This window comes from Microcoleus sp. CAWBG27 (assembly GCF_020883145.1).
GTDB lineage: Bacteria > Cyanobacteriota > Cyanobacteriia > Cyanobacteriales > Microcoleaceae > Microcoleus.
Genome location: NZ_JAHREU010000001.1, coordinates 269238 through 366927 on the forward strand (window position 1 = coordinate 269238; position 97690 = coordinate 366927).

A 97690-nucleotide genomic window follows, 5' to 3' on the forward strand; every position below is an offset into this window, starting at 1 on the left:
ATACCCCCCAGTACCGTATTGCTGCTGACATCCGTCAAAAAACCCGACAGCCGGCTCAAATCTACCAAGTTAATCGCCAAGTCCGTCGAATTTCGAGAATTTTCACCGATTCCGCCTTGGAATGAAAAAGAGTTAGCCCAGCGGGTGCGCCAAGTTGCCGGGGAAATGAATGTTAAATTGACCGCCACCGCGATCGAACTTTTGGCCGAATCCATCGGTAGCGATACGCGCCAGCTATACAGCGAACTCGAAAAATTGCTGCTGTTTGCCGGCAATCGCAGTCAACCTCTCAACCCCGAGGAAGTCGCCGCACTGGTGCACTGTCACGCCCAGAATACCTTTCAGCTAGCCGATGCGATACGCGCCGGCAATACCTCCGGTGCTTTAGAGTTATTGGCGGGCTTAACGGCTCAGAGCGAGCCTGGTTTGAGGATTGTGGCGGGCTTGACTGGTAAATTTCGGATTTGGCTGTGGGTGAAGGCGATGATCCAAGCGGGCGATCGCGATGATAAAATTGCTCAAGCTCTAGACCTCGGCAATCCGAAACGAGTATACTACTTTCGCCAAGAAGTCAAGAACGCCAGCTTAGAAAAACTGCAAAAAAGTTTGCCTTTGCTGCTAGAGTTAGAAGCTTCTTTAAAGCGGGGCCGGGAAGAAGTCTCAACCCTGCAAACCAAAGTAATAGAACTTTCTAGCTTGTTTCGCTGACGAGAGACCGCGCAGCAAAATTGGCGGATTATATCATGTCCGGTCGATTACCATAACAACAACGGTTTAACGGTTTGTAGTGCGGGCTTAAGCCCGCAGCCAGAGTGCGGACTCGCCGGTTTGTAGTGCGGGCTTAAGCCCGCAGCCAGAGTGCGGACTCGTATTCCACACGTGCGATCGAATTTTACTGCCGTTAATCGATCGGACAATATCTTACTGTAAATTTTTAGAACAAAGTCCGCGATCGGATATATCTTTAGATGTGCGATCGCGCACAAAAAGCTCAATAACTACGAGAAATACTCTCAGAATGCCACAGTAGAAGTTAATGTGTTGACATACTCCCCACCATAAAGGCATGGGATTCTGGATTCAAACAGCTTTCTTCAAGCACAGCTTGTCTGATGTTGCCTGGCCCATAGGTTGATGCCCCAACCTATAAGATTTTTTTGGACTATAGAGTTGAGACCGGATTTTTACATCTCACGAATCAACAATCTATGATTCTATCGTCAGTAACTCAGGGAGTCAACGCCACTGAGCTTGTAAGAGTAATTGAGCAAGCTATACTGACGGGCCAAGCGTCTTAACTGACTACGTTATTTGAGTCACGACACCAAGCGAATGCTCTCGCTAGTTCCTTGCTCTGTCATCTGCAATTAAACAGTTTGAAAGTCACGCTCAACAGTGTTGCAGGTCTCTCAAGCTCTCATAACCTTGGGCGTTGCCTAACATTACCCGTAAGGGCTTGGAGACAACCATATCTCCGCAGAGGGGCAACCATACCCCTCTACCCCGCAAGGGGATTCAAGGCGGTTGAAACCGCCGAGTCGTTTTCCTCTCAGATCTAAAGACTCGCTCGTTTCCCACTTACCGAGTATTTTTATGAAAGCCGTCTGATCGGGACGGGGTTCCTACCCCAATTTTTCGGTAAATAAATATTGTCCGCCGCCTAACGCCGATCGATTAATATTATTTGTCGGCTCTCCACTCCCCCCAAAAAAAACAAGAGCGCTACCATGACACAACAGAACCTGCGGGAACTTCTGAAGCAGGGCGATCCAAAAGCGATCGCATCTAGCATCAACCGTACACTCAAACCCAAAGGCATCAACGCCGATGTGACGCGGGACAACGGCTGCCTCCACATAACTCTGGAGTCAGGCAAAGTACCGAGTCAAATGGCATTGGTGGATTTCATCCGCAGCGGGATGACGAATTTGGGAGTCGAATCAATTCACACTGTCAAAGTTTACGGGCGTCGCACAGGTGACGGCTCCCCTGCGTGGGAAGATGAAATAGATCTGATGCCCGCAGATCCAATGCTTTATGCCTCGGATACTGGAATGCCTGACGACTCTGTAGGTTTAGATGATGTCGAACCGGATGGCGAAGACTATTATCAAGAGGGACAATTCGATCCAGATGACAACGAGGAAGACGACGAGGAAGACGACGAGGAAGACGAAGACGAAGATGTAGCCCCCCCTCCGAAAAAACAATTCCCAAAATGGGCAATACCTGTGGGTATCTTAGTGCCTCTGGGGGCGATCGCAGCGCTTTACTTGACTGGAAATTTCCCCTTCGGTGGCGGCTCGAACCCTGAACCGAGCGCCCCCGAAGCAGCTTCGCCCTCCCCCAAAAAAGCCACATCTCCTGCGTCTAAAGCCACATCTCCATCTCCCAGCGCATCTGGGGAAGCCCCACAGGCAGCATCTCCTCCTGCACCAAAAGCCGCTCCCACTACTGCTGCTGCGCCCGGGAGCCCTGTTCCCAAACCTCCAGCGCCCAAGGCAGCATCTCCAGCGCCCAAGGCAGCATCTCCAGCGCCAAAAGCAGCATCTCCTGCACCAAAAGCCGCCGCGCCTAAGCCTGACTCTTGGAGGGAAGGCGTTAACAACGCTCAGAAGGCGGCAGTTTTGGCACAGACGGCTCAATCTCAAGCAGAGTGGATTGCGGTAGCAAGCGAATGGCAGAAAGCGGTTCAGCTTATGAGAGCCGTGCCGTCAACTAGCCCCAACCATTCAAAGGCTCAGCAAAAAGCGGCAGAGTATCAGGCAAATCTGATTGTTGCCAACCGCAGGGCGGCGGCAGCGCCTTAAGAGTTTTGAGTTTTGAGTTTGATACTCGATGTGCTAAAAAGTCAAAAGTCAAAAGTCAAAAGTAAAAAATCTTGTTTTTACTGAAAGCTTTATTACTTTTGACTTTTTTGAATTTTACTGATATCAAGTCCGGTAGCACCGTCCTGGCTATAATGGCGGTGTGGTGAATATAGCGTGCGATCGTACAATTATGGTCAAGCGTCTGGTTGTTGAATCACATCTTTCAGTAGAAGAAGTTGAAGGCAACTACGGTTAGGCATCCGACCCGATCGATCTCACTTGATACCATACGATCTGGCTGGAACGCTAGAAGATGGGTAGCCGAAGAGGTAATATTTCATCGCTGTCAGGGCTTAATTCAACAACAAGACTTAATTACTGATTTAACTTTCTTTCATTGGTGGCATTGTTCTATTGCTAATTGCGATCGAAGCCCACCATACAAGTCCGGTAGCAGCGGACTTGATATTAAACTTTAATCTATACTGGGAGCATTCTCGGTCAAACAAGTGATCGTACCATTTTTCTCAAGATCCGATAGAGATCGAGGACGACAAGACATTGTAATTTATCCACTTTCCCTGTTTGCTAAAGTCTGTCATAACTTTAAAAAAATGGTATAAAGTCACTAAAATTGTCAGAAAAAACTGATTATATTTCAATACGGTTTACTTAACACTTTTTATGCCCCGGAGATCCCCCTCGCATCCCCCTGGTTGTAGGGGGACTTAAGAGCTTTATTGTCCCCCTCTTGGGAAGGGGGGTTAGGGGGGATCTGCCTTAAGTAAACCGTATTGGATTATATTTGAGACTTTTTCTTACCAAAGCTGGTTCCAAAATGCTAGAATAAAAATGTCTCCGGTGTCGAAGTTATAGCGGTTAAAAAAAGAATGTAACTGTAGGCAAGCTCCAAAGCCTGATAGTCATAAGTCATTCTAAAATATTTAATTTAAAATATTTAATCTAAAATATTTAATCTAAAATATTTAATGGTATTAGTGCCGGATTCGGGTCAGTGTCTATGCCGAATTCACAAATATTGGCAGAAGTCAAGCGCTTGTGGGTGAGGGGAAATTAGTATTGGGTCGGGAAAAGTCAACCGGGCGCACGGGAGGGGCTGTGCCGTTGGTCTTGGCTGTGGGAGGGTCTGGTTGGTAAACTTGGATGCGATCGCGCCCGAGATCTTTGGCTTGGTACAGCGCTGCGTCGGCTGCGTCAATCAATATCGAGGCTGGGGATTTAGATGCAGGAACCGTACTCGCTGCTGCGTCGGCTGCGTCAATCACCATAGAGGCTTCGGATTCAGAGATAGGAACCATAGTCGCTATCCCAAGACTGACAGTGACGTAGTTGCTCACCTGAGAACCAGCGTGAGGAATCTGTAAAGCTGCGATTTTGAGCTGTATGTGTTCGGCTACCAGCTCGGCCCCTTCACTCGCCGTATTCGGCAAAATAACGGCAAATTCTTCGCCTCCGTAGCGAGCTACTAAATCGGCAGGGCGGTTAATTGCTTTGCCGATCGCCTGGGCGACTTGCCGCAAACACTCGTCTCCCTTTGGATGTCCGTAGGTATCGTTATAAGTTTTAAAAGAATCAATATCGCACAAAATTAGGGACAGAGGTGTTTGTTCCCGCGCTTGTCGGTGCCACTCCCTGTCTAAATACTGATCGAACCGACGGCGGTTTGCTAGCTGCGTGAGTTCGTCTAAAGTTGCTAAACGCTCTAACTTGAGGTTTGCTGCTTGCAACTGCTGGTAGAGTTCTGCTTGTTTGATCGCGATCGCCAACTGAGCTGCCAGAGAAGACAATAACTCGACTTCCAACTGCATCCACTGTCGGGGACTGCACTGGTGAGCCATCAGCAGTCCCCACAATTCCTCCCCTTGCACTAGCGGTACTACCAAATAAGCTCTGACTTCAAATTGTGCGAGCAAGTCAATTTGATCGTGCGGCAAATCGGCGGTGGAGACATCCGCGATCGGTCGGATCGCCCGATGTTGGTAGGCTTCAAGATAGAACTCGTCAAAACAGAAATTTTCCAGGGTTTCTCCCAGCATCGGCCGACAGTTGAGTGCTACAGATTCCACTGTCACCGCTCCCGTTGCGGGTGTGGCGCAGTGACTGCCCGTGCAGGGGTTAAAGCGGACGATCATCACTCGATCGGCCTGAAGGAACTGGCGCACTTCTGTCACTGTCGTGCTGAGCACTTCGCCCAAATCTAGAGACTGGCGGATGTGCTGAGTAATCGTCGCCATCAGCAGTTCCCGTTCGTTTTGCTGTCGCAGCGCCTCTTCTGCCTGCTTGTACTCAGTAATATCTTGAGCGGTGCCGAAAATTTGTTTGGGCTTACCCTCTGCTGTGCGGGCGAACACTTGATCGCGGCAGCGAAAGTGGCGCCATTCGCCCGATCGGTGTTGGAGCCGATAGTCCAACTCCAAAATATGCCCGTCTGCGGCTGAGGGAAATTTTTGCAGGTGGGCTGATAGCCTCGGCAAATCTTCTGGGTACACCAAACTGGAGTACAAAGCTGTTTGCATCTGTAAAATTTCTTGGGGAGTGTAGCCTAGCAGCTTAGAAGCTTGACCGTTGACATAGACGTTGCGCTGTTCGGTCAAGTCGTAAATGTATAGTAAATAAGGCGCCGCATCGGCAATCTGCTGGATGAAATGCTGGCTCTCGCGCAATTCTGCTTCCACCCGCTGGCGCACTTCCACTTCTTCCAAAGCTTGATCTCGCATCGTGCGGTAAGCTTGGATGCGGTGGGTGAGGTCGGTTACGTCTTGTATTACCAACAGGGCGTAAAACGATTGACAGTTTGGTGGGATAAAGCCGTAAGGCGAAATTGAATCCCGAAAGTTTGATGGCAATCCGACACCAACAGAATCTCCTTGTCGCACCATACCATCTGGTTCCAACTCCACAGTCGATCGAATCAAGTTGGGAATATTCAGTTCTGCAACGCCCGGTGAAAGTGCAGGGACAGCCGTCACAGTAGTTTGCTGGATGCGCTGCTGGCCCTCTTGCCAAGTTGCCGGAATCAGGTGCTTGTGAATTTGAGAAGAAAAAATTGTTGGCGGGCCTCCTGCAAAGATTTGCTGGAAGCGATTTGCGTACTTGAGCTGGCTCAGGTGAGGAAAATGAGTTGTGATCTTGGTTCCCAACATTTGCTCGCGCCCTATTTTCGTCCAGTCTTCCAGACAGGCATTCCAAAACAGCACCACAAAATCATCTCGCAGCAGGCAGGCGCCGACTGGTACACTGTCGAGAACTCCAAACTTTTCCTCAATAGTTTTGCTCTCCTCGATCATAGACCCCCGGCAAGTTGATTGATCGCAGCCAACAAGGCGTCAAAGGAACTGACATTGAAAATGAGGATGATATCTCCTTCAATGTGAAGCCTTTCAATAATGAAACGGGTTTGGGCTAATAAAACCACTGTATCAGCAGCCAAACCGCCAGATGTGAGCAAAGTAGCGATCGTCCCTTCCGTGTAATTGGGAATTGAGTAGTTCAGGCGCTGCTGAAGTACGTTGCTGATTGCACCCATGACCCCGTTGATTACAATATTTCCTACTTCACTCAGCGTACCAATTTTGACCGAATCCAGGTCGTGAGTTCCAGCTTCTTCCCCAGTCAGCATGGTCACGAGCGTGGCCGCACTGTTGGTGGGAAAGACTAGCTGGGCAATGCCTCCAAAGGAACCAGTAAATTTGAGCTGGACGGCGGAAATTTGTTCGCCGTTGAGGTGCTGCTCTAATTCTGTTTGCACGTCGGCTGGAGACAGGATTTGGAGGTAGGGAATTTGCAAGCGAATGGGAGATTCGATCATGTCGTTCAAAATCCCTGCTGCTTGACCGATCCCGATGTTGACGAGTTCCTGCAAAGCATCGAGCTGTCGAGCGCTTAATTTCATGGGGCGCTCTCCTCGCTGGCACTGAGAGCTTTTTTGATCCACCCGATCAGTTCGTCTGAGTTGGGCATTTTGTGAATTACTGCCAGGGCTCCGAGTTCCATGCATTCGGATTTGGTGGTTGATTGAATATCTGCGGTAATGACGATGACTGGAATGTTATATCCTCGATCGCGCATGGCTTGCAGGACTTCGCGACCTTCCATTTCTGGCATCAGCAAATCTAAGAGCATACAGTTTGGGGTCTTAGCGGCCAGAAGTTCCAGAGCTTCCGGGCCGCTCGATGCTTCCCAAGTCTCGTATCCTTCTGCTCGCAGGATTTTGCAGATTACCCTGCGAGTCAACCACGAATCTTCGACAACGAGAATTGATGTCACTACGTTCTCCTCCTTCAATTGTTTAGGACTGACCGATGTTGCAGGCACTGCTTCGATCTTGACAGTAGTTTAAACTGTTGGGATCGCCTGCGATCGCTCGCATTAGGTGAATTCCTGTTCTTAAAAACTAACGCATTAAGGTGTTCGATAGTCGAGTCTCTTTGATTATGGGAAGAAAAAACCCGGTTTCTGAATGAAACCAGGTTTGCGGGATCTGTATTGCTCGTAACACCGGCCCTCAATTATAGATTACCAAACGCTTCCTGAGGGACTCTACTCGCTTTTTAGCAGTGGCATTTTCTGGATCGCAGGTAAGAGCTTGTTCGTACATTTCCAAGGCTTGAGCGGTTAATTTCTTGCGCTCATAGGCGTGACCGAGATTGTTGAGAGATGTAACGTAGTCGGGCTGCAACTTCAGGGCTTCTTTGTACTGACGGATCGCGATGTCGTACTGTTCTTGGCCGAAGTGGGCAAAACCTAGGGCGTTGTAAAGAAATGCTAGATCTTCTTCGCCTGCTAATTCTTGGCTTTTCAGAGCTTTTTGAAATAGTACGATCGCCTGGGAGTAAAGTTTCTTATCTACATAGATACTGCCTAACTCGTAGTATTCCTGTGCTGTTCCTTTTTCTATGGTCAGCTTATTCTCTAAGCGTTCCAAAGACATTTCCAGCTTCCGAGTTTTGAAAATCTGGCGCACAATAAACCAGGCACTGCCGCCGAGTATAGCCAACAAAACTGACAGGTAAACAATCAGCAAATTACTATCCATGTTTTTTTATGTTAGTTGGTTTGTGGAAGGTTTTATTTATTTTAATCTGTTAGCAATCTGTGAGATTTGCCTTGGCAACTATTTGACACTCCCCGCCGTAAACGGCTAGGATTCTTCATTCACAGGGAGATGCCTTGTAAAAGCAGTGCCTTTACTCGGTCTTACTCTCCCTCCTGAAGCAGTAACGGTATGCCCTACCGCCAAAATTCGTAAACCTTCATAGAGAATATTCTTAGCAGCATTAATATCTCTATCATGGTTTTCTCCACATTTAGGACATTGCCAACTACGAATATCCAAACTCAAGCTATCCACGCGATTTAAACAGTTATTACAAGTCTTAGAACTGGGATAGAACCTATCTACTTCGATGTAGGTTTTTCCTTCCCATTCCGACTTGTATTTCAGCATGGTACAAAATTCTCCCCAACCAGCATCACTAATTGATTTAGCTAGTTTGTGGTTTTTCACCATGTTTCTAACTGCTAGATTCTCTACAACTATGACTTGATTTTCGTCAACTAATTTACGACTTAGTTTGTGTATAAAATCTTCGCGACATCGGACAATCTTAGCGTGAACCTTGGCAACTTTAATCCTAGCTTTATGACGGTTATTAGAACCTTTAAGCTTATGGCTTAGTTGCTTTTGTCTCCTAGCTAACTTCTTTTCATATTTTCGATAATATTTAGGATTCCCATGCTTGGTTCCATCGGATGTAATAGCGTAATGGGTTAAACCAACGTCTATCCCAATCGCCTTTCCTTCTGATGATTTTTCAGGTAAATTTTTACCATCATCATAGAGGCAGGCTGCAAAATATTCCCCCGATGGATTAACTGAAACCGTGACAGATTTTAGAGTCCCTTCTGGTTGCCTTGAGACTTTACAATGAACATCACCAATTTTAGGCAATCTCAATATATCGTCTTTTAATTTACATCCTTGAGGAAATCTAATAGATTGTCTATTCCGCTTTTTCTTAAAGTTAGGATATTTAGCCCTACCTTCAAAAAAGTTAAGGAAAGCACTAGAAAGATTTAAGGCTGCTTGCTGCAGGGCTTGTGATGGTGCTTCTGTCAGCCATTCGTACTCTTTCTTAAGAGAAGGTAGAAGATTGATTATTTCATTTCTACTTAATCCTTTCCCTGTTTGCTTATAGGTTTCAGACGTTAGATTGAGCGTGTAGTTGTAAAACCATCTTGCACAGCCAAACGACTTCGCAAGCAAAATGGATTGCTCACTGGTCGGATATATTCTGTACTTGAAGGCTTTTAGCATTTTGCTTACCAAACTACTAATACTATGGTAACATAGAAAAAGATTAAATACAAAGCCGTCTTAAAAGACGGGGTTTTAAACCCATTCTTCTGATAAAAAGACGAAAATGGCGATCGACTAGCCCGATCGCAATTTCTGAAAAATCAAGAATCCAGAAGTAAGAACAAAGAAGGAAAATGAGTCTCAACCTCCTAGATTTATCAGGAGTTTTCCTTCTCTGGCAGATAGCTAAATCTTTCCTACTTCTGCTTTCTTCTGTCGGAAAACTATTCAAGCTTTCACGATCCGGCTCGATTTGCCATTTCCACGACTTTACCGAATGTTGCGGGGTCAATGATTGCCATTTGTGCCAGCATTTTGCGGTTGATTTCGATATTGGCTTTCTTCATGTTGCCGATCAGTCTGCTGTAGCTCGTGCCGTGTTGGCGCGATGCAGCATTGATCCGAGCAATCCACAGGCGGCGGAAATCGCGTTTCCGTTTTTTGCGATCGCGATAACCATTTCGCAGGGCTTGCATCACCCGTTGGTTAGCTGTGCGGAACTGTTTGGACTGTGCGCCGCGGAAACCCTTGGCTAATTTGAGAATTTTTTTGCGGCGCGCTCTGGCGACATTACCGCGTTTTACCCGTGTCATCTTTAATTTCCGTTAAACTTTACAAGTATGGAAGCATTAACCGCACGTTACCATCATTGGTCTCATCGATGACGACCAGCTTAGAGAGACGGCTTTTGCGAGCTGAACTTTTGTGTGAAAGCAAGTGGCTTTTGTAAGCTTTGCGGCGCACAATTTTTCCGCTGCCGGTCGCTCTAAAGCGCTTTGCGGCTGCTTTGCGAGTTTTGAGTTTTGGCATGGACTGGTGTTATTTGGACACAAGCTTCAACTGTATCACGTTTGTGGTACTTTCTGCAAGCGAGATTTGCGACGATCGATCGGGATGGGCGATCGGCTAATCTTGGCTGTGTGGATGGGCGATCGGTTACGATCTCGACATAGAGAGCGTGAAAATGATGAAAACAGTTCTAATTACAGGTGCTTCAAGTGGAATCGGTAAGGCGACGACTGAGAAACTACTTGAGGATGGCTACTGCGTATACGCATCTGCACGAAGCATCGATAAATTGAAACACCTAGAAGCCAGAGGTGCAAAAATTATTGAATTGGATGTCACCCAAGACGAATCGATGAAATCGGGAGTCGATCGCATCATTCGTGAATGCGGCAGACTCGACATCTTAATCAACAATGCTGGATACGGTTCTTACGGTGCTCTAGAAGATATTCCGATGCAAGAGGCAAGACATCAATTTGAAATCAATGTTTTTGGACTGGGAAGGCTGACACAGTTAGCGATCCCACAGATGCGCGAACAGTCGTTTGGAAAAATTGTCAATATTACATCTGTGGGCGGCAAAATCTACGAACCGCTTGGAAGCTGGTATCACGCCAGCAAGTTTGCTGTGGAAGGACTCAGTGATTGTCTTAGACTTGAACTTGAACCTTTTGGGATTGACGTAATCATTGTTGAACCGGGACCAATTAGAACGCAATGGGGTTCGATTGCGATCGAAAAATTGATGCGGATGTCCGGTCATACTGTCTATGCAAAGGCGGCTCAAACTGGAGCAAAATTATTAGCACTCAGCAATGATGAGAAGGTTGCTTCTGAACCCGAAGCGATCGCAAATACAATATCAAAAGCCCTCAAAGCAGAGAAACCGAAAGCACGATATGCAGCAGGAAATGGAGCTAAGTTTTTGGTTACATTTCGCAAGTTTGCGAGTGACGCTATGATGGATCGCTTTATGCGATTCATCATAAAACAAGCAGCATCACGGCAGTAGGAAGGTGCATCTGAGCCAATCGTACTGAAATCGATGCTTATATGGAGGCAGAAGAAGCCAAATTTGATGCGATGCTTCAACCGCTACAGTCTACAGATCCGTTTTTGTACAACAAATTAATCGCAGCAGCAAAGACAGCAAGACAGCAGGCAAAATCGTGAATATTCGTTGCCGATCCAGGCTAAAAATCCTGTGGTACAAGTCGTATCATTAGTAAACTTGGCGCTGCTCTCGGTACAAGCGGAGTGCGTGATTTCCGGCAACAGTAGCCTGCAATTCTTTAATTACCGCTGCCATATCGATCGGCAATTCCTCAATTTTAGCCACCAAAACCGGATGTTCGCGAGGCTGCAACACAGGAGCAGCTAATGCTGCAAAAGTCAAGTCTGCTGCCGATAGTCGATCGCCAGCTAAATAAGGGCGATCGTCTGCTAATCTTTGATTAACTATCTCGAAAACTTCCCGAATCCCTTGCAGCGAAAGGGCTGCTGACTCTGCTGTAATGCTGTAGAGTTGCCGCACTTTGGCGCTAATAAACGGAAAGGCTATTTCAAATCCCACTCGCTCAAACAGGGGCGTCCCCTTGCACCAAGCTTTTCGCATTGTTTGGCGATTATCCAATCGATAATAATATCCCCAATTGCGAATATCTACCCCCAATCTCGTATCAAACAACTCTTCCAATTCTTCGACTTCTCGACGCAATTCAGCTTGTTCTGGATACAAGCAAAAATCTGATGAACTTAGGGTATTGAGATAATGCAAAATATCGGTTGAATCGGTAAAAATACCAGATTTAGCAACTAATATGGGAACGCTGCTACCTCCGTATTTGCGGGTAACAGAGCGGTGAAAAGCAGGTACGTGTTGTTCTTCAACGTAGGGAATTTTTAGCAAGTCTAGCGCCCAGCGAACTTTTTCGCAGTAGTGGCTGATGGGGATGGTGATAAGGCGGACAACTTCGGTATTGGAAACTGTTGAATGATTCATAAAGTAATTGAGATTTGTGAATGTTTGCAGTTTTTTGGACATTCGCATTATTTCTAGTCCGGAAAATTAAAGGACTGAAGTGCTTAATACAAACAGTATTTTGGCTAAAGATTTATCGATTTATTGCTGTGCAAAATATGCTTGAGAAAACTCAGATGGAATCGGCACTGGTTTGCGAGTTGACAGTTCAATAAAACAACCAGATTGTTGGGCAATCGCAGCGACTTTACCAGCTACAATTATTTCAGCTTCCATTATTAACTTAAGCGATTTCATTTTACTAATCCACATTTTACCAGTTGGTTTATCGAAAATATTAATCGGCTGCTTGTATTCAATTGCTGTTTTCATCAGCATCGGAGCTACGCCGTTTTGCAGCATTTTTTGGATGGGGAAATAAGCAGCACCAAGTGCGATTCGCAAGTCTTCTAACCAGCGGATGTAAACAATATTGCTGACGATTCCCGCAAAGTCGATATCGTAAGTTTGTACGGGAAAGCTTAATTCTATTTCCAAAGGTCTTTTCTGTTCGCAGGATGCTTGCATTTTGGGTACTCTTAGTCTATTTTTAATGATTTAAAACCTACCTCGCTTGGCAAGGAAAATTGGAGCCAGAGCCTCCGGATCTGCGTGACGAGTAAGGGAAAAATTGAGCCAACTGACCCGATCTTTTTGATTTTGTTGGCTACTGGTCGATTGAAGATGCTGATTCAAGAAAGTCCGAAACCAGAGGATTTTGAGTTAGCGTGCAATCATTGGGTGGGACGGATTAATAAGACTCTGGCGACTTATGAACGCGGGCGGGGGGTATCCTGTTGACAACGTTGGGTATTGGTGCTTTGATAGGATTGGTTTACTCATGTAATACTACCTTAAGTTCAGGTTAGATATTTAGCTGAGTTAATAAGACAATCAAACAAAACACTCTAGGAGATTGAGGTGTCAATATGTCTCTTGTATCTAAAGAGCAGTTAGAACAATACGCCCAGACGATGGTTTATGGTGCGAAGGATAGCTTTACGAAAATTGCTCAAAAAGGCTATCACGATCATGGAATTGGTCTGATTTTCGTGGGTGTGCATCTAGATGAAAACAACTGTATTGACATTGACATATCAGAGTTGGCTTATGTTCCGAGAAGCGACTTACCTAAATTTGCTAATAACGATAGGGAGATTATTCGCCTGGTACAAGCAAAGATGGATGAAATAACAGATCCATCTGAGCAAATTCTTGTGGCTTTTTCTGGGTGTGGTCAAAGTGTTCTAGTAACCGCAAATCTTAAAATTTCTAGCACTGATTCAAAGGATTACTTTAACCGAGCTAGTCTTGATTTTCAGAGGGGTGATTTAAGGGCAGCAATAAAAAACTTAAGTGCAGCAATCCAGCTAGATCCTAATTATGCTGAAGCTTACTACAGCCGAGGCTATATGAAAAATGAGCTAGGTGAACATAATAGTGCTCTGGAAGACTACACCCGTGCTATTCAACTTAAAGCTGATTACGCGGATGCTTATATGAATAGGGCTACTACCTTTTATCAATTGGGGGATATTCAAAAGGCTGTACAGGATGGCAAGATTACCCAAAATCTTTTTCTTAACCAGAACAATAGGCAGTCAGCCCTTCGAGCAAATGCTTTTCTGAATCTTCTCGGTTGTAGAGATTACGATCTAGTTGAGCAACCAAGGTTAGAATCTGTGTATGATTCTTTCAAAAATCAAGAAGATTTAACTGAGGCTCTGAAAAAAGGTGGCAAAAGAATATCTAAAGCAAGCTGTATAACACAAATTTTTCCAGAAGATGGTGCTTTGCTACAGTGTATGCCAGTAGGAAACAATCTCTCTATCGGGGCACAATTGGAAAAAGATTTAGATACCCCGTCTAAAAATATCTGGTGTCTCCTTCCAATGGTTAACTCCACTGACAAAAGCTTGTCACCAAAACCTGCAAGTTATGAGCTTGTAAAAGAGCATTTAGAAGAGTTTATTGTTTGCACAAAGGCTTGTCTCGCTGCTTATAAAAAATTAAATGGAACCTATCCAAATGTACGTTCAGCATCAAGCGATCCTTGGTTAGCTAGTAATTATATGGCTGTGTTTTACTCGATTGAGAATCAGTGGGATGTTGAGTGTAAAGGAGTAGAAGTTGATCCTAATAAATGTTGGCTAGAACTGGAAAAGAAAATTATACTTATAGTAGAGGTAGAACAAGAGAAAACCCTCGAATCCAATCCCTCCAGTAGTTCAAGCTTAACGAATTTTGAAAATCCATCCGACTATAGTAGTGAAAACAAAGTTAAGAAACTGATTGCTTTAGGGGTTGGATCTTTAGGCGCAGTTCTCTTACTTTCTGGAATCTGGTTTATAGCTCTAATTTGTCTCGGATTAGCTTGTTTTTTATGGCAGAGTGTCTGAAGTTACATCAGGCAAAACCTGCTTTCCAATAGAGTTAACACTTCTATTGTGAAATATGCAATTTTCTGCTTTTCCTACTTTCATACAACTTTTCCGCTCTACATTTATGTAACTCCTCGCTGCCCATAACTCGTTTGTAAACTTCTTGCCTTATCTAGTAAATGCCACCCGGTTAACTACTAAAGATTCTGGATTCTGGAGGCAATTTATCGGTATGTATGGACCTGAGACTACATCACATTGGGGAAAAGTAAGCCTCACTCCAGCACAATCCCATTGGAGAAGAGCAAGTATCACTCGATCGCAGAAATGGTGTAAGTCTTTATATTTTTGGATTTTTTCCCGATGATCTGAGGCAGTTATATTCCCAGTATGTACGATCTTATCGCGAATATCTTTGAAACGACTATGCCAACCCGTGAGCCTATTTTTGTCACAGAAGTGTTTCAATATTTCTTGAAAAGAAGCTGAACCATTTCTTCTTCCATTTCTTCTTCCATTTCTTCTTCCATTAGTGACTAAATAGAAATTATCTTTCTGATCTCTGGTAAAATCTCCTTTGGGATAGCCAATATTTAGTGCATAGTTATAGCGCAGGACTTCCAAAAAGTTGCACATCCATAGAGTTTGAACCTCTATATAAGGTGTATGTTTAGCCAGAAGACCTAAGTTAATTAAATTATTCAGGTTGTATTTGGTAACACTCTCCTGATAGTATTTATAGCTGTGTTCAATGAACTGGGTTAGATCGTCTACATCAAAGATGACTTTAGACCCTTGGTTTAGTGTGGTATCAACAGATGTAAGTTCCTGGGAGATAAGCTCTTCGTTACGTAATACCTCCATTCTGGCAACTGCGGAAAGCCGTCCAGACGCGAAAGAACAAAGCCAGCATATTGAATCAACCAACTTTTTGATCTTCTCTAAATCAGAGTATGGTATTTCAGAAACTTCAGCAATATGCGATATTTTTCCTTCTGTGTGAGCCGATAATACAACTGGTTGCTGCTCTGGAATATTAATATAAAATTTGCTACCCTCTTTGTAATAATATGGATCAAAGAGGTTAGTTAAATACATTATGACTGAAACTATATCTCTATCTTGACGAAGCTTCTGCAATTCAAGCTCTGCTAAACCTAACTTCGCTTCTAACTGGATATTTTGTTTTGAAATTGTAATGGGTGTTCTTTTGAGCAAAAGTGAAGATAAACCATTAGGAATACTTTCTATAAAACAATCTACGTTTGAAGAAATCAAACTAATCTGTTGATGCGGAGTTATGGTGGCAATAACAGAGCAGTCGTCGGACTGGGAAATAACCACATCCGCCATAACAGTTTCAGTTCCGTAATTCAACTGACAAATAAGTTCCCTTTCTGTAACCACAATTCTTGCCTCCAGGGCGAACGCATCTAAATCTTATGTTAGCATAACCTGGTATCAATACTTCGGACAGTTTTAGATCTAGTCTAGTGTCCTAAACCCTTGCTGGCTATATGCTGGACTATTTTTTCAAGGTTTAAGTTCAGCGCTAAGTTTCAGAAAATCCGTTAAAAATGGCAGGGCTTCCTCCGTAAGGCTTACAGGGCCGTTAAAAAACTTTCCGAAGTATTGTTAGTTATTAGTTATTGGTTAGTTGTTCGTCCTCTCAGCGTAGTCGAAGAGTCAAAAATGCCCAATTCCCCATTCCCCATTCCCAATTCCCCATTCCCAATTCCCAATGCCCCATTCCCCATAAAAAAAATAGGCTAGCCATATTAGCGCCTATCTCAATCAATATTTTAAGGGTTCACCGCAACGCCGTCTTACCTCAGCTTTTGACCTGGTATTTTACCAGGTGGGCACCGTTGGCTCGGACTTAAAGTTTCTGGGTACAAGCCCAGTTTACTGCTGTCCAAACATCTTGATTCCCGAGAGTTAAGAGTTATAGATCAAAAAAACATTATTGGCAGTCACCAACGTCGCAGTAGAACCTTTATTCAATATACAGCAACTAACCAAATTTTGGCAAGCTTGAAGCAAGTTAAGTTGCATACCAGATAGATTCAATGGTTTGAGCGATCGCACTAGCCGACTTTCCTTCATTCTCCCCCAAGTCCCCGTCGAAGAGGACAGTAACGTGACCCAGTTTTCTGCCCGGGCGCGATACTTTCTTACCATACCAATGTACAAAAGCGCCGCTAATTTGTGCCAGTTGTTTTCGTTTCTCTAAATAATCTGACTCCGCAGACTCGTAGCCCAGCAAATTTACCATCACTGCACCTGCACATTTCAGATCGCAATTACCTAAAGGCAGTTGACAAACTGCGCGCAAATGCTGTTCAAATTGTGAAGTTTTGCAAGCATCGATTGTAAAGTGTCCCGAGTTGTGGGTGCGGGGGGCAATTTCATTGACTAACAGCTTATTGTCGGCGGTTAAAAATAATTCAATGCCGAATACGCCGACAGCTTCTAAGCTATTGAGGAGAGTACGGGCGATCGCACAAGCTTCGGTTTGCACCTCTAAACTAATATCGGCGGGGGCAATCACTACACGACAAACCTGATTTTGCTGTTGAGTTTCCACGATCGGGTAAATCGCAATTTCACCAGTTGCCGATCGAGCTGCGATCGCAGCCAACTCGCGATCGAACGGCACAAACTCTTCTACCAGCAAAGACTGACCTTTAAGTGTAGCGCTAATTGACTCAAAACTCTCGCGATCCTTAACAATAAAAGTACCTTGGCCGTCGTAACCGTGGCGGCGAACTTTGACGACAAAGGGAAAGTCTCTCGGCCCAGATTCCGAGTTTTGTTCTATCTGTGTGCTGTCGGAAACAGAAATTGCTAAATTGTCGATCGCAACTTCCCCGCACATAGGTTCATGCCCCACAGCCCCTGCTCCAATCTGCCTTCCCTGGGGTTCCTGCAACAAATCTAAGTCCAAATCCGCCATACTATCTGGCGCCCAAAACCTGGGAGTTGGCAAACCCAACCTTTGTAAATAACAGCGCTGCACGTACTTATCCAACAAAGGAGAAAGCGACGACAAACTCGGCTGAAATAACACACCTTGCTGTTCTAGCGTTCGCAAACCATCCAAATCCACAAACTCATTTTCAAAAGTAATAACATCGCAGCCATCTGCCAAATAAGCCGTAGCCAAAACATCATCAACAGCCCCCAAAACAGCACCCACAGCAACAGAAACTGCCGGGTCATCACCATTAGGAGTTTGGACTACCAATTCAATACCCAGCGCGCTAGCAGCTTCTCCCATCATCCAAGCTAGCTGGCCGCCGCCGACAACGCCCACCCGCTTCAATTTGGCAGGCGAACTCGCAGCGGTTTGATTAGATTTCATGTGAGTAAAATTCCTGGTATCAACTTGTTTATTTTATCGCTATTTGTAGCCGAATGTATGAGAAATATTGAATATTTAAAAGCAATTTTTTTTAGCTAATTGCACGATTTAATCGAGGCAGAACCTATAAAAAATCGCCGGCGAAAGTCTTGAATTATTGCACGATCCCAGGCTTTGGCAAATAGCGATCGCTCCCCACTCCTCCAGAAAAGTGCCACATCTAGCAATTCCTTAGCGCCAAGCATGGCATAATTGACAGCACTGCAAAAAGCAGATAGACAGGTGCAAACACTGAAAATGCGACATTCAGGGAACAAAATTTATAGGTGAGGATACTGTGAAAGTTTTGGTTGTGGGGAACGGAGGTCGCGAACACGCGATCGCAAAAAAACTGCTAGAATCTACGCGGATTAAACAAGTATTCTGCGTTCCGGGCAACGGCGGCACAGCTACCACAAAAGGCTGTCAAAATCTGTCGCTCAACATCGACGACTTCCAAGGCATAGAACGCTTTGTGATGGTGAACAACATCGGACTCGTCATCGTCGGCCCGGAATTGCCCCTATCGCTAGGCATCGTTGACTACTTCCAACAGCGAAAACTGATGATTTTCGGCCCCAACAAAGCCGGCGCCCAAATTGAATCCAGCAAATCCTGGGCCAAAGAATTGATGCTGGAAGCACAAATCCCAACACCCAAAGCTGCCGTATTTACAGGCGCAGAAGCAGCCAAGGCATATGTTGTGGAACAAGGAGTACCCATAGTCATCAAAGCAGACGGACTCGCCTCAGGCAAAGGAGTCACCGTTGCCACCACCGTCAAAATGGCTCACAGCGCCATCAACACCATTTTTAGAGGCGAATTCGGCACCGACAACCTCCGAGTCGTCGTCGAAGAATATGTAACCGGTCAAGAAGTCTCGATTCTCGCCCTCACCGACGGTATCACAGTAGAACCGCTGCTGGCAGCTCAAGACCACAAAGCCATTGGCGAAGGCGACAAGGGAGCCAATACCGGCGGTATGGGAGCCTACGCCCCAGCGCCAATTGTCTCGCCCAAACTCATGGACAGGATTCAAGCAGAAATTCTTGAACCTACCCTCGCTGCGCTACAAAAACGCAACATCGATTACCGGGGCGTCCTCTACGCAGGTTTAATGATTACACCGAAAAGAGAACTTCAAGTCTTAGAATTCAACTGTCGTTTTGGAGATCCCGAAACTCAAGCGGTTTTGTCCCTCTTGGAAACTCCCCTGGAAGATTTGGTGTTTGCTTGTTGTCAGCAGCGTCTGGGTGAATATTCCAACATTCGCTGGAAGTCTGGGGCTTCTGTTTGCGTGGTTTTAGCTTCTGGGGGCTATCCCGGAAATTATCAAAAAGGCAAAGTTATTACAGGTATCGAGGAAGCTGAAGCCAAAGGTGCAGAAGTGTTTCACGCCGGCACTCAGTTGAAGCACCAGCAGTTGGTGACCGAGGGCGGCCGCGTTTTGGGGGTAACGGCGGTTGCAGAAACTTTGGAACAAGCTATCTCTAAAGCTTATGCAGCAGTTGATTGCATCCAATTTGAAGGGGTTTACTGCCGCCGGGATATCGGCCTTCGGGCGCTGGCTCATCAAAATGTCGAGGCCAGTGTTGAGTCCAGTGTCGAGCCCAGTGTCGAGCCCAGTGTTGAGCCCAGTGTCGATCCCAGTGTCGATCCCAGTGTCGATCCCAGTGTCGATCCCAGTGTCGATCCCAGTGTCGATCCCAGTGTCGATCCCAGTGTCGATCGAAATTAGGAATTGCGGCCTGCTGGCCGCTACTATCCGAAAGCTGGACACGCTGGGGATAGTAGAACTACCCCAGGCAGAAGATAGAATTAAAACCCCGGAGGATACAGGTTTTGACCGCAGCAAAGCAGAGCAATTTCAAGGTAGAAGTGCCACAATAAAGTTTGGCACATCTGCGGTGGCGGTAGCGGACAAGTCGCGGCAGAAAAATCGATCGACCACAAACTCAATTAATCTTCCTTTTAATATTCAACTGGTGAACTGCTCAAATGCTGGCCATACTAAACAAAATCGGAGAAATTATTGCCCGCTGGTGGTCGGATTTTACCCTCCAGACTCGCCTGATGGCCGGTGCTACCCTCGTAGTTTCGTTAATTATGAGCGGCCTGACTTTTTGGGCCGTGAATACTATTCAGCAAGACGCCAGACTTAACGATACTCGCTACGGCCGTGACCTCGGTCTGCTATTGGCGGCAAATGTGGCGCCGTTGATTGCAAAAAACGATCGCTCCGAAGTGGCCCGTTTTTCCCGCCAATTTTATAGCAGCACCTCCAGCGTCCGCTATATGCTGTACGGCGACGAAGCAGGAGATATTTTTCTGGGGATACCTTTCTCGGAATCTGAGGTGCGTACTTCCCTGACACTGCGGCGCCAAATTAAACTCCCAGATAATTTTATCGCCGACATTGAGGCAAGAAATTTAACTTCTTTGCCTTTGGTGCGGCAGCACTTGACGCCAGACGGAGAAGTTACTGACGTATTTGTGCCGCTAATTCACGAGGACAAGTATTTAGGGGTTTTGGCGATCGGCATTAACCCCAATCCCGCAGCAGTTATATCTTCAAATCTGACCAGGGATGTCACTTTAGCAGTATTTGTCACGATTTGGGTGATGGTGATTTTGGGCGCTGTATTTAATGCGCTGACAATTACTCACCCGATCAAACAATTAGTATTTGGGGTCAAAAATATCGCGGGCGGGAATTTTAAGCAGCGAGTTGACCTGCCTTTGGGAGGAGAATTGGGCGAGTTGATCGGCAGTTTTAACGAGATGGCCGAGAAATTAGAAAGTTATGAAGAACAAAATATTGAAGAGTTGACAGCGGAAAAAGCGAAACTAGAAACTTTGGTTTCAACTATTGCTGATGGGGCGCTGTTGCTGGATGCGAATTTGCAGGTGATTTTAGTCAACCCGACGGGGACGCGGATTTTTGGATGGGAAGGTAAAAATGCGATCGGCATTAACGTCGTCAATATTTTACCTGCGGAAGTGCAGCGCGAGTTAGCAAGACCCCTGTACGAAATTGCTGCGGGCGATCGCGAAGGCGGCGAATTTCGGATTACTCTGAGCGAACCAGTCAACCGCACAATTCGGATTCTGCTAACCACCGTAATTCTCCACAAAGCCCCGGGCACCGAACCGCTGTGCAAAAGCTGCGTGCGCGACGAGGAAAATACCTGTACCGAGTCAAAACGCCCAAACGCGATCGAGTGTACATTCTACGAGCAAACCTCGAAGCATCAAGGTTCCGGACAGTACCGAGACAGTCTCAAAGGCATTGCCATGACAGTGCAGGACATCACTCGCGAAGTCGAACTAAATGAGGCTAAAAGCAATTTTATCAGCAATGTTTCTCACGAATTGAGAACCCCTTTATTTAATATCAAATCTTTTATCGAAACTCTCCACGAGTACGGAGAAGACCTTCTAGAAAGCGAACGCCGGGAATTTCTGGAAATTGCCAATCGAGAAACCGATCGCCTCACTCGTTTAGTCAACGACGTGTTAGACTTATCGCGCCTAGAATCCTGCCGAATTTATCAATTGGACGCTGTTGACCTCCCCCAAGCTGTCGAACAAACCCTGCGGACTTATCAGTTAAATGCCAAGGATAAAGGCATTGAATTAGAACAAGAAGTTGACCCCTGTTTGCCGCCAGCTTTAGGTCATTACGATTTGCTGCTCCAAGTATTTGCAAATTTAGTAGGAAATGCCTTAAAATTTACCGAGTCCGGTGGTAAGGTGGCAATTCGAGCCTATTTCCTAGAGTCGGATGCTCATCCACGCGAAGACGACGCATCCGGAACCCACAAATTACCACCAAATACCAGCCATTTTCCGGTGGTGCGGATCGAAATTTCTGATACCGGGATTGGCATAGATCCCGAAGATCAGCAGGCAATTTTCGATCGCTTTTTCCGGGTAGAAAACCGAGTCCACACTCTAGAAGGCACGGGATTAGGTCTTTCGATTGTCAGAAACATTATTGACAAGCACCACACTAAAATTAATTTAGTTAGCGAAGTTAATGTGGGTACTACTTTCTGGTTTGACTTACCAGTTTATCAGGCAAAACAAGCGCTAGATATGGAAAATGCTTGGACGGTGCAAGCACAGGCTGAGACTGAAACAAGTTCGACTGCTGCTAAAACTGTTTAATGGAAAGTTGCGATGAAAGCGCTCTCAATAGGCACGTTGTTGGGCTTTAGCCCTCCGGAAAGGTACGTTGTTGGGCTTTAGCCCTCCGGAAAGGTACGTTGTTGGGCTTTAGCCCTCCGAAAGATACGTAGTTGCACTCGATCGCTCTTGATAAATTTAATATACCAAGAGCGCTGAAGCGCAACTACATACCTTAGACATTTACAATTGTCAAAACCTAAGAAAGAGTTTTTCTAGCACGTTCCGATCGCTCTTCTGCGGTATCCATAACATCCGCCATTTTATCCACCATTTCCCCTGGATAATTTTCGAGTACCCGAGTAGAAAGCGAAATTCGGCCGCGACTTTGATCGAGGTCAACTACCACGGCTTTCAGGGGTTGGCCAGGGGCAAAAACTTGTCCCAGGTTCTCAATATATTTTTGGCTGACTTGCTTGATGTGCAGCAAACCGCTAACTCCTTCCAAATCCACAAACACGCCAAAAGGCTTGATGCTGCTGACTGTTCCTTCGACTAATTGACCGATTTGCAACTGATTTAAGGCAGAAGATTGAGTGGCCATCCGCTGGGAAAGTACGAGTTTTTCTCGTTCGCGATCGACTTCCAAGAAATTCACGGTCAAAGATTGACCAATCAGCGATTCTATGTTATCGCGTTGGGCTAAGTGCGATCGGGGAATAAAACCGCGCATTCCCTCAACATCCACCGTCACGCCGCCCTTATTCGCCCCAGAAACCCGCACCTGAAGCACTTTACCAGTTTCCTGCAATGCAACTAAATCTTCCCAAGCTTGCTGAATTTGTAACTGTTTCAGAGACAGAGTAACTTGGCCGTCTGCATCTTGTTCGCGGATAATTAAAAATTCCCGTTCCTCGTCTAGCGGAACGACTTCCGACAAATCCGTTACCGTTCTCAAAGCAGCCTCTTCGATCGGCAAAAAAGCCGAAGACTTGCCACCGATATCAACATACGCGCCATTTGAGTCATACTCGAACACTTTGCCGCGCACTACTTGTCCCTTCTGGAACTCATAATTGTGCTGTTCGAGGGCTTTAGCAAAATCATCCATTGAAAAGGATGCTTTTGCGCTTTGAGAACCTGTAGATTTGGAATTCATGTCAGTTGTTAGTTGTCAGTTGTTCAGTTGTCTGTTGTCAGTTGTTAGTTGACAGTTGTCTGTTGTTGAAGCAAGAAGGAAGATGTCCTCCCACTCTCCCACTCTCCCCTTCTTCCCATCGGGGGCGGGCACGGGGGCACCGCCCCTACAAACACTATCTTCAACTCTCTACGCTGGTTGAAGTTCGTGTTGAAATAGCTGCTTTACCTCCTCCCACGACTCGGCTGCTGCGGTAGCGTCGTAACTGCCACGGTGGTCGCAGAAGAAGCCATGATCGGCATTGTAGCTGAAAATTCGGTGAGGAATTCTGTGTTTTTGCAATTCTGCGACAATTTGGTCAACTTGTTCTTTGGGAATGCTGGCGTCTTGAGTGCCGTAAAAGGCGTAGAGAGTACCTTTAATGTCCGCTGTACGATCGATCGTCGGGGCTCCACCACCGGGGGTGAGAGTGGCGATACCAGCGCCGTAGAACGACGCTGTAGCATTGATTTCGGGCAAAGTCGCGGCGAGGTAGGCGACGTGCCCGCCAAAGCAGAAACCGATACAGCCAAAACCTTGCTGTTTGACGGAGGGTAAAGTTTTGAGGTAATCGATGGCGGCTTGGATGTCGCTCAGCAGTTGGGATGCGGTAGTTTGTTCTTTGTATTGTCTGCCGATTTTGATGTCTTCGGGCGTGTAGCCGGTTTCAAAGCCGGGGGCTTGGCGCTGATAAATGGCTGGGGCGATCGCCAGATATCCTTCCTTTGCTATTCTTTCTGTAACTTCGCGGATGTGTGCGTTGACGCCAAAGATTTCTTGAATAACGATAACAGCGGGAAATTGACCTGTTGTGGCGGGTTGGGCTAGGTAAGCCGCGATTTGCAAATCTCCGTTGGGAATTGTGACGTTAGCTGTGCGAATTTCTGGGTTTGTCATAGGGAGTTTTAGTGCAATTTTATTTGATTTGTGAATGAGATTTTTTTAAACGAACCGCGAAGGCGCGAAGAGCACGAAGGAAGAGAGGAGAAGTTTTTTTTGCGAAACCCCTTCTTTTCTCTTCTCTTTGCGTCCTTTGCGTCTTCGCGGTTCGTTCCAAAAATCTATTTTACAACATCACATTCTCTGGAAATCTCTGCTTCAATTTTATTTTATTTGTGAATGAGATTTTTTTAAACGAACCGCGAAGGCGCGAAGAGCACGAAGGAAGAGAGGAGAAGTTTTTTTGCGAAACCCCTTCTTTTCTCTTCTCTTTGCGTCCTTTGCGTCTTCGCGGTTCGTTTCAGTAATCTATTTTACAACATCACATTTCCGGGAAATCTCTGCTTCAATTTTATTTTATTTGTGAATGAGATTTTTTTAAACGAACCGCGAAGGCGCGAAGAGCACGAAGGAAGAGAGGAGAAGTTTTTTTTGCGAAACCCCTTCTTTTCTCTTCTCTTTGCGTCCTTTGCGTCTTCGCGGTTCGTTCCAAAAATCTATTTTACAACATCACATTCTCTGGAAATCTCTGCTTCAATTTTATTTTATTTGTGAATGAGATTTTTTTAAACGAACCGCGAAGGCGCGAAGAGCACGAAGGAAGAGAGGAGAAGTTTTTTTGCGAAACCCCTTCTTTTCTCTTCTCTTTGCGTCCTTTGCGTCTTCGCGGTTCGTTCCAAAAATCTATTTTACAACATCACATTTCCGGGAAATTCTTGCTTCAGAACAGGCATTACCGGACAAGGTTTTTGCTCTTGCAAATTCTCGGGTTTGTTCCAGGTAAAAGGCCCTTTTTTAGCCGCTGCCATCCACAGCAAACTTTTGGCCCGCGTCATGGCTACATATAGCAATCGAAACTCTTCTGCTGTTTTCAAATAACCTGCTTGTTCCCACGCTTCGCCGAGATTTGGTAAAGGATGTTTTTCGTGCAAACTGGCTCGAATTTGCGCTCTCGCTACCTCGGATAAAGTGAAATCTCCTAAAAATCTGGTTTGTGGCAAAACTCGCAAGCTTCCGGGGATTGTTTGGTCGTGCAGAAATGGTAAAAATACACAATCCCAATCTAATCCTTTGGCTTTGTGCATGGTAATAATTGTGAGTTGACCTTTGCTGGTGTAGCGTTCTTCTATTTTGTCATCTGCATCTACAGGCTCAAATCTTTCTGAACTAACAATTTCGCTGAGCACTCCCAAAATATTGCTCATTGAATTGTTACCGGCTGTTTGGATTGCTACTCTTTCGGCTAATTTGTCGGCGGTGGCTAATTCTGTTTGGTCGTATTGCAGGGCTAAGGCTAAGAATGAGATGATTTGGTAGGGCGGGAGTTCTAAGCGTGCTTGCAGTAAACCGCAGCAAAAATAACGGCATTTGCGGACTGGATCTGACTGCTGGGGGTCTAGGGGGCCTGGGTAGAGGAATTGTTCGGGGCTGGTGGCGAAGGCATTATAGTCTTGTTTGGGGATGAGTTGTCGATCGCTCAAAATCTTTAATGCTGCTTTCAGGTAGTCTGGTGAGTGCGGGCGATCGAGAAATTGCAGCAATGTTAATATTTCCCAAGGTACTTGAGAATGTCTGTCTCGTTCCCCGACATCCTCAATTTTAATCCCGTATTTGCGTAAATCGCAGCTCAATCCGTGTTTTTGTGGATTTTCTAGGACTTCTTTGATAAACTTGCCTTGTTTGTTTTCCCGCACCAAAACAGCCATTGATTTTAGATTTTCTAACGGCAATTTAGGGCGATTTTCTTCATCCCTCGATTCACTGCTAGATTGAATATTTTGCTCGTGATTTGTCCAGACAAAATCCGCAGGTAAAAATTCTTCGACTAACTCAATTACCCGCTTGCCAATTAACTCAACTGTCTGGTAAATATCGCGGGGAGTATGCAATTCTAAGCCTCGACCTATGGGGGCGGGATTGGCATTTTGCTGCGGGTCATCGCTGGGAACTGTCTTGATAGTTTGGTCGCGAAAAGGCTGTTCGGTTCCCGCTAATTCTGAGCGGTTTACCCATTGCAACATAAAGTTAGCTGCATCAATAACGATCTGGCTACTGCGGCCTGCACCGTCCATTGTTGCTAACTTATTTTCAACTTCGCATTCGTCACAAAATTGGTTAAAATAAATCGGATCTGCGGGAGTGAAAGTTGAATTTATTGCTTGATTTGGGTCGCCAACTCTGATAAAATTAGGAGGTGAATTAGGACGGTCGGGATCGATCGCCAATGTTTTCAAAAGCTCAGTCTGTAAAGGTGTAGAATCCTGTGCTTCATCCTCAAACACCGCAAATACTTGCTTTTGCTCGATCGCCTTCGCTCCCGGATTTTCCAACACCCGCAAAGCTGCTAAAATCATCTCGTCATAATCGATGAATTCCCGGCTTCTCAACAAAGCCTGATATTTTTGATATAAACCGCCAGCAACGGCTAAAATTTCATAACCACCGCCAGAATCAATATCGCCCATTTTTAATAACTCTTCGGGTGATAAACCGGAAGATTTTGCCTCGTGAATCACAGTTTTAGCTAACTGCGGCAAAATCTCTGTGCGTAAAACCGATTGGCGCCGCAATCTCTCTGTTTCTTCTCCATCAAATTGCTGTCCTTCCAACAAAACTTGATATCGGCGCGGATTTTCGGCGATCCAAAGTTCTACACAAGTCCGAATTAAGCGGTGACTTTGAGTTGGAGTGACTAATGTCGAATTATCGAGATTTAAACCCGACAAATCGGGATGGCGCATCGCAATATTTAAAGCTAAACCGTGCAAAGTGTGGACGGCAAAACCGCCTTGGGATAAAGACAATTGTGCCAATCTTTCCCGAATTTTAGCTTTGATATTAGCAGCAGCCGATCGCGTAAACGTCACTACAATTAACTGACGGCGGTTGTTAAGTCGATTGCGGGCGATCGCAATTGCCGACGCAGCAGCCATTCCTGTAGACTTCCCGGCCCCTGGAACCGCCGAAACCGCAAGGGGGCCGCCCGCCCAATCCGCCATCTCGTGCTGGCCCGCACGCAAGCTGTCGCGAATTTTACCGCAAGCGGCAGCCAAAAGCGCGGCGGGCTCTAACTCGGAGAAAGTGCTGTTCGGGCGATCGATCTCGGCAGTCGATCGACTAAAATCAGTATCAAATTCATCAGTCATGCGATTTTAGATTTGAGATTTTAGATTAGAAAAATATTGTTCGCGATCGACAGTTTCAAACCGTATCAGAAATCGAGTTGCTGAATTTCCCGTCAAAGTCGGAACGCTTAAGCGCGATCGCACTGGCATTACATCCGCATAGATGTCCGGTTAAAAACCAACAACTCTTCAACCTCTACCGTTTCCATTTTGGTATCGGCTAAACTAACCCTATCTATCCGAGCTTAAATTAAAACCAGCATAAAATTCAATACCCAAACCTTTTTACAGGAAAAATCCCCAATGAAAACTTACCTCAAAACCAATTTCCCGCCACACCAGCCAAACCCAGCCAACAACAGCACAACTCGTTTTGCAGTTGTAGCATTCTTAACTTTATCCTCAGCCATTGCTTTACCAAGCTGTGCAACTTCCCCCACCGGCTCTGCAAACGGCTTTACCTCATCCCGCAGCGCTGAAAAGCAAATTGCCGCATCTGCTCCCCAATCCGCACCCGCACCTGTAAGCACACCCGGAGGCGCAGCGTCAAAAGTTGCTGCTGACACCGCAAAAAAACCAGCCGCAGAAACTCCAGCAACTGCTCCCCAACTGATTAAAAAAGCCGAACTCAGTGTAGTTGTCAAATCTATTGACAGCAGCACTAAATCAGTTACCGAGATTGTGAAAAAACAGCGAGGCGATATTTTGGGTTTCCAAAACCAAAAGCCGCCGGATTCTAGCGTGCGCCAAACTGCAACCGTGCAGATTCGGGTACCTCAAGAAAAGTTAGAAACTACTTTAGATGCTTTAGCAAAACTCGGAAGTGTCGAAAACCGAGGGCTTACGGCTGAGGATGTTAGCGAGCAATTAGTTGACAGCGAGGCTAGGCTGCGTAACCTTCGCAAATCCGAGGAAGTTGTGTTAAAAATTATGGAGCGCTCCGGCTCTGTTGGCGACGTGCTCAAAGCTTCTCAGCAGTTGAGTACGATTCGGGAGTCGATCGAGCGCATCGACGCTCAGTTAAAAAGTTTGCGGAATCAAGTAGCCTATTCGACTATTAGTTTAACTCTAGAAGCAGCAGTCTCCGCCCAGCAAGAACCGCAACCTTCTCTCGGCTTGCGGGTGCAGGAAACTTGGGGACAAGCGACTCATTCTGTGAGCGAATTAACTTTAGGTTTGTTTGCTTTGGGCATTTGGCTTTTGGCTTATAGCCCTTATTTCCTAGTAATTGGAGCGGCGACTTATGGTATAATTCGATTTAAGAAACAGCATTCTGTTCCGAAAGTTCAAGAACCGAAACCGCCTGCTGCGAATTAGTCATATCAATTCCGCTCTTCATCGGAACGATCTAAACGGAGGACTGTAGGGTGCGTCGCTACGACTTGTTCCATGAAACTTGCAGATTGTTGATGGCGACGCACCTTACTTATTGCGACTCAAATGACAGATTAAGAATAATACTTTTCTTTAATCTTTTCTTTTTCATTCTGGTAATCTTCGCGTGCAGATTCTTTGGCTTCTGCTTTGGTATCGCCAGTGCCATATCCACGGATATGACAATCTCGATATTTACCTTCGTAAGCAGCATACCATGCAGAATATTTATTGCCAGGATCGCATTTTCCACATTCAACTAATTCCATGTATATCTCCTTTTTGGTTTCAATCCCCTTGCAGGGAAAAGTGAATAGCAACTTTACTGATTCACTCTCCGGGAATGCGACACCTCTTTCAGGACAATTTGAGTTTCAATTCCCCTGTAGGGAAAAGTGAATTGCGACGTGCCGCCACTGACCCGTTTGGCCACCCATCAGTTTGTAGGGTGTGTCGCTTGCAGACCATATTTGGAGCAAATCGAATATCTGGTAGCGACGCACCAAGCACCGAAATATTGCGATCGCACGTAATATCATTCCCAACACTTCTGAACGCAACAGTTACTCTTATGGGGGGTTAATTTTAAGGTACGTAGTTGCACTTCAGCGCTCTTTCCTGATATTTATAAAGAGCGCTGAAGCGCAACTACGTACCTTTTTTTTTATAAAAAACAGTCGGGAAGCGAAAAACTCAGAGTCTTTAGACCGCTCGATGAAAGCGACGCGGGCGGTTTTAACCGCCGTGAGTCTTTCTTAATTCTTAACATTTTTGGCAGTGTAAAAAGGGCAAAAGCTCTTATACTAAGCATAGTGGGATGGATACACAGGTGCAAACCTGAGAAGCAAATGCCTACCATACATTAAAGGTACGCGGGGACTCTCGCGTTACCAAGGGCTAAAAACCCTTAAACGCTTGAGGAGCTTGCCCAAAGGCAAGGATAGCAGCCCACCATTTTTTGGCAAAAGGATTGCGCCCAGGAACCCTAGCAATAGGGATATTAAGAACGAAATTTCTTAAGAATCTCAGTGTCTTTAGACCTGGGAGTGTCAATTAATGTAACAGTTGTGCAACTCCTGCCCAAATTCAGAATCGCAAATAATATAAGGTGCGTCGCGATGAGATTGTCTATCTTTGTTTAGGATTTTCGATCGCGACACACCCTATGAATGACTGTCAACTGTCAACTGTCAACTGTCAACTGTCAACTGCCTAATCGTCAATTTGCCATCCATCTTTGGTATAATCTTCATCCACAATCTTCTTCGGTCGCATCACCAAAACAACTCGCCCCAAAACTGACAACTGCGGGGATGTTTCAAACCATTGCAATTCTAGATTGCCAGCATTATCAACCAGGAAATAACTCTCAGCATCCCACTGTCTTTCGGCGCGATCGGCAATAATCAAAACTTCTTCAACTTTACCTTGCAACGGTACCGGCAGTCGATCGCTCATTTCCAAAACCGCCACCGGATCTTCCGCGTTCAAAATTACCTGCCATCCGGGAATCGCCACCCAAGCTCCGGCTCCCGAAAACTTTACCATGCGGAAGGGCTCGATTTCCTCCGGCAAAGGCACTGCCAGCAAATCTGACGTAGAAAGCGGCAATTTGCCTACAACCGGGACAATCCGAGGCAGTTGTTCCTCGGTATCGAGCCTGTAAACTGGTAAGCGGGGCGCTTCCTGCCTCGGAACTACGGTAAAATCGACCAGCAACTGCTCGATTTGCGCCCTAGCAGTTTGGCTGCTAGCTAATTTTAAACCGCGAGCAATTAAGCGCGATCGCTCTTGCAAATCGCTTTTCTGTCTCGCCAACTGCCAACACTGGTAAGCTACAGCATCCCCAGGAGTGTCTGTGAACCCCTGTGGGAGACTCCCGAAGTGCGAAAACTCCTTCATCGCCTTAGCAACTTGGCGGGAATCATCAACATCCAAATTGTGGGCCAACATCAAAGCTGCCGCTCCGGCTCGTTCTGCTTGCGAAAGAATCCGAAACTCGTATAAAATATCACTACCTTTCCGCAGAAAGTGCGATCGAACTTCCTCCGAAGCACCAGCATTGACCATGCTGGTGTAAACTTGTGCTGCAACGCCGACCTGATTTTGTTGAATAGGCTCAAAACCAGTTTGTTCAAAAATCTGCTGAGAGTTGCAGCCCGCTTGCAACAGTGCCGTGCAGGCTTGTCCCCACTCTACCCAGGTGCCTTCCTTGCGGCGGAGCGATCGAATTAACTTTTCCACATCCACAGCATCAGTGGAGGGTGCAGGTTTAGAAGGGGAAGAATCTTGCGGTGTATCAGTCATAATTGAATCAAAAACCAGCGTTGAGTTATGTGTAATTGGATACTAGCAAGGCTCGTGTCGCGGCAGAGCGATAGATTTATGGTAAGGGAGTTATGAGACTATTGTTACAGAATAGTTGCTCGCCTAAATTTACAAAGGGGAGTTTATCGTATTGTTATGGATAATGCCATTCCAGAGCTCGATCAAATTAAACGCCAGCTCATGACACTACACCGACCAAAAAAACCCAAAATGCTGGTAGTAGACGATGAACCAGACAATCTGGATTTACTCTACCGCACTTTTCGACGAGATTTTAACGTGCTCAAAGCTGAGAGCGGGATTCGCGCCTTGGAAGTCCTCGCCATTGAGGGCGAGGTCGCCGTCATCATTTCCGATCAGCGGATGCCAGAAATGAAGGGAACGGAATTTCTCAGCAAAACCGTGCCGCAGTTTCCGAATACGGTCAGAATTATCTTGACTGGTTTTACGGATATTGAAGACTTGGTGGATGCGATTAACTCCGGACAGGTTTACAAGTATATCACCAAGCCTTGGGACCCGAACGAATTGAAAATGGTGGTGCAAAAGGCGGCCGAGACTTATGAAGTTCTCAAGCAGCGGACTGAGGAATTGCATCGCGCCCAAAATCAAATACAACTGTTAGCAACCATCATGCAAACGGCTGTAGATTATCCAAGTTTGGAAGCAACTTTAGACCCAATTGCTACTGCTGTGAGCGATAACTTTTTGGCTGATACTTGTATTTTGCAATTGCTCGAAGGAACTGCTTTAATGCCGGTTCAAGGCACTCACACCAGCGGTAAAAGTGTGGAAAATTGGCTGGCAGATGACCCTCTGGTTTTAGAGGCGATCTCCTCTCAAGCTATTCAGGGTGCTGTGAATATTGCCAGCGACGCAGCCCTAGCGAGTCTGCCACACTACCAAAAATCGGGCATTCAAGCTCACTTGGCTGTTCCGGTGATTCACAAAGGTCGATCGATCGCCCTGATATCCCTTCAGTGGAAGCAACCTTGCTCCCTGCGTCCCGACGAACTCACAACAGTTCACCTCGCCGCTCAACAAGTTGCTTTGGTATTGACGAGTTTTCAGGGTGATTAATTAGTTGACAGTTGTTAGTTGGCAGTTGTTAGTTGACAGTTGACAGTTGACAGTTTTTAGTTGACAGTTGTTAGTTGTTAGTTGACAGTTGTTAGTTGTTAGTTGACAGTTGTTAGTTGACAGTTGGCAGTGGTCAGTTGTTAGTAGTCAACAGTCAACAGTTATTCGTAACAGAGAAATAACTAATAACTAATAACCAATAACTAATCACAAATAACTAATCACAAATAACCAATAACTAATAACTAATCACCAATGACTAATAACGCAGAAAAAATTAAAACTATATTTAATCGAATTGCACCAGTTTACAACCAATTGAATGACTGGTTAAGCTTGGGGCAGCACCGGATTTGGAAGCAAATGGCAGTGAAATGGAGCTGTGCGGGCCCGGGAAATACTTGTTTAGACTTGTGCTGCGGCAGCGGCGATATAGCATTGCTGCTGGCAAAACAAGCAGGGCCTACCGGTTCGGTATTTGGAGTAGATTTTTCTGCTGAACAACTGGCCGTTGCAGGTAAGCGCGATCGACCTTTTCTCACTCCTGCAAGTCCCATTACCTGGGTAGAAGCTGACGCCCTAAACTTGCCTTTTCCCGACAATTACTTCGACTGCGCCACCATGGGTTACGGCTTGCGAAACGTGACGGACATCCCCCGCAGTCTTCAGGAATTGCACCGCGTCCTCAAACCGGGCGCAAAGGCTGCTATTCTCGACCTCCACCGCCCCAGCAATTCCCTGATGCGGAGCTTTCAGCAGTTTTATCTAGATACTCTCGTGGTGCCAGTGGCTCAGCAATTTGGCATGACTCAAGAATATGCCTACATTAATCCTAGTTTAGAAAAATTCCCGATCGGCGAGCAGCAAGTCGCGATCGCCCGCCAAGCCGGATTTGCCACCGCCACCCACTATCCCATTGCCGGAGCTATGATGGGAGTATTGGTGTTAGTCAGTTGACAGTTGACAGTTGACAGTTGACAGTTGCTATTAGTTATTTGTTACTTGTTACTTGTTACTTGTTGTTCTAATTTCCAATAACCAATAACCAATAACCAATAACCAATAACCAATGCCCCATGCCCCATGCCCCATCCCTCCGCTTCGCTTCGCCCAATTCCCAATTTCCCAATAATTGATGAATCCCTCTGAACTTTGGCTGTTGTTAGCCCCGCCTGTAGTGGGAGGAATTATTGGCTATTTCACTAACGATATAGCTATCAAAATGCTGTTCCGCCCCTATCGAGCTATTTACATCAAAGGGCGGCAGTTGCCTTTCACTCCCGGTTTGATCCCCCGCAACCAAGAGCGCTTGGCTAAGCGAATTTCCGACACAATCATGGGTTCGCTGCTGACGCCGCAGGAACTGCAAAACTTGGCGCGCCGCCTCCTTCAAACTGAGCGGATGCAGTCAGTCATTCTCTGGCTGTTGCAGTTGGCCCTGGATCAAGTAAAGGCAGACACAGAGCAAAAAACTGCTAAAATTCTTGCTAACATTCTGCGAGACTTGCTCGGGGAATCTGTGCCGCGAATTCTCAAAGTTTTGGCGCGCCGGGAAGATTTTTTAGAAGCTCAGCTAAATCAAATTTTTGACCAAGTTTTGCTGGAAATTCAGCTAACAGAAGCTCAAGCTGGTCAGTTGTCTGATTGGCTGTTGCAGGTAGTAATACCGCCAGAAGTGCTGCGGCAGGCTTTGATTGACTTTTTGACCGATCGCAATATTTCGATCGTCGATGAAGGATTTCGAGAAAAAACCAGCGGCACTTATTGGGTAGTAGCCAATTTGTTTGGTTTACGCAACACTTTAACTCGGCTGCGGACTTTTTGTCTGGATGACAGACAAGTCACAAATCAGCGGTTAGCAGAATTAACTGTTTCTTTGGGAATTCGTGGGCGACTTCAGGAATGGCTGCAAAATTTGTCGATGCAAAACTTACCGGTTTCGACGGTGAGACAGTTGCGAAAAACTATGCGCGACAGCGTTCGCAGCTACGTTCAAGAGCGGGGCACAGAGGTACTTGATGGGTTGAGCAAATCTATTGACTGGGAAAATATTTCGCGGTTAATTCTCAATCGATTGCAAACTTCAGCGGTGATGAGCGCTTCCCTAGAAATTGTTAGCAAAGAACTGGCTTTGGTGTTAGATCGCTATCTGGAGCGGGATTTAGAAAATATTGTAGCTCAGGCTATCCCGATTTTGAATATCGACCAGGTAATTATCGATCGAGTAAAAGGCACTTCTCCCGAAGAGTTGGAGCTAGCTATTCAGGGAATTGTCAAAAGCGAGTTGCAGGGAATTGTAAATTTAGGAGGGATTTTGGGCGTTTTTGTAGGCTGTTTGCAGACAGTTGTGATGTTGATTCAACGATGATTTATTCCGGAACTTGTGAGATATTTGTTGTAGGTAAAGAAAACCGGGCGGTTGAAACCGCATCTACACAAACTTTCACGCGCCTCCGCGGGTTGAATACTGAGCGATTACAATTACGTTATTTTCTTCATTCCGCGGAGGCGTCCTGGGGTTTTTGTAGACGCGGTTTCAACCGCCGTCCCATCTTATTCTCTAAATTTATGCCAGCCCCAAATTCTGACGATCGCACTTTACTCCCAAAAAACCCGCGCAACCTCAGCCGCCAACAATACCAGCGTTTAACCGCAGAAATGGCTACTCCCTACCGGCCTCTACGACAGTTTGTGTACGTAGCTTGTGGCGCTTCGGGCTTTATCGGCGGCGTAGTTTTCCTCGCGAAAATTGCCTCGGGCCGAGAACTTGGCTCTGCTTTACCCAATTTTGCCCTCCAAGTCGGAGTCGTGGCTTTGATGGTGTTCTTGTTTCGTTGGGAGCAACGCGCCGAAGCCCGATCGGCGAAGTCGAAGTAACAAAGGTTTACAAATCTACACAAAAAGATACCTGAGGCAAGGAAAAGTTATAATTATAAAGAAAGTATTACGAAACCCTGGTTTGCGATCGATCCCTGTCATTATATGAAGGTGGGTTCAATTGGGGTCAGCAAATTTAAAGACCCTAATCATAAACCGCTTGTAACTCGTTCAATTGGGGTCAGCTTTCATAAAGACCCTAAACATATTAAATAAATTTCAGCCGATCGCCAGCCTTCACTTATAGAAGAGCTGGTGTTCGGCTTTGTGCTATGGGCGGGATATTGGGAAATATGTCAAAGTCAAAGTAGAACAAGATTTTGGGAGATTTTACTATGAGCAAGTCATTTTGCAAAGGGCGGTGGACGTTATTTTTAGCAGCAGGTTTGGGAATCGTGTTTTACAGCAGTGCCGCGGCGGCGGCCGAAAAGGTAGTGCTCAAATACAGTGCGATCCGAATGACTTTACCAGTCAGCGAATTAGAAATTTTTGCAGAAACTGGGAAAATGTCACCCGGGTTAGAAATGCTGCTGGGAAAGGCAAAAAAAGACCCGGAAGTGGTTCGCCGCAGTCTGATGAGACCGGTGAAAGTTAGTCAAAGCTTGTTGAATAGGACGCTCAACAGTAAAGTTGGGGAAATAATTCTCGATGAAGTGGGTCAGGTAATTCGCACTCCTTCTGGGAAAGCAAATCGAGAAGCTTTGCGCGAGGCCTTGGTGCTGTCGGCAACTAATGATAACGAGATTACGCTGCTGGAAGCTATGAAGAATTATCCTGCTCCAGAGGTTAATGTTGAGGGCGATCGCTTAGTTGAAGCTTACGGCAAACTTGTAGCTTTGTCTGAACAATTTGGTGGTGCTTCAGAACGGCTGCAAGACATTTTGAACAAGATTCGCCTGCCTAGACTGTAGGGGATTTTGTCAGCAGCGGTTGATTTGTGCGATCGCACAATAGACCTCTGGCAAAAAAACCTATGTAACAATTAAAGGCTTTGAGTTTTAGACCCCCAGAGCTAACTCATAATTGTAAAGTGCCGATCTAACCTGCAATCTGCTCCACTTAAGCCAAACCCTAGCTCGTAGCATAAAATTATTTTGCAACAGGTCTAATGTAATTGATTTTCTATTTCGTCCTAGTCCGATAGTAGCAAAATCGTTTCAAGAAGCCGGAGTTCCTAAAGATAAACTACTTTTAACGACAGAAGGTTGGTCGCCTCACAATTTCCCCTACGATACTGAGGCTTGGGTGGAGGGAGTGCGAAAATTATCTAGTTCTGATACATTTACGCGACATTTACCCGGCAATTGCCGGACAAAGTAACGATAGCACGCTTGATCCTCATAGGAGATAGAGGCGGTATCCCGCAAAGCTTTCAGTAATATACCTTTCATCACCATTGTAATCCCGTGGGATTGAGTAGCCACACTCAGGGCAAGTAAACACTTTAGAACCACCTAACTTTTGATGTAAGTGACCGCAATGGGTACAAGTTTTAGACGTGTATTCTTCTGTGACATCAATCACGCTGACGTTTCTGATATTTGCTTGATGTTTGATGGTTTGTTTGAATCTGTAATGGGCCCATGTCAACATGGCTCTAGCGGTTTTTGAACGAATCTTTCTTCGTGACCGGGCTACCATTTGGGAAGACTCAAAAGTTGGAAGAAATATGACTCGATAGTTGCTAGTTAAATAGCAAGCGGTTTGTTTTTGGCATTCGTCTACTAAATTCCGAATCCGTATTCTCATGCGATGAGCCGCTTGCCTCATCCGTTTTCGGCGCCGTTTCGTGGCTTGAGATATTCGGCTCATTAAGTTATCTAAGTGTTGGCACAGACGAGCTATTCGTCCCATGTCACCACCTCCAAACTCAAGGAATTTATTGCCATCAAATCCGGTCATAAATGTTCTCACCCCCGGATCTAATGCAATAATTCCTGTTGCTACCGTAGGCGGCAAAGTAACTGGCACAGGAAACACCCCAAACCAACGACCCTTGCAGTAGACTAACTGAGTACCTCGATCGCAATCAGGAATTACCTCAGAAGTATGATAGGTTAATCCTTTGGTTAAGGAAGGATACCAAGTGCCTGACCTGAAGTTTGAATCGTTAAACTTGATGGTTTGAGAGTAATCTCTGACGCTACGGAACTTGGCGTCTGAACTTGCCTTAAATGCTCGGTAAGCATCAAAAATAGCATTCTGCCTGATATGACAAGGTGTTTCTTTTACCCATTCTGGTAAATCACTTCGCATAACTGAATTACGCAATTCCAGCTTGCTTAATCGCTTTTTTCGCTGCATTGCTATTGCTTGGTTGAAACAATAACGACAGGCTGCTAGCCATTTACGCCAGACTTTATTTAATTCCTGACTTGGGTAAATCCTGAGCTTGTGAGATTTAAGATTTATACTTTCATCGAGAGTACAATCTACTACTCGCTCGGTGGAGGACTGCAAGCACGTCTTCAAGCATTTCTGGTTCTGGACTAAGGTTTGTTTGCTCCGGTACCAGGAGTTTACACCGGTTTTGCTCGGTATTCCATTGGCATTTGTCAAAGCCTCTTCTTGCCAATCGGTTTTTGTGGGCAACGACAACCATTCGGACATTTCATGAGAAGATTCGTTCCAATAGGGCAAGAAGCTTTTTGATTTTTCCTGTTTCTTCCCAACGTCGGAGATTTCTTTTTTTGACTCCAAGGATGGAGGAGGATGATGATTAGGGTGGGAGATACTTGACAATAGTTTTTTGTTCAACTTTTGTTTGATTGTATCAGATTGTCCGGCGATGTCTAGGTTATCTTTGATTTAGTTAGATCTCTCCCCTGCAATTTGAACTCCGAAGTTGAAAGTTAACTCCCATAGCATATTGGAGGGGATAGGGCGGAATTTGAGGTTAAATTTCACAAACTATGGCAATCTCTGGTTTTGCTACGCTCAGTAAGCCAAAGTTTCTAAAGTTTCCCGCAGATAGGATCGAACCTGCTGATCGATGGTGCAATTTTGCTGTTGACTCTCAAAATTGAGTTCTAGCTGCCAGCGTTGAAATCCTGAACTTGCTCCGATCGCGGATTTGAGACTGCCCCAGATTTCAGAATCTTCGCACAGCTCGATCGGCTCTGCGGCTTGAGGTTCTTGTGCGATCGGTAGATAATTCGCCATATTGTTATACCTCTGTTTTAATTCCCTGTAAGGATTGAAAGCTTACCTTGACTCTCTCTATTATAGATTCTTTTCTCCAAATAGCCAATATAAAATAGCCACAACCTGCGATTAAATATTAAATATTAAGATTATTAATAATCTCTATCTGAGCCGGAGCATTACCTATTTTTTCACAGCATACATCTGTCGAAAATAAAGTAGCTTAAACTACAATTATGTCGATATTAATGTTTTATTTCACTTTTCGATCGACTGTTGGGTTAGGGATGTAGGGCCGTTGGTGTCCGCAGGTTCTGAGTTGACTGTACTGCTGGATGACGCATTCTTGATGCCTTCGGCTGGTGGGATTGAGTCTGCGGCTGCAGTCGGATCGACAGTTGTCTCGCCCGCAAAAGTTGGCAAAAGTCGATCGACTTGCCAAGGTGCGATCGTAAAATCCTGCCTAATGTTTTCTAATACATGAGGCTTTGTCGCTGCAAATTCTGATTCCGGCGTCAGCAAAACAGCCATCACACTAGCAGACACCTGCAAAAACAAATTGCTAGCTAAAAAAGCAGCAACTGCCAACAACAATCCAGCCCACCGCCAGGAAGGAGGAAACGGAGCCACCCCAGCAGCGAGGGGAGCAAATCGATATAGCTGCCACAAAATTACTGCCAGCAAAACAGCGATAAAAAGAGCAATTCCTTGATTTAATTTAGTTTTAAACCGAGTCAGCATCTGCTGCTGCACAGAAGTTAAATTCTGCGGTTTCACGGCCACGACTAAAATACTAAAAATGTAAAAAGGGCGGAACCATTGCATCCACAGCACAGGAACAATACCTGCTACAGCCACTAAAAACACTTCTAACCAGACAGAGAGCGTGGGAGAACCCACTGCAAGTCCCAGCAAGCACAGTCCCAGGAAAAGCGGCAATGCAGCCACCCCAGAAAGGTGAATCCACAAGAAAGGATCTGACCAAAAAGAACGCACTTTAATTAATTATTAGTTATGAATTAGGAGTTTTGAATCTTGGATTTTGAGATTTTGAGATACACTCTTGACTCTGAAATCCGATGCGAGGAGTAAATATTTAGCTATCAAACCGAGGACTTACAAGCAGAAATCTGGTTTATTTCGGTAATTCTTATTTGAGCGAGCAAATTTTCAATTTTAAGCAAGGGTAAAGACGATTAGGAAGTTCTTAATTCTTTCTTCTTTCTTCCGAATTCACGCTTGACTTATTCCTTCTTCTTTCGGTCAACTGTCAACTGTCAACTGTCAACTGTCAACTGTCAACTGTCAACTGTCAACTGTCAACTGTCAACTGTCCGATGAGTTTGGGAGTATTGAGTGAAGAGAATAGTTGGGAGCGATCGGCAATGCAAGTTGCCTTCACTCAAAAATTCTCTTCCAACTCAACACTCACAACTCAAAACTATTGAGATAGCGTGCGGCGCTTAGTAACCATCCGGTAGGCTTCAATAATATCGCCTTCCGCCCAGTCGCTAAACCCGCTCAAGGAAATACCGCATTCATAGCCAGTATTGACTTCCTTGGCATCTTCCTTCATCCGTTTGAGGGAGTCAAGGACACCTTCGTAAACGACATTGTTGCCCCGGCGCACCCGCACCTTACAGTTGCGGATGACCTTGCCTTCGAGTACGTAACATCCAGCCACAGCCCCGCGACCGATCGCGAAGACAGCGCGCACTTCCACCTTACCCAGAGGTTCTTCCACCAGTTCGGGTTCCAGCAGTCCTTCCATCGCCCCTTGAATATCATCCAAGAGTTTGTAGATGATGCTGTATTCCCGCACGTCTACGCCCGCTTGGTCGGCTGCTTGGCGAGCGCCGGTGGCGAGAGTAGTATTGAACCCGATAATCACAGCATTACTAGCTGCGGCCAGGTCAATATCCGTTTCTGTGATTTCCCCAGGAGCAGATAGCAGCAATCGGAGTTGAACTTCTTTTTGAGGAAGTTGGGTCAGAGAACCGACAATGGCTTCCAGGGAGCCTTGGACATCTGCCTTCAAGATCAAGTTGAGTTCCTTAAGAACGCCTTCCTTAGCTTGTTGAGAGAAGCCACTGAGGCTGATCCGACCACCTTGAAGTAGACGCGAATCTCTTTGGGATGTAGCTCTTCCGCTTGCGATCGCCGCTGCTTCTTTTTCGTTAGCGAAGACATCAAACTCATCTCCAGCTTGCGGTACTTCCCGCAACCCCAGCACTTCCACAGCGAAGGATGGACTTGCTTGGTCTACGCGATCGCCGCGATCGTCGATCATCGCCCGCACCTTGCCCAGAGCAGAGCCTGCGACCACAATATCGCCCACTCGCAGCGTGCCATTTTGCACCAGCAGAGTTGCCACAGGCCCCCTTGCCTTGTCGAGGTGAGCTTCAATTACAGTACCCTTAGCCGCTCGGTTCGGGTTAGCGTTGAGGTCTTCCATTTCCGCGACTGTCAGAATCATTTCCAACAGCGTATCGAGGTTTTCCCCTCGGATAGCGCTGACTGGAACCATCGTCACATCGCCGCCCCAGTCATCTGCGACCAAGCCGTACTCAGTAAGCTCTTGCTTCACCCGTTCCGGCTGAGCGCCCTCCTTGTCAACTTTATTGATAGCCACGACAATTGGCACTTTCGCCGCTTTCGCGTGGCTGATAGCTTCAATTGTCTGGGGTCGCACGCCGTCGTCCGCCGCCACCACCAAGATGGCAATGTCTGTCACCCGCGTACCGCGAGCCCGCATAGCTGTAAAGGCTTCGTGACCGGGAGTATCCAAAAATACCACCTGCTGGCTCTTGCCTTCGTGTACCACATCCACGTGGTAAGCACCGATGTGCTGGGTAATACCCCCAGCTTCTCCCTGAGCGACCTTGGTTTTGCGGATCGAGTCTAGCAAAGTAGTTTTGCCGTGATCCACGTGGCCCATAATCGTTACCACTGGCGGACGGCGCTGGAGGTATTCCAAATCTGCCTCATCGATCATCTCGATGATTTTGGTAGCTGGCTCTTCTATTTCTGGGGTTTCTACCTCTACGCCCATTTCTTCGGCTACCATTCTCACCGCTGGAATGTCCAGGGTTTCGGTAATGTTGACCGCAATACCTTTAGAGAACAGCCTCTTAATAATTTCGGTTTCGGGAACAGCCAAAGTAACTGCTAGTTCTTGAACGGTCATCGGTCTGCTCAGCAGCAGCTTTTCTGGACGTTCTACCTTAGCTTCGGCTGTTTTGCCGCGGTTGCCGCGTCCCCCGGAAGAACCAGAAGAGCTTTTATCGTGAGAAGGGCCCGGTCTCTTATTTTTGCCGCTGCTACCGGGTGCGCCCGGAGTTGGTGTTGACTTTGGTGCTGCTTGTGTCTTCGCCTTAGCTGGGCGGGCTAGAGACAGGCTGACGGTGACTGGTGCTGGCAGATCCAAGCCATTTTCTAAGTCATCGTCATCCTCGTCTATGGGTTTGAGGCGACGATTTTTGGCCTTGGCTGCTTTGGCAGCTTTGGCAGCATCTGAGTTTTCGTCATCATCTTCTTCCCAAATGACCTGTGTCTTTTTGGCTGGCTTTGGCAGAGTCGGCTTGGGAAGGAGAAGAGTATCCAGCAACAACGACGTATCGTCTCCGTCATCGTCTGCGTCTTCTCCGGTGGCAGAAATGTCACCGCCCCGGCTACGCAACCCAGCGGCTGACGTTGCGGGGGCAAGGCTCCGGCGCGGGCCGCCCTGCTGGGGTCGATCGGCAAGTGCTGTTTTCACTGGCCCACCAGCACCTGGGCGAGGTCTTTGAGCGTCGCTACCGGATGGTGCAGGTCTGCTGGGGCGGCTCGGTTTCGCCGGCGCTTCCAGAGTTTCTCCCTGTTCTGATTGGTCTTGATCGGTTCTGGCCAGTTTCAGTACCGGCTTGTTTCCCAGAGTTTGTGGGTTGCGACTAGCCGACTCCGATGCCCCTCTGACTGGTGGCGACGTGAGTTTTGCTCCGGGCGGCGCTGGAGGGGCGACCGGCGGGCGGGGTGTACGTTCTGGAGCCTTTTCCGACGGCGGTTGAGGTGCCACAGGCGATTGAGTCTGGGAAATTGTTTCCGGGGCGATCGCACCTACAGTTTCCGAGCTTGTTTCTGAAGCTGCCGCCGATCCACCGACATTTGGCTTCGAGAGTACAGGTCGATTGATATTTGGTTTAGCTGGAGGCTGGAGTTGTTGAGAGGCGGGCGATTTTGGAGGAGTGGCCACGGTGGCCCCAGGCTGGTTTTTTTGCTCCTCGTTGCCTGCGGGCTGGGACGAAGCACCAGCCGGCCGTACTTTTGGACTGCGTATTTCTAAAATTTGCTGCTTTTTTTGTTGGTCGTTAGGATGAGGGCCAGATTCTCTAGATGGCGCTGCTGCTCTTTCGGGGGGAGCTGGCTTGCCGGGGGTAGAGTGGCTGGCTACGTATTTTTCCGCCGTTTTGCGAATGCGCTCTGCTTCAGATTCTGTAATTGTGCTGCTGTGGCTCTTTACTGAAATATTGAGCCGTTCGCAAACTGCCAAGATGTCTTTATTATCCAAATTTAGTTCCCGTGATAATTCGTAAATTCTTACTTTGCCGTTGTTCATCCACTCTGCCCTCTTTTGTGCCAACCAGTTTTTACATTTTGATTTTTTGTTCTAATGACGACATCATTCGCTGTGATTGATTCAGTGTCAAGAATCGGGGTTTTGGTACTCGCTCAGCAATTTTATCTAAAAGATGCAATTCGCTGAAGTCTGCGGTTGGAGAATTCTCAAGTTTTTTTTGGGAAAGCGAGAACTGTCTAGTCTGAATTTTGGCAACTGCCACAAATCAATCTTTAAAGTTTGTCTTTCCACCTTGAGGATACCTCTGCTAGTACCCTACCCTTATCTAATCTGACACAAATCTTTCCAGACTGGTGGGCAGATCGGATCGGGGTTTTAGAGCTGGCGCTACCGGTAATTACTGGTAGGGCTGCCAAGAGGGTTTATACAGTCGAGGCCGAACTATTGTCGGTTTGGTGCCCGATCGATTCCGAGTCAGATGTACAGTCAGATGTGGCTAAACGCTGCCAAAGTGTTTGGTACAGTTCGTCAGACACAGGCGCTTTGAGCGATCGCCCAAGTCGATTTTTTTTCTGAGCTGCTTTGAGGCATTGGCTCGCCGGACAAAGGTAAGCGGAACGACCGAGGCCGCGATCTAATTGTACCTGATGAGAAGGATAGAGCCTGACTACTCGCCAAAAAGCTTCCTTAGGAGCTATTTTTCGACAACTTGTGCAACACCGGTAGTTCGGTTTCATTTCTAGTGATTCGGGGAGAGTTGAGAGAGTGGGAGAGGGGGGGAATAGGGGAATTGTCCTCCTTGTCTCCCGTGCCAGAAACATAAAAGTGAATGTCACAGTGTTTAGACTGTGGCTGCGGTTTCGTCCGTGGCTGGCTCCTCTTGCTCAAATTCTGCCGTTTCCTCGTCGCCGTCGTAGCCGGATCCTTCCTCTTCGTCGTAGTCGTCGCCTGCTAGTTCTTCGAGCCTGCTTGCTTCTGCTGCCAGTTTGATGTCTTCGGCGTCGCGATCGTACTTAGCAATATCTTTGATATCGATTTTCCAACCTGTCAGGCGGGCTGCGAGGCGGACGTTCTGACCTTCTTTACCAATGGCAAGACTCAGTTGGTCTTCCGCGACCAAAATGTGAGCGCGCCTGCCTTCTGGGGCAACCAAACGCACTTCATCTACTCTAGCCGGACTCAGAGCGTTAGCAATATAGGTTGCAGGATCTGGAGACCAGCGGATCACGTCTATTTTTTCGCCGCGCAATTCGTTGACTACTACCTGAATTCGCGATCCCCGCGCTCCGATGCAGGCTCCTACCGGGTCTACATCGCGATCGAGAGTATCTACTGCTATTTTAGTCCGAGGGCCGACGTGCCGGGAGGGCGGATTTGCCTCCCTAGCTACGGCGACAATCCTCACCACCCCATCTTCTATTTCTGGTACTTCGTTAGCAAACAGGTAAACCACCAAACCGGCGTCTGCTCTAGAAACAAGTAACTGCGGCCCTCTAGTAGAACCTTCGCCTACTTTTTTGAGATAAACCTTGAATGTAGCGTTCGCACGGTAATTGTCGTTGGGCAACTGTTCGCGTTTGGGGAGTTCGGCATCTACTTCCGGCTGACCGAAGCTGCTGGTAACTGCCAAAATTACCGACTGCCTCTCAAACCTCAGCACTCTTGCTTGAAGAACAGTTTCTTCTAAATCTTTAAACTCTTCTTGAATCATTTTGCGCTGTTGGTCGCGCAGTTTTTGAGCCAGCACTTGTTTGGTTTGGATCGCTGCCATGCGACCAAATTCTTTTTGATCTGGTGTTACATCTACGAGTACGATGCTCCCAGGCTGAGCTTCCGTGGCTACTTCTTGTACTTCAGAAAGTGCTATTTCGTGATCGGGATTGACGACTTCTTCGACAATAGTTTTGTTAGCTAAAACGCGAAAACCTTCTTGTTCTGCGTCTAATTCTACATCAAAATTGTCGAAGTATTCTTCGCTGAAGTGGTCGAGTTTTTGGGTGCGGCGGTAGCGTTCGTATCCTTTAAGCAGGGCTTCTCGCAATGCTGCTTGGACGGCGTGTTTGGGTAAATTTCGCTCTTTGCTAATACCTTCGATCATTTCTTTGAGTCCGCGCAAGGGAACCATTGACATATAAAACACTCCTTTGTTTGATGGGACAATACGTAACTTGTAATTGGAAATAGATCGATTGGTGATTGACAGCAGGTAATAGTTTAAAAAAGTGATAACTGATGATTGATGAGTTACAAAGATAGCATTAGGGTATCTCGGTGCTGCAACAATTTATTGTTGTTCTACTTCAACCCTGTGGCTAAAGATGTGATTCTTAAAAATTAACTCGCAGCGAAGCATTTTTAGCTTCCTGCGAGGCAATCTCAAAACTCAAATCGGGCAGACAAGGGGTACTGCCCCTACAACTCAAAATTCAAAATTTCCCTTTTTTACTCTTTACCTTCGTCTAGTTCAACTTTGACAATCTGGGGGCGGGGAATTTTAACCTGTCGCCCTTTTAGATTGAGATAAACCGTTGTTTCATCCCTGCCCACAAGTAGTCCTTTCCACTCTTTGATTCGCGAGTCGGGTTCGGTGGCTGTGAGTGTGACGGGGAAACCTTTAAAAGTAATGAATTCTCGATCGCTGCTGAGCAATCGGGATATTCCGGGACTGGAAATCTCTAGCACGTAGGCGTCGGGGATGATGTCGGATGCGTCTAACTCGACTTCCAGGGCTGTGCTCATCCGCTCGCAGTCGGCTAAACCCGTGTCTTGCTGGACGTTACGGATGTCTACCCGCAAGACGGGAGGATTTTGGTTGGTGTGAAACACTGCTCCCACTACTTCCAATCCCAGTGTTTCTGCAACGGGGGTAGCTAAGTCAATGATTTGTGGGATTAGGGGATGAGTCATATCGAATACTTAAACTAAAACTCCTGAACTCGGACAGGGCAATGAAAAATCAGTTGTTGAGATTGCTTTGTTTCGATCGGCCAAAAAAAACGGAGACCAGCCCCGGCAGGGCCCTCGGGCTAGGTCCAAAATTTTAGACTCTAGTTCAAGCTCCCAGATTCACCGAGGTGCAAGTAAATCTCAAATCTCAAATCCTTCGACAGTTCAACCTCGTGCCGAAGTCTCGAATCTCAAATCGACCGATCTGGTTTTTGACCGCTAGATATGAGTGTTTTACGCTCAAATTGATTCGTGGAATGAAGAAAAAGATGTCAGATTTTCAAGCCCGACGATGAGCTTGTGGGGTTTAAATTCTGCCTTCTACTTTCTGCTTTCTACCTTGGGATGACTTGATTTCGTCGCCCGCGGCCCTTGGTTTTCAACTTGCAGGTGTGATGCCTTAAGCTGTTTGGCTGCGACTCATGCAACAAAAAAAGTGGGTTCGACCCACTCCTAGGTGAAACAGTTTCTTCCAAGAAGTTTGAGGGCTACTTTCGATCGAAGGGAGGCCTCGCTACTCAGTTTAGCTCGATCGCCCGTCCAGTGACAAATCACCTTCGGAACAAGCCCATTTGCGAAGTGGGGCATTGGGCATGGGGCATTGGGCAAAGAGGGCATTGGGCATTGGGCATCGGGCATTAGTTCCCCAACTGTCAACTGTCAACTGACAACTGAAAGAAAGAAAGAGGGCGGGCCCGCACCATCCACCGCCCCTACAACAGGCCAACTGTCAACTGTCAACTGTCAACTGTCAACTGTCAACTGTCTAACGCGGTGCTATCCGTTGCAGTTGTTTAGCTTGTTCTAAAATTTTCTCGAAGTCTTCTTCGCTCAACCGCTGGATGTAGTTGATTTTGAACTCTTCTAGGAAGTCGCACAATAGCAATTGTATTTCTTGCCAGGTTTGCTGCTGTTGCAGTTCGGCCCCTAAAGCTTGCCCGAAATGTTGGACTAGCTGGCTTGATAGTTTGGTACCTACGGGGTCTTCGCTGGCGATTTTAAAGGCTTCGTAGGCATCTTGGGGGCCGAGGGTGACTAATTTCGAGAGTTCTGCAACTAATTGCTCTGCTAGCTGTGCGGGGAGGTTTCCCAGTCCGGGTACTTGCTTCCATCCTTGATAGAGAGGGGATTGTTTGAGAAATAATTCTATGTTGTAGCGGAGGAGGGCTTCTAAGTCGGGTTGGAGTTGGGGCAGGACTTTGTAGACGGTGATTTGGACGAGATGGGTGGCGATCGCTTCTATTTCATTGATATTGTTGATATCTAGATAGCGTTGTTTTTGCGATTTAAATAGTTGACGGGCTAGTTCGCCTGTGGTAATTGATTGTTGCATCTGGTTGATCAGCTGAATTACTACTACTTCGGTCAATTCTTGGGCGAAGTTGGCGACGAAACCCCGGCTGATTTGGGTGCGTATGGGTTGGAGGTCGGGCATTTTGGCTTGGTGGATGCGAATTGTGACGGGTAATACTCGCAACAGGCGCCAGAAGGGAAGGAACAGAAAGATGTCGTACCACCGCCAGAGCATGGCTGCTCGCCAACTGACACTGCGGTGGCGGCGGCTGATGAAGTAGGTGCGGGCTAGAAATTCGATCGCGAATATGGCAATAAATGGCAGGTCGATTTGCCAGAAGTTGTCTGTAAATTCCCCATTTTCACCGATCGTGCGGTAATAGTTGGTGGCGATTAACGGCTTGATTTTGGCGTCAAACCAAGTGATTTCTTGTTGCCAGCCTTTTTTGTTTAAATACTCTTGGCTCCAGAATGTTTTGAATGATTGTTTGGCTGATTGCTGCGGATTCGGCGTGCGATCGCGCATCCGGTCTTTAATTTTTTCTAAGGTGCCACTTTTTGATGCTAATCGAAACGGATCTTCGTCGATCGTGTTCGCGCTCAGAGTGTTTATTTCTTCCAATTTGGCTGCTACTTGAGGAGAGGACAAGCCTGTTTGCACTACTTGATTTTTTAATTCTGCTAAGGTTTCTAGATATTTCTGGGTGTCTCGGTGGGGTTTAATTCCTTTGAATGGGTCGTATATTTGGGTGAGAACCGGTAGTTGCCGGAAGTAGAAATCTCGGGAGGTAACATAAGTCATATCAAATAATACTAGGCTTAAATTTCCTAGTGCGACCAGTGCAATGAACCGCTCGAACCAGGGTACTTTCGGTGATTCTTTGCGGGAGTCTTGAGTTTGAGATGGCTGTAGTTTTGGTGTCACTGGCATTTCCTAAATAAGTAGACGGAGCGAAATAAATGTAACTGGTAATAGCTGGAAAAAAGGAAACAGCTTAAACTGGCTAACTGTCGGGTTGCGATCGGATTGCGATCGAGTAAGCTAGTATTTATTTGAACCAGGGGAAAGTTGGGTAGTTTGGGATTGTTGATTTTGCCGGGTTGAGTAAAATTTTATACTTGTAAAATATTAAGGTCGATCGAACTTAACGGTAGCTGCTGCTCCCGTTAGTTTGGTTCTCTCTGGCAATAAAATTATATCTCAGGCAGAATCCTAAGTTGTTTTTCGGCGTTGCAGAGCTAACTGGGCTGGTAATAAATTACTATTTTTGTTTAATCTGCTGGCTGTTTGAGGGCTAAATCAAATCTCTTGCGTCGATCGCAGTTTAAGGTTAGATTTGGACTTCGAGTTTGAGGTCAAACCCTCAAGAGAGGTATACTTGCTCAGGGGCAGTCTGCCGAGGGCGCTTCCGAGCAAGTGCGAGGGTTCTGCAACCTCCCTAAGGTTCGGGATCTCGCTTGCACAAAAACCAGCTAGCGATCGGACTCTTGAATAAAATAACCGAAGATCGAGCCCGCCGGGCCCGAAAGCTTCAGACACGGGTTCAAGTCGGCAGCGGTTTCAAGCGCCTTGAATATTTATTGACATCTCGAAGTGCAATATATTGAGAATCAAAAAAATGTCTAGTTATGGCTGCCAGCAAAACTTAATTAGTTCCGATTCTCATCTGAGAGCGATTTTAGAGTTTGTATGTGGTGAGTCAAACAAGCTAGCAAATTGTGCCATTTACTATGGACGACAGTTATATTTCAAGACTAGGAAGATTCCCGGAAAATACGATTTCCATAAAATGTTCAAGTCAAACTTGCATTTTAAAGCTCTGTACTCTCATGTCGCACAGCAAACTCTAACCAACGTCGCCGAATCTTTTAGTTCATACATTGGACTGCTGAAACGAATTGGATCTGGAACGGTAACGCAACATCCAAGATTGCCGGGATACAGAAAAGACTCTCTTAAATTGGTCACATTCTCCAAGGCTGATGTCAAATTAAAAAATGGAATGCTGCGCTTCCCATTGGGAAGTAAAGTCAAGCTTTGGTTAGGAATTAGTGAGTTATTTCTGCCCCTGAGTATAATTTTGTTCGCATTTTGTTAATATATGACATACTGCCTTAATCTCGATTGCCCAAAAGACAAGCGTCAGAACCCACCAGGCACAAAGTATTGTCTTAATTGTGGTTCCAAGCTGTTGCTAAAAGACCTTTATGCAGCAACCGAACCGCTGCGCGACGGAGGATTTGGCAGGACTTTTCGAGCTGTCAATCATGGAAAATTTGAGGAACTTTGCGTTATCAAACAGTTGTCGCCACCGCAGGAATTTCAGCGGAAGCCGGCTCATTTTAAAAAATATGTCCGACTGTTTGAACAAGAGGCAAGAAGGCTTTACGAACTGAAGCACCCACAAATTCCTCAGCTAATTTCTTATTTTGAGGAAGATGGGCGATTGTATTTGGTGCAAGAGTTTATTGATGGGAATAATTTAAAGGATGAGTTAGAAAAGTACGGTGCTTATAGCGAACTTAAAATTAGGGAACTGCTATTAGATTTGTTGCCTTTGCTGAATTTTGTTCACGAGCGCAATGTAATTCACCGGGATATTAAGCCTGAGAATGTGATCCGCCGCAATCGCGATCGCAAGTTGGTGCTGATAGATTTTGGGGTTTCCAAACAGGTAGTAACTGATGCTCCAACCAAAACGGGTACTAAGTTGGGAACTCCGGGTTATGCGGCGCTAGAACAGCGGCACGGTAGGGCTGTTCCTGCTAGCGACCTTTATAGTTTGGGGGTGACTTGCATTCGCTTGCTGACTTCTGTGATGCCTTATTTGGATATCTACGGGGACATTCACGATGACCTTTACGACCCGCTCGAAGGTCGCTGGCTTTGGAGGGAGGCTTTGCCGAAAGGAACAAAAATTAGCCAGGATCTAGGTCAGATTTTGGATAAGTTGATTCAGGAATATGTCAAAGACCGCTACAAGTCTTCTCTGGAAGTTTTTGAGATTTTAAAACCTGCTGCTGTTGTTGTTCCACCAGATTCTAAGTTGCAGCAGGCAACTGTTCTTAGTCCTTCTTTGCCGACTCAACCTGTAACTAAAAATCCGATTGTTTCTGTGAATTTAGAGTCGGAAAAAGGGATTGATTATTCTCAGTTGGAAAGGCTGCTGGCTGCTAAAAATTGGCGTGGTGCTGATGAGGAAACTTCTGTGAAAATGCTGGAAGTGATGCAGCAAGTTTCGAGGGGTTATTTGAGTGAGGAAGATATTAGGAAGTTTCCCGCTAAGGATTTGCAGACGATTGACCAACTTTGGGTGCGACACAGTCACCGGAGGTTCGGTTTTTCTGTACAAAAGGGTTTTTGGGTCAAGTCGGGGGGAAAGGCTGGTGTTTATGATGCTGATGTTTGGGAGAAGTTTGGCGATCGAGTGGGCTGGCGAGTTAACGGTCAGTGGGTATACTATTCTGAACTGAATTTTAGTTCTAAGGCAATGCCTGGACATTTGCCGGGAGGGACTGTTTTTGGGTGGGAAGGTGGGGTTTTGTGTGGTGTTTTGGGCTTGGGTGGGATCTGGTTTCTGCTGTCGCGGCGAGATTTGTAGTCATTAGTCATTAGTCATTAGTCATTAGTTAGTAGTGATTGGTTATTGGTTATTGGTGGTTTGTTATTTTTAATTCTCGATTCTCAATTCTCTATTGCCTATTACCATAAATGAGGTGTTATGTATGAATTTTATAAAAAAAAGAGAAAAAGTAAGATATAGCCTTTGTCAAAAAGATGAGGTATGACTGACAGCTTATATCACCACTAAACTAATAAACTAAGAAGGGCTCGCATCCCAACAACATACCTCATCTTTCTGAGAACTGTTGTATAATCACAAACTATTTTTTTGTGATATGTTTTGAGTGAAGGGCAAGTTTATCAAGCTACAGACCAGTCCCGAGCCGTAGAAAAGTATGAGGACGGGCTTTAGCTCCAATTTACTAAGGAGATTTCTTTATTATGTTGCAAGAAAAACGTCTCAAGCCGTGGACTGTAGTTCGATCGCTTCCGAATGTGGAAAAGGTGGTTGTGGGTCAGTTTCGTAGTTGGTCTGATGCAGACGGTCACTTGCAAATTCTGAAGCGGATGGTTCCTGCCGATCGGTTAACTGTTGTGTTCGATCCGGTAGTTCCAGCGTGATGTCGCTGCTAAATTGATCGGCGTGCTGCGATCGCCCGATCTGTGCGATCGCCTCTTTTTTTACATAAAAATTTACAGAAAATATTACAGAAAATATTACAGAAAAATTGCGATCGCACGCGCGGGCGATCGCAACTAAAATCATTGTCGTTAACTGCGACGAATTTCAGTAACTTGGTCGGCAACATCCAAAATTGCTGGCGGCATCGAAGGCCCAGTCAAAATAATATCCAAATCGTGGGGCTTGCTGTCAATCAATTCGAGCACTTCTGTCTCCCGAATCAAACCTAAATTCACCGCCAAACTCAACTCGTCGAGAATAACTAAGGCGTAACTACCGGAGAGCACCGCATTTTGAACGTACTCCCACAATTGTGCGATCGATCGCGTTTCGATCTCATCTAAATCGGCATTCTCAATGCAGCGGGGCAAATCGCACCGCACCCAATCTAAATTTTGCCCGAGTCGCACGGGATGTTGATGCCCTTGATTGATTCCCCCTTTGAGGAACTGCACGGCCAACACCGGAGATCCCTGTCCTGCAATTCTCAGGGCTTGAGCCATAACATTGGTAAAAAAGCAGCGGTGCGGGCCTGTAAAAACTTGCACCAGCCCTTTAACTGTGTAGGGCAAGCTGTGGGTCAAATTGAGTTTAGGGGTTTGTAACTGAGCAACCATAGGGCAATATTTAATTAGTAACTAAGTCTTGACTGCTGCTCCGAGCTGGACATGGCTGGAGCCTGCTTAACAATATATAGTGTACTTGGCCGATCGCAGATCCGATCGAACGCTAGATATACAAATTGTCAAAAGCTCGCGGCAGTAGCATTCGGAGCCGTCAATTAGATTTTGAACTCAAGCAAGCACTTGTGCAGAAGCCTGCTTTTTTAGCGAAATATAGCAGGGAAACCGACAGTTATGAAGTTATATATCCAAAAACCCAGGCGATGAGAGTCTTGGTGGCTCCAGGATTGTCAATAAAACGTATAGATCGCATAGAATTTGAATGTCGTGGCACTAGGAGCAGGCACTGTGAGATTGGTGATTCTGGGAGGGCCAGGAGCGGGAAAGGGAACTCAAGCACAACTATTGTGCGACAATTTGAGCATTCCTTTGCTGGCAGTAGGGGACATTCTGCGTGCGGAAATCGCAGGTGAGACAGACTTGGGCAAGTTGGCCGTGTCTTATGTGGAAAAAGGCGAGTTAGTTCCCGATGAAATTTTGATTCGATTTATCGGCCGCCGGCTGCTGCTGTGGGATGTTTTTAATGGGTGGGTGTTGGAGGGATATCCGCGAACGTCTTTTCAAGCTGAGGAATTGGATTTTTTGTTAGAGGATTTGGCGCAGGAGATAGATTGGGCAGTTTGGCTGAAAGTGCCTACTGAGGTGTTGCTGAGTCGATCGATCGAACGCGATCGATCGGACGATGAGCCGGAAATTTTGCAGCGCCGGCTCGATTTGTACGAGGAACGCACTATGCCGATTTTAGAGTATTACGAACATCGGAACAAGCTGTTAACTATCAATGGCGATCGATCTCCCGAAGAAGTGCAGCAGGATATTCTTAAAATGGTTAATAGTTAGTTGTTAATAGTTAGTTGTTATTTATTGATCGATACCCAATGCCCAATGCTCAAGTAGTGTCAAGTTAAGACTGAAAGCCTTGATAAATCTCGTTTTTACCTGAGTCTCGGATCCCCCTAAATCCCCCTTAAGAAGGGGGACTTTGAGTAATTTCTTGTCCCCTACTTGTAGGGGCGGTGCCAAGAGTGCCCGCCCTCTTGGCTAGGGGGGATTTAAGATAAATTTCGTTTTTACCTGAGTCTAGATCCCCCTAAATCCCCCTTAAGAAGGGGGACTTTGACTGCACTCTTGTCCCCCCCTTCTTAAGGGGGGCTAGGGGGGATCTAGGTTTAATAGTTAAACCGCAGTCTGTGACTGGGTTAGAAGTTAAATTGACACCAATTCCCAATTCCCAATTCCCCATTCCCCATTCCCCATTTTATGTCTATAAAACGTGCCGATGGCCGACTACCAAATCAACTTCGTCCGATTAGTTTCGATCGCGAATTTACGAAATTTGCCAGCGGTTCGGTGCTCGCAAAAAGCGGCGACACTCAGGTACTGTGCAGCGTGACGATTAAACCAGGAGTGCCTAGATTTCTGGAGAATACCGGAAAAGGCTGGCTGACTGCCGAGTACCGAATGTTACCGGGGGCTACGCCGCAGCGACAAGAGCGGGAATTTATGAAATTATCGGGGCGCACTCAAGAAATTCAGCGGTTGATTGGCCGGAGTTTGCGATCGTGCTTGGATATGGAACTATTAGGAGAGCGAACGATTCTGGTCGATGCTGATGTTTTGCAGGCGGATGCGGGGACTCGCACGACTTCTATTAATGGCGCGTTTGTGGCTGTGGCTGATGCTTTGAATAAGTTGGTGCAAAAAGGTGATTTAGAGCAGTCTCCTTTGATTCGTCAAGTAGCTGCCGTATCTGTGGGACTTTTGGAAAACGAGCTATTTTTAGATTTGAATTATCTGGAAGATGTGGCGGCGGAAATTGATTGTAATGTGGTGATGAATGGAGATTTGAATATTATTGAAATTCAGGGAACTGCGGAGGAGGGAAGTTTTAGTCGGAGTCAGTTGAATCAAATTTTGGATTTGGCAGAAACTGGGATTCAGGAATTGTTGGAGGCTCAGCGGCAGGCTTTGGGTTAGTAGGTGAATCTAATTCAACTTAAAATTTTTAGGCTAAACTGAGGGGAATCTAAACTTGACAGTCAAGTTAGATAATATTCTTGTGGACTAGGTGTCCCACCCGCCCAAAAATACAAGGTTAAATCTAAAATCTACTTGACTTTAGCATAGATTATAAATAAACTAGAAAATAACTACCATTGATGATTCAGTACATTTTTGATTATGACGCAATTTATCAAATCTGATTTAAAATCTCTAAATCCTGAACAAATAAAACTAATATTTAAAAATATCAATCTGGTCAATGTCGATTTTTTTTTACCTGATACGCAAAAAATGATAGATCAGATTTACAGTTTTCTGCAAAATCATACCGAGTCAGCAAAAAGCCTTAAAAAGATTGATGATCGAGACATTATAGATTGTTGGCAAGACTACATGACCTCTCTTTTAAATAAGACCAAGGTGAAAGACGATAGTTTAAATAGGCAAAAAAAGCTGATTTTATCAGAAATTTATAAGATTCATGCAGTCACTGAAGTAAGCGATCAATTAGCAGCGATCGCACGCAATATTTTACTGTTTGTGTTCCAATCATTAGGAGAGAAAGAAAAACAGCAATTAATTAAAAAAATTCAGGAAGAAACTTCTATGAAATATCATTTTAAACTAACGGATGACATCTTAAATAAAGCCTTGATAGAAGCCATTTTAAATGGTTTTGCTCCGGCTGCTTTGGGCGCTTCACTGCCGATAATAACTGGTCTACTATTTAATTATTTATCACACGGTTTCCTATTCACTGTTGTATTGCCCACAGTTTTAGGTGTTTTGGGTATAAACTTGGCTGGATTTACAGGGAGTTTAGCAGCTATATCAGGCCCGATTGGATGGGGAATTGCTGGAGGCGTTGGTTTGGTAGCGACATCATTAGCAAGTTATAAGTTTGTCAAACAGAGAAATGAAATATTATTGATGATGACAATACTTTCTATTTATACTTGTACATATCAAAATCGACTACCCATGTTAACAGGAAAATAAGAATATGTATGAGCAGCTTTTAAAACAATTTCCTCAATTTAAAGATTTAGGAGAGGTATCGATTAATTTTATAAGTGGCATCGCTAGCAATCCTAATAATCAGCAAATTATCGCCCATTTAGAGCCAATATTACCTTTCATTGATATTGCGCCCTATGCCGAAATTTTATTATCTTCTACAGGAACTGTAATTGTTAACTCTATTGACATCAAAAAGATTTTAAATATTGTCAGCCAAATTAATAATTTATCTTGGATTAATATTGCAGTATCTGGTGTGAATTTAGGAGTAAATTTAGTAGGTTATTATCTAATAAATTCCAAGCTCGAAAAACTTGACAATCAATTGTATATTGTTCAAAATAAAATAGAAAGTTTAATCAAGAATGAACAGCGAAAACTTTTATATGAAAGTAAACTTTTAATCAAAAATTCATTCACTTTAATGCGAATTTTAGAAAATTACGGGCTTAATGAAACTGCTGCTTTAAGTATAGAATTATTATTAGATCGACAGGAAAACAATTTACGAGAATTAGTTAGGCTGCATAAGAATCGAGATCAAATTAGTTTATCGTTAGATCAGATTCACATTATCTACTCAGCCTATGTAAATTTATTAAAAGCTTATCTTACAGCTATTTACTTAAAACAGCAAAATTTAACGAGACAGGAAGCTCGAATTAAAGAAGCTCAAGAACTAAGTAATCTTTTATCATCTGAACCGATTCTCTATTTTATTTATGAAGAATGTTTGTTTAATCCTATAAAGATATTAACTGAATCAGAGATAGAACAGATTATTAAGTTGTATAAATTGTACTGCAAGAGTTATATTGACAATCTCAAAAATCATTATAATTTTTTAATTAAAACCCATGTAAAAGAGTATCAAATTTTCCAGAAAAGAGCCAATAATGCTTACCAACCTATAATTTGGATTAAGCATTAAGTTAAGTGAGAAAAATCAGGGATAAAAAATCTAAATGCAGTGTTTATGATACTGATACTTAAGATCGATCGCCCTCCTTCATTCCCCAGACTGAATCCGACTCCTCACCCACCGCCTAAACCCTCGAATCATCGACGTTTCCCCCACATTTTTTTGTGTTTCCACAAATCCCATAATCTCAGAGGGCGACAAAAAAGGAAAGTGAGGAGAAACCTCCCGTTCTACATATTCCTGACCTTCTAACTGATAGAATATCAAACGCGAACCGTCATAACGCCAAACCTCGGACACGCCCAAACTCGCATACAATTCCATGCGGTTAATAGAACTGCTAGTGATGTCAATCTCGATTACTAAATCAGGCGGCGGATATTCATTTAAGTCAATTTGCTCTACATCTCGGACAACTCGCTCATTTTCGATATAGTAACACTGATCCGGTTCTAAACCTTTGAGCAAATCTTCGCGCTTGCAAGTTCTCGAACCCAGGCTGCGAATTTCTACATTCAATTCTTCGGTTACTGTTTCTACAAAACGTCCTAAAATTTTTTTGTTACCTTCATGCGAGTCTAAGGGAGTGATGATTTCTAAAGTACCTCGATCGTAATTCAAACGAATTCCCGGTTGTTCTGCTAGTTCGTTTACCAGAGATTCGTAAGTCTGCCAGCTAATGTTTTTCAGCAAAACTCCCGAAGTTTGACTTTCAATTAGGGTGGCTGTCATGGCTACCTGCTTGCTTTTTAGCTTATTTATTTAGTCCTCGACGGGGGGTCAGAAACCGGGTTTTTGCGATATACTTCGTCAGAGCTTGCAAAAACTGCAAAAAACCCGGTTTCTTGGATTTTGATACGTCAGTCTGATTACATTTTAGCAAAACTCAGCTTAATTGTCGATCGCACTTTTTCCACTTCCATGAAATGCGATCGCCCTTTTTGAACTATTGTAAAAACCGACTTTGCGATCGCAGATTTATACCGCCAAATACAATTTGATTAGTCCCCAGAGGCGGACATCGTTTGTGTAAACCTGGTTTCAACCGCCGTCTCGTCTTTTAATTGAGCATTTCGACGCAAATTACTGGTTTCCAGCCGCTGACTCTGGTAACGAGTAAATCGAAAATCTCAAATTCAAAATCTAAAATCTAAAATCGGTTGACGGCTGGCCCCCTATGCGGCTACGCTGTGAATTGAGAGGTTGCTTTGCTTGCACAGGAGGCAACCCGCGTCGCCCGAAAATCTAGTTGCACTGCCCAAAGCTGCTACAACAGCTAAGGACAGCATAACCGCCAAACTGATACAAGCAGTGTGGAGGCTAACGGAGTATCTTAACACTCTCTGTGGCCGCCCTGCTATGCGTTGAAATGCGGGGCGGCTGGATTTTTGGGTTTCCTTAGAAAACCCAAAGTCAGGAGAAAAATAATATGTCACAGGAATTCGTGCCCGACGAAAACGAATCCGTTAGCGAAGCCCTCGAAGAGGATTGTCCAAATTCGGATTCAGCAGCGGCGGTATCGGAACAGGATGTGCTGCTGGTAACGGTTGTGGGTTCGCCCCAGGGTGTCCGGGAAACGATTCTCACTTTGTACCGATTGGGATTTGCCGAAGTTGGTGATTGGAGCCCCGTACAACGCGCGGCAACTCCCGGGCACGTGATGAGCGTGCTGATTCGTCGTAAAGTGCGATCGGATTGTACGCCGCCGGGAAGGTAAGCTGGGAGGTTTTGCGATCGTCACAGCCATAGGAATGATATCTTAACTGGTTCCCAGGCTCAGCCTGGGAACCCATGTGCGATCGCTCCTCCTCTCAAACCGATGATGAAATGAGAAATGTCGATCGATTCTTTTGGCGGCGATGATGTGGCTTACAAGCAATACCTGGAATCGGAAAAGAGCAATAATTTAAGCTTATTCGCGGGGTCAGAAACCGGGTTTTTTCGATAATACTTGGTTGTGATGCGTAGATGCAGCCAAAAACCCGGTTTCTTTGTCGGAGTGCGTCAGTGAAAGCCTTGGAATAAAGAGGGTATTAAAGCACAATCGGTATTATGATAAAATAAATCAACTCTAAAGATGCGCCTTGACGCAGTGCGGCAAACACCGAGTCAAGACGACTTCTCCAATGTTGTAGAGCCAACAAAAGAGCTATAGTAATAATTACAAATAACGATCCAAATAGGTGGCTGTGCTACGATTCAGAGAGGGATATCTCGCGACACAGCGCCACCAGCCCGCAGAAATGCCGGGATATGTAAAAGAAGTATGGCTGGAAACTAATCGACATTGAGGAAATCCAAAATAAGTACATTTTTGAAGTCGATTGCGTGTTCAAAGGAAAAACAGAATTTCCCAACTATCTCGAAGAAAAGGAGGAAGAGTGATGCAAAAATACATTGTTTTTCAAGCTGATTCAGGAGAAGATGAAGGCTGGAGACAGAGAAAACTCCAACACAGCCAAGCTCTAACTTTTATCATTGCAGAAAACTGGGATTCTTCTGAGGAACCGATTCCTGAACCGGGATATCGCCCTGTAGAATTTGTGCGGGTGGAGTCAGAACACGATCCAAACGAACACGCACACAATACTCATTATCGGGTGAGTGATTGGGAAGTTGTGCGGGTGCAAACATACACGCCTGATATTCCAACTCCGATGAGCGACTATGACGTAATTGTGATGTGTTACTGTCGGTATAGCCCGATCGATGCTCCTCTGAAACCGATGCCGCAACGACAGGTATCGATCGATTCTTTTGGTGGCGATGAGATGGCTTACAAGCAATACCTGGAATCGGAAAAGAGCAAGAATTATGCGCCGTCAGGTATCAAGTCTTAGGGCTGACGCACGGGTGGCCAGAAACCGGGTTTTTTCGAGAATACTTGGTTGTGATGCGTAGATTCGGCCGTTAAAAGCGGATTTATCATCCGGTGCAATAATTGACACTCCCCTGCGTGAACGCCTAGGGATTCTTGGATCAATCAGTCAACTTGCTCATTGATGTCACCACCAGCGAGTAGAGGTCGGTCTGTCCCCAAGCGTTAATTCCGGTGTGCCCCACCGTATTTAAATTAATTCCAGCTTGCTTCAGTCCTTTCGCCAAAATATTCAAAGCTGCATTGTGGTCGCGGTCTAATACTGCACCGCAACGGCAAACATGAGTTCTGACTGACAGCGATTTCTGAACACGATTTCCACAACTTGAACAATCTTGGGAAGTGTACTGAGGGGCAACAGCAACCACTGTTTTACCGTACACTTTCCCAAGATATTGCAACCACTGGGCAAACTGTGACCATGCTGCATCGCTAATAGATTTAGCAAGTTTATGGTTCTTCACCATATTTTTTACTTGAAGATTTTCGTAGGCTACGAAATCGTTAGATTTCACTACGCACAACGCTGTCTTAATAGCGAAGTCTTTACGTTGCCTACTAACTTTCAGGTGTTTTCTGCCTAACTTATTGATGGCTTTCTTGCGATTACTGGAACCTTTCTTTTTTCGAGAAACTCGTTTTTGCAACCGCTTTAAATCTTTTTCACTTTTACGCAAATGCCGAGGATTTGGAATTGTTTCTCCTGCACTATCGGTATAGAAATGGCTTAACCCCACATCTATGCCAATTGCTTTTCCCGTAGGAACTAATGCCTCTGTTCGTTCTACGTTGACACAGAATTGAGCGTAGTAACCGTCGGCACGACGAATTACCCTGATTCGCTTTATTTCCTTGGGCGCATAGAAGTGCAAATCTCGACTACCCAGTAATCTGAAGGTTCCCGCAGCAAAACCGTCTGTGAAAGTTAGACATCTTTTGTCGGTGGAAAGTGCCCATCCTGATGTTTTGTATTCTACGGAACGGGTATTCTTTTTGAATTGTGGATATCCTTTTTTCCCAGGCTTCTTAGCTTTACAATTAGCAAAGAAACGTTGAATAGCAAAAATGGCGCGTTCCGCCGAAGCTTGACGCGCCATTGAGTTAAGTTTTCCTGCCCATTCAAACTCTTTCGCCATGATGGCGCATTGTTTGTATAAGTCCGATAACTTAACTCCCTGATTATCGATCCAGTACCTTAGAGCTTTGTTTCGGACAAACTGAGCTGTTCGGATCATTTCGTCTACGACCCGATACTGCTGTGGTTTACCTTTTAACTTGAACTCTAATACAATCATGGAATGATTTTATCTTGCTTACAGACAATTGTGGCTACAAAAGTTGAATCTTTGAGAATCTTTACACTCGGAAAATTAAATCTGTCCTATAAGGTGCTGTGAGTCAGCGGATCGCCGTCCTGCCCTTCGACTACGCTCAGAAACCGCGTAGCAGAAGGGTGGAAGTAAGGGGGCTTTAGACCCAGTTTTTTGGTAAGTTAACTCGACACATCCGCCTCCTGAATGCCGCGTCTTTACTCCTTCGCATCGGGCTAACTGCTGACAGTATCCTCACCCAAATTATTGATAGATTCTTGCAGTGAATCGCGACTATCGCGAAGACGATCGTTGTCAGGAGCAATTGCTAAATATCGATCGAACATTTCGAGCGCCTCTTGCCAACTCTTGAGTGCTTCCTGTCGATCGGATAATTGTTCTTGCAAATCACCCAGACTTCGCAGCGCATTCCCTTTGTTGAGAATCCAGATATCATCCGGTGCAATAATTAAAGCAGAATTATAGGCTGCGATCGCCTCAAAGTAAGACTTTTTTGCCGCCTCAAATTCACTTAGCTTTGCCTGCAAATCACCCAGCCATTGCAGCGCAAGCCCTTTGTTGTTAAACCATCCTGAATTATCCGGTACAATAACTAAAGCAGAATTATAGGTAGCGATCGCATCAAAGTAAGACTGTTTTGCCACATCAAATTCACTTAGCTGTGCTTGCAACTGACCTAGACTTAGCAGCAGATTCCCTTTATTTTGGAGAATACTGATATCATCCGGTGCAATAACTAAAGCAGAATCAAAGACTGTGATCGACTCTGAGTAATACTGTTTTGCCTCCTCAAATTCACTTAGCTTGACTTCTAAATCACCCAGACTTCTCAGCTTATTCCCTTTGTTGTTGAGATTACCGATATGATCCGGTTCAATAATTAAAGCAGAATCATAGGCTGCGATCGCATCTGAGTAATACTGTTTTGCCTCCTCAAATTCACTTAGCTCGACTTGCAAATCACCCAGACTTCCCAACACATTCCCTTTACTGTTAAGAAAATAATTCTCATCCGGTGCAATAATTAAAGCAGAATTTAAGACTGCGATTGCATCTGAGAAAGACTGTTTTGCAGCCTCAAATTCTTTTAGGCTTATCTGCACACCACCCAAAGACCACAGCACCAGCCCTTTGGTGTTGAAAACACTAATATAATCCGGTGAAATGAGTAAAGCTAAATTACAGGTATCAATCGCATCTGAGAAAGACTGTTTTGCAGCCTCAAATTCTCCTATACCCATCTGTAACTGACCCATACTCAGCAGCACAAACCCTTTGCTGCGGAGCGTATTTCGATCGTCAGGATTTGTGATGAGTTCGCGTTCGTAAGCTGTAATTGCCTCCAAATACTCTTGTTTTGCTTCTGCATATCGATGTACTATAGTATAGTAAAATCCTTCAGCTCGTGAAATCAGTCCCAGCCAATAATCACTTTTAATCCACAACTCCTCTCTTACTCCTAGCAGTGACTTGCATTGCCCATAACGACTCTTGTTCAAAGCTCCATTAAACACCTTGTCCCATTCCTTCACACCCCGCAACCAATCCAACCGGTTAGCATGAAAAATTGCCTCCGCCGCATCCTCCACTTCCCGATAATGCCCCTCTAAAACTTCATGAGCCCTGCGAGTTTTCGGATTATCCCTTTCCGCATCCAACCGCCGCAATAAATCGTGAATCCGATACCAATTATCCCCCCGCTTTTCCGATTTCCACACAAAGGAAAAACCAGTCAAAACCTCAAAATTGGCACTACTTGCCTGGAAGTGACAACCCCCTCCCAATTTCACGTACAAATCCTGATCAAAAGCGCGGCAAGCAGTCAGCGAATGCACCGCCGATCGCACTTCGCGATCCACATAACTCAGCAACCGATCGGTTAACTCCGCCGTCTTATTTTCCAACTTCGGAATCCGCGCAAAATCCGACGACAGCAACTCAACTCCCCGCCTTCTTTCTGCCAGCACCACATCCGCGCACAAACCCAAATAAAACGGATGTACCTGCAAATTCTCCCAACTATCATCGGGATTGACACTGGCATATTTAATCACAGCATCTGCCAAATCAGCCTTGTCAATCTCCACTTTGTGCAGGTAATCCCTAGCATCGGCGGGAGACAAATGCCAAACCAATTGGGCATCTATATAATCTTCAGGAATCGGAAACTTCGGCGCATTCGGCCACCGCAGTTGTGTGACAGGACAATCTCGCCCCGCCACCGCAACCACAATTCCCAATTTGTAATCCAATGCCCTCAGCAACCGCCGAAACCACTCATCTTGATACCAAAAAGTTGCGCCTTGAGAATTGCGTTTTTCATCCCACATTTTCTCGTGAGTATCGAACAGCATCACCAGGCGATCGGGTTTGTTTCTACCAGTCATTGCCGCATTCAAATCACCTGCAAACAATTTCGGCAAACAGTCGATTAATTCAGTATCAATATCTTTGTGGCGAATTTCATCAGCTTTTTCGTCGCTGACACCCAACCGCGTTTGAATTAATTTCATCGTTCGCTTAATGCCACCGAATTTATCGATTAATTTCAGCCCCGCCGCTACTTGCGACACCACGGGAAATCCGGCAAAGGTTTCAACTACAGGTGTCAAAAAATCAATCAAATCGTTGGGGAAAAGTTGGTTGAGAGTTGCATCAGACTCGCCTTTGTTCAGCAAATACCAAAAGCAAGCAAAATCATAATTGGGAAATTTAAATTTATATTTCTTTGCTGCTTCTGCCACATTTCGCCGCAACATCAGCAAGCCGTAAAATCTATCTTGGGGTTTATCTTCTTTAATCGGTATCAATCCGAAATCGTGTCTGACTGCGGGGATGGGAGTATAGGTTTTCGGTTCGGCATGGCGGACAAAATTAGCAACTTCGGCGGCTCTTGATTCTGGGAGTGCGCGCCATTGTTGCCAAACTTGAGGGGAAAATCTTTTGCAGCAGTGATATTCCAAGTGTTTGAGGAGCAATGACTTGCCGTTGCCTCCATCCCCGAAAAAATACAAAATTTTTGCGGGAGAGGGGTCATCGTTTAAATAAGAGGCAAATCGTTGAGTAAATTCGTGTCTGTCTGTGAAGAGTTGCAGTTTGCGATCGTCACTAATATATTCGCTTTCAAAGTCTTCGTCGTCGATCGGCATATTTGTTCGGGTGAGGAGTTACTTTAATTGTAGATTAAAACCCGGTGATTCCCCCGGCGGTTGACCCGGCGGTTGAAACCGCGGCTACACGAACCAAGTCCGCCTCCGCGGACTAAAGAGAATACGACAGCGAAATAGAGCTGTGCTAAAACTGTAATCTATCGATCGCCCAAGCTATCCTAAACAAGACGCAAGCGCAATCACAGAATAGCGGAGTTTGAAGCCCTTACTCATGAAGGCAGATTGTGATAAGAACGGAGTTTAAATCTCGGTTCTTATCACTTCGCTGTCAACTGTCAACTGTCAACTGTCAACTGTTTAAAGTTATGGCATCTCCAAACAATCAAAATTCGGCGGATTCATCTCTGAAACAGTCTCTAGAGGCTGGGTTAGCTGCTTTGAAACAAAAAGATTACCAAAGCGCGATCGCCCTTTTGGAATCTGTCAGCCAAACCGCAGCAAATCAACCGCCCGGAATCCGCGCCCAAATGGGATTGGTGGCGGCGTACAAAGCAACGGGTAATCTCAAAAGCGCGATCGCCCTGTGTACTTCCCTTACCAAAATCCCCAACACCCAAATCAAAACCTGGGCCGATCGCACTTTAAAAGAATTAACAAAAGAATTAACTTCCCCAAAACCGCCACAAACTACACCAGAAACCGGCTTTGTCGCCTTTGATTCACCAACAGAATCGGCTAAGAAAACGCTTGAGGGCGATATACAAACCGCAGATAAAAAAACTGGATTTTCACCCTTAGATCCGATTGCCACGCCAGCAAACACCAAATCTACACATATTTCACCGCCACCTCCACCCCCCAAACCGCCGATTCACCCGACACTAGAGGGCGGGCCCGCACCATCCACCGCCCCTACAGAAACAGAAATCGATACAGAAACTAGCGGCGAAAACAGTTCCGGTTCCCCAACAGATATCCCCGGATTCGCCAGCCCGGATACCTACGAACTTACTTGGCGCGAACCCGGGCGCACCAAAAGTCCGCGCCCCCTCAAACCGCTAAAGTTGCTGAATTTTCGAGTGGAAGCTGTTGCAAGTGCGATCGCCCTATTTTTCCTAGCTCGATTAATCCTACAATTCCTGTTGACAAATACCAATGCTCTATTAGTTCAGCTTTACATATTTACTAGATTGCCAATTTTTCAGCCAATTCAGCTTTTTTACCGAGATACAACTTTCTTCCTCCAGTTTGTTTTCGGATTGCTTTTGGCTTCTTCTCCCTGGCTGATAGATGCGCTGCTAAAACTTTTTTGCGGTATCGAAAACCTGCGCGGCTCAGTTTTATCCAAGCACAGCAAAGAAGCTTCTCGGGTACTCCGCAGTTTTTGCACTAAGCAAAATATGCGAACCCCTGTGCTGAAACTTTTGCCGCTAAATGTTCCTGTAGCTTTCAGTTACGGCTGTTTTCCCCGTTTTGCTCGGATTGCTGTCAGTCAAGGGCTGTTAGATCAATTAACGGATGAGGAAATTGCCGCAATTTTGGCGCGGGAGTTGGCGCATATTTCTCACTGGGATTTTGCGCCGATGTCGCTGGCGGTGTTGGTGCTTCAGATTCCTTACCTTATATATTGGCAGACTGCATACTGGGGCGAGCGGTTGTGCGATTTAATGACGATCGACTTTTTGCGTCGTACTGTCAGAGTTGTCACCGCTGCAATTTCTGCCACCAGTTACGGGATTTATAAATTATTACGTTGGCCGATGTTTTGGTTGTCGCGTCGCAGAGTATATTTTAGCGATCGCACTTCCGCAGAAATTACCGGCAATCCCAACGGTTTGACGCGAGCACTGACTAAAATTGCGATCGGCATTGCTGCAAATATCGAACAGCAAAAACAAACTAGCTTTTTCCTCGAAAGTTTCGATTTGTTGTTACCCGTCGGCGTCGCCCAAGCTGTAACCTTTGGTGGTGCTGCATTGCGCGCGCCCCTACAACAGATTTTGCTGTGGGATGTCGCCAATCCCGATCGCGCTCTTTTGACGGTTAATAACACGCATCCTTTGATGGGAGAGCGTTTCAAGCTGTTGGAACTCTACGCTCAATTCTGGAAACTGGAGACTGAGTTAGATTTGGCGAGTCTGTCGCCGGAAAAACCCAAAATAGGAAAATTATCTCTGTTTAAATCCATACTCGAATTTAAAGACTCAAAACTATTTTTACAGGGTGCGCCGTTTTTTGGGATTCCGATGAGTTTGGCTATCGTCGGAGTGCTGTGGTTGATTAGCTGGATTTTTTCCAAAACGAGTATTTGGCAATTCGATTGGCTTTTGGGCGATAGATCCATTCTTTGGGGCTGTTTGCCGATCGGATTTTGTCTCGGTACTTTGCTGCGGATCAATCATTTTTTCCCCGACATTATTCCACGAAAAACCGCTTCGCCAAGTTTACCCGAAATTTTGTCAAATCCCGCAACTCTGCCCGTAGATGCTCAACCAGTGCAGCTTTCCGGGCAACTTTTGGGTAGGACTGGTATTGACAATTGGCTGGGACAGGATTTGATTTTGCAAACGGCGACGGGTTTGGTGAGGTTGCACTATGTTTCGAGGATTGGCCCGATCGGCTCTTTATACCCATTTTTGCTCAAACAGACGACTCGCCCCAGCGATTTGATCGGAAAACCGGTTGTGGCGACTGGTTGGCTGCGTCGGGGTGCTACTGTGGCGATCGACCTGGAAACTCTCCGCAGTCAAGAAGGGCCCGTTAGTGATAGCGGACATCCGATTTGGTCTGCGATTTTGGCCTTTGCTGCTGCGATTTGGGGCGCGTACATCATTATCCAAGGCGGAAGATGAGACAAGGTACGTAGTTGCGCTTGGGCGCTCTTGTCTATATGAAAGAGCGCCCAAGCGCAACAACCTACCTTTATTGAATATGACGGACAACTGTCAACTGTCAACTGTCAACTGTCAACTGTCAACTGTCAACTGTCAACTGTCAACCGATCTACCCTTCGTAAAGAAATGTTGCTTTTTTGCCAACACTCTGTTACATTTATTTACATGAATCGGATTGAACCAAATAGCGCAATAACTTCAGTTGGCTACAATCGCTAAGGCATTGCGTAAAAATTGTCAACCTCCCAACACAGCAAGTTCAGCCAGCCGCCTGTCGGCTGTTTTTTTTCGACAGCCTATTTAGCTCTGGGGGATAAATTCAGAAAAGTGATTCAGATACGGTTTTCGTTCAATACAGCATGAAATCTTCCTAAATAACTAGCTCTGTTACCAAGGCTGTGATACCTTTAAAGAATGGTCGGACACTGCCGGGCCCGATTTGAGGGATACCGGGTAAGTGAGTAGTCCTCAACATTAGGAGCGAGATTAGAAGTGAGGTAAGATTACTGGCTGAAAAAATGTTAGCGATTTTCTCCCTCACTGTATTAGACTGAATACTGGCATTCCGATCGCTCGCAATTGACATCCTTGGACATAAATTTCTACACGGCGCTGGCTATAAACATTCTGAATCAAAACCGAAAGCAAGTAATACAGAACAGCCAATAGCCTAAACATTTGAGTGATGACTAAAAGTTTACACAACAACCTGAGATTTAAAAGCTCTCTGCATTGGCGGTTCAGTTCCGGCACGATCAGAGTAAATCATCTTTTTGTTCTAAAAGGTGGGGGGAGCTGTCAAGGTTGGTGGGAGGAATGTGCAAATTCTGTGGTTATGCGGTGTTTCCCTGCGGTCAATATTGATTTGACTTCAGGTAATTTCGTTCGAGCAAACTAATTAAAATCCCAATCTGGAGGAATTTTTCATGTCTATTCGTCTTTATGTTGGTAATCTACCGAAGGAACTCGATCGCCTAGAACTGCAAGAAGTTTTTGCACCAGAAGGCGAATCTGTTACCACAAAGGTAATTACAGACCGCAAAACTGGTAAATGCAGGGGATTTGGTTTTGTGACGGTGCTAACCGACGAACAAGCAGATCAAGTTATTGAGAAATACAACGGCTTGATGTTCAAAGAAAACCCCCTGAAAATAGAGAAGGCATTGCCTCGCTCTAAGGGTAAATCTGAGAAGGGCGAAGACGATCAGCAACAGTCATCATCGCCTGCTGCCCCGCAGTTGGCATCATCGTCGCCGTCGCAACCAATCCCTGCACCGCAGCAACAGCAGCGCTCGGCTCCTCCTACCCAAGGTGGAGGTGGCGGTTCTAGCAAAAGCAATCGCCGTCGGGGTGACAACAACAAGTCTCGCCGCAATCAGTCAACAACAACGGTTTCGAGTGCTGATTCCGGTTCGGTGCAGCCAGATCCGCGCTGGGCGAGCGCTTTGGAAGAACTCAAGCAAAGATTGGTGGAAGCTCAGACTACTAATTAGTCGCATAGGGCGGCTAATTGCTGCTATCTCTCGACTGCGGTTGAGTGCTTTGAGTTGGAAGTGCGATCGAGAATTGGGCAAAAAGCCTAATTCTCGATCGCACTATTTTATTGCAAAAACCTCTTGAGATTGAGTATTTGTAGGGTGTGTCGCCTGGGTTAATCTCTAGCATTCAATGAAAAATCTGATGGCGACGCACCTTTTGCGATCGATAATCGCGAGTATTTGTAGGGTGTGTCGCCTGGGTTAATCTCAAGCATTCAATGAAAAATCTCCTGGCGACGCACCTTTTGCAATTTGAGATTGAGGGATTGATATCGTTTCCGGTTGTATCGGAATGATTTAACCGCAGAGGGCGCAGAGGGCACAGAGAGAGAAGATAGAGATGAATAGCAATGGAATCGGATTTGATATGATATCATGTCCGAGCGACTGACCCCAATAAGTAAGGTTTGTAGTGCGGACTTCAGTCCGCTTTATGCTGCGGACACTCCCGACGCACTACAAACGGTTTTTGTGATGGTAATCAATCGGATTTGATATGAGGGATTAATTGTTCAATACTTTAACTTTCCCTCAATCCACGATAAGTCAAGTTTATTAAACTTCAGAGAATTCGATCGTCTCAATGAAATCAAAAATATTGTTCATAATGCCCTCAACCTCCGACTCAAGAGAACCCAATTCATCCTTGTCCTGATAAACTCGCTGACAACTTACCGTGTAGCAAAAATCGTCAACGATAAAAGCCATAAATCCCCGGTAAGCATCCAGCGCAGTAACTTGGTCATCATTATTTTGCACGCTAAGAGTTGCGCCTCCAGGCAAATCGACTACTGCAAAATAAGCTTGCTCATCTTCTAAATATTCGGTATAGAGTAAATCAGAGTTGGCAAATTTATCAAGAATTGTCTGCTCAATAAAATTGTTGAGAAACGGTCTGAGATATGCTAGTTCGCCCGCTGACTCGATGAATTCTTCGATATCGCTAGCAATCTGGAGATAATCAATTTTCAGCAAAACACCAAAGTCATCAGAAAATGCAACATAGCCATCTCCATCCTCTATTCTACCGCCTCGTTCCTTGTCAACAGGAATCGAAACCGTAAAATTGCCTTTAGCAGATAGGTACAACGGCTCCTCGACCTCGAAATCAGACTCTTCGATTTCTATTTGCGAGTATGCGTCAATTACATCCTCGATAATTTGCTTGGCTTCCTCATCGTCTACACCTAATACTCCTTGAAATTCCTTGAGAAAATCCCGGTGTTTTTTAGATACTTCATTGTCTGCGACAAACATTGCTACGGTGATGGCAAAAGTATCTAACACCAACTCATCTGGCAGCGATTCACAAGCCGTATTAAATAATCCTCCCAAACCATCTTCCGCGATAATATTTGCCAAATGTTGGAACATTTCTGACATATCCTCTTCCGAGAATTCAGCAAATATTTCTGAATCCCAAAGTATGCTTTCTAAGAGATCTGCATCGGCATCAGGGGAATTAGCCTCGGCTGCGACAAGTGCGATCGCTGCGACGGATTCCTCTAAACCCAAGGTGATTGAGGATTTATCTTTTGACTTGAATATTTTAGTAAAGTTGCTCATAGTTTTTGCTTGGCTAAAGAGTTTAGTTTGACGTTTGGCTAGCGAGCATCTCATTTGTGCAAAAAAGATTTTTTGACAATTTGGTATTAAAATGAGATGCGCGCTAATTGATTACCAAGGACTGCCAATTAGTGTAAATCCCGCCCAAAAATTGGGATGAGATAAATCTGAATTTGGTACTTTTCCCGCCCGAGTAAGATCGATCGCCCTTTTTTGACTCCCCACCAACTTACCATCTTTAATCGCGACCTGTTGGCGAATCATCGTTAGTTGAGCTTGTCTGAGGGCTTCAGCCTTAATGGGAGCCGATCGCAAATTAGCATAAAACTCAGTCATCAGCCCCAAAGTCGCGAAATCATTAACTTTCCACAAACTCGCCAAAGCTGATTTTACACCGCTGCGGACTGCCAGTCCAGCAAAACCCATTTCTGCCTCACTATTGCCGATCGCAGTTTCGCACGCACTCAGCACCAATAACTGTACTTGCCTGCGATCGTACCACTTCGCCAACCGAAATTGATCCAGAGCCAAAGAGCGCTTCCACAAGTCAATCTCAGCCTCGTTGCGTCCGTTTTGATTGAGCGGAAAGCTAGCGTGAGTAGCTAGGTGAACAATGTCAAAAGGCTGTTGCTGTTGCTGTCGCTGTTTCGTGAGATTTTCCACGGTAAAATCTTGATTGAGAAAAAAGCGGCCGCGCCACAGCGGTAATTCACCAGCATTTTGGGTGTTGCTTGCGGTACCGGCGATCGCAGATAATTCGATCGGCACCGCACGCAACTCCTTTTTATTAGTATGGGGAAATTAAGGAAGCGCCCATTGCTAAAACTCGAGCGTTTTTCAAACTTTGATAACTGGTATTAGTCAAGCTAACACTGGGAATTGAACCGACGCTGTACTTTTCTACTAGAAATTGCTTGCCGTCGTGCAAAGCTGCAAGCGGTAATTGTCGCAAACCAGCATCGAAGGAAAAAACTAGCGTATCGATATTTAGCCCTTCTAACTCTGAACGAATCGGTGCAATTAACCACTGGTAAAGTTGCTGAGCATTTGCTAGATATTCTGGATCTTCCAAGTCATTGGGTTTAGCTAACGAGCGGTGAAACTCAGTCACTGTTGCTAGCAATTCTTTGCTGTCAACAGGGATATTTCTGATAACAGGAGGGCCGTCAGGAACTACTAACACTAGCGACAATTGTTCAAGACGGACGATCGCATAAACAATTACAGCTTGTTTCCCGGTTTCCTCTTTGATAGTTTTGAGAGTTTCTCTCAAATATTCAACCGTTACTTTTTTGTCCGTAAAATCTTCCTCATAATAATTTTCATAGTCTTGTTCAAAGAGTTTGTCAATTAGGGGGACAGCTTCATTCGCATTGTTTCGATCTAAGGTTTGTTCGACACTAAACCTGCTGATTTCTAAGGGAATAAGATTTGGGATATCTGCGGGTGGGGGAGTTTGGGCTGCTGGAGTTGGTGCGGGTGCTGGAGTAGGAATTGGTGCTGGAGTTGGTGCTGGAGTTGGTGCTGGAGTTGGTGCTGGAGTTGGCTGCGGAGTTGGTGCTGGAGTTGGTGCTGGAGTTGGCTGCGGAGTAGTTTCGTCGGGAATGTTTGCCAAGTAATTAGGCTCGATTTCAGTAACTGGTGGCTCAATAGTAGGCGCAGGAGTAGGTGTTAAGATTATCCATCCGTCGGGTTTTTCGGAAAGAGAAGAGCTTGGCGGTGGCGGGTTTTCTGGCGGGTTTTCTGGAGGCGTTATTAAAGTGAGTTCTGCTGTTTTTTGAATAGGCGGTGGTGTGAGAGAGAAATTGTTTTGGGGATTATTAAATGCCCAATTAAAAGTTTGGCTTCCGGTTTGAGGATTTAGAGTGATACTGGTTTTTGCTCCTAATAAATCGCCAATTAAAAAGGCTAAATCTTGTTGCGGATTTTCGCTTTGGGCGGGTGCTGCTGCGACTGGAGAAATGGGTGCGGGAATGGGAGAGAAAGAGGGTGCAATTACAGGTGGAATTGCTGCTACAGGCGGATTGTAAGGCGATTGTAGGGGTGCGGGTGTTGGATTTGGTGCGATCGGGCTTGGGAGTGCGATCGGGCTGGGAGGTGCGATCGGGCTGGGAGGTGCGATCGGGGCGGTGAGTTGTGCGATGGGAGGAATTGCGGGCGCGGCGGGTATGCGATCGGCAGCGCTTGGTATTGTTGGGAGTGAGGGCTGTGTGCGGGTTGTACGGGGCGGGAGTGTGAAGAAATTGGTGTTTAGCAGTTCTTCGATGGGGGAAAGGTCGATCGGCGCGATTTCGGGTGTTGGGGATGGAGTTGGGGTTGCGGTTGCGATCGAGATTGTGGGTGTTGGGGATGCGATTTCGGGTGTTGGGGTGGGAGTTGCGATTTCGGGTGTTGGAGATGGGGTGGTGGCGGGGGATAAAGCCTGTGGTGGCTGGCGTCTGGGTATAAGTAAAGGTGCGGGGGATGGTGCGGTTGTTGTCGGCGAGGGACTAGCAATCGCGATCGGGTCAAGCGCAGCAGTTGCAGGTGCAGGTGCAGTTGCAGCTTCAGGTGCTGGAGTCGTTGCGGGCGCTGGAGTAGTTGCAGGTGCAGGCGCTGGAGTCGTTGCAGTCGTTGGAGTGGTTGCAGAAGTGCTTGCAGTCGTTGGAGTGGTTGCAGGAGTGCTTGCAGTCGTTGGAGTGGTTGCAGGTGTTGGAGTGGTTGCAGGTGTTGGAGTGGTTGCAGGTGTTGGAGTGGTTGCAGGTGTTGGAGTGGTTGCAGAAGTGCTTGCAGTCGTTGCAGGTGTTGGAGTCGTTGCAGGTGCAGGTGTTGGAGTCGTTGCAGGTGCAGGTGTTGGAGTCGTTGCAGGTGCAGGCGCAGGCGCTGAAGTAGTTGCAGGAGTCGGTGTTACCGAAGGAGTCGGTGTTGCCGAAGGAGTCGGTGTTGGTGATGGCTGAGGATTTGGTATCGATCGAACTTCAATCTTTTCTGTATCCTGTTTGTGTGTATAAAGATAGCTATTACCCGACGAAATTTTTGACTCAGCCGTGCTATTTCCCCTAGTAATAGCACCAGCAGTTCCGTTAGTTGTTGAATTGCCAACAATAAAAGGCGTCAGTCCATTACCGCCGTGACGCAGCAAAATTGTACCGCCTTTATCCCCAGCACCTCCAGCAGAGGAAATGCTAGCAACAACCCCATTTCTATCTGAAAAAGAATTGATTAATCGAAAAAACTTTTCAGTCCAAACATAGATATCTCCACCTCTACCATTACCCATGCTCTGACTGTTAATTTGATTGACAGTAATATTGCCACCAGCATTTAGACTAATATTTCCACCATTAGTAGAGGAACTAGAATTAAGATTCCCCGTTTGAATTGCTCCCTTCTCACTGTACAAAGAAATTCCCAATGGAGAAGTAATATTTTGCGTAGTAATATTATTGGTTGTAGAAATATTGATTGCCGCAGTCGTTCTTGTAATATTATTTTCAATTTTGACGCTATTGAGAGGAGTCGCGTTACCGATAGGAGCGAAAAATTGAGCCATTCCCGTATCAGGTTTAACCGTCAGATTGTACGGCCCATCAACTGTAGACTTACAAGTTATGTCACCTGTACCAGAGATTTTTACAGACAGGTCATTCGCCAATCTTAACGGAGCATTAAATGTAATATTATTGCGGTTAGTCTCGATATTTCCCGCCGCAGTAATGGATTCCTTTGCTGTGAGATCGATATTGCCACCGATCGCATTAGTATTGGTAGAAAAAGTGCGAGAATTAATAGTATAAGTCGCCAGAGTTCCTTTAGCATCTATGGTTACATTTCCACCTCTACCATTGGCTGCCGCAGTAATAATTGGGCCAGCAGTTGTGTTAACATTGCCGCCACTTTGAATGCGAAGATTGCCACTATTAGCGTTGAATCCGCTTAATAATAGAGCGCTGCCAATTCCGCCTGTATTGATATTCCCCGTAGCTTCGAGAGAAATATTACCCCCATTATTACCACCCATTGCATTTATAAATCCAGCAGTAGTATTGATCGCGGCACCGCTTTTGAGAGTAATATTTCCACCATTATTATTGCCTACAGTAAACAGATTTTGAGTATTTATAGAACCATTACTATTAAGATTTATTGAACCACTTTGTTGTTGAGCTTGTGACGCAACAATAGTAGTAGTAATATTGCCACCAGCACTTACATTAATATTACCCCCAGTTTGAGTTGTGAATGGCGGAGTGCCTTGTACATAAGCACCTGCCACCAACTGATTTGTATTGATGTTACCATTAGTATTAGTAATGTCAATATTGCCACCTTGTGCTTTAGACTCAGTATTTATACCTCCAATATTAACATTGCCATTAGTGTTGAATAGAATAATATTGCCACCATTGCCAACCGAAGAACGAGAAAAAATTGGATTAGCCGGTGATATTTGAATACCATTTTGAGCTTGAACCGTAATATTTCCACCTCTGCTATTTTCGCCATCAGCATTGAGCGAATCCAAATTAATCGAACCACCACTTTTAAGACTTATTGCACCACCTTCTTGCCTACCAGTCGTAGAAATTTGATTGGCATTAATATTGCCATTAGCCTCCAATCTGATTGCACCACCATTATTATTGTCAGAATTGGTTGACACTTGTGCACCGCTGACATTGATATTTCCTGCTCTACTTAAAATAGAAATATTACCACTTACTCCAACTCCATTATTAGCAACTCTAGTATAGATTATACCAGTTGTAATATCATTTTTTGCTTCCAGATAAATAGAGCCTCCTTGTCCGAATGTAATTCCTGTATCTAATTTGTAAGCAAGATTATCTAGTTGAGAATTTCTATTATATAATCTACCGCCATTAAGATTTATGCTTCCTTCTGTACTTACGATCAAAATATTGCCACTATTACCACTTGTTCCGCCCAAAAGAAGAGTTATTATCTCAGCAGTAGTAATATTATTCTTAGCTTGTAGCGTAACGGAACCGGCATTACCATTATTTGCTCTACTGTCTAAACCTCCAGCACTGGTATCGATGGAACCTCCCGTGCTAGTAATCGAAATATTACCAGAGTTTCCTGTTTTGACATAACCAGTTACATATTGATCGAGTGCTGATTCTAAACTGGCAGTGACAATATTTTGTTGGGCATTGAGTGTTATATTACCAGCATTGCCATTATACGAATAACTAGATAAAGTGCCAGCAGTAGTGTTTATGCCTCCTGCCATGCTAGTAATAGTGATATTGCCAGAATTTCCCCTGCCTAATGCGCCGAACCATTTAGTATTAATATCTGTTGTAATAATATTACCGAGAGCCTGTAGAAGCACGGAGCCACTATTGATTTTATCAGTTGTAGATAAGGTACTAATAGTTCCGTTTAAAAAAGCATCCCCATTTTTTAATTGAGTACCAGAAGCAGTTAATACTACTTGCCCTTGAGCATTAACATTTATCCCCGTTACGCTGACTCCTGGACGAGTTAATAATTCTGGCAAAGATGCAACTGGCAATACCAAATTTTGAGACAAACTTCCCGCAGCAGATTGCGGCTGAATCTCCAAACTCAATAAATTTCCCGGTTGGCTAATTCTGACTAAATTCTCACCCGGAACCGCAGCAATAGTAATATTTCCTCCCGGTGCATAAAGTTGTCCCGTACTTACTATTGTCCCGCCCAACAAAGTTAAATTCTGCCCCTGTTTCACAGCCAAACTGCCTAAATTGATAATTGCTCCCGGCTGTAAATTTGTAAAAGCAAATGTGTTCGGGCTTCCGACTAATTGTGCATAATTATTCGTACCAACAGCATTAAACCAGTTATTGCCGAAACCAATTCCTGTAGCAGTAGTCGCGGTGAAAGAACCGGGAATATTTAAGCTGGAATTTGCACCTAAAACAATCCCCGCCGGATTCATTAAAAATAAATTGGCATTGCCGCCCGTAATTTGAATCAAGCCGTTAATTATCGAAGCATCGCCACCGACAACGCGCCCTAAAATATTGCGGATACTGGGATTTGAGATAAAGTTAGCGGTTTGTCCTTGAGTTAAACCAAATTGTTGGAAACTGTGAAATAGATTTGTGCCGTCGCTGGATTGTTGACCACCTTGAATGTTGAATTGATTGCCATTTGGGGTGATTTGAGTATTGGTTCCGTCGGTGGCGGGGGTGATTTGGGCTGTGGCTGTTTGAGATTGGGTGAAAAGTCCTGTTTCCCAAGTTGCTAAGGTGCTGAAGGAGAGGAATGTTAGGAAAAATAGATTGTTTTTATCGGGTAATTTCATAGTTTTTGTTAGTAGATGATATTTTGCACCATCCGATAGTCCGCCAGGGGTTTAAACCCCTGGCTTATAGCGAAAGTCCTCTAAAGAGGACTGTAGAAAAACAGGGTTTTCGGTATGTAATTGCGCTTGGGCGCTGAGGCGAAACTATATATCTTTATTGAGTATGAAAGTTGTGCCATAATGATGAACCATTCAGTCCTCTTCAGAGGACTTTCGCTTTGAGGCAGGGGTTTAAACCCCTGGCGGAATTAACGTCACAGCGCTTTACTATTTCCTCTCTTCCCTCCTTTGCACATCTTGCAACTGCTTCCCTATTTTTTCTACCATCTGCACATCTCCCAAAGTTTGATATCCATCTTTTGCCAACTTCAAATACTGCATTGCTTCCAGATTCTCCCTCATAGATGAATGGACTTCTCCCAAACCGTAACGCGCGTCGGTTAGCTCTTCGATATCGTCCGGTTTGGCTCTACTAATCGCCTTTAAATAGTAGAATTTAGCCTGCGGCATCAGTTGCGATCGCCCTTGATACATTTCTCCCAACGTGCGGTAGATGGGCGCCGTCTCAAGTCCCTCTGCTGGTAAGCTTTCTAGGATTTCTATTGCTTCGGCAGTCAAGTTGGCGCTACGATAAACTTGTGCGATAGCCAATTTCTGACTCGCTGCATTTGGTACTTGTTGCTCGATCGTCCGTACAGCCTCTTTAACCCCTTCAACCTCCTTCTCATCCAGCAAGCGAAACTCTGTATCCCCCTCCCCGAGAGGACTTTCCGAAGAAACCCCCGTATTCGCCTCCACAATCAATCTGTACTTAAAACCCGGTTTCAGCGCCGGTTCCCCCGGATACACCGCCTCAGTACCGTTAACCGTCATTTCCCAATTTAACTTCGCTTTATTTTCGAGAATACTTAACTTGTAGCTAGTCGCACCCGCCACCGGATTCCAGCGCAAAATTGGTTTATTTCCTAACAATTTCGTCCGCCTCGGACTAATTATATAAGGAATTGGCGCCTTGTTCCAAACAATTTGATCGTCGCCGCGATCGGGACAGTGAATTAAATTTTTATTGCACTCATCCTTCGACTTTTCGCTAGCCAACAAACAGGTATTTAATTGATTTTCACCCGCTTTGATTGACTTAATTCCTAAATCTGCACATTGAATCGTAATTTGTCCGTTTTGTGAAGTTTGCAGTTTGTCACCCGGATAAATCGGCGTACCGGCACTGGGGCTAATATTTCTGCCATCTTGACGCTGTAGCTGCACTTCGCCGATAATATTCAGGATTTGTCCGTTGGGTATTCTTGTCGTTGCTGCGATTGCTGGGGAAATTATCGGATTGTTGGCGGATATTTTGGATAAATTGGCGTCAATTCCGAAGTGGGGATAAGGCAAAATATCGATCGCAATTAACGTAAATGCGATCGCGCTTGCACCCATAACAACAGTCGTCTGTTTTTTCATTGACTTTTTCCTATTATTGGTAAACGTTCCTTTGCCATTTGGATACATTCATCTTGTTCTGGTATGCTGGAATTGGCAGATTTCAGTGTTTGTTGCCAATGCGTGAGTGCTTCTTGTGGTTTTCCTTTAGCTTCCAGTACCTGCGCTAAAAGGCATTGAGCTTCTGGAGTCTTATTGCTGAGAGATATTGCTTTTCTTAAGTCGGTTTCCGCTGCGTCGTATCGGTTTTGGTTGAAGCGCAGCCAGCCGCGATTCTTGAAACAAGCTGATTTCACTCCATCGTGTTTAGCAGTTTGAAGGCAAAGTGCGATCGCCTTTAAAACCTCTTCAGGTTTATTTTCCAGCAAGAAGGATTTGGATATTTGAGCGTGAGCTTCTGGAAGTCCCCGCCAGACTGCATTTTGCATTGATTCTCGCTCGCATTTGCGATCGCTTAATTCTCTACAAAGTTCGGATAAGTTATAGGAAGACTCGCCGTTAGTAGGATTGATTGATGCAGCTAGACTGTATGAAGCTTTCGCGATTAAAAATTGATTGTGGCGGTGGTTTTGCATCCCAAATGTGTTGATCGCAGATGCCAGATGCGGGCCGATGAGTGGATAGCCGATCGCCAAACCAGCTAAACTGATGCTGGTACGCTGCATAAATTTAGTTGGAATCGTAAATTGCGGGTGGTTTGGGCGATTCCCTACGGGATAGCTTCGCTTCGCCGGGGCTGCATCATCTGTCGGTGCAGCGAAAGGGCGATCGCACTTTAATTCTAATAATTTTAATCCCTCAAAAGTTGGATGCTGGCAAAGCATTGGTATGCCACTCGCACCGGGAAATTGATGTTCGTAGCGCAGTAAATCATTCTTAGCTTTTCGTACTGCTAAAAACAAAGGTTCTTTGAGGGCTAAATATCTAAACAAAGACTTCACAAATTCCTGGGCAATAAAATCCGGGATTGGCGCCCGCATCACAATCACTGATGGCAAAGAAATACCTTCTGTGACTAAATCTGCTGCTATACCCATGCTCGAACAAGAATTGAAAATTAGTAATTCCAATCCTTTGACAATAGCTCGTTTTAGACCTTCTTTAAAGTCTTGTACGGTGACAGTATTGTCTGCAACTTGTTGATTTATATATAGCAATCCGTTGGCACCATTGAGATCGCTATCGCTGTGCCCCGCATAAAATAAAACTTGCCAGCCTTTTTCATCAAATAACTGGTTGCGTAACTCTTGAGAATTTGGTTCTTGAAGAAATTGTAAGTCGCAGCTATCGCCCAGATATTTGGTGATTTCCGTTGTATCTTTGCTGACATCAATTCCCTGGCTGTTGCCTAACACACACAAAATTCTGCCTCGCGAACTTAGAGGTATTCCCGCTATCATTGCCTCTTGGGGAATTTTTGCATATTCAGGGGAACTGCCGATAATTTCACAGTTATTGTAGTCTTCGCGAAATTGCCACACATCCCAAGGCAACTGCCAAATCTCAGAGTTATTGCATTCTAAAAATATTTCAACTAATTCGTCTCGGTTGCTAATTTCTGTTCTGAGTTTTACCTCTATTTTTCTGTAAAACTCATCAGCACTCAACCAATTATTCATCTCTTTTTTCAAACCTTCATAGATAATATTAGGCTTGTCTTCAGAGATATTTGTTTTGCCCGCAGGCTTGATTTTGATTCGAGAACTGCTTCTGTGATGTTGGGTGGCGCGACAACTAACTTTCCACCTTTTGTGCAACTCGTCAACCTCAGGTGCTGGCAGCAAGCTTCCTAAATATTGAGCGACAGTTTCTCCTTGTTTTTTCAACTCCGCTGTCACGCAAGAAAAGCCTTTTTGAAAATCCCCCGATCCCAAAGCCAATATGACTGTACTGCTCATAAATTGGATGTCATTGCAGTTAATCAAAATATCATACCACAAAATTTTCCGTTATGGTAAAATCATCTAAAGCTACTCGAATAGTAAAGCTTTCTTCTGGGTCTACGTAAAAATCGTTGAGCAAAATGCACTTATTCTGAACAGTTGATTTTACTTCATGTAAATTTTCTCCTATATCAGAGATTAAGGACAATTTAATATTGTTTGGCAAGTAACGATCGCCGATCGCCGGATGCAACTGAACGTGAACTCTGACAGTGCGATCGCTATCTTCGGCAATCCCCACCAACAACGCAACAGTTGTCCTACCCAAACGCATTCCCAAATCAATCAACTTTGCCCGCACGATATCCGCTTCGGGAAACATATCGATACTGCTTTGATGTCCGCGTGAAGTATTTTGCGATCGGGCATTTCCACCACTTCGGAATACAAAAGCTGGGTTTTCATCACGAAAAATTCGACTTTCTAAATTTTGTTTGCCTTCCTCAAATTTATGCCAGTTCGTTTCTGCAACATTCTTTAACCACTTGCGTAAATTAGATTTGACCGGATTTTCAATCTCAGTCGGTTCAGTCTCGGGCTGCGGATCGAATATCGATTCAACAGACTCCCAATCCGATGTAAATATATTCTCCAACCACTGACGCAGATCCACTTTAGATTCATAGATTGTTTCAAGGTGAAGCAAGAAGTCATCCAGAGGATGTAAATCTCTCAATACTAATTCACCTGAATCCGCCGTCGGAGAAAATCCCAGCAATCTTGCTTCCTTTTCATCTTCATCAATTTCTACTACAATATAACCAAGCCGTTCCTCCCTAGCTTCGGGAGGGACGCGACAGATTTCAGGTAAATTTGTCGCGGAATTTTCATTGCCATTTTCTCCCTGTTTGTGTTCGGCCTTAATTGGACGGCACTCAATTTTACCCAACCCTTTAATATATAAATCTGCCACATTCTCAAACAGGCGAACTACTGGATTCCAGCTATCGCATTGAGTTAAATCAGTTTCAATATCTAATATTTTTAAATAATCGGCAACTACCAACACAGCCAAAGTATTCAGATAAATCTGTTCTACTTTTTGCGGGTATTGGTGTTCGCAAGCAAATTGCCATGCTAGAGCAATTGCCTTTTGGGTAATTGGCATTGGCAATGATTCGGTTGTAGTAGTATTGTTCTTCATTTCCCGATTTTAACTCCTTGTATGATTAATAGCCACTGTCTTCTCGAAATTGTTGCAAATGAAGCCGACATTTCTTTCGGTAAAAGCTATATATTGTAGGATAAGCACAGCCAAACTCCGTTGCTATTGTGGTAAAATCTTTACCAGATACCCTGCTTCTCAAGATAACTTGACAAGTCAGATCTTTCCGCCCTCGAATGTACTCGTTTAATATCCCATCAGGATTAGTTTCGATCCAATTTTTGACGTGTTCAAATAATTGAATACATTCGACTGTATGACTGTCATCCTCCGCAGGTAAAGTCTCTATTCGAGCGATCGCAGTTCCGTCTTCTAAAACAAGTTCTCGATCGTCTCTCCTGCTATTTTCTCGATCGACCCTGACAGCCCAATTTTGCAACCGTCGCTTCAAATAATAATTGAACCAAGTTATGACATTACCCCGATCGCGATCGTACTGAGTGCCGGTGCGGGATTCGCACAAATTGCTATAGAAAAACTCCCACTGTTCTTGCAAAGCATCTTCATAGTAAGGTACCTTGTCTTTCCAGATCAGACCGGAGTTTTTCATTTTAGTCACAAGCTGATTCAACAAACGTTTTAGCTTCCAAGAATTCGAGGCCTCCTCCCTAATGAGGGTGACAAGGCTGTCTAACTCTTGATAGAGAAGTTTGCGATCGCAATTTTGAGATTTTCCTGAGCCCCCAACAGGATCGGAGTCGTCGGATGAGTGGTCTTCCCCCTCGGAGGGGTGGGATCGATCGTTCATAGTGAAGTGCGGCCGCAACTTTGTTCCTACACTTACTTATCAGGGTGAGTTGGGTAGTTTTATGCGAAATCCTGAAAGTTTTTTTCGGAAGATGGTTGAAAGTCTTGCTGTGCGGTCGATTTGGCTGTTAAATTAGATGTGAATTTTTGTTAAAACGCGGAAGATTTTATTAAATACGTATAATTATAGGTAGATACATTGAAAAGCTTCCGATCGCTATAGAGACGCAAAAACTATGCTGAGTGAATCTTCCCGCCTGGTGTACGGCGATGAATTAATTACCGCCACTGAATTGAACCGATCGTCGGGTCGAATTCTGGATTTAGCGATGACGCAGCCTGTCACCATCACTCGCAACGATCAGCATTTTGCGTTGCTGCGTCGCGATGAGATGGCGCTGTTGGTAAAAGCCGCCGCCTTCTCCGTGAGAGTCTTTGAGATAACAGCCGCTGCTTATCGGTTGCGTTTGGGAGAAGAAATTGGTTTAGAAAATCTCTATGGGTGGCTGAAAGTATTTGACGAAGAAGAACTCAGCGAATTAATCGCAGAAATAGAGAAAGATTACCGTTTAGTGGAGTCAGAACCTGCGGCTTGGGATCGGATTGAGGCAACGATTTATGAATGGCATCAAAGTGCGATCGCAATTTCTAGCCCTGAACTTGCAACAGCTTTTAGCGATGAAATTGATGAGGTGTTACTGACTCAACCGATCGCAGAAAACACTACCGAATCTGCTACTGTATGACGCATTCTGCACCCATTCCAGAGGATTCAAAAAGCCCGATGTCTCCTGAAGAACAGCCGACACCATCACCCGCAACTCTTGAAGCCGAAGCGGAAATTGCTACAATAGCGCCTGTGCTGTCAGAGTTGGTAGAACCTCCTGAAGAACCGCTGACATCACCGCGAACAAAGCAATCTGCCAAAGGAAGCGAAACAGAATCGATCGCACAAATAGCTGCATTGCCTTGGTTAGTAGTAGCGAAAAACCGACGGGTAAACCGAGATTGGGAAGCCTTAATGTTACGCGCCCCTGAGAATACTCGCCGATGCTATCAAGATTTATGTACTGCGCCGATGACGAGAAAACCAAAGAGAGTTTTTCCATTAAAAGGTAAACTCTACAAAGGTGCATGGGAGTATGAAGTAACAGGTTCAGACCGAGTATTTTATGTGCCGGATGAAGACAAACGCAAAGTGCTTGTTTACTACGCGGGGACTCATCCTAAATCAGCTCCATTTCCTCCGTAAAACAAGTGAAGATTTAGAAACCGGGTTTCTGCGTCAAATCTGGTGGGGATGCAAAAAATATTAGAGAAACCCGGTTTCTGGGCCTGGGCGCGTCAGGATTTACCCACTATCGCCAAAGAAACCGGGTTTTTAAGGAATTTTGCGACTGCGACGAAGTTTCTGCCAAAAAACCCGGTTTCTGGGCCTGAGTTCGATCGCCCTTGATGCGCCTCAGAATTGAGAAACCGGGTTTCTGCGTCAAATCTGGTGGGGATGCGAAAAATATCAGAGAAACCCGGTTTCTGGGCCTGCGTCGGATTTACCCACTATCGCCAAAGAAACCGGGTTTTTACGGGATTTTGCGACTGCGACGAAGTTTCTGCAAAAAAACCCGGTTTCTGGGCCTAAGTTCGATCGCCCTTAAATCCCTACAACACCGATTATTCCGTACTTTCACCAGTATTTACAGAACTTTACAAAAAAAACTTGAGAGTTTTGCATAAAAACACCGAGCTCACCCTGATAGATATACAGGAACAACAAAAAGGCAATGAGGCCAAACCTCAAACCCCGAAAACACCCGTTGTTCCGTACTTCCACGCCGTTTTCGCAAAACTTTCAAAAAAAAGTTGAGAGTTTTGCATAAAACCACTGAGTTCACCCTGATAAATATACAGGAAGAACAAAAAGGCAATGAGGCCAAACCTCAAACCCCCAAAACACCCGTTGTTCCGTACTTACACGCAGTGTTTGCGAAACTTTCAAAAAAAACTTGAGAGTTTTGCATAAAAACACCGAGCTCACCCTGATAAGTAAATGTAAGGGAAATTACGAGGTTCGATCGCACTTGTTGAGATTTATTCAAAAGTGCGATCGCCCGCAACTTCCCGATCGCACATCGCATTTCGCGAGGCTTCAGTTTGGGTAAATGACGGATCTACGACAGTTCGAGAGTGCATAAGTGCATAAGTGCGATCGGGCTTGTCGATAGAGTCGCTTTGTCAATTTTCAGAACACATTGTATCTACCACACGAGGATAAATATCATGGCTACTCCTAACTTTGAATTCGATAAAGTTTACGATCAACTGGTTAAAGAAGGCGGAAAAAGTCAAGTTGTTTATATCAACGGAATGTTCACACCTCCGGACGCTTTTGATACTCAAAAAAATCAGCTTGACAATCTTTTTAACTTAAAAGGAAATGAAACTATTACTGGAGGTCATAAAGGTTCACTTCTGTACACACCTTATTACAATGAATCAGATTATACTGGCGACCTTGTTACAACTGTCGTCAAGAAAGTTATTGACGGGATACTTGAAGCAGCCACACCATTTTTTCTAGAAAAGATCTCAAAAAACATTTCAATCACTTCAATGTTTAAGTATTTCCAAGATTTATCAAACCCTAAATTAAAAGGTATGATAAATAATGTTTTTCAAGATTTGTTTGAAAGTATTGTCACTGGAAAGCCTGAAGGAAATCTCGGCATTGTTTCAGATACTCTTGAAATGGTCAAAATGTTTTTTGACAATCCTGTTCAGGCTTTGGCTAGTGGTGAACTATTAAGTCAAGCAGTCTTGTTTCTTACTAATTTTCTTCCGCAACCTTGGGATACTGCTTATGATACTTTAATTGCAACTTTACCCGATGATTTTAAAGAGTCATTAGCTCAATACTGGTATCAGAGTCCCGATAAAAGTCAAGCTTTAAATGGTAAATGGACAAATACAGCCAGTAACTTACTGACCCTACCAGATTCTAATAACTCTTTGATTTTGATGGGTTACTCTCAAGGGAACTTTTTTCTTGAAGATGGTTTAATAGAGATGGGAACAAAGATAGATCCATCTCGCGTCAGAACCTTAGCTTTTGGATCTCCAACAAGTTACTTTCAATCCAAAAAAGTTGTTAGCTTTTACGGGAAAAATATTGCCAATCCGTTAGATCCAGTGACAAAATTGCAATTTAATTCAGACGACTTGTTTACTAAAACTTCAAAACTATTCCAGATGTTACAAGGAATTGTTCAAGGTAACATGGGTCAACATGACTTCAATAATTATGTACAACGGGATGATATTAAAGAGAGTCTCAAAGAGTTCTTCTATGACTTGCATCCCAAAGGGTACTATTTCCCTAGTAAAAATATATCAATGCGTCCCGGAACAGAACATGATGACTGGATTAAAGGAGATGGCGACATTCAAGGAGGCTTACGCAACGATGTCTTGCAAGGTGGAAATGGCAGTGATAAATTAAGTGGTGACTCTGGCTTCGACTTTTTAGATGGTGGAGGAGGAACTGATACTGCTAGTTACTCCGGCAGCCCAATTGGCATTAAAGTTTGGGCTGATAAAGTTGCTGGTTCCGATGTTTACAAAGTTGAAGATGGCTTTGTTGTCAAAGGCCAGAAAACTGTAGACACTCTGGGAAATATCGAAATCATCAGCGGCTCAAATTTCAATGACACAATGACTGGCGGTGACTACAGCGATATCTTTTACGGCCAAGGTGGAAACGATCTTTTTTGGGGACAAAAAGGAGACGATAAATTCTATGGTGGTACGGGTAATGACACAGCTTACGGAGGCGATGATAATGATGACCTCCGAGGTGATGAAGGCCGCGACGATTTAAGAGGAGAAAAGGGCAACGATACTCTCTACGGCGGTCGAGATAATGACTTCCTATACGGCGGCGATGACAATGACGAACTTCGGGGCGAACAAGGCGCTGATGATCTCCGAGGAGAAAAGGGCAACGACACTCTCTACGGCGGCACCGAAAATGATTCCTTGTACGGCGGTCAAGGTGAAGACAAACTCTACGGCGAAGAAGGAGACGATGATTTAAAAGGAGAAGAAAATAACGATTCTCTTTACGGTGGAACTGGCAAAGATACCCTCAATGGTGGCACTGGAAATGACGATTTACGAGGCGAAAAAGGCGATGACTTGCTACAAGGAGAAGCCGGAAACGACACTTTATATGGTGGCGATGACCAAGACAAACTTTACGGTGGATTAAATGCCGACTTACTCTACGGCAACGCTGGCAACGACCAACTTTTCGGTGAAGATGGCGATGACATCATCGACGGTGGTAGCGACAACGATACCCTCATCGGAGGCACCGGCGATGACAAACTCTACGGCCAATCCGGCAACGACATCATCCAAGGAAACACCGGCGAAGACTACGCCGAAGGTGGCAGCGGCCGCGACTTCATCCAAGGCAACGAAGGCAACGATATCCTCTACGGACAAGATGGCAGCGACACCATAGAAGGTAACGCCGATGACGATTTCATCGATGGCGGCAGCGGCCAAGACTCCCTTGTCGGCAATACCGGAGATGACAGAATTTACGGACAAGGCGGCAACGATGTCATCCAAGGCAACGAAAACAATGACTGGCTAGAAGGCGGCGACGGCCAAGACATTATTGATGGGGGAACTGACGACGATGATATTTACGGACAAGCTGGCGATGACAATCTTTTCGGCAGTCAAGGCCAAGATTACATCGATGGTGGCGACGGCAAAGATACCTTGTTTGGCGGCGCCGATGACGACGTACTTTTAGGCCAAGCCGGCGACGATACTCTCAACGGCAACGCCGGCAACGACGAATTATTTGGCGGTACTGGCAATGACTCGTTAATCGGAGAAATCGGCGACGATTTGATTGACGGCGGTGAAGGAGTCGATCTCGTTAATTACATCAATTCTCCCAAGGGCGTTATCGTTAATATTGACGAAAGTAGCGACTACGAAACGAACACCAAACAACGTTTCAAAGAATTCGTTACTGATGTCAATCCCAGCGAATATTACACCGAACTCGAACGGGATTTTGAAATTGCGGCTGGTACTGGTAAAGATGGTTTTGGCAATACCGATGCTTTGAGAAACTTAGAAGACATCATCGGTACTCGCTTTGAAGACATCTTAATTGGCAACGAAAAAGATAACCGAATTTGGGCATTAGAAGGCAACGATTTATTAATTGGCAATGCCGGCAATGACTCATTTTACGGCGGAGAAGGCATCGATATTCTCAGCTACCGCCGCGACCCGAACGGCGTTACTGTCAACTTAAAAACAGGCGATGCTACGGACGGTTGGGGAGACCAAGACAAGATTACTGGCATTGAAAACGTTGCCGGTTCTCGGCAGGACGATAATATTACCGGCGACGATAGCGTTAACGTTATCACTGGCGATGCTGGGAACGATCGCATTTACGGACTCGGAGGCGACGACAAACTCTACGGCGAATTCGGCAACGACTTAATCTACGGCGGCGACGGCGGCGACAGCATCTACGGCAATCAAGACCGAGACACCCTTTACGGTGAAGCCGGTCGAGACTACATCCGAGGTGGCGACGCCGACGACTTAATTTACGCCGGTAGCGATGACGATACCGTTGCTGGAGACGCTGGAAGAGGCAACGACACGATTTTTGGCGAAACAGGCAAAGACCTACTCTACGGTGGCGCTGGCGACGATTTTGTATACGGTGGCGCAGACAAAGACACCATCTACGGCGAAGGCGAAAACGACAAACTCTACGGAGAAGGAGACACCGACCTAATCTATGGCGGCACCGGCGACGACGAACTCTCCGGCGGCGACGAAAAAGACACTCTCATCGGCGAAGCGGGCAACGACACTCTCAGAGGTGATGCAGGCGACGACACCCTAGACGCCGGAACAGGCAACGACTATCTCTACGGCGGTACGGGCAAAGACACCCTGAATGCAGGCCTCGGCAACGACCAACTTTACGGTGGCGACGATGCCGACATCCTCCTCGGCAAAGAAGGCGACGACAACCTCTACGGGGAAGCCGGCGACGACACCCTCGATGCAGCCGAAGGCAACGACAACCTCTACGGCGGCGACGGCAAAGACATCCTCGATGCTGGCATTGGCAACGATCGACTTTGGGGAGGTGAAGGCGATGACACTTTATTAGCCAAAGCAGGCGATGACAACCTCTACGGCGAAGGTGGCAACGACATCCTCGATGCAGCAGAAGGCAATGACAACCTCTACGGTGGCGACGGCAAAGACTTCCTCGATGCTGGAATCGGCAACGATCGACTTTGGGGAGGCGAAGGCGAGGACACTTTATTAGCCAAAGCAGGCGACGACAACCTCTACGGCGAAGGCGGCAACGACATCCTCGATGCAGCAGAAGGCAACGACAACCTCTACGGTGGCGATGGCAAAGACTTCCTCGATGCTGGAATTGGCAACGACCAACTTTGGGGAGGTGAAGGCGAGGACACTTTATTAGCCAAAGCTGGCGATGACAACTTGTTTGGCGAAGGCGGCAACGACATCCTCTATGCAGCAGAAGGCAATGACAGTCTCTACGGCGATCGCGGCAAAGACTTTCTGGACGCCGGAAGTGGCAACGACATACTTTGGGGCGGTCAAGATGACGACACTTTATTAGCCCAAGCTGGCGATGACAACTTGTTTGGAGAATCTGGCAACGACATCCTCTATGCAGCAGATGGTAACGATTCCCTTTACGGCGATCGCGGCAAAGACTTCCTCGACGCAGGAAGTGGCAACGACATACTGTGGGGAGGCCAAGACGATGACACTTTATTAGCCAAAGCAGGTGACGACAACCTATTTGGGGAATCTGGCAACGACTTCCTCGATGCAGCAGAAGGCAACGACAACCTCTACGGCGGCGACGGCAAAGACACCCTGTTCGGTCAAGCTGGCAACGACTTATTGCAAGGCGGTGCCGGCGACGACTCGCTGTTAGCAGGCGAAGGCAACGATACCCTGTTCGGTCAAGCTGACAGCGACACTCTCTACGGCTTCGGTGGCGATGACATCCTGGAAGGCAACTCAGGAACAGACCGACTTTTTGGCGAACTCGGCAACGACTCTCTCGACGGCGGTACTGAAAACGATACCCTGGAAGGCGGCGACGGTAACGACATCCTGGACGGCGGCGAAAATAACGACAGTTTGTTCGGACAAGTCGGCAACGACACCGTTATCGGCAACAGCGGCGATGACATGGTTGATGGCGGTTCCGGCAATGATTTGCTTCAGGGGAACGAAGGGCGCGATCGAATTTACGGTCAATCCGGCCTCGACACCCTGTTCGGCGGCGATGATAGCGACACTCTTTGGGGAGGAGACGACGCGGACAAATTGCTGGGAGAATCCGGCAGTGATACCCTGTTCGGCGGTAGCGGCAACGACCAACTCGACGGCGGCGAAGATAGCGACACCCTTTGGGGAGAAGCGGGCAACGATAAGCTAGCGGGCGGAACAGAAGACGATTTCGTGGACGGCGGCACCGAAAACGACACTCTCTCCGGCAATGATGGCAGTGACAAATTATACGGGCGCCAAGGCAACGACTTCTTAGAAGGCAATGACGATGACGATCGACTGTGGGGCGGCGATAACGACGATACGCTGTTGGGACAAAGCGGAGACGACCAACTGTGGGGCGAATCGGGCAATGACAGCCTCAATGGTGGCGAAGGAGGCGATCGACTTTTCGGTCAAATCGGCAAAGATACCCTCTCTGGTAACAATGGCGACGACTACTTAGAAGGCGGTGCAGACGACGATAGCATGACTGGAGGTGCTGGGCGCGATCGAATTTTCGGAAACGACGGCAACGACTTCGCCGACGGCAACAGCGGCGACGACTACATCGACGGCGGTGCGAACAACGATACCTTAGCAGGCGGTGAAGGGGTCGATCGCATTTTCGGTCAATCCGGCAACGACAGCCTCGAAGGCAACGATGACAACGACTTCCTCGATGCAGGTACCGGAAATGACCGCGTATTCGGCAACGACGGCGACGACGAACTCTACGGCCGCGAAGACCGAGATTTGATCGACGGCGGCCGCGGCAACGACCAAATCCACGGCGGAGATGCAGCCGACACCCTCCTCGGACAAGTTGGAGACGACAACATCGACGGTGGTTCCGGCGGCGACTCGATTTACGGCAACGACGGCAGCGACAACATTTGGGCGCAAGCAGGCAACGACTCGATTTACGGCGGCGCTGGCAACGACAACATTTGGGGTAACGAAGACGATGACCTAATTTTTGGAGAAGCAGGCCAAGACAAAATCGACGGCGGTTCCGGCTACGACACCATCGACGGTGGCGCTGGCAACGACGAACTGTTCGGCGGTACGGGCAACGACCAATTATTAGGAGGCGCGGGCAACGACAGAATTGACGGCAGCATCGATGACGACAAACTGTTCGGAGGTGCCGGCAACGACTTGATATTTGGCAGTCAAGGGCAAGACACGATTTTGGGCGAAGTCGGAGAAGACACCCTCTACGGTGGCGACGAAACCGACTTGATGGACGGCGGTGCGAGTAACGACTTGGTTGTCGGCGACTCCGGCGACGACACCCTCACAGGCGACTCCGGCGACGACACCCTCACAGGTGGCATGGGCAACGACTTCATGGGCGGAGGCAACGGCGACGACTTGATGTTCGGCGAATGCGACGACGACACGATGCTGGGAGGCGCTGGTAAGGACACTCTCGACGGCGGTTGCGGCAACGACTTGCTAACCGGGGAAGCCGGAAGTGACAACCTGTTGGGCAACGAAGGCGATGACAGTCTCGACGGCGGCAGCAGCGATGACACCCTCGATGGCGGTAATGGCAACGACTTCTTAAATGGTGGCAGCGGCAACGATAGCCTTAATGGCAACGACGGCGATGACAGCGTTTACGGCGGCGAAGGAAACAACGTGCTCAAGGGCGGAAACGGTCAAGATTCGCTGATTGGAGGCAGTAGTTCCGACATATTTGTACTAGCACCAAGTTCGGGACTGGATCATGTATTCTACTTCCAGGGCGATCGGGATTACCTCGGACTCTCACAAGACCTCACTTTTGACCAATTGCAAATAGTTCAAGGTGGCGAGAATTATACTAACGATGCTTTGATTAGCATCGCAGGCACCGGCGAACATTTAGCTTGGTTGAAAGATACTCAAGCCAAAACAGTTGACAGTTCTCGCTTTGTCTCCATCACTCCCGGAGGTGCGCTTCCGGCAGCTTTCAATACACCATTGAGTATTGACATTTTGACTGGTCAACCAGTTGATGGCGATGATACTTTAGCATCCTTTGGAAGCGGTTCTAGCGCTAGCTTGTCCAGCGCTATTCCTGCATCAATTAGTCTGCCAAACAGCACAACTACTGCACCGATTAGTCTGTCAACTGCCACGACTACCGCAGCAGCAAGTCTCAGCCTGCCATTGACAACAGGTACTAATTCAGCTAGTGCAACTGCACCAATTAGTCTGTCAACTACCACGACTACCGCAGCAGCAAGTATGATTCTGCAACCATTAACAACAGGTAGTAATCCAGTTACTGCAACAGCAACTTCTGCCAAAACCACCACCAATGACATCTTGCTGAATAGTGGTTCAATTCCAACCATGAACAGTTTTAGTGGCATGGACGATGACATCCTCATCTATGACACAAAGAGCTTGTTGAGTTCTCTCACCAGCGCTCAAACTCAGCCAATTCTGCCTTTGAAAGCGGCGAGTGTTAGTAGTTCAATTATCCCAACTGCGAATGCTGCTAAGGACAACAGCCTTTTAATTACTCCGGCTGCAAGTCCAATTAACCCGCTAACGAATAGCAGTTTGACTAGCATTTCTAGCGTGAAGTAATTGTAGATTTGCTTGAGGGCGATCGAATAGATAAAAACCCGATTTCTTAAAGAAATCGGGTTTTTTGCAGTTTTTGCGGTTGGTAATATCAAATCCGGGTTAGCTATTGTCGCGATCGAGGGTATGGTGCATTGCTCATTATCACTGGATATTCAAATACTCACATTTGAGCTGTTCAATTTTAGATAGCAATGTTAACGGCCAAACAATCCCCTTAGAGCACCAATAGCTGTACCCACTATTCCACCAGCAACGAAGCCCACTGATGCAGCAACTTCCTTACCTAAATTGCTGCCCGTTAATCGGTCTACAACAGTACCAACTGCCAAACCAACTTTTTCACCAATCTCAGCCCCTTTTGCCGCGCCTTCAGCAACTTTGCTAAACCAACTTTTTGCACGAGGTACAAACTCAGGTGTATCGTCAATATCGTCTTGAGTTACTTCGATGGCAGGAGGGCGCGCTTCACTAAAATCTTCCGGAAGTTCTCGATGTGCAGTTTTTGAATTAGATTCACTGAGATGTACATGGACACTACTATGAATATAGTTATCCTGACGTGGCTGCTTATCCTGACGTGGTTGTGAATCTTCCTCAGGCGAGGTTGTTTTAGACCTAGATTCATCAATCTTCAAGCCTCTCCAATTAGTTATTTCAAATAAAAAACCATCTAATCCCTCCTCTGATATCCGAACAAATGTCTTAACGAATAAGCGACCAAGCCACAGCTTACCATCGGGAGTCCTAGGCAACTTATTGCTCACGGCTACGGATGGAATTGTTGAAGCAATCTCTTTCCCAGCCGACCTTGCGATTTCTTCATGGAGTAAGCGTGTTCTTTCGGTAAGGTAGCGAGAGAAATTCTCAGGCTCAACTTTGTCAGCTCGCGTAAAAATGATCACTGCTCTTTTCCAGATATCTTTACCAAAAGCAGTCGTGGTATGTCGAATAGTATCAATCTCATCAGTCCTGACACGATTATCGTCTAGTAAAGTTACAAACCAAAGACAGTCGATTGGTTCAGTGATTTTAGAGTTAATCAACTCAAGGTATTTTGCATTACTCCCATCGGCATCACACAATCCGGGCGTATCATATACAACATACGGAATCGTAGCACTTGTAGGCGAAGTGTATGCTTTGACAACTTTTGTCTCAGCCTCAAATTCTCCAACGGGTGCAACCTCTCGTCCCATCAAAGAATTAATCGTACTCGATTTTCCAACACCTGTTCTTCCCACCAAGAGAAATGAAAATCCTCTGTCCTTTGCTCTCTCTTGTATTTGAGAAAACTGATCTGTCCCTAGAGTTGTTGCAGGTGTTTCCTCACTAAATACAACATATGAGTCCCGAATAAATTGCTCGATTCGATCTTTATCACTCTTGAAAGCCAATCTTGCGGCCACAGCAATTTGGGCAAAATCATCTTGATTGATATATTTAAGCCATTTTTCAAAGTCTTCTCGAAGTAAAAAATAAATTCCATCTTGCGGAATTCGTTCGCAAATTTTTACTAGCTGTTCAGGAGACCCTGCCTGCTCACCATTACGAAAAATGAATGGATGATAGTTACCTTGCGTAAAAATAGACACCATATATCTCTGCGATACCATTTTACAAACTTTTCATACGACTTAAAACACAAGACTGAAAGATTAATTAAGATGCACTTTTATACAATTCTTCGCTGAATACCAATTATTGGTTTAACTTATAATTTTACGGCATCTGCGGTACAATTACATTTTTAGTTGGCTTATCCCGCATATCTGCGGTTTAAACTCCGAACATTCTCAACAGCTTGTTGTCTGCTTTGATGTTAACTCAAAAAATAAACCACTCCGATCGCCCTGTCGGCAAGAAAAAGTGACACGATCTTGTAAACTTACGTAAATTACCTCGATCGATTTGAGATTTGAGGTTGACGATCCTTATACTCGGAGTTAGGGATTTTTCAGATATTTTTCTACTATAGCTGGTTTAAGAGTTCTGTGGGCGAGTAAATGGGGAGGTTGCTACCAATGAAGTCTTTCCGATCGCGCGTGACGATCGCATCGAGTCGATCGAGTGTCGCGCAGGCGAGTTGGATGCTGTCTTCAAAGTCTTTCAGACCAAGGCCCAGAGCAGTTTCGACGGTTTGGCGATCGACAGCACAAAATCTCAGTCCAGTTAGTAGCCGATGAATGGCAGCAAGGGCGACTTCACGACCTTCGGTTTTGCGGATGATGTAGAAAATATTGGTGATGGTAGTTGCGGCGATATAGCCTTCCAAGTTGCCCCGTTCAATTTGCTCGAAAAGGGCGATCGCACTCTCGACAAAGGGTTCCCGTTCCAAGATTCAGTCCAGGACGATGTTGGTATCGATGAGAATTTTCACGGGATGGCTTACTGGTATTTTTGGGTGAGATAGTCGCTATATTCTGTTTGCAGTTCATCATCGCTAGGGGCTGACCCAGAATGTTTGGCGATGCCCCGAAGTCCGGTGAGGGTGCCAGGAGGGATAGCCTGTTGAGGAGTGGCGAGTTGTTTTTGCTGGAGAAATTCAGCGAAGTGGAGGACTTCGTTGATTTGGCTTTCTGGGAAAGTTTGGATCAGTTGATAGAGTCTTTCGGTGGCTGTCATGGCTTTTAGAGAGTGGGTGGGCTTTATCGTCTCCTAACACAACTTTGGCATCTTACTCCGATCGCCCTGTCGGCAAGAAAAACTGACACGATCTTGTAAACTTACGCAATTTTAATAGCTTCGATCGCGCGTACTTGCAACCTTGACGACAGCTACAACTCATCGATCGTCACCAACCCACCTTCTGTAAACTGAATAACAAGTTCTTGCTCATCCAGCAAGGCAGTTCCCAGTAAAGGTCGCCTTCCTGTCGCAAGGACAAGGACTTCTCGCTCTTCACCATCCCAAAGGACGATCGCTTCGTGAATTGGTAGCAAGACTTCACTATTATCTGCCAAATTTGCGGGAATATCGTGTCTAAAGGTTAAGCCCATCAATAAAACAGCTTCTAGAGGAAGACATAATTCCCCAGTGAAGCCTGTATCTATCACAAACTCAATAGGGATGCTTGAGCCATTCGATAGCAAGAAAGTCAGCGTTACTGTTGCGTGTCTATTTGTCACAATCCCTGAAATCACTTGTATACACGCTCCATGACACCACCAAATGAGACAGCAACGTTATATCCAATACGAATACCAAAGAGTCGAGCATTTGGGTGCTTCTTGCTGAGGTTACGAGATGCTTGCAATCCAGTTTTATCGACTTCATAATCACCTGTCTCAATGTCGATGATTACCATCTTGCCGATGTTCTCTTCCACTTCTACCTTTTCGCGGATGGTGCTTTCATACAATTGCTTGGCACGTTTCGCAACTTCTTCACGGCTTAAAAGGATTGCTTGCATAGGTTGACTCCCAGGCTTTTCTGTGAATCCTTCAATTATAGCGCACGCACAAACAGGGCGATCCTTGCGCGGTTAATTCAGTAAAATTGTTTTATTTTCCGACAAGCAGCTCTAACCCATAATAAGATGTAACCGGAAAAAGCTATTACACTTGTGATGAGAAAAAAAGGAAAAACCGATGACCCAATATCAATTAACACCCGCCAAATACCACCACGTACAAGTAGTTGTTTCCCTAAACCGCGTTCACTTAGACAACTATCAAACCCCTGATGAGGCTCTAACAAAACTAATCGAACTCGGTTACAGTCCAGAACTGCGCTATCAATGGAATCCAGAACGCAACGAATTCGATCTATACGCCCTAATTCACGACTTGCCACTGGAAGAATCACAAATGACTGATGAAAAATGTGCAGAGTTTTTCCAGCATTTTAAACACAGTCAAATATATGCGATCGGATGCGGTAACGCTGACCCAGATTGGCTGTTTGCTTGGGATTTTGATGACCCACGCCGTCACGCTAAGCCAGAAGAAATTGAACCTTTACCAGCAGCTACGGCAGCTTAAATCTTCGACTAGGTGCGTGAGGCTTCAGAAACCGGGTTTCTGCGTAAAATCTGGTGAGGATGTGAAAAATCTCAGAGAAACCCGGTTTCTTAGACCAAGCGACGCACCCCAACCAAAGAAACCGGGTTTTCCCCAAATTTTTCGACTGCGACGAAGTTTTGGCAAAAAAACCCGGTTTCTGAAACTAAGGTTGGATCGCATTTGTAGGAGAATTCCTGAAGGATTGCCTGTATATATTGAATTCCGATCGCCCTGCTTTTCCGTGATGTTCTGTATCATAACGCACGGACAAGCACGGCGATCCTAGTCCGGTTAATTTACTAAATTTATTTTATTTCCCAAAAATCCACTCAAAACATAATCTGTTACCGGAAAAACCTATGACACCTTAGAATATTAACTATCGACTGAAGCAAAATTGGATATTTTATATATCCAACATACAGCCACCTCGATCTCTTTTGTTATCATCTTCTCTGTTGTCTAACATCAATTAATTTTACTATGGTAGATTTCTTAAACCTAACTCCCGGAGCCGATGCCTTTCAAATTCCTGTTAGCGGACTCCCTAACGGCTTGTTAGGCGTTATCGGTTTGGGGGGAAACGATACGATTCAAGGTTCGCCAGTTGCCGATCGCATTTTTGGCAATCGCGGCGCCGATCGACTTTTTGGGCAAGATGGCGCGGATACGATTCGCGGCGGTGCGGGTAGCGACGAACTTGCGGGCAGCCGCGGAAATGACTTGCTAATCGGCGATCGCGGTGACGATTGGCTGCGCGGTGGTACGGGCGATGATGAGTTGCAGGGCGGATTGGGGGCTGATGTTCTGATTGGCGGAACGGGGCGCGATCGCTTGTTGGGCGGGCCGGGAGCAGATGTGTTTGCGATCGCACCGGATGCAACAGTCCTCACAGTCGATGGTGCCGATCGCATCCTAGATTTTAACCCGCTGGCAGGAGATGCGATCGCACTCACCGATGGCTTGACGGGCGATCGACTGCTTCTGGAAGCTAGCGGCAACGACACAGTGCTGCGGTTGCGGGATAACAACCGTATTTTGGCTGTAGCAGAGGGAGTCAAGCCGGCAGAAATTCGCGATCGCACCGTACCTCTGGCAAGCGCGATCGATAATGTGAGTGTGGGGGCGCAGAATTTAGGCGGGGGAAGTGGTGAAACTCAGGTGACAGGTAGTTTGGGCAAGGCCAACCGCCAGGATATTTACCGCCTCGAGCTCGATCGCGCCACGACTGTAGATTTGAGCTTAAACGGTTGGCAAAACTCGGCAGATGTGGACTTAGCCGTGATGCAGGATTTGAATGGAGATGGAGATTTAGCAGCAGATGAAGCGATCGCATCCTCCGAACAAACTAACAGCAATTCCGAGTCAATTCGATCGCTAACGCTAACTCCCGGCGAGTATTTCGTGCGAGTTAAGCAACAGCCCACCAGTCAAGTTACCGGTAATTCTATACTGCAACAGGGCGATCGACCTTCAGCAACTTTCCCGGCTGCTACCTATCAATTGACACTCAACCGGCGATCGGCCTCAGAAGCTGAGGCCGCTGCTGCCAAAACCCAGCGTGACAGCGAGATGCAGGCCTTTGCGACAGGCATCAAAGCCTATGTCTACGGCTATCCCCTCGTACTGATGGCAACTACCCAAGAAGTCTCAACCGCCGTCGCAGCACCGGATGGAGCCGGCCGCGCGCCGGTAAATGAGTTCGCCCACGTGCGACAGTTTCCCAATCCATCATTCAAAGATGTTGTCGCGCCCAATGTCGATACTCTCTACTCAACGGCTTGGTTGGATTTAACCAAAGAACCGATCGTCTTGCAGAGGCCGGATATGACGGGGCGCTATTACCTGATGCCCACTCTGGATGGTTGGACGAATGTGTTTGATTCTCCGGGAAATCGGACAACCGGCACTGGGGCGGGGGCTGCTGCGATCGTCGGGCCCAATTGGCAGGGAACTTTACCCCCCGGTTTGGGTGAAGTGCGATCGCCCACAAATCTAGCTTGGATCGTCGGGCGCACCCGCGTCGATGGCGTCGCCGACATCCCAAATGTAACAGCAATTCAGGACAAATACCGTTTGATACCTTTAAGCAATTGGGTCAGCGGCAATATACCAACCGCACCTGCAACTGTTCCGGCTCCTCCGGGAACAACTCCGCCGCCGCCGGTTCAAGTTGCCGGCTTGTCAGCAGATAGCTTCTATACCAAGCTCAACCAACTGATGAAGAGCAATCCGCCGACAGCAGCCGATGCGCCGCTGGTAGAGACTTTTAAGCCTTTTGGCTTGGCACCAACCCAAACATTTGATTTGGATTCCCTATCTTTCGCAGCGGCGCGAGGTTTAGAAAGGGCTGTACCCGCAGCACAAAAAATTATTTCCACAGCGGCTAGCGGTGAAAGCGATGCTGTTGAGGGTTGGACGATTTCTGGCGGTTTGGGCGACTACGGCACGGAATACTTAAAGCGGGCAGTCGTTGGCTTGGTAGGTTTGGGTGCGAATCTCGATGCCGATGCGCTATACCCAACAGCTTACAGCGATCGCGACGGTCAGCCGCTCAACGGTGCTAACAAATATGTACTGAGATTTGGGCCGGGAGAATTTCCACCGAGTCAAGCTTTTTGGTCTGTGACTATGTATGATGGCGATCGCCTGTTGGTAGAAAATAGTTTGAATCGGTATGCTTTGGGCGATCGAGATCCGTTGAAGTACAATGCTGACGGTTCCCTGGATATTTACATCCAAAATGCACCGACAGATGCGGCATTGCAGTCGAATTGGTTGCCGGCGCCCACGGGAGATTTTAACTTGACAATGCGTATTTACTGGCCCGAAGAAGAGGCTCTCAACGGTACTTGGACGCCGCCGGGAGTCCAGCGCGCGTGATATAGAAACCGCCACCGCAGTTAGCACACAAGTCATATCATGTCCCCTCGATTACCATAATAAAAAAGGTTCGTAGTGAGGACTTTAGTCCTTCTTCTGTCAAGGACTAAAGTCCTCACTACGAACCAAATCGAGCATTGCAATCCTTCCTGTTTCCCGATCGTACCGGAATCGATCGATCGTTCCTGCCTGATTTTTTTCAATTAGCACACAAGTCATATCATGTCCCCTCGATTACCATAGTAAAAAAGGTTCGTAGTGAGGACTTTAGTCCTTCTTCTGTCAAGGACTAAAGTCCTCACTACGAACCAAATC

At 45.8% G+C, this 97690-nt stretch carries 72 protein-coding genes, 1 other RNA gene and 1 pseudogene (1 of these 74 running past the window's edge); 28 read left to right on the plus strand and 46 right to left on the minus strand.

Annotation, left to right across the window (positions count from 1 at the left end; genetic code table 11):
- On the plus strand, nt 1-708 hold the 3' portion of the coding sequence (gene holA / locus QZ938_RS01060; RefSeq protein WP_293148573.1) for a DNA polymerase III subunit delta. Its footprint begins 270 nt before the window's first position; the window shows 708 of its 978 coding nt (coding positions 271-978); the start codon falls outside the window, past its left edge; its stop codon occupies nt 706-708.
- A 213-nt stretch (nt 709-921) separates the two neighbouring features.
- Here the strand turns inward: holA and QZ938_RS01065 are convergent, their stop codons facing one another.
- Nucleotides 922-1068, minus strand: a complete 147-nt coding sequence (locus QZ938_RS01065) for a hypothetical protein (RefSeq protein ID WP_293346535.1) — start codon at nt 1066-1068, stop codon at nt 922-924.
- A 659-nt stretch (nt 1069-1727) separates the two neighbouring features.
- Here QZ938_RS01065 and QZ938_RS01070 point away from each other — a divergent pair.
- Nucleotides 1728-2810, plus strand: a complete 1083-nt coding sequence (locus QZ938_RS01070) for a hypothetical protein (protein WP_293346532.1) — start codon at nt 1728-1730, stop codon at nt 2808-2810.
- A gap of 1049 nt (nt 2811-3859) precedes the next feature.
- Here QZ938_RS01070 and QZ938_RS01075 read toward each other — a convergent pair.
- The 7 genes from QZ938_RS01075 to rpmI all read right to left on the minus strand — a co-directional run bounded on the left by QZ938_RS01075 (nt 3860) and on the right by rpmI (nt 9999).
- Nucleotides 3860-6118: a diguanylate cyclase gene (locus QZ938_RS01075; RefSeq protein WP_293148577.1), complete on the minus strand. Its 2259-nt coding sequence runs from the start codon at nt 6116-6118 to the stop codon at nt 3860-3862.
- A complete protein-coding gene (locus tag QZ938_RS01080; RefSeq protein ID WP_293148579.1) occupies nt 6115-6723 on the minus strand; it encodes a chemotaxis protein CheC in 609 nt (202 codons plus the stop codon). The genes QZ938_RS01075 and QZ938_RS01080 overlap by 4 nt, the downstream gene beginning before the upstream one ends.
- A complete protein-coding gene (locus QZ938_RS01085; protein ID WP_293346529.1) occupies nt 6720-7097 on the minus strand; it encodes a response regulator in 378 nt (125 codons plus the stop codon). The genes QZ938_RS01080 and QZ938_RS01085 overlap by 4 nt, the downstream gene beginning before the upstream one ends.
- Before the next feature lie 238 nt (nt 7098-7335).
- A complete protein-coding gene (locus tag QZ938_RS01090; RefSeq protein ID WP_293148583.1) occupies nt 7336-7866 on the minus strand; it encodes a tetratricopeptide repeat protein in 531 nt (176 codons plus the stop codon).
- Between the two features lie 105 nt (nt 7867-7971).
- The gene (gene tnpB / locus QZ938_RS01095) at nt 7972-9147 is read right to left on the minus strand and encodes an IS200/IS605 family element RNA-guided endonuclease TnpB (RefSeq protein WP_293346526.1); all 1176 of its coding nucleotides are present in this window, start codon (nt 9145-9147) and stop codon (nt 7972-7974) included.
- Between the two features lie 278 nt (nt 9148-9425).
- A complete protein-coding gene (gene rplT / locus QZ938_RS01100) occupies nt 9426-9782 on the minus strand; it encodes a 50S ribosomal protein L20 (protein ID WP_293148587.1) in 357 nt (118 codons plus the stop codon).
- Between the two features lie 19 nt (nt 9783-9801).
- A complete protein-coding gene (gene rpmI, locus QZ938_RS01105; RefSeq protein ID WP_293126590.1) occupies nt 9802-9999 on the minus strand; it encodes a 50S ribosomal protein L35 in 198 nt (65 codons plus the stop codon).
- On the opposite strand from rpmI, the gene QZ938_RS01110 reads away from it, so the two are divergent.
- Both QZ938_RS01110 and QZ938_RS01115 read left to right on the plus strand, forming a co-directional pair.
- Nucleotides 9923-10099, plus strand: coding sequence for a hypothetical protein (locus QZ938_RS01110; protein ID WP_293148741.1), 177 nt, complete (start codon nt 9923-9925; stop codon nt 10097-10099). The genes rpmI and QZ938_RS01110 overlap by 77 nt on opposite strands.
- Before the next feature lie 54 nt (nt 10100-10153).
- Nucleotides 10154-10990, plus strand: a complete 837-nt coding sequence (locus QZ938_RS01115) for an oxidoreductase (protein ID WP_293148589.1) — start codon at nt 10154-10156, stop codon at nt 10988-10990.
- Nucleotides 10991-11200: 210 nt separating this feature from the next.
- Here QZ938_RS01115 and QZ938_RS01120 read toward each other — a convergent pair whose 3' ends face one another.
- Together QZ938_RS01120 and QZ938_RS01125 are read right to left on the minus strand one after the other, a co-directional pair.
- Nucleotides 11201-12022 carry a glutathione S-transferase family protein gene (locus tag QZ938_RS01120; RefSeq protein ID WP_293346523.1) on the minus strand — a complete coding sequence of 274 codons (822 nt, stop codon included), beginning with the start codon at nt 12020-12022 and terminating at the stop codon, nt 11201-11203.
- A 78-nt stretch (nt 12023-12100) separates the two neighbouring features.
- Nucleotides 12101-12526: a thioesterase family protein gene (locus tag QZ938_RS01125; RefSeq protein WP_293346520.1), complete on the minus strand. Its 426-nt coding sequence runs from the start codon at nt 12524-12526 to the stop codon at nt 12101-12103.
- 84 nt (nt 12527-12610) lie between these two features.
- Between QZ938_RS01125 and QZ938_RS32965 the strand changes: the two genes are divergently transcribed.
- Together QZ938_RS32965 and QZ938_RS01130 are read left to right on the plus strand one after the other, a co-directional pair.
- A complete protein-coding gene (locus QZ938_RS32965; protein WP_363318751.1) occupies nt 12611-12799 on the plus strand; it encodes a DUF6753 family protein in 189 nt (62 codons plus the stop codon).
- Between the two features lie 128 nt (nt 12800-12927).
- Complete coding sequence (locus QZ938_RS01130) at nt 12928-14397, plus strand: tetratricopeptide repeat protein (RefSeq protein WP_293346517.1); 1470 nt, start codon at nt 12928-12930, stop codon at nt 14395-14397.
- 150 nt (nt 14398-14547) lie between these two features.
- On the opposite strand, the gene QZ938_RS01135 is transcribed toward QZ938_RS01130, so the two are convergent.
- The 3 genes from QZ938_RS01135 to QZ938_RS01145 form a co-directional block, all read right to left on the minus strand.
- Complete coding sequence (locus tag QZ938_RS01135) at nt 14548-15786, minus strand: hypothetical protein (RefSeq protein ID WP_293346513.1); 1239 nt, start codon at nt 15784-15786, stop codon at nt 14548-14550.
- A 399-nt stretch (nt 15787-16185) separates the two neighbouring features.
- Nucleotides 16186-16373, minus strand: a non-coding RNA gene (ssrS, locus tag QZ938_RS01140) — 6S RNA.
- 50 nt (nt 16374-16423) lie between these two features.
- Nucleotides 16424-17743, minus strand: coding sequence for a 5-(carboxyamino)imidazole ribonucleotide synthase (locus QZ938_RS01145; RefSeq protein WP_293148601.1), 1320 nt, complete (start codon nt 17741-17743; stop codon nt 16424-16426).
- Nucleotides 17744-18080: 337 nt separating this feature from the next.
- Between QZ938_RS01145 and purD the strand changes: the two genes are divergently transcribed.
- Nucleotides 18081-19520, plus strand: a complete 1440-nt coding sequence (gene purD, locus QZ938_RS01150; protein ID WP_293346510.1) for a phosphoribosylamine--glycine ligase — start codon at nt 18081-18083, stop codon at nt 19518-19520.
- Nucleotides 19521-19780: 260 nt separating this feature from the next.
- Nucleotides 19781-21952, plus strand: a complete 2172-nt coding sequence (locus tag QZ938_RS01155) for a HAMP domain-containing sensor histidine kinase (protein WP_293330189.1) — start codon at nt 19781-19783, stop codon at nt 21950-21952.
- Nucleotides 21953-22169: 217 nt separating this feature from the next.
- Here the strand turns inward: QZ938_RS01155 and QZ938_RS01160 are convergent, their stop codons facing one another.
- The 4 genes from QZ938_RS01160 to QZ938_RS01175 form a co-directional block, all read right to left on the minus strand.
- A complete protein-coding gene (locus QZ938_RS01160; protein ID WP_293148607.1) occupies nt 22170-23069 on the minus strand; it encodes a S1 RNA-binding domain-containing protein in 900 nt (299 codons plus the stop codon).
- Between the two features lie 168 nt (nt 23070-23237).
- Entirely contained in the window at nt 23238-23984 is a 747-nt protein-coding gene (locus QZ938_RS01165) for a dienelactone hydrolase family protein (RefSeq protein ID WP_293346507.1), read from the minus strand.
- A 731-nt stretch (nt 23985-24715) separates the two neighbouring features.
- The gene (locus QZ938_RS01170; RefSeq protein WP_293346504.1) at nt 24716-27172 is read right to left on the minus strand and encodes an ATP-dependent helicase; all 2457 of its coding nucleotides are present in this window, start codon (nt 27170-27172) and stop codon (nt 24716-24718) included.
- Between the two features lie 6 nt (nt 27173-27178).
- Nucleotides 27179-27301 (minus strand): hypothetical protein, encoded by a 123-nt coding sequence (locus QZ938_RS01175; protein ID WP_293346501.1) that lies wholly within the window; start codon nt 27299-27301, stop codon nt 27179-27181.
- 153 nt (nt 27302-27454) lie between these two features.
- On the opposite strand from QZ938_RS01175, the gene QZ938_RS01180 reads away from it, so the two are divergent.
- Complete coding sequence (locus QZ938_RS01180) at nt 27455-28468, plus strand: DUF4349 domain-containing protein (protein ID WP_293346497.1); 1014 nt, start codon at nt 27455-27457, stop codon at nt 28466-28468.
- Nucleotides 28469-28599: 131 nt separating this feature from the next.
- Here the strand turns inward: QZ938_RS01180 and QZ938_RS01185 are convergent, their stop codons facing one another.
- Nucleotides 28600-28794, minus strand: a complete 195-nt coding sequence (locus QZ938_RS01185) for a hypothetical protein (protein ID WP_293148615.1) — start codon at nt 28792-28794, stop codon at nt 28600-28602.
- A gap of 943 nt (nt 28795-29737) precedes the next feature.
- Nucleotides 29738-30832: a RuBisCO accumulation factor 1 gene (locus QZ938_RS01190; RefSeq protein WP_293346491.1), complete on the minus strand. Its 1095-nt coding sequence runs from the start codon at nt 30830-30832 to the stop codon at nt 29738-29740.
- A gap of 156 nt (nt 30833-30988) precedes the next feature.
- Between QZ938_RS01190 and QZ938_RS01195 the strand changes: the two genes are divergently transcribed.
- The 5 genes from QZ938_RS01195 to QZ938_RS01215 all read left to right on the plus strand — a co-directional run bounded on the left by QZ938_RS01195 (nt 30989) and on the right by QZ938_RS01215 (nt 35721).
- Nucleotides 30989-31933 (plus strand): response regulator, encoded by a 945-nt coding sequence (locus tag QZ938_RS01195; protein ID WP_293346488.1) that lies wholly within the window; start codon nt 30989-30991, stop codon nt 31931-31933.
- A 255-nt stretch (nt 31934-32188) separates the two neighbouring features.
- Nucleotides 32189-32890 carry a bifunctional demethylmenaquinone methyltransferase/2-methoxy-6-polyprenyl-1,4-benzoquinol methylase UbiE gene (gene ubiE, locus QZ938_RS01200; protein ID WP_293148622.1) on the plus strand — a complete coding sequence of 234 codons (702 nt, stop codon included), beginning with the start codon at nt 32189-32191 and terminating at the stop codon, nt 32888-32890.
- Between the two features lie 178 nt (nt 32891-33068).
- Nucleotides 33069-34301 (plus strand): DUF445 family protein, encoded by a 1233-nt coding sequence (locus QZ938_RS01205; protein WP_293148624.1) that lies wholly within the window; start codon nt 33069-33071, stop codon nt 34299-34301.
- Between the two features lie 200 nt (nt 34302-34501).
- A complete protein-coding gene (locus QZ938_RS01210; RefSeq protein WP_293148626.1) occupies nt 34502-34810 on the plus strand; it encodes a DUF3493 domain-containing protein in 309 nt (102 codons plus the stop codon).
- A 335-nt stretch (nt 34811-35145) separates the two neighbouring features.
- Nucleotides 35146-35721, plus strand: coding sequence for an alpha/beta hydrolase (locus QZ938_RS01215; RefSeq protein WP_293346485.1), 576 nt, complete (start codon nt 35146-35148; stop codon nt 35719-35721).
- 427 nt (nt 35722-36148) lie between these two features.
- On the opposite strand, the gene QZ938_RS01220 is transcribed toward QZ938_RS01215, so the two are convergent.
- The 9 genes and pseudogenes from QZ938_RS01220 to QZ938_RS01260 all read right to left on the minus strand — a co-directional run bounded on the left by QZ938_RS01220 (nt 36149) and on the right by QZ938_RS01260 (nt 47673).
- Nucleotides 36149-37222, minus strand: coding sequence for a transposase (locus tag QZ938_RS01220; protein ID WP_293363054.1), 1074 nt, complete (start codon nt 37220-37222; stop codon nt 36149-36151).
- A pseudogene (locus QZ938_RS01225) lies at nt 37212-37514 on the minus strand (hypothetical protein). The gene QZ938_RS01220 and the pseudogene QZ938_RS01225 overlap by 11 nt, the downstream one beginning before the upstream one ends.
- A 233-nt stretch (nt 37515-37747) precedes the next feature.
- Nucleotides 37748-37972 (minus strand): hypothetical protein, encoded by a 225-nt coding sequence (locus QZ938_RS01230; RefSeq protein ID WP_293148632.1) that lies wholly within the window; start codon nt 37970-37972, stop codon nt 37748-37750.
- Nucleotides 37973-38212: 240 nt separating this feature from the next.
- Nucleotides 38213-38950, minus strand: a complete 738-nt coding sequence (locus QZ938_RS01235) for a low-complexity tail membrane protein (RefSeq protein WP_293148634.1) — start codon at nt 38948-38950, stop codon at nt 38213-38215.
- Nucleotides 38951-39395: 445 nt separating this feature from the next.
- Nucleotides 39396-42548 carry a translation initiation factor IF-2 gene (gene infB, locus QZ938_RS01240; protein ID WP_293330162.1) on the minus strand — a complete coding sequence of 1051 codons (3153 nt, stop codon included), beginning with the start codon at nt 42546-42548 and terminating at the stop codon, nt 39396-39398.
- Nucleotides 42549-42931: 383 nt separating this feature from the next.
- A complete protein-coding gene (locus QZ938_RS01245; RefSeq protein ID WP_293148638.1) occupies nt 42932-43246 on the minus strand; it encodes a YlxR family protein in 315 nt (104 codons plus the stop codon).
- Between the two features lie 104 nt (nt 43247-43350).
- On the minus strand, nt 43351-44640 hold the full coding sequence (nusA, locus tag QZ938_RS01250; RefSeq protein ID WP_293148640.1) for a transcription termination factor NusA: 1290 nt from the start codon (nt 44638-44640) through the stop codon (nt 43351-43353).
- 311 nt (nt 44641-44951) lie between these two features.
- The gene (gene rimP, locus QZ938_RS01255) at nt 44952-45416 is read right to left on the minus strand and encodes a ribosome maturation factor RimP (protein WP_293148642.1); all 465 of its coding nucleotides are present in this window, start codon (nt 45414-45416) and stop codon (nt 44952-44954) included.
- A gap of 805 nt (nt 45417-46221) precedes the next feature.
- On the minus strand, nt 46222-47673 hold the full coding sequence (locus QZ938_RS01260) for a hypothetical protein (protein WP_363318750.1): 1452 nt from the start codon (nt 47671-47673) through the stop codon (nt 46222-46224).
- A gap of 1177 nt (nt 47674-48850) precedes the next feature.
- Between QZ938_RS01260 and QZ938_RS01265 the strand changes: the two genes are divergently transcribed.
- Nucleotides 48851-50350 carry a GUN4 domain-containing protein gene (locus QZ938_RS01265; protein WP_363318749.1) on the plus strand — a complete coding sequence of 500 codons (1500 nt, stop codon included), beginning with the start codon at nt 48851-48853 and terminating at the stop codon, nt 50348-50350.
- A 423-nt stretch (nt 50351-50773) separates the two neighbouring features.
- On the opposite strand, the gene QZ938_RS01270 is transcribed toward QZ938_RS01265, so the two are convergent.
- Both QZ938_RS01270 and QZ938_RS01275 read right to left on the minus strand, forming a co-directional pair.
- Nucleotides 50774-51079: a hypothetical protein gene (locus tag QZ938_RS01270; RefSeq protein ID WP_293346479.1), complete on the minus strand. Its 306-nt coding sequence runs from the start codon at nt 51077-51079 to the stop codon at nt 50774-50776.
- A gap of 5 nt (nt 51080-51084) precedes the next feature.
- A complete protein-coding gene (locus QZ938_RS01275) occupies nt 51085-51612 on the minus strand; it encodes a P-loop NTPase family protein (RefSeq protein ID WP_293148653.1) in 528 nt (175 codons plus the stop codon).
- A gap of 354 nt (nt 51613-51966) precedes the next feature.
- Here QZ938_RS01275 and QZ938_RS01280 point away from each other — a divergent pair, with 354 nt between their 5' ends.
- The 4 genes from QZ938_RS01280 (at nt 51967) to QZ938_RS01295 (ending at nt 55633) form a co-directional block, all read left to right on the plus strand.
- On the plus strand, nt 51967-52518 hold the full coding sequence (locus QZ938_RS01280) for a nucleoside monophosphate kinase (RefSeq protein WP_293346914.1): 552 nt from the start codon (nt 51967-51969) through the stop codon (nt 52516-52518).
- 420 nt (nt 52519-52938) lie between these two features.
- Nucleotides 52939-53655, plus strand: a complete 717-nt coding sequence (gene rph / locus QZ938_RS01285) for a ribonuclease PH (RefSeq protein ID WP_293346477.1) — start codon at nt 52939-52941, stop codon at nt 53653-53655.
- 204 nt (nt 53656-53859) lie between these two features.
- Nucleotides 53860-54681, plus strand: coding sequence for a hypothetical protein (locus tag QZ938_RS01290; protein WP_293346474.1), 822 nt, complete (start codon nt 53860-53862; stop codon nt 54679-54681).
- Between the two features lie 4 nt (nt 54682-54685).
- Nucleotides 54686-55633, plus strand: a complete 948-nt coding sequence (locus QZ938_RS01295; RefSeq protein ID WP_293346471.1) for a hypothetical protein — start codon at nt 54686-54688, stop codon at nt 55631-55633.
- 78 nt (nt 55634-55711) lie between these two features.
- On the opposite strand, the gene QZ938_RS01300 is transcribed toward QZ938_RS01295, so the two are convergent.
- Both QZ938_RS01300 and QZ938_RS01305 read right to left on the minus strand, forming a co-directional pair.
- Nucleotides 55712-56356: a Uma2 family endonuclease gene (locus QZ938_RS01300; protein WP_293346468.1), complete on the minus strand. Its 645-nt coding sequence runs from the start codon at nt 56354-56356 to the stop codon at nt 55712-55714.
- Between the two features lie 443 nt (nt 56357-56799).
- The gene (locus QZ938_RS01305; protein WP_293346464.1) at nt 56800-57060 is read right to left on the minus strand and encodes a hypothetical protein; all 261 of its coding nucleotides are present in this window, start codon (nt 57058-57060) and stop codon (nt 56800-56802) included.
- Here QZ938_RS01305 and QZ938_RS01310 point away from each other — a divergent pair.
- A complete protein-coding gene (locus QZ938_RS01310) occupies nt 57054-57341 on the plus strand; it encodes a hypothetical protein (protein WP_293346462.1) in 288 nt (95 codons plus the stop codon). The genes QZ938_RS01305 and QZ938_RS01310 overlap by 7 nt on opposite strands.
- A gap of 667 nt (nt 57342-58008) precedes the next feature.
- Nucleotides 58009-58464, plus strand: coding sequence for a hypothetical protein (locus QZ938_RS01320; RefSeq protein ID WP_293346459.1), 456 nt, complete (start codon nt 58009-58011; stop codon nt 58462-58464).
- Between the two features lie 139 nt (nt 58465-58603).
- Here QZ938_RS01320 and QZ938_RS01325 read toward each other — a convergent pair whose 3' ends face one another.
- Both QZ938_RS01325 and QZ938_RS01330 read right to left on the minus strand, forming a co-directional pair.
- The gene (locus QZ938_RS01325; RefSeq protein ID WP_293346456.1) at nt 58604-59797 is read right to left on the minus strand and encodes a transposase; all 1194 of its coding nucleotides are present in this window, start codon (nt 59795-59797) and stop codon (nt 58604-58606) included.
- 251 nt (nt 59798-60048) lie between these two features.
- Entirely contained in the window at nt 60049-62982 is a 2934-nt protein-coding gene (locus tag QZ938_RS01330) for a hypothetical protein (RefSeq protein ID WP_293346453.1), read from the minus strand.
- Nucleotides 62983-63308: 326 nt separating this feature from the next.
- Between QZ938_RS01330 and QZ938_RS01335 the strand changes: the two genes are divergently transcribed.
- Both QZ938_RS01335 and QZ938_RS01340 read left to right on the plus strand, forming a co-directional pair.
- Nucleotides 63309-65795 carry a zinc metalloprotease HtpX gene (locus QZ938_RS01335; RefSeq protein ID WP_293346450.1) on the plus strand — a complete coding sequence of 829 codons (2487 nt, stop codon included), beginning with the start codon at nt 63309-63311 and terminating at the stop codon, nt 65793-65795.
- A gap of 968 nt (nt 65796-66763) precedes the next feature.
- Nucleotides 66764-67330 (plus strand): RNA-binding protein, encoded by a 567-nt coding sequence (locus QZ938_RS01340; protein ID WP_293148679.1) that lies wholly within the window; start codon nt 66764-66766, stop codon nt 67328-67330.
- Between the two features lie 600 nt (nt 67331-67930).
- Here the strand turns inward: QZ938_RS01340 and QZ938_RS01345 are convergent.
- From QZ938_RS01345 to QZ938_RS01375, 7 genes are all read right to left on the minus strand, one after another.
- Nucleotides 67931-68941, minus strand: a complete 1011-nt coding sequence (locus QZ938_RS01345; protein WP_293346447.1) for a hypothetical protein — start codon at nt 68939-68941, stop codon at nt 67931-67933.
- Between the two features lie 111 nt (nt 68942-69052).
- Entirely contained in the window at nt 69053-69718 is a 666-nt protein-coding gene (locus QZ938_RS01350; protein ID WP_293346444.1) for a CHAT domain-containing protein, read from the minus strand.
- Nucleotides 69719-69728: 10 nt separating this feature from the next.
- On the minus strand, nt 69729-75236 hold the full coding sequence (locus QZ938_RS01355) for a filamentous hemagglutinin N-terminal domain-containing protein (RefSeq protein WP_293346441.1): 5508 nt from the start codon (nt 75234-75236) through the stop codon (nt 69729-69731).
- Between the two features lie 267 nt (nt 75237-75503).
- Nucleotides 75504-76700 carry a hypothetical protein gene (locus QZ938_RS01360; protein WP_293346438.1) on the minus strand — a complete coding sequence of 399 codons (1197 nt, stop codon included), beginning with the start codon at nt 76698-76700 and terminating at the stop codon, nt 75504-75506.
- Nucleotides 76697-78577: a CHAT domain-containing protein gene (locus tag QZ938_RS01365; RefSeq protein WP_293346435.1), complete on the minus strand. Its 1881-nt coding sequence runs from the start codon at nt 78575-78577 to the stop codon at nt 76697-76699. The genes QZ938_RS01360 and QZ938_RS01365 overlap by 4 nt, the downstream gene beginning before the upstream one ends.
- 31 nt (nt 78578-78608) lie before the next feature.
- Complete coding sequence (locus QZ938_RS01370; RefSeq protein ID WP_293363336.1) at nt 78609-79766, minus strand: DUF1822 family protein; 1158 nt, start codon at nt 79764-79766, stop codon at nt 78609-78611.
- Between the two features lie 25 nt (nt 79767-79791).
- Complete coding sequence (locus tag QZ938_RS01375; protein WP_293346429.1) at nt 79792-80535, minus strand: hypothetical protein; 744 nt, start codon at nt 80533-80535, stop codon at nt 79792-79794.
- 235 nt (nt 80536-80770) lie between these two features.
- Here QZ938_RS01375 and QZ938_RS01380 point away from each other — a divergent pair, with 235 nt between their 5' ends.
- From QZ938_RS01380 to QZ938_RS01390, 3 genes are all read left to right on the plus strand, one after another.
- Nucleotides 80771-81280, plus strand: coding sequence for a hypothetical protein (locus tag QZ938_RS01380; RefSeq protein WP_293346426.1), 510 nt, complete (start codon nt 80771-80773; stop codon nt 81278-81280).
- On the plus strand, nt 81277-81786 hold the full coding sequence (locus QZ938_RS01385; protein ID WP_293346423.1) for a hypothetical protein: 510 nt from the start codon (nt 81277-81279) through the stop codon (nt 81784-81786). Before QZ938_RS01380 ends, QZ938_RS01385 begins: the two co-directional genes overlap by 4 nt.
- Nucleotides 81787-82811: 1025 nt before the next feature.
- Nucleotides 82812-90491, plus strand: coding sequence for a calcium-binding protein (locus QZ938_RS01390; protein ID WP_293346420.1), 7680 nt, complete (start codon nt 82812-82814; stop codon nt 90489-90491).
- A 194-nt stretch (nt 90492-90685) separates the two neighbouring features.
- Here the strand turns inward: QZ938_RS01390 and QZ938_RS01395 are convergent, their stop codons facing one another.
- The 5 genes from QZ938_RS01395 to QZ938_RS01415 all read right to left on the minus strand — a co-directional run bounded on the left by QZ938_RS01395 (nt 90686) and on the right by QZ938_RS01415 (nt 93900).
- Nucleotides 90686-92086, minus strand: a complete 1401-nt coding sequence (locus tag QZ938_RS01395; RefSeq protein ID WP_293148707.1) for a GTPase — start codon at nt 92084-92086, stop codon at nt 90686-90688.
- 374 nt (nt 92087-92460) lie between these two features.
- On the minus strand, nt 92461-92826 hold the full coding sequence (locus tag QZ938_RS01400; RefSeq protein WP_293148709.1) for a PIN domain-containing protein: 366 nt from the start codon (nt 92824-92826) through the stop codon (nt 92461-92463).
- 50 nt (nt 92827-92876) lie between these two features.
- Entirely contained in the window at nt 92877-93113 is a 237-nt protein-coding gene (locus QZ938_RS01405; protein WP_293148711.1) for a DUF2281 domain-containing protein, read from the minus strand.
- 152 nt (nt 93114-93265) lie between these two features.
- The gene (locus QZ938_RS01410) at nt 93266-93616 is read right to left on the minus strand and encodes a clan AA aspartic protease (RefSeq protein ID WP_293148713.1); all 351 of its coding nucleotides are present in this window, start codon (nt 93614-93616) and stop codon (nt 93266-93268) included.
- A gap of 11 nt (nt 93617-93627) precedes the next feature.
- The gene (locus tag QZ938_RS01415; RefSeq protein ID WP_293148715.1) at nt 93628-93900 is read right to left on the minus strand and encodes a hypothetical protein; all 273 of its coding nucleotides are present in this window, start codon (nt 93898-93900) and stop codon (nt 93628-93630) included.
- A gap of 178 nt (nt 93901-94078) precedes the next feature.
- On the opposite strand from QZ938_RS01415, the gene QZ938_RS01420 reads away from it, so the two are divergent.
- Both QZ938_RS01420 and QZ938_RS01425 read left to right on the plus strand, forming a co-directional pair.
- A complete protein-coding gene (locus QZ938_RS01420; protein ID WP_293346417.1) occupies nt 94079-94471 on the plus strand; it encodes a hypothetical protein in 393 nt (130 codons plus the stop codon).
- A 504-nt stretch (nt 94472-94975) separates the two neighbouring features.
- Nucleotides 94976-97375, plus strand: coding sequence for a DUF1254 domain-containing protein (locus tag QZ938_RS01425; RefSeq protein ID WP_293346414.1), 2400 nt, complete (start codon nt 94976-94978; stop codon nt 97373-97375).
- The last annotated feature ends 315 nt before the right edge of the window (nt 97376-97690 follow it).

Coding starts and splice junctions, on each gene's coding strand:
- QZ938_RS01065 (WP_293346535.1), bottom strand. CDS start 1,068: ATGCCTTTATGGTGGGGAGTATGTCAACACATTAACTTCTACTGTGGC.
- QZ938_RS01070 (WP_293346532.1), top strand. CDS start 1,728: ATGACACAACAGAACCTGCGGGAACTTCTGAAGCAGGGCGATCCAAAA.
- QZ938_RS01075 (WP_293148577.1), bottom strand. CDS start 6,118: ATGATCGAGGAGAGCAAAACTATTGAGGAAAAGTTTGGAGTTCTCGAC.
- QZ938_RS01080 (WP_293148579.1), bottom strand. CDS start 6,723: ATGAAATTAAGCGCTCGACAGCTCGATGCTTTGCAGGAACTCGTCAAC.
- QZ938_RS01090 (WP_293148583.1), bottom strand. CDS start 7,866: ATGGATAGTAATTTGCTGATTGTTTACCTGTCAGTTTTGTTGGCTATA.
- tnpB (WP_293346526.1), bottom strand. CDS start 9,147: ATGCTAAAAGCCTTCAAGTACAGAATATATCCGACCAGTGAGCAATCC.
- rplT (WP_293148587.1), bottom strand. CDS start 9,782: ATGACACGGGTAAAACGCGGTAATGTCGCCAGAGCGCGCCGCAAAAAA.
- rpmI (WP_293126590.1), bottom strand. CDS start 9,999: ATGCCAAAACTCAAAACTCGCAAAGCAGCCGCAAAGCGCTTTAGAGCG.
- QZ938_RS01115 (WP_293148589.1), top strand. CDS start 10,154: ATGATGAAAACAGTTCTAATTACAGGTGCTTCAAGTGGAATCGGTAAG.
- QZ938_RS01120 (WP_293346523.1), bottom strand. CDS start 12,022: ATGTCCAAAAAACTGCAAACATTCACAAATCTCAATTACTTTATGAAT.
- QZ938_RS01125 (WP_293346520.1), bottom strand. CDS start 12,526: ATGCAAGCATCCTGCGAACAGAAAAGACCTTTGGAAATAGAATTAAGC.
- QZ938_RS01130 (WP_293346517.1), top strand. CDS start 12,928: ATGTCTCTTGTATCTAAAGAGCAGTTAGAACAATACGCCCAGACGATG.
- QZ938_RS01145 (WP_293148601.1), bottom strand. CDS start 17,743: ATGAAATCTAATCAAACCGCTGCGAGTTCGCCTGCCAAATTGAAGCGG.
- QZ938_RS01155 (WP_293330189.1), top strand. CDS start 19,781: ATGCTGGCCATACTAAACAAAATCGGAGAAATTATTGCCCGCTGGTGG.
- QZ938_RS01160 (WP_293148607.1), bottom strand. CDS start 23,069: ATGAATTCCAAATCTACAGGTTCTCAAAGCGCAAAAGCATCCTTTTCA.
- QZ938_RS01165 (WP_293346507.1), bottom strand. CDS start 23,984: ATGACAAACCCAGAAATTCGCACAGCTAACGTCACAATTCCCAACGGA.
- QZ938_RS01170 (WP_293346504.1), bottom strand. CDS start 27,172: ATGACTGATGAATTTGATACTGATTTTAGTCGATCGACTGCCGAGATC.
- QZ938_RS01175 (WP_293346501.1), bottom strand. CDS start 27,301: ATGCCAGTGCGATCGCGCTTAAGCGTTCCGACTTTGACGGGAAATTCA.
- QZ938_RS01180 (WP_293346497.1), top strand. CDS start 27,455: ATGAAAACTTACCTCAAAACCAATTTCCCGCCACACCAGCCAAACCCA.
- QZ938_RS01185 (WP_293148615.1), bottom strand. CDS start 28,794: ATGGAATTAGTTGAATGTGGAAAATGCGATCCTGGCAATAAATATTCT.
- QZ938_RS01190 (WP_293346491.1), bottom strand. CDS start 30,832: ATGACTGATACACCGCAAGATTCTTCCCCTTCTAAACCTGCACCCTCC.
- QZ938_RS01195 (WP_293346488.1), top strand. CDS start 30,989: ATGGATAATGCCATTCCAGAGCTCGATCAAATTAAACGCCAGCTCATG.
- ubiE (WP_293148622.1), top strand. CDS start 32,189: ATGACTAATAACGCAGAAAAAATTAAAACTATATTTAATCGAATTGCA.
- QZ938_RS01205 (WP_293148624.1), top strand. CDS start 33,069: ATGAATCCCTCTGAACTTTGGCTGTTGTTAGCCCCGCCTGTAGTGGGA.
- QZ938_RS01210 (WP_293148626.1), top strand. CDS start 34,502: ATGCCAGCCCCAAATTCTGACGATCGCACTTTACTCCCAAAAAACCCG.
- QZ938_RS01215 (WP_293346485.1), top strand. CDS start 35,146: ATGAGCAAGTCATTTTGCAAAGGGCGGTGGACGTTATTTTTAGCAGCA.
- QZ938_RS01230 (WP_293148632.1), bottom strand. CDS start 37,972: ATGGCGAATTATCTACCGATCGCACAAGAACCTCAAGCCGCAGAGCCG.
- infB (WP_293330162.1), bottom strand. CDS start 42,548: ATGAACAACGGCAAAGTAAGAATTTACGAATTATCACGGGAACTAAAT.
- QZ938_RS01245 (WP_293148638.1), bottom strand. CDS start 43,246: ATGAAACCGAACTACCGGTGTTGCACAAGTTGTCGAAAAATAGCTCCT.
- nusA (WP_293148640.1), bottom strand. CDS start 44,640: ATGTCAATGGTTCCCTTGCGCGGACTCAAAGAAATGATCGAAGGTATT.
- rimP (WP_293148642.1), bottom strand. CDS start 45,416: ATGACTCATCCCCTAATCCCACAAATCATTGACTTAGCTACCCCCGTT.
- QZ938_RS01265 (WP_363318749.1), top strand. CDS start 48,851: ATGACATACTGCCTTAATCTCGATTGCCCAAAAGACAAGCGTCAGAAC.
- QZ938_RS01270 (WP_293346479.1), bottom strand. CDS start 51,079: ATGATTTTAGTTGCGATCGCCCGCGCGTGCGATCGCAATTTTTCTGTA.
- QZ938_RS01275 (WP_293148653.1), bottom strand. CDS start 51,612: ATGGTTGCTCAGTTACAAACCCCTAAACTCAATTTGACCCACAGCTTG.
- rph (WP_293346477.1), top strand. CDS start 52,939: ATGTCTATAAAACGTGCCGATGGCCGACTACCAAATCAACTTCGTCCG.
- QZ938_RS01290 (WP_293346474.1), top strand. CDS start 53,860: ATGACGCAATTTATCAAATCTGATTTAAAATCTCTAAATCCTGAACAA.
- QZ938_RS01295 (WP_293346471.1), top strand. CDS start 54,686: ATGTATGAGCAGCTTTTAAAACAATTTCCTCAATTTAAAGATTTAGGA.
- QZ938_RS01300 (WP_293346468.1), bottom strand. CDS start 56,356: ATGACAGCCACCCTAATTGAAAGTCAAACTTCGGGAGTTTTGCTGAAA.
- QZ938_RS01310 (WP_293346462.1), top strand. CDS start 57,054: ATGTCACAGGAATTCGTGCCCGACGAAAACGAATCCGTTAGCGAAGCC.
- QZ938_RS01320 (WP_293346459.1), top strand. CDS start 58,009: ATGCAAAAATACATTGTTTTTCAAGCTGATTCAGGAGAAGATGAAGGC.
- QZ938_RS01325 (WP_293346456.1), bottom strand. CDS start 59,797: ATGATTGTATTAGAGTTCAAGTTAAAAGGTAAACCACAGCAGTATCGG.
- QZ938_RS01330 (WP_293346453.1), bottom strand. CDS start 62,982: ATGCCGATCGACGACGAAGACTTTGAAAGCGAATATATTAGTGACGAT.
- QZ938_RS01335 (WP_293346450.1), top strand. CDS start 63,309: ATGGCATCTCCAAACAATCAAAATTCGGCGGATTCATCTCTGAAACAG.
- QZ938_RS01340 (WP_293148679.1), top strand. CDS start 66,764: ATGTCTATTCGTCTTTATGTTGGTAATCTACCGAAGGAACTCGATCGC.
- QZ938_RS01345 (WP_293346447.1), bottom strand. CDS start 68,941: ATGAGCAACTTTACTAAAATATTCAAGTCAAAAGATAAATCCTCAATC.
- QZ938_RS01355 (WP_293346441.1), bottom strand. CDS start 75,236: ATGAAATTACCCGATAAAAACAATCTATTTTTCCTAACATTCCTCTCC.
- QZ938_RS01360 (WP_293346438.1), bottom strand. CDS start 76,700: ATGAAAAAACAGACGACTGTTGTTATGGGTGCAAGCGCGATCGCATTT.
- QZ938_RS01365 (WP_293346435.1), bottom strand. CDS start 78,577: ATGAGCAGTACAGTCATATTGGCTTTGGGATCGGGGGATTTTCAAAAA.
- QZ938_RS01370 (WP_293363336.1), bottom strand. CDS start 79,766: ATGAAGAACAATACTACTACAACCGAATCATTGCCAATGCCAATTACC.
- QZ938_RS01375 (WP_293346429.1), bottom strand. CDS start 80,535: ATGAACGATCGATCCCACCCCTCCGAGGGGGAAGACCACTCATCCGAC.
- QZ938_RS01380 (WP_293346426.1), top strand. CDS start 80,771: ATGCTGAGTGAATCTTCCCGCCTGGTGTACGGCGATGAATTAATTACC.
- QZ938_RS01385 (WP_293346423.1), top strand. CDS start 81,277: ATGACGCATTCTGCACCCATTCCAGAGGATTCAAAAAGCCCGATGTCT.
- QZ938_RS01390 (WP_293346420.1), top strand. CDS start 82,812: ATGGCTACTCCTAACTTTGAATTCGATAAAGTTTACGATCAACTGGTT.
- QZ938_RS01395 (WP_293148707.1), bottom strand. CDS start 92,086: ATGGTGTCTATTTTTACGCAAGGTAACTATCATCCATTCATTTTTCGT.
- QZ938_RS01405 (WP_293148711.1), bottom strand. CDS start 93,113: ATGACAGCCACCGAAAGACTCTATCAACTGATCCAAACTTTCCCAGAA.
- QZ938_RS01415 (WP_293148715.1), bottom strand. CDS start 93,900: ATGCAAGCAATCCTTTTAAGCCGTGAAGAAGTTGCGAAACGTGCCAAG.
- QZ938_RS01420 (WP_293346417.1), top strand. CDS start 94,079: ATGACCCAATATCAATTAACACCCGCCAAATACCACCACGTACAAGTA.
- QZ938_RS01425 (WP_293346414.1), top strand. CDS start 94,976: ATGGTAGATTTCTTAAACCTAACTCCCGGAGCCGATGCCTTTCAAATT.